This window comes from Paraburkholderia sp. MM6662-R1 (assembly GCF_050436245.1).
GTDB lineage: Bacteria > Pseudomonadota > Gammaproteobacteria > Burkholderiales > Burkholderiaceae > Paraburkholderia > Paraburkholderia tuberum.
Window position 1 is genome coordinate 115343 of the sequence record NZ_JBNDLV010000001.1, and the last position, 114470, is coordinate 229812.

Annotated in this window: 100 protein-coding genes and 3 pseudogenes (2 of these 103 running past the window's edge); 61 read left to right on the forward strand and 42 right to left on the reverse strand. The window is 65.4% G+C overall.

All coding sequences use genetic code 11. The features are described 5' to 3' along the window. Nucleotides 1-1430, forward strand: the 3' portion of a protein-coding gene (locus OKW39_RS00480) for an ABC-F family ATPase (RefSeq protein WP_090800503.1). Its footprint begins 163 nt before the window's first position; 1430 of the gene's 1593 nt are visible here — the last part of the coding sequence; its start codon lies off the left edge, out of view; its stop codon occupies nucleotides 1428-1430. A 107-nt stretch (nucleotides 1431-1537) separates the two neighbouring features. Here the strand turns inward: OKW39_RS00480 and OKW39_RS00485 are convergent, their stop codons facing one another. Both OKW39_RS00485 and OKW39_RS00490 read right to left on the reverse strand, forming a co-directional pair. Beyond that, nucleotides 1538-1741, reverse strand: coding sequence for a DUF1289 domain-containing protein (locus OKW39_RS00485; protein WP_090800501.1), 204 nt, complete (start codon nucleotides 1739-1741; stop codon nucleotides 1538-1540). A gap of 123 nt (nucleotides 1742-1864) precedes the next feature. Beyond that, nucleotides 1865-2455: pseudogene (locus OKW39_RS00490) on the reverse strand (divalent metal cation transporter); the annotation flags it as partial. 658 nt (nucleotides 2456-3113) lie between these two features. Between OKW39_RS00490 and OKW39_RS00495 the strand changes: the two are divergent. The 4 genes from OKW39_RS00495 to OKW39_RS00510 all read left to right on the forward strand — a co-directional run bounded on the left by OKW39_RS00495 (nucleotide 3114) and on the right by OKW39_RS00510 (nucleotide 7215). Beyond that, nucleotides 3114-4214, forward strand: coding sequence for a polyamine ABC transporter substrate-binding protein (locus OKW39_RS00495; RefSeq protein WP_176078949.1), 1101 nt, complete (start codon nucleotides 3114-3116; stop codon nucleotides 4212-4214). A gap of 90 nt (nucleotides 4215-4304) precedes the next feature. Continuing rightward, nucleotides 4305-5471, forward strand: a complete 1167-nt coding sequence (locus OKW39_RS00500) for an ABC transporter ATP-binding protein (protein ID WP_429561801.1) — start codon at nucleotides 4305-4307, stop codon at nucleotides 5469-5471. Next, nucleotides 5468-6400, forward strand: a complete 933-nt coding sequence (locus OKW39_RS00505) for an ABC transporter permease subunit (protein ID WP_429334741.1) — start codon at nucleotides 5468-5470, stop codon at nucleotides 6398-6400. Before OKW39_RS00500 ends, OKW39_RS00505 begins: the two co-directional genes overlap by 4 nt. Next, nucleotides 6397-7215 (forward strand): ABC transporter permease subunit, encoded by an 819-nt coding sequence (locus OKW39_RS00510; RefSeq protein ID WP_090805341.1) that lies wholly within the window; start codon nucleotides 6397-6399, stop codon nucleotides 7213-7215. The genes OKW39_RS00505 and OKW39_RS00510 overlap by 4 nt, the downstream gene beginning before the upstream one ends. 247 nt (nucleotides 7216-7462) lie before the next feature. On the opposite strand, the gene OKW39_RS00515 is transcribed toward OKW39_RS00510, so the two are convergent. Further along, nucleotides 7463-8953: a flavin-containing monooxygenase gene (locus OKW39_RS00515; RefSeq protein WP_429561802.1), complete on the reverse strand. Its 1491-nt coding sequence runs from the start codon at nucleotides 8951-8953 to the stop codon at nucleotides 7463-7465. A gap of 212 nt (nucleotides 8954-9165) precedes the next feature. Here OKW39_RS00515 and OKW39_RS00520 point away from each other — a divergent pair, with 212 nt between their 5' ends. Beyond that, the gene (locus OKW39_RS00520) at nucleotides 9166-9834 is read left to right on the forward strand and encodes a TetR family transcriptional regulator (protein ID WP_429561803.1); all 669 of its coding nucleotides are present in this window, start codon (nucleotides 9166-9168) and stop codon (nucleotides 9832-9834) included. A gap of 93 nt (nucleotides 9835-9927) precedes the next feature. On the opposite strand, the gene OKW39_RS00525 is transcribed toward OKW39_RS00520, so the two are convergent. The 4 genes and pseudogenes from OKW39_RS00525 to OKW39_RS00540 all read right to left on the reverse strand — a co-directional run bounded on the left by OKW39_RS00525 (nucleotide 9928) and on the right by OKW39_RS00540 (nucleotide 13641). Continuing rightward, complete coding sequence (locus tag OKW39_RS00525) at nucleotides 9928-11109, reverse strand: tetratricopeptide repeat protein (protein ID WP_429334738.1); 1182 nt, start codon at nucleotides 11107-11109, stop codon at nucleotides 9928-9930. A 161-nt stretch (nucleotides 11110-11270) separates the two neighbouring features. Further along, a pseudogene (locus tag OKW39_RS00530) lies at nucleotides 11271-11952 on the reverse strand (PspA/IM30 family protein). A gap of 479 nt (nucleotides 11953-12431) precedes the next feature. After that, nucleotides 12432-13097, reverse strand: coding sequence for a hypothetical protein (locus tag OKW39_RS00535; RefSeq protein WP_090805334.1), 666 nt, complete (start codon nucleotides 13095-13097; stop codon nucleotides 12432-12434). 370 nt (nucleotides 13098-13467) lie between these two features. Further along, the gene (locus tag OKW39_RS00540) at nucleotides 13468-13641 is read right to left on the reverse strand and encodes a hypothetical protein (RefSeq protein ID WP_167368657.1); all 174 of its coding nucleotides are present in this window, start codon (nucleotides 13639-13641) and stop codon (nucleotides 13468-13470) included. On the opposite strand from OKW39_RS00540, the gene OKW39_RS00545 reads away from it, so the two are divergent. Further along, entirely contained in the window at nucleotides 13640-16141 is a 2502-nt protein-coding gene (locus OKW39_RS00545) for a penicillin-binding protein 1A (RefSeq protein ID WP_090805333.1), read from the forward strand. The genes OKW39_RS00540 and OKW39_RS00545 overlap by 2 nt on opposite strands. 82 nt (nucleotides 16142-16223) lie before the next feature. Here the strand turns inward: OKW39_RS00545 and OKW39_RS00550 are convergent, their stop codons facing one another. Both OKW39_RS00550 and OKW39_RS00555 read right to left on the reverse strand, forming a co-directional pair. After that, nucleotides 16224-16583, reverse strand: coding sequence for a hypothetical protein (locus OKW39_RS00550; RefSeq protein WP_184022689.1), 360 nt, complete (start codon nucleotides 16581-16583; stop codon nucleotides 16224-16226). Nucleotides 16584-16598: 15 nt separating this feature from the next. After that, entirely contained in the window at nucleotides 16599-17354 is a 756-nt protein-coding gene (locus OKW39_RS00555; protein ID WP_090805330.1) for a hypothetical protein, read from the reverse strand. 343 nt (nucleotides 17355-17697) lie between these two features. On the opposite strand from OKW39_RS00555, the gene OKW39_RS00560 reads away from it, so the two are divergent. After that, entirely contained in the window at nucleotides 17698-18027 is a 330-nt protein-coding gene (locus tag OKW39_RS00560) for a DUF2489 domain-containing protein (RefSeq protein ID WP_429561804.1), read from the forward strand. A 175-nt stretch (nucleotides 18028-18202) separates the two neighbouring features. Here OKW39_RS00560 and OKW39_RS00565 read toward each other — a convergent pair whose 3' ends face one another. Genes OKW39_RS00565 through OKW39_RS00575 form a run of 3 tightly spaced genes read right to left on the reverse strand, consistent with a single transcriptional unit; the run spans nucleotide 18203 to nucleotide 24062 of the window. Beyond that, complete coding sequence (locus OKW39_RS00565; RefSeq protein ID WP_429561805.1) at nucleotides 18203-19768, reverse strand: efflux transporter outer membrane subunit; 1566 nt, start codon at nucleotides 19766-19768, stop codon at nucleotides 18203-18205. A gap of 20 nt (nucleotides 19769-19788) precedes the next feature. Then, a complete protein-coding gene (locus OKW39_RS00570) occupies nucleotides 19789-22917 on the reverse strand; it encodes an efflux RND transporter permease subunit (RefSeq protein WP_429561806.1) in 3129 nt (1042 codons plus the stop codon). Continuing rightward, complete coding sequence (locus OKW39_RS00575) at nucleotides 22914-24062, reverse strand: efflux RND transporter periplasmic adaptor subunit (protein WP_090805325.1); 1149 nt, start codon at nucleotides 24060-24062, stop codon at nucleotides 22914-22916. The genes OKW39_RS00570 and OKW39_RS00575 overlap by 4 nt, the downstream gene beginning before the upstream one ends. Nucleotides 24063-24280: 218 nt before the next feature. Between OKW39_RS00575 and OKW39_RS00580 the strand changes: the two genes are divergently transcribed. Then, nucleotides 24281-24898, forward strand: a complete 618-nt coding sequence (locus tag OKW39_RS00580; RefSeq protein ID WP_090805323.1) for a TetR/AcrR family transcriptional regulator — start codon at nucleotides 24281-24283, stop codon at nucleotides 24896-24898. A 77-nt stretch (nucleotides 24899-24975) separates the two neighbouring features. Here OKW39_RS00580 and OKW39_RS00585 read toward each other — a convergent pair whose 3' ends face one another. Beyond that, nucleotides 24976-25188 carry a hypothetical protein gene (locus OKW39_RS00585; RefSeq protein ID WP_090805832.1) on the reverse strand — a complete coding sequence of 71 codons (213 nt, stop codon included), beginning with the start codon at nucleotides 25186-25188 and terminating at the stop codon, nucleotides 24976-24978. Nucleotides 25189-25458: 270 nt separating this feature from the next. Here OKW39_RS00585 and OKW39_RS00590 point away from each other — a divergent pair, with 270 nt between their 5' ends. Beyond that, complete coding sequence (locus OKW39_RS00590) at nucleotides 25459-26523, forward strand: LysR family transcriptional regulator (protein WP_429561807.1); 1065 nt, start codon at nucleotides 25459-25461, stop codon at nucleotides 26521-26523. Nucleotides 26524-26554: 31 nt separating this feature from the next. Here OKW39_RS00590 and OKW39_RS00595 read toward each other — a convergent pair whose 3' ends face one another. The 6 genes from OKW39_RS00595 to OKW39_RS00620 all read right to left on the reverse strand — a co-directional run bounded on the left by OKW39_RS00595 (nucleotide 26555) and on the right by OKW39_RS00620 (nucleotide 32790). Beyond that, nucleotides 26555-26785, reverse strand: a complete 231-nt coding sequence (locus OKW39_RS00595; RefSeq protein ID WP_184003893.1) for a DUF2795 domain-containing protein — start codon at nucleotides 26783-26785, stop codon at nucleotides 26555-26557. A 189-nt stretch (nucleotides 26786-26974) separates the two neighbouring features. Continuing rightward, complete coding sequence (locus tag OKW39_RS00600) at nucleotides 26975-27229, reverse strand: hypothetical protein (protein ID WP_090805320.1); 255 nt, start codon at nucleotides 27227-27229, stop codon at nucleotides 26975-26977. 216 nt (nucleotides 27230-27445) lie between these two features. Further along, complete coding sequence (locus tag OKW39_RS00605) at nucleotides 27446-28783, reverse strand: C45 family autoproteolytic acyltransferase/hydolase (RefSeq protein ID WP_090805319.1); 1338 nt, start codon at nucleotides 28781-28783, stop codon at nucleotides 27446-27448. Nucleotides 28784-28925: 142 nt separating this feature from the next. Continuing rightward, the gene (locus tag OKW39_RS00610; protein ID WP_429334729.1) at nucleotides 28926-30659 is read right to left on the reverse strand and encodes a ClcB-like voltage-gated chloride channel protein; all 1734 of its coding nucleotides are present in this window, start codon (nucleotides 30657-30659) and stop codon (nucleotides 28926-28928) included. Nucleotides 30660-30771: 112 nt separating this feature from the next. Continuing rightward, on the reverse strand, nucleotides 30772-31509 hold the full coding sequence (locus OKW39_RS00615; RefSeq protein ID WP_090805317.1) for a glutathione S-transferase: 738 nt from the start codon (nucleotides 31507-31509) through the stop codon (nucleotides 30772-30774). 201 nt (nucleotides 31510-31710) lie between these two features. Further along, on the reverse strand, nucleotides 31711-32790 hold the full coding sequence (locus OKW39_RS00620) for a YeiH family protein (RefSeq protein ID WP_429355677.1): 1080 nt from the start codon (nucleotides 32788-32790) through the stop codon (nucleotides 31711-31713). 132 nt (nucleotides 32791-32922) lie between these two features. On the opposite strand from OKW39_RS00620, the gene OKW39_RS00625 reads away from it, so the two are divergent. The 8 genes from OKW39_RS00625 to OKW39_RS00660 all read left to right on the forward strand — a co-directional run bounded on the left by OKW39_RS00625 (nucleotide 32923) and on the right by OKW39_RS00660 (nucleotide 40931). Beyond that, nucleotides 32923-33816: a LysR family transcriptional regulator gene (locus OKW39_RS00625; RefSeq protein ID WP_187610523.1), complete on the forward strand. Its 894-nt coding sequence runs from the start codon at nucleotides 32923-32925 to the stop codon at nucleotides 33814-33816. A gap of 235 nt (nucleotides 33817-34051) precedes the next feature. Continuing rightward, entirely contained in the window at nucleotides 34052-34846 is a 795-nt protein-coding gene (locus OKW39_RS00630) for a sugar phosphate isomerase/epimerase family protein (RefSeq protein WP_429561808.1), read from the forward strand. Nucleotides 34847-34975: 129 nt separating this feature from the next. Continuing rightward, nucleotides 34976-35959: a sugar kinase gene (locus OKW39_RS00635; protein ID WP_260334880.1), complete on the forward strand. Its 984-nt coding sequence runs from the start codon at nucleotides 34976-34978 to the stop codon at nucleotides 35957-35959. Nucleotides 35960-36082: 123 nt separating this feature from the next. After that, the gene (locus OKW39_RS00640) at nucleotides 36083-37372 is read left to right on the forward strand and encodes an MFS transporter (RefSeq protein WP_090805310.1); all 1290 of its coding nucleotides are present in this window, start codon (nucleotides 36083-36085) and stop codon (nucleotides 37370-37372) included. Beyond that, nucleotides 37372-38337 (forward strand): 2-hydroxyacid dehydrogenase, encoded by a 966-nt coding sequence (locus OKW39_RS00645; protein WP_090805308.1) that lies wholly within the window; start codon nucleotides 37372-37374, stop codon nucleotides 38335-38337. Before OKW39_RS00640 ends, OKW39_RS00645 begins: the two co-directional genes overlap by 1 nt. A 54-nt stretch (nucleotides 38338-38391) precedes the next feature. Beyond that, complete coding sequence (locus OKW39_RS00650; RefSeq protein WP_429561809.1) at nucleotides 38392-39486, forward strand: LacI family DNA-binding transcriptional regulator; 1095 nt, start codon at nucleotides 38392-38394, stop codon at nucleotides 39484-39486. Nucleotides 39487-39569: 83 nt separating this feature from the next. Then, complete coding sequence (locus OKW39_RS00655; protein WP_429561810.1) at nucleotides 39570-40469, forward strand: YhfC family intramembrane metalloprotease; 900 nt, start codon at nucleotides 39570-39572, stop codon at nucleotides 40467-40469. 96 nt (nucleotides 40470-40565) lie between these two features. Then, nucleotides 40566-40931 carry a DUF3022 domain-containing protein gene (locus OKW39_RS00660; RefSeq protein WP_090805303.1) on the forward strand — a complete coding sequence of 122 codons (366 nt, stop codon included), beginning with the start codon at nucleotides 40566-40568 and terminating at the stop codon, nucleotides 40929-40931. A gap of 40 nt (nucleotides 40932-40971) precedes the next feature. Here the strand turns inward: OKW39_RS00660 and OKW39_RS00665 are convergent, their stop codons facing one another. Further along, on the reverse strand, nucleotides 40972-41409 hold the full coding sequence (locus OKW39_RS00665) for a PGDYG domain-containing protein (RefSeq protein ID WP_090805302.1): 438 nt from the start codon (nucleotides 41407-41409) through the stop codon (nucleotides 40972-40974). Between the two features lie 265 nt (nucleotides 41410-41674). Beyond that, complete coding sequence (locus tag OKW39_RS00670; RefSeq protein WP_429360932.1) at nucleotides 41675-42190, reverse strand: Spy/CpxP family protein refolding chaperone; 516 nt, start codon at nucleotides 42188-42190, stop codon at nucleotides 41675-41677. A 339-nt stretch (nucleotides 42191-42529) separates the two neighbouring features. On the opposite strand from OKW39_RS00670, the gene OKW39_RS00675 reads away from it, so the two are divergent. Then, the gene (locus OKW39_RS00675) at nucleotides 42530-42988 is read left to right on the forward strand and encodes an Lrp/AsnC family transcriptional regulator (protein WP_429561811.1); all 459 of its coding nucleotides are present in this window, start codon (nucleotides 42530-42532) and stop codon (nucleotides 42986-42988) included. 257 nt (nucleotides 42989-43245) lie between these two features. Beyond that, nucleotides 43246-44343 carry a saccharopine dehydrogenase family protein gene (locus tag OKW39_RS00680; RefSeq protein WP_090805828.1) on the forward strand — a complete coding sequence of 366 codons (1098 nt, stop codon included), beginning with the start codon at nucleotides 43246-43248 and terminating at the stop codon, nucleotides 44341-44343. A gap of 116 nt (nucleotides 44344-44459) precedes the next feature. On the opposite strand, the gene OKW39_RS00685 is transcribed toward OKW39_RS00680, so the two are convergent. Beyond that, on the reverse strand, nucleotides 44460-45041 hold the full coding sequence (locus OKW39_RS00685) for an AAA family ATPase (protein WP_429360936.1): 582 nt from the start codon (nucleotides 45039-45041) through the stop codon (nucleotides 44460-44462). Next, on the reverse strand, nucleotides 45038-45184 hold the full coding sequence (cydX, locus tag OKW39_RS00690; protein ID WP_184056699.1) for a cytochrome bd-I oxidase subunit CydX: 147 nt from the start codon (nucleotides 45182-45184) through the stop codon (nucleotides 45038-45040). Before cydX ends, OKW39_RS00685 begins: the two co-directional genes overlap by 4 nt. 300 nt (nucleotides 45185-45484) lie before the next feature. On the opposite strand from cydX, the gene OKW39_RS00695 reads away from it, so the two are divergent. The 13 genes and pseudogenes from OKW39_RS00695 (at nucleotide 45485) to OKW39_RS00755 (ending at nucleotide 64192) form a co-directional block, all read left to right on the forward strand. Next, nucleotides 45485-45964 carry a hypothetical protein gene (locus OKW39_RS00695; protein ID WP_090805293.1) on the forward strand — a complete coding sequence of 160 codons (480 nt, stop codon included), beginning with the start codon at nucleotides 45485-45487 and terminating at the stop codon, nucleotides 45962-45964. Between the two features lie 179 nt (nucleotides 45965-46143). Continuing rightward, nucleotides 46144-47121 carry a magnesium/cobalt transporter CorA gene (gene corA / locus OKW39_RS00700; RefSeq protein WP_429561812.1) on the forward strand — a complete coding sequence of 326 codons (978 nt, stop codon included), beginning with the start codon at nucleotides 46144-46146 and terminating at the stop codon, nucleotides 47119-47121. Between the two features lie 315 nt (nucleotides 47122-47436). Continuing rightward, entirely contained in the window at nucleotides 47437-48411 is a 975-nt protein-coding gene (locus OKW39_RS00705) for a sugar ABC transporter substrate-binding protein (RefSeq protein ID WP_090805823.1), read from the forward strand. A gap of 292 nt (nucleotides 48412-48703) precedes the next feature. After that, nucleotides 48704-50296: a sugar ABC transporter ATP-binding protein gene (locus OKW39_RS00710; RefSeq protein WP_429561813.1), complete on the forward strand. Its 1593-nt coding sequence runs from the start codon at nucleotides 48704-48706 to the stop codon at nucleotides 50294-50296. After that, a complete protein-coding gene (locus OKW39_RS00715) occupies nucleotides 50296-51411 on the forward strand; it encodes an ABC transporter permease (protein ID WP_429561814.1) in 1116 nt (371 codons plus the stop codon). Before OKW39_RS00710 ends, OKW39_RS00715 begins: the two co-directional genes overlap by 1 nt. A 200-nt stretch (nucleotides 51412-51611) precedes the next feature. Continuing rightward, nucleotides 51612-52655 (forward strand): LacI family DNA-binding transcriptional regulator, encoded by a 1044-nt coding sequence (locus OKW39_RS00720; RefSeq protein ID WP_429360940.1) that lies wholly within the window; start codon nucleotides 51612-51614, stop codon nucleotides 52653-52655. Between the two features lie 86 nt (nucleotides 52656-52741). After that, nucleotides 52742-53671 carry a ribokinase gene (rbsK, locus tag OKW39_RS00725; protein WP_090805821.1) on the forward strand — a complete coding sequence of 310 codons (930 nt, stop codon included), beginning with the start codon at nucleotides 52742-52744 and terminating at the stop codon, nucleotides 53669-53671. A 357-nt stretch (nucleotides 53672-54028) separates the two neighbouring features. Beyond that, a complete protein-coding gene (locus OKW39_RS00730; RefSeq protein ID WP_429561815.1) occupies nucleotides 54029-55825 on the forward strand; it encodes a methyl-accepting chemotaxis protein in 1797 nt (598 codons plus the stop codon). A 345-nt stretch (nucleotides 55826-56170) separates the two neighbouring features. Next, nucleotides 56171-56932 (forward strand): 2-keto-4-pentenoate hydratase, encoded by a 762-nt coding sequence (locus tag OKW39_RS00735; RefSeq protein WP_090805819.1) that lies wholly within the window; start codon nucleotides 56171-56173, stop codon nucleotides 56930-56932. A 581-nt stretch (nucleotides 56933-57513) separates the two neighbouring features. Further along, entirely contained in the window at nucleotides 57514-59436 is a 1923-nt protein-coding gene (locus OKW39_RS00740) for a PrkA family serine protein kinase (RefSeq protein ID WP_090805283.1), read from the forward strand. A 162-nt stretch (nucleotides 59437-59598) separates the two neighbouring features. After that, nucleotides 59599-60870, forward strand: coding sequence for a YeaH/YhbH family protein (locus OKW39_RS00745; protein ID WP_090805817.1), 1272 nt, complete (start codon nucleotides 59599-59601; stop codon nucleotides 60868-60870). A gap of 233 nt (nucleotides 60871-61103) precedes the next feature. Continuing rightward, nucleotides 61104-62627: a SpoVR family protein gene (locus tag OKW39_RS00750; protein WP_429360948.1), complete on the forward strand. Its 1524-nt coding sequence runs from the start codon at nucleotides 61104-61106 to the stop codon at nucleotides 62625-62627. A 256-nt stretch (nucleotides 62628-62883) separates the two neighbouring features. Next, nucleotides 62884-64192: pseudogene (locus OKW39_RS00755) on the forward strand (MFS family transporter). A 103-nt stretch (nucleotides 64193-64295) separates the two neighbouring features. Here OKW39_RS00755 and OKW39_RS00760 read toward each other — a convergent pair. The 4 genes from OKW39_RS00760 to OKW39_RS00775 all read right to left on the reverse strand — a co-directional run bounded on the left by OKW39_RS00760 (nucleotide 64296) and on the right by OKW39_RS00775 (nucleotide 68443). Then, a complete protein-coding gene (locus tag OKW39_RS00760) occupies nucleotides 64296-65489 on the reverse strand; it encodes a glycosyltransferase family 2 protein (protein WP_429334713.1) in 1194 nt (397 codons plus the stop codon). 227 nt (nucleotides 65490-65716) lie between these two features. Next, nucleotides 65717-65944 (reverse strand): hypothetical protein, encoded by a 228-nt coding sequence (locus OKW39_RS00765; protein WP_429561816.1) that lies wholly within the window; start codon nucleotides 65942-65944, stop codon nucleotides 65717-65719. Nucleotides 65945-66021: 77 nt separating this feature from the next. Then, nucleotides 66022-66951, reverse strand: coding sequence for a LysR family transcriptional regulator (locus tag OKW39_RS00770; protein WP_090805275.1), 930 nt, complete (start codon nucleotides 66949-66951; stop codon nucleotides 66022-66024). Between the two features lie 94 nt (nucleotides 66952-67045). Continuing rightward, nucleotides 67046-68443, reverse strand: coding sequence for a DHA2 family efflux MFS transporter permease subunit (locus tag OKW39_RS00775; RefSeq protein WP_090805815.1), 1398 nt, complete (start codon nucleotides 68441-68443; stop codon nucleotides 67046-67048). A 151-nt stretch (nucleotides 68444-68594) separates the two neighbouring features. Here OKW39_RS00775 and OKW39_RS00780 point away from each other — a divergent pair, with 151 nt between their 5' ends. After that, nucleotides 68595-69455 (forward strand): LysR family transcriptional regulator, encoded by an 861-nt coding sequence (locus tag OKW39_RS00780; protein WP_429334710.1) that lies wholly within the window; start codon nucleotides 68595-68597, stop codon nucleotides 69453-69455. A 41-nt stretch (nucleotides 69456-69496) separates the two neighbouring features. Here OKW39_RS00780 and OKW39_RS00785 read toward each other — a convergent pair whose 3' ends face one another. Beyond that, nucleotides 69497-69934: a carboxymuconolactone decarboxylase family protein gene (locus OKW39_RS00785; protein ID WP_090805270.1), complete on the reverse strand. Its 438-nt coding sequence runs from the start codon at nucleotides 69932-69934 to the stop codon at nucleotides 69497-69499. A gap of 242 nt (nucleotides 69935-70176) precedes the next feature. On the opposite strand from OKW39_RS00785, the gene OKW39_RS00790 reads away from it, so the two are divergent. The 6 genes from OKW39_RS00790 (at nucleotide 70177) to OKW39_RS00815 (ending at nucleotide 76761) form a co-directional block, all read left to right on the forward strand. Then, a complete protein-coding gene (locus tag OKW39_RS00790; protein WP_429334709.1) occupies nucleotides 70177-71235 on the forward strand; it encodes an NAD(P)/FAD-dependent oxidoreductase in 1059 nt (352 codons plus the stop codon). Nucleotides 71236-71585: 350 nt separating this feature from the next. After that, nucleotides 71586-73559, forward strand: a complete 1974-nt coding sequence (locus tag OKW39_RS00795) for a hybrid sensor histidine kinase/response regulator (RefSeq protein ID WP_429561817.1) — start codon at nucleotides 71586-71588, stop codon at nucleotides 73557-73559. A 120-nt stretch (nucleotides 73560-73679) separates the two neighbouring features. Beyond that, nucleotides 73680-74876: an acyl-CoA dehydrogenase gene (locus tag OKW39_RS00800; RefSeq protein ID WP_429488989.1), complete on the forward strand. Its 1197-nt coding sequence runs from the start codon at nucleotides 73680-73682 to the stop codon at nucleotides 74874-74876. 33 nt (nucleotides 74877-74909) lie between these two features. Then, nucleotides 74910-75515: an SAM-dependent methyltransferase gene (locus tag OKW39_RS00805; protein ID WP_429561818.1), complete on the forward strand. Its 606-nt coding sequence runs from the start codon at nucleotides 74910-74912 to the stop codon at nucleotides 75513-75515. Beyond that, nucleotides 75512-76177: a glycosyltransferase gene (locus OKW39_RS00810; protein ID WP_090805262.1), complete on the forward strand. Its 666-nt coding sequence runs from the start codon at nucleotides 75512-75514 to the stop codon at nucleotides 76175-76177. Before OKW39_RS00805 ends, OKW39_RS00810 begins: the two co-directional genes overlap by 4 nt. Before the next feature lie 89 nt (nucleotides 76178-76266). After that, nucleotides 76267-76761: a DUF421 domain-containing protein gene (locus tag OKW39_RS00815; protein ID WP_090805813.1), complete on the forward strand. Its 495-nt coding sequence runs from the start codon at nucleotides 76267-76269 to the stop codon at nucleotides 76759-76761. Nucleotides 76762-76813: 52 nt separating this feature from the next. Here OKW39_RS00815 and OKW39_RS00820 read toward each other — a convergent pair whose 3' ends face one another. Further along, on the reverse strand, nucleotides 76814-78217 hold the full coding sequence (locus OKW39_RS00820; RefSeq protein ID WP_429561819.1) for an MFS transporter: 1404 nt from the start codon (nucleotides 78215-78217) through the stop codon (nucleotides 76814-76816). Between the two features lie 228 nt (nucleotides 78218-78445). Here OKW39_RS00820 and OKW39_RS00825 point away from each other — a divergent pair, with 228 nt between their 5' ends. From OKW39_RS00825 to OKW39_RS00835, 3 genes are all read left to right on the forward strand, one after another. Continuing rightward, a complete protein-coding gene (locus tag OKW39_RS00825) occupies nucleotides 78446-78589 on the forward strand; it encodes a hypothetical protein (protein ID WP_184056639.1) in 144 nt (47 codons plus the stop codon). Nucleotides 78590-79037: 448 nt separating this feature from the next. After that, nucleotides 79038-81629 carry a bifunctional lysylphosphatidylglycerol flippase/synthetase MprF gene (gene mprF / locus OKW39_RS00830; protein ID WP_429561820.1) on the forward strand — a complete coding sequence of 864 codons (2592 nt, stop codon included), beginning with the start codon at nucleotides 79038-79040 and terminating at the stop codon, nucleotides 81627-81629. Then, nucleotides 81626-82891, forward strand: a complete 1266-nt coding sequence (locus OKW39_RS00835; protein WP_429561821.1) for a virulence factor family protein — start codon at nucleotides 81626-81628, stop codon at nucleotides 82889-82891. Before mprF ends, OKW39_RS00835 begins: the two co-directional genes overlap by 4 nt. A gap of 17 nt (nucleotides 82892-82908) precedes the next feature. Here OKW39_RS00835 and OKW39_RS00840 read toward each other — a convergent pair whose 3' ends face one another. Continuing rightward, on the reverse strand, nucleotides 82909-83154 hold the full coding sequence (locus tag OKW39_RS00840; RefSeq protein WP_429561822.1) for a hypothetical protein: 246 nt from the start codon (nucleotides 83152-83154) through the stop codon (nucleotides 82909-82911). A 101-nt stretch (nucleotides 83155-83255) separates the two neighbouring features. Between OKW39_RS00840 and ilvA the strand changes: the two genes are divergently transcribed. Beyond that, a complete protein-coding gene (ilvA, locus tag OKW39_RS00845; protein WP_429561823.1) occupies nucleotides 83256-84842 on the forward strand; it encodes a threonine ammonia-lyase, biosynthetic in 1587 nt (528 codons plus the stop codon). A 237-nt stretch (nucleotides 84843-85079) separates the two neighbouring features. Then, nucleotides 85080-86270, forward strand: a complete 1191-nt coding sequence (locus tag OKW39_RS00850) for a 4-hydroxybenzoate 3-monooxygenase (protein WP_429334704.1) — start codon at nucleotides 85080-85082, stop codon at nucleotides 86268-86270. A gap of 35 nt (nucleotides 86271-86305) precedes the next feature. Here OKW39_RS00850 and OKW39_RS00855 read toward each other — a convergent pair whose 3' ends face one another. Next, the gene (locus OKW39_RS00855; protein WP_429334703.1) at nucleotides 86306-87196 is read right to left on the reverse strand and encodes a helix-turn-helix domain-containing protein; all 891 of its coding nucleotides are present in this window, start codon (nucleotides 87194-87196) and stop codon (nucleotides 86306-86308) included. 179 nt (nucleotides 87197-87375) lie between these two features. Between OKW39_RS00855 and OKW39_RS00860 the strand changes: the two genes are divergently transcribed. From OKW39_RS00860 to OKW39_RS00875, 4 genes are all read left to right on the forward strand, one after another. Then, nucleotides 87376-88257 (forward strand): SDR family NAD(P)-dependent oxidoreductase, encoded by an 882-nt coding sequence (locus tag OKW39_RS00860; protein WP_429561824.1) that lies wholly within the window; start codon nucleotides 87376-87378, stop codon nucleotides 88255-88257. 10 nt (nucleotides 88258-88267) lie between these two features. Further along, nucleotides 88268-90055 (forward strand): FAD-dependent oxidoreductase, encoded by a 1788-nt coding sequence (locus OKW39_RS00865; RefSeq protein WP_429561825.1) that lies wholly within the window; start codon nucleotides 88268-88270, stop codon nucleotides 90053-90055. Continuing rightward, on the forward strand, nucleotides 90052-90390 hold the full coding sequence (locus OKW39_RS00870) for an NIPSNAP family protein (RefSeq protein WP_429561826.1): 339 nt from the start codon (nucleotides 90052-90054) through the stop codon (nucleotides 90388-90390). Before OKW39_RS00865 ends, OKW39_RS00870 begins: the two co-directional genes overlap by 4 nt. 169 nt (nucleotides 90391-90559) lie before the next feature. Further along, nucleotides 90560-91942, forward strand: coding sequence for an MFS transporter (locus tag OKW39_RS00875; protein ID WP_429561827.1), 1383 nt, complete (start codon nucleotides 90560-90562; stop codon nucleotides 91940-91942). A gap of 45 nt (nucleotides 91943-91987) precedes the next feature. Here OKW39_RS00875 and OKW39_RS00880 read toward each other — a convergent pair whose 3' ends face one another. The 5 genes from OKW39_RS00880 to kduI form a co-directional block, all read right to left on the reverse strand. Then, complete coding sequence (locus OKW39_RS00880) at nucleotides 91988-92236, reverse strand: hypothetical protein (protein ID WP_090805246.1); 249 nt, start codon at nucleotides 92234-92236, stop codon at nucleotides 91988-91990. 75 nt (nucleotides 92237-92311) lie between these two features. Continuing rightward, on the reverse strand, nucleotides 92312-92707 hold the full coding sequence (locus OKW39_RS00885; RefSeq protein ID WP_429561828.1) for a hypothetical protein: 396 nt from the start codon (nucleotides 92705-92707) through the stop codon (nucleotides 92312-92314). A 694-nt stretch (nucleotides 92708-93401) separates the two neighbouring features. Next, the gene (gene kdgR / locus OKW39_RS00890; protein WP_429561829.1) at nucleotides 93402-94340 is read right to left on the reverse strand and encodes a DNA-binding transcriptional regulator KdgR; all 939 of its coding nucleotides are present in this window, start codon (nucleotides 94338-94340) and stop codon (nucleotides 93402-93404) included. 99 nt (nucleotides 94341-94439) lie between these two features. Then, the gene (gene kduD / locus OKW39_RS00895; RefSeq protein WP_429334696.1) at nucleotides 94440-95210 is read right to left on the reverse strand and encodes a 2-dehydro-3-deoxy-D-gluconate 5-dehydrogenase KduD; all 771 of its coding nucleotides are present in this window, start codon (nucleotides 95208-95210) and stop codon (nucleotides 94440-94442) included. A 6-nt stretch (nucleotides 95211-95216) separates the two neighbouring features. Continuing rightward, nucleotides 95217-96053, reverse strand: coding sequence for a 5-dehydro-4-deoxy-D-glucuronate isomerase (gene kduI, locus OKW39_RS00900; RefSeq protein WP_429561830.1), 837 nt, complete (start codon nucleotides 96051-96053; stop codon nucleotides 95217-95219). 293 nt (nucleotides 96054-96346) lie between these two features. On the opposite strand from kduI, the gene kdgT reads away from it, so the two are divergent. Further along, a complete protein-coding gene (gene kdgT / locus OKW39_RS00905; RefSeq protein ID WP_429561831.1) occupies nucleotides 96347-97369 on the forward strand; it encodes a 2-keto-3-deoxygluconate transporter in 1023 nt (340 codons plus the stop codon). Nucleotides 97370-97400: 31 nt separating this feature from the next. On the opposite strand, the gene OKW39_RS00910 is transcribed toward kdgT, so the two are convergent. Then, a complete protein-coding gene (locus tag OKW39_RS00910; RefSeq protein WP_429561832.1) occupies nucleotides 97401-98021 on the reverse strand; it encodes a GNAT family N-acetyltransferase in 621 nt (206 codons plus the stop codon). Nucleotides 98022-98154: 133 nt separating this feature from the next. Beyond that, a complete protein-coding gene (locus tag OKW39_RS00915; RefSeq protein ID WP_184065898.1) occupies nucleotides 98155-99600 on the reverse strand; it encodes an NAD-dependent succinate-semialdehyde dehydrogenase in 1446 nt (481 codons plus the stop codon). Nucleotides 99601-99892: 292 nt separating this feature from the next. Here OKW39_RS00915 and OKW39_RS00920 point away from each other — a divergent pair, with 292 nt between their 5' ends. The 5 genes from OKW39_RS00920 to OKW39_RS00940 all read left to right on the forward strand — a co-directional run bounded on the left by OKW39_RS00920 (nucleotide 99893) and on the right by OKW39_RS00940 (nucleotide 104710). Continuing rightward, nucleotides 99893-100096 (forward strand): cold-shock protein, encoded by a 204-nt coding sequence (locus OKW39_RS00920; protein ID WP_007181784.1) that lies wholly within the window; start codon nucleotides 99893-99895, stop codon nucleotides 100094-100096. A gap of 36 nt (nucleotides 100097-100132) precedes the next feature. Continuing rightward, nucleotides 100133-100543: a hypothetical protein gene (locus OKW39_RS00925; RefSeq protein ID WP_429561833.1), complete on the forward strand. Its 411-nt coding sequence runs from the start codon at nucleotides 100133-100135 to the stop codon at nucleotides 100541-100543. Nucleotides 100544-100924: 381 nt separating this feature from the next. Beyond that, nucleotides 100925-102346 carry a hopanoid biosynthesis associated radical SAM protein HpnJ gene (gene hpnJ / locus OKW39_RS00930; protein WP_429561834.1) on the forward strand — a complete coding sequence of 474 codons (1422 nt, stop codon included), beginning with the start codon at nucleotides 100925-100927 and terminating at the stop codon, nucleotides 102344-102346. After that, nucleotides 102343-103503 carry a bacteriohopanetetrol glucosamine biosynthesis glycosyltransferase HpnI gene (gene hpnI / locus OKW39_RS00935; protein ID WP_429561835.1) on the forward strand — a complete coding sequence of 387 codons (1161 nt, stop codon included), beginning with the start codon at nucleotides 102343-102345 and terminating at the stop codon, nucleotides 103501-103503. Before hpnJ ends, hpnI (OKW39_RS00935) begins: the two co-directional genes overlap by 4 nt. A 148-nt stretch (nucleotides 103504-103651) precedes the next feature. After that, complete coding sequence (locus OKW39_RS00940; protein ID WP_429561836.1) at nucleotides 103652-104710, forward strand: lysylphosphatidylglycerol synthase domain-containing protein; 1059 nt, start codon at nucleotides 103652-103654, stop codon at nucleotides 104708-104710. Nucleotides 104711-104725: 15 nt separating this feature from the next. Here the strand turns inward: OKW39_RS00940 and OKW39_RS00945 are convergent, their stop codons facing one another. Continuing rightward, a complete protein-coding gene (locus tag OKW39_RS00945) occupies nucleotides 104726-106129 on the reverse strand; it encodes an ATP-binding protein (protein ID WP_429334690.1) in 1404 nt (467 codons plus the stop codon). Beyond that, on the reverse strand, nucleotides 106126-106785 hold the full coding sequence (locus tag OKW39_RS00950; protein ID WP_090805227.1) for a response regulator: 660 nt from the start codon (nucleotides 106783-106785) through the stop codon (nucleotides 106126-106128). The genes OKW39_RS00945 and OKW39_RS00950 overlap by 4 nt, the downstream gene beginning before the upstream one ends. A 383-nt stretch (nucleotides 106786-107168) precedes the next feature. Here OKW39_RS00950 and OKW39_RS00955 point away from each other — a divergent pair, with 383 nt between their 5' ends. From OKW39_RS00955 to OKW39_RS00980, 6 genes are all read left to right on the forward strand, one after another. Then, the gene (locus OKW39_RS00955) at nucleotides 107169-107519 is read left to right on the forward strand and encodes a hypothetical protein (RefSeq protein ID WP_429561837.1); all 351 of its coding nucleotides are present in this window, start codon (nucleotides 107169-107171) and stop codon (nucleotides 107517-107519) included. A gap of 19 nt (nucleotides 107520-107538) precedes the next feature. Then, nucleotides 107539-108804, forward strand: a complete 1266-nt coding sequence (hpnI, locus tag OKW39_RS00960) for a bacteriohopanetetrol glucosamine biosynthesis glycosyltransferase HpnI (RefSeq protein WP_429561838.1) — start codon at nucleotides 107539-107541, stop codon at nucleotides 108802-108804. Beyond that, entirely contained in the window at nucleotides 108804-109634 is an 831-nt protein-coding gene (hpnK, locus tag OKW39_RS00965) for a hopanoid biosynthesis-associated protein HpnK (RefSeq protein WP_429561839.1), read from the forward strand. Before hpnI (OKW39_RS00960) ends, hpnK begins: the two co-directional genes overlap by 1 nt. Before the next feature lie 258 nt (nucleotides 109635-109892). Next, a complete protein-coding gene (locus tag OKW39_RS00970) occupies nucleotides 109893-110555 on the forward strand; it encodes a response regulator (RefSeq protein ID WP_090805221.1) in 663 nt (220 codons plus the stop codon). Then, on the forward strand, nucleotides 110552-111916 hold the full coding sequence (locus tag OKW39_RS00975) for an ATP-binding protein (protein WP_429561840.1): 1365 nt from the start codon (nucleotides 110552-110554) through the stop codon (nucleotides 111914-111916). Before OKW39_RS00970 ends, OKW39_RS00975 begins: the two co-directional genes overlap by 4 nt. Nucleotides 111917-112006: 90 nt before the next feature. After that, on the forward strand, nucleotides 112007-112909 hold the full coding sequence (locus OKW39_RS00980) for a ProQ/FINO family protein (RefSeq protein ID WP_429561841.1): 903 nt from the start codon (nucleotides 112007-112009) through the stop codon (nucleotides 112907-112909). A 27-nt stretch (nucleotides 112910-112936) separates the two neighbouring features. Here OKW39_RS00980 and OKW39_RS00985 read toward each other — a convergent pair whose 3' ends face one another. Together OKW39_RS00985 and OKW39_RS00990 are read right to left on the reverse strand one after the other, a co-directional pair. Further along, nucleotides 112937-114286, reverse strand: a complete 1350-nt coding sequence (locus OKW39_RS00985; RefSeq protein WP_429561842.1) for a TAXI family TRAP transporter solute-binding subunit — start codon at nucleotides 114284-114286, stop codon at nucleotides 112937-112939. 123 nt (nucleotides 114287-114409) lie between these two features. Beyond that, nucleotides 114410-114470: the end of a LysR family transcriptional regulator gene (locus OKW39_RS00990; RefSeq protein ID WP_090805807.1), read on the reverse strand. Its footprint extends 827 nt past the window's final position; 61 of the gene's 888 nt are visible here — the last part of the coding sequence; its start codon lies off the right edge, out of view; it ends in the stop codon at nucleotides 114410-114412.

Sequence of the window (114470 nt, forward strand, 5' to 3'; positions counted from 1 at the left end):
CGGGCAACGTGATGCTCGAGCCGAACGTGCGTCTGGGCAAGCTGCGCCAGGACCAGTTCGCGTACGAAGACGTGCGCGTGCTCGACGTCGTGATGATGGGCCACGCCGAAATGTGGGCCGCGATGACCGAGCGCGACGCGATCTACGCAAACCCCGACGCGACCGACGACGACTATATGCACGCGGCCGAACTCGAAGCGAAGTTTGCCGAGTACGACGGCTACACGGCCGAAGCGCGCGCGGGCGAGCTGCTGCTCGGCATCGGCATCGCGATCGAAGACCACAACGGCCCGATGAGCAACGTGGCGCCCGGCTGGAAGCTGCGCGTGCTGCTCGCGCAGGCGCTGTTCTCGAAGCCGGACGTGCTGCTGCTGGATGAGCCGACCAACAACCTCGACATCAACTCGATCCGTTGGCTGGAAGATGTTCTCAACCAGTACAACTCGACGATGATCATCATCTCGCACGACCGGCACTTCCTGAACCAGGTCTGCACGCACATGGCCGACATGGACTACGGCACGCTGAAGGTCTATCCGGGCAACTACGACGACTACATGCTAGCCAGCACGCAGGCGCGCGAGCGTCAGCAGGCCGCCAACGCGAAGGCGAAGGAGCGCGTGGCCGATCTGCAGGACTTCGTGCGCCGCTTCTCGGCGAACAAGTCGAAGGCGCGCCAGGCCACCAGCCGTCTGAAGATGATCGACAAGATCAAGATCGAGGAATTCAAGCCGTCGTCGCGGCAGAACCCGTTCATCCGCTTCGAGTTCGAGAAGAAGCTGCACAACATCGCGGTGGTCGCCGACAGCATCTCAAAGAAATACGAGCGCTCGATCTTCAATAACTTCAGCATCAGCGTGCAGCCGGGCGAGCGCATCGCGATCATCGGCGAGAACGGTGCGGGCAAGACGACGCTGCTGCGTTCGCTGCTCGGCAATCTGCAACTCGACCACGGCACGGTGAAGTGGGCGGAAAACGCCAACGTCGGCTACATGCCGCAAGACACGTACGAAGAGTTTCCGGGCGACGTCACGCTGATGGACTGGATCGACCAGTACCGCAAGGAAGGCGACGACGAGCAGATGGTGCGCGGCACGCTCGGCCGCCTGCTGTTCAATGCGGACGACATCCGCAAGTCGGTCAAGGTGCTGTCGGGCGGCGAGAAGGGCCGCATGATCTGGGGCAAGCTGATGCTGGGTCGCCACAACGTGCTGCTGATGGACGAGCCGACCAACCACATGGATATGGAGTCGATCGAGTCGCTGCAGATCGCGCTCGACAAGTTCGACGGCACGCTGATTTTCGTCTCCCACGACCGCGAGTTCGTGAGCGGCCTCGCGAACCGGATCATCGAAGTGAAGACCAATGGCACGCTGAACGACTTTGGCGGTAACTACGAGGACTTCCTGACGAGTCAGGGCGTGCAATAAGCGCTTCGGTTCACGCTGATCGAATCGCGTCACAGCAAAAAGCCCGCTTCGTCGAAGCGGGCTTTTTTTATGGTCGCGTCAACGTGCGATGCGCGCAACGAACACCCTCACACCTTGTCGTTCTGAAACCGCATCGCCGTGCCTTCCCGTTCGATCCGAGTCCAGATCGCGCGCTTTTCCTCGTCGCTCAGAAACACCCAGTTCGACACTTCGGTGGCGGTGCGGCCGCAGCCTTTACAGACCTCGTCGAAGAGCGTGGAGCAGACGCCGATGCACGGGCTGTCGGGAAGATCGTGGAGATTCGAAGTCATCGGAAACCTTGAGGCGGGGAGGCGAAGTCCCGCTATGTTAACCGATGCGCGCCGCGCGCCTTGCATGCGTCGCTCAGCGTCGTGCGAACTTCATGTCAATTGCGCTGACCTTTGCGTCTGCGATCACGCCGAAGTCGCCAGTTGCCACATCAGCGCGCCATTGAGCGCAATGATGAACGCCGCCGACAGCCATGACAGCACGAGCGGCACGCCGTGCACGCGCCAGCCGCGCATCAGCGCCGCATCGGACGCGCAGCGGATCAGCGGCACGACCGCGAGCGGCAATTGCAAGCTCAGCACGACCTGGCTCGCGACCAGCAACTGATTCGAGCCATGCTGACCGAACACGCCTACCGCGAGCAGGGCCGGCCCGATCGCGAGCGCACGCGTGAGCAGCGCGCGTTTCCAGCGCGGTAACCGCAGCCGCAGGAAGCCCTCCATCACCGTCTGACCGGCCAGCGTGCCGGTGACGGTCGCGCTGAGTCCACACGCGAGCAGCGCCGTCGCGAACAGGATGCCGGCCCAGCGGCTGCCGACGAGCGGCGCGATCAGCCGATGCGCATCGGCCAGATCGGTCACGTCGCGATGACCGCTGGCATAGAACACGGCCGCCGCGACGATCAGCAGCGCCGCGTTGATCACGAACGCGAACGCAAGCGAGCCGAAAGTATCGAGATTGACGACGTGCAGCGCGGCCTTGATCTGCGCGTCGCTGCCAGGTCGCGACCGCGATCAGCGCGCCCGCGCCGAGGAACGAGAACCAGTGCGCGGGACGCATCGGCTCGCCCGGCAGGCGCCGGCGCCGGTCTGGACGCATCGCGAAAGGATTGGTGTTGATCGTGCCAGAGCTTGTGGGAAACGCATCCTGTTGCAAGTCACATGCCCATCGCACGCGCGCAGCGGCGGGCCGGCCATCGCGCGACGACGTCGCGCAATACGCATCAAAAGATCATGATAGGAGCATTCGAGCCGTCGTGGCGGCGCCGCGGCGCATGAAAGGCGCGCCGGACGCCGACGCGGCTCTGCACCGGCAAGCACCGTCCGGCACTCGCGCGCGCCAGAGCGGCGCACCGCCCAGGTGTGAGCCAACGCCGAGCTGACAACCAGATAACAGCGACGCGATGAAACCCTCGCAGCCTGTGCCCAGCGCGGATAAAGCGCGGCCGACGTCCGCGTATTTTTCGGTAGACACGGGCCGATAACCCGTTAAAATTTCGCCCATTTTGCAAGGGTGCGGCCAGAGCCTGTACCGTTTGCGCGACAGCTCCGGGTTTTTTTTTGTGTGGGCAATAATTGGTGGTAGTTTTCGGGGTTTTCAGGGGACCGTGCGGGCGACGGCGCGGCTTGAGTGACGAGAGGATCGGAGAACGGGATGAACAAGCGGATAGTGGGGCATATGGCGGCGCTGATCTTGTGCGCGGCGCCGTGGTTGACGGCCGCTGCGAAGGATACGCAGCTCAACGTGTATAACTGGTCCGACTACATCGCGAAGGACACGATACCGAACTTCACCAAACAGACCGGCATCCAGGTCAAGTACGACAACTACGACAGCGACGACACGCTGCAGGCGAAGCTGCTCGCCGGCAATTCGGGCTACGACATCGTCGTGCCGACCAGCAACTACGCGGGCAAGCAGATCGCCGCGGGCATCTTCGAGCCGCTCGACAAATCGAAGCTGCCGAACCTGAAGTACCTCGACCCGTCGCTGATGGCGCTCGTCGCCGGCGCCGATCCGGGCAACAAGTACGTGGTGCCCTGGGCGTACGGCACGACCGGCCTCGGCTACAACGTGACGAAGGTCCAGCAGATCCTCGGCAAGGACGCGCCGCTCGATAGTTGGGACATCCTGTTCAAGCCCGAATACATCTCGAAGCTCAAGGCCTGCGGCGTGTCGGTGCTCGACGCGCCGGACCAGATGTTCGCAGCCGCGCTGCACTACATAGGCAAAGACCCGATGAGCACGAACCCGGCCGACTACCGCGCCGCGCTCGCGATGCTGAAAAAGATCCGCCCGTACATCACGCAGTTCAACTCGTCGGGCTACATCAACGACCTCGTCGGCGGCGACATCTGCTTCGCGTACGGCTGGTCGGGCGACGTCGTGATCGCCAAGCATCGCGCGATCGAGGCGAAGAAGCCGTACAAGATCGAGTACTTCGTGCCGAAGGGCGGCGCGCCGGTGTGGTTCGACGTGATGGCGATTCCGAAGGATGCGAAGCACAAGGAAGCCGCGCTCGAGTGGATCAACTACATCGAGACGCCGCAGGTGAACGCCGCGATCACCAACGCCGTGTACTACCCGAGCGTCAATATGGCAGCGCGCAAGTACGTGGACAAGGACGTCGCGAACGATCCGGCCGTGTACCCGTCGCCGGAAACCATCAAGACGCTGTTCCTGTTGAAACCGCTGCCGCAGGAAATCCAGCGGCTGCAAACGCGGCTGTGGACCGAGTTCAAGTCCGGCCGCTAAGCGCGACAACAAACAGATAAGCAGCCTATGAAGCCCTCGGTGTTCACCGGGGGCTTTGTTCGTCAAACGCCGGAGTGAAGCAGCATTATGATGAGTATTGACCAGCCGGGCGCGCTGGCCGCGACGGCCGTGCCGTCGACGGGCTTGAACGCCGTGACGGGCGACGCAGCGGAGCAGTTCATCCAGATCGTCGATGTCGTGAAGAAGTTCGGCGAGACCGTCGCGGTCAAAGGGGTCAATCTGACGGTGAAGAAGGGCGAGCTGTTCGCGCTGCTCGGCAGCTCGGGCTGCGGCAAGTCGACGTTGCTGCGCATGATGGCCGGGCTCGAAACCGTGACGTCGGGCAAGATCCTGATCGATGGCGAAGACCTCGCGCAACTGCCGCCGTATCGCCGGCCGGTCAACATGATGTTCCAGTCGTACGCGCTCTTTCCGCACATGACGGTCGAGGCGAACGTGGCGTTCGGCCTCAAGCAGGAAGGCGTGCCGAAGGCCGAGCTGAAAGACCGCCTGCACAACGCGCTCGAACTCGTGCAGATGGGCCGCTTCGCGAAGCGCAAGCCGCATCAGCTGTCGGGCGGGCAGCAGCAGCGCGTTGCGCTCGCGCGCTCGCTCGTCAAGCGGCCGAAGCTGCTGCTGCTCGACGAGCCGATGTCGGCGCTCGACAAGCAGATCCGCCAGCGCACGCAGATCGAGCTCGTCAACATTCTCGACCAGGTCGGCGTCACCTGCATGATGGTCACGCACGATCAGGAGGAAGCGATGACGATGGCCAACCGCCTCGCCGTGATGAGCGAAGGCCAGATCGTGCAGCTCGGCACGCCGCATGAAGTCTACGAGTACCCGAACAGCCGTTTCTCGGCGGAATTCATCGGCTCGACCAATCTGTTCGAAGGCCGCACGGTCGAGGACGAGCCCGATCACGTGTTCATCGAAACGCCGGATCTGACGTGCCATTTGCACGTCAATCACGGCATCACCGGTCCGCTAGGCATGCCGGTGACGATCTCGGTGCGCCCCGAACGCATCGCCCTCACGCGTAAGCCGCCGGAGGGCGCCTACAACTGGGGCAGGGGCGTCGTCACGAATATCGCGTACATGGGCGGCTATTCGCTGTATCACGTGAAGCTCGACGGCGGCAAGACCGTGATCGCGAACGTGACGAGCCTGGCGCTCACCGAAATCGATCCGCCATCCTGGGGCGACGAAGTCTACGTGCGCTGGAGCGCATCGGCCGGCGTGGTGCTGACGTCATGAGAGAGGCGCTTTCGTCGTTTTTCGCGTGGCCCGTGCGGCGTCTGAAGTTCAGGGGACGCACCGCGGTGGTGGCGGGGCCGTTCATCTGGCTGCTGCTGTTCTTCCTCGTGCCGTTCCTGCTGGTCGTGAAGATCAGCTTCGCCGATTCGCAGCTCGGCATTCCGCCGTACACGCAGCTCGTCACCTTCGCGGAAGGCGCGCTGCACATCACGCTGGACCTGTCGCACTACGCGTTTCTGTTGACCGACAGCCTGTACTTCGCGACCTATGTGAATTCGGTCGTGGTCGCGGCGATTTCGACCGTGCTGTGTCTGCTGATCGGCTATCCGATGGCGTACTACATCGCGCGCTCCAATCCGGCCACCCGCAATCTGCTGATGATGGCCGTGATGCTGCCATTCTGGACCTCGTTCCTGATCCGCGTGTACGCATGGATCGGCATTCTGAAGAACAACGGGCTGCTGAATAACTTCCTGATGTCGGTCGGCCTGATCCATTCGCCGATCGAGCTGTATCACACGAACACGGCGGTCTATATCGGCATGGTCTATTCGTACCTGCCGTTTCTCGTGATGCCGCTGTACGCGCATCTCGTGAAAATGGACCTGACCTTGCTGGAAGCCGCCTACGACCTCGGCGCGAAGCCGTGGAAGGCGTTCTGGCAGATCACGCTGCCGCTGTCGAAGAACGGCATCATCGCCGGCTGTCTGCTGGTGTTCATTCCGGCGGTCGGCGAGTACGTGATTCCCGAGCTGCTCGGCGGCGCGAACACGCTGATGATCGGCCGCGTGATGTGGAATGAGTTCTTCGACAACGCCGACTGGCCGATGGCGTCCGCCGTCACATGCGCGATGGTGTTGCTGCTGCTGGTGCCGATGGCGCTGTTCCAGCATGCCCAGGCGAAGGCATTGGAGGAGGGCCGCCAATGAAGCCGAATCGCATGCTGCAGCTGATCGCTCTGGGCATCGGCTTTCTGTTTCTGTATATCCCGATCGTCAGCCTCGTCGTGTATTCGTTCAACGAATCGCAACTGGTGACGGTGTGGACGCGCTTCTCGACGCGCTGGTACGCGGCGCTGTTGCAGGACGGCGAGCTGATCACGTCGGCGTGGCTGTCGCTGCGTATCGGCCTGCTCACGGCGTTCGCGTCGGTGATCATCGGCACGTGGGCCGGCTTCGTGCTCGCGCGCATGGGGCGCTTTCGCGGCTTCACGCTGTACACCGGCATGATCAACGCGCCGCTGGTGATCCCCGAAGTGATTCAGGGCATCTCGCTGTTGCTGCTGTTCATCGAAATGGCGCGCTGGATCGGCTGGCCGGCCGAACGCGGCATCTTCACGATCTGGATCGGTCACGTGATGCTGTGTATTTCGTACGTCGCGATCATCGTGCAATCGCGCGTGCGCGAACTGCATCCGTCGCTCGAGGAAGCCGCGCTCGACCTCGGCGCGACACCGCTGCGCGTGTTCTTCTTCGTCACGCTGCCGCTGATTTCACAGGCGCTGGTGTCGGGCTGGCTGCTGTCGTTCACGCTGTCGATCGACGACCTCGTGCTGTCCGCGTTCCTGTCGGGTCCCGGCTCGACGACCTTGCCGCTCGTCGTGTTCTCGCGCGTGCGACTTGGTCTGAATCCGGAGATGAATGCGCTCGCGACGCTGTTCATCGCGGTCGTCACGGTCGGCGTCGTCGCGGCGAACTTCTTCATGCAGCGCGCGGAGCGCAGGCGGGCCGTGATGGCGGTTTGAGCTTGCGCGACGCGCGGGCATCGCGCGCCACGCGTGATCGAACTGGAAATCGCGGCCCTCACTTCTTCTGACGATAGCGATGATCGAGTCCCTTCTGCGCGTGCTGGACTGGCAGCCGCTCTATCGGCTGTGGGAACTGATCGTGATCATCGCGAAGTTCCTGTGGGAGCTGTTGCAGCTGCTGAGCGGTGGCGGGTAACGAATGCGCCGGCCCATGCCCGCGGCGCCGGATTGCCATTGTGCGGACTCAACGCGCGAAGCGGTAATCCTGCGGCCGCACGCGGCGCGTACGCTTGCGAAAGCTGAACGTGAAGCCGGGCCAGATCGCGGTGACTTTGCCGCTCTGCGTTTGATACCAGCTGTGGCAGCCGCTCGTCCACACTGCGTCCCGCATCTCCTGTTGCAAACGCGCGTTGAAATCGCGCTGCACGTCGGCGCGCAAGGTCATCGTGCGCGCATTCTGTTTGCGCAGCACGCGCAGGCAATCGCCGATATACCGCAGTTGCGACTCGATCATGTAGATCATCGAGTTATGGCCGAGCCCCGTGTTCGGGCCGACGATCATGAAGAAGTTCGGGAAGTTCGCGATGCTCGTGCCGAGATAGGCCTCGGGGCCATCGCGCAGCCATAGCGTGCTGAGGTCGGTGCCGTCGAGGCCGGTCACTTCGAACGGCGCGGGCACGTCGTTGACCTGGAAGCCGGTGCCGCAGATGATCGCGTCCGCGTGATGGTGCACGCCGTCGTCGGTCACGATGCCATCGGCGACGATCTCGCGGATACCGCTCGTCACGACGTCGACGTTCGGCTGACAGACGGCCGGGTAATAGTCGCTCGACAGCAGCACGCGCTTGCAGCCGAGCCGGTAGTTCGGCGTGAGCTTCGCGCGCAGCGCCGGGTCCTTGACGCGTCGCTGCAGATAGCTGAGACCGAACTTCATCGGCATCTTCATCAGCTTCGGATTGACGACGAACGCGATCCCACGCGACTCGAGCTGCCAATAGATCGCGCTGCGAACGAAGCGCTGCGTGAACGGCAGCGTACGGAACAGCCATTGCGCGCGCAGGCCGATCGGCTTGTCGCGCTTCGGCATCACCCACGGCGCGGTGCGCTGGAACAGAGCCAGATGCGCGACGCGCGGCTGGATTTTCGGCACGAACTGGATCGCGCTCGCGCCGGTGCCGATTACCGCGACGCGTTTGCCGTCGAGCGGATAGGCGTGATCCCAGCGCGCCGAATGGAACAGCTTGCCCTCGAAACGTTCGATGCCGGCGATGCGCGGCAGCGCGGGACGCGACAGCGGACCGTTCGCGGCGATCAGCACGTCGGCCTCGACGATTTCGCGCGCGCCGTTCGTATCGAGCTCGACGAGCCAGATCTGCCGCGCTTCGTCGAAGCGCGCGGCGCTCACTTTCGCATTGCAACGCACGTAGCGATCGACGCCGTACTTGCGCGCGCAGTGCTGCAGATACGCGAGAATTTCGGCCTGGCTGCTGAACGAGCGCGACCACGCCGGATTCGCCTCGAACGAAAACGAATAGAGATGCGAGGGGACATCGCAGGCCGCACCGGGGTAGGTATTGTCACGCCACGTGCCGCCGATGCCGCTCGCGGCCTCATAGACCGCAAACGACGTGATGCCCATTTGCTGCAGACGGATGGCCATGCCGATGCCGGCAAAGCCACTGCCGACGATCGCAATGCTCAGCGCGGTGGATGAAGCGGAAGGGGCAGGCGTCACGGCGGTCTCCGGCACGGGGCGAAAGCGGCGGGTGAAACGATAGCGGCTATGGCGCGCTGGACTCGCGCGGCGCGACGGGCAGGGGCGAAATCGCGCGTCTACAGCTGTCTACACACGGCTTAACGCGCAGGGTAGACAACTGTACACATCGCGTCAAGATCGTTTAGAGTGCAGCTATTAAACGCGCATACCGCGCGACGATTGAACGCACGATGACGACCGTCCCCGACGCAGCGTCCGTCGCCGGCCCGGAGTTGCCGCCCGGCAAGCGCAAGCTGATCGAGGCCGCGCTGCGGTTGACCGCCGGCGGCCGCAGTTTCGCGAGCCTCGGCTTGCGCGAGCTCGCACGCGAGGCGGGGCTCAATCCGAACACGTTCTACCGCCATTTCAGCGCGCTCGACGAGCTTGCGCACGAAGCCGTCGCCTCGGTGAGCCGACGGCTTCGGCCGATGCTGCGGCGCGAGCGCTGGCTCGCCGCGCACGACGAACCGCACAGCGTGCCGCGGCGCGCGTGCGTCGCGTTTTTTGCGTTCGCGCTCGCGAACCGCGAGGCGTTCCTGAGCGCGCTGGCCGAATACCACGGCACGTCGCCGGCTTTGCGCGAAGCGGTGCGCGCGAACCTGCACGAGGTGTCGGCGGAGATGGCGGACGACGTCGTGCAGCTCGAATTGATGCGGCGACTCGCGCGCGAGACCGTCGACGAGGTCTGCACGCAGATCGTGCTGCAACTGTTTCATCTATCCGCTGAATACATCGATGCGAACGCCGCGCGCCGCGACGCATTGATCGATTACGCGGAACGTTTCATCGTGCGGCTGTTTGCGGGGGCGGTCGTGCTCGCGCAGCACGAGGGTAGCCAGGCGGAGTCGGCGCGGGCCTGACCTGAACGAAGGCGGCACACAAAACCGGCAGGCAAAAAACAGGCTCCGCGAAGGAGCCTGTCTTTTCATTCGACGCGGATCGATCGGGTTCGATCAGGTATCGGTCCAACCGCCGGAATCGTCGTTGCTGCCCATGTCGATGCCGCCGCTGCCGTCATCGTTCCAGTCGTTCGAACCCTGACCGAAGTCGACGCCGCCGCCGTTTCCGCCGTCGTTGCCGCGCTGGCGCAGTTCGTCGGGGTCGACGACCACGTCGCGCTCGACTACGCGGTCACGCCCGTGACTGAGCGCCTCGCCAAGCAGCACGCCCGTCAGCAGACCGCCCATGCCGCCACCCATGCCACCGCCTTGCTGCACGATGACCTGCGGCTGCTGCTGATAGGGACCCTGTTGCGGATAAGGCGGTTGCGGGTTGCCGAAGCGCTCGGCTTCCTGCGCGTACGTCGATTGCTGAGCGCTGCCCACGGACGCGGCGGTCGGATCGGGCCGGCCGTCGGCGCGAGCGCGCAGGCTCGCGATGCGCTGCTCGAACTCGTCGAGTGCATAGGGCGGCAGCGGATTCTTGCCGTTCGACAGCGTTTCGACGGCGCCGCGCAACTGTTCTTCGGTCGCTTCGACGTCTTTCTCGAGCAACTCGTGACCCGGCGCGGCGGACAGCTTCACGTCGAGCTTGATCGACCGCACCGTGTTGAGCATGTCGGTGGCGCGCTTCAATTGCGCGCGGCGGTCCTCGTCGGCGCGCGTGTCCTCCTGGCTGCGCGCGCGGCGCAAGGTCCAGCGCAGCACGAGCGCGATCACCGCGATCAGAACAATGATACCGATCCACATACCCACCCCCGGACCATGCCGTTGTTGCGCTTGCGACATCATCGCCGACTGTTGCTGCACAGCAGGCGCATTCTGCTGCGCGAACGGATTCGCGGCGTGACGGGTGACGTTGCCGCCCGCGCGTTCCGCGTCGCGGCGCAGGCGCGCTTCGGTTTGCGCGAAGCGGCTCGGGTCGGTGAAGCGGACCTGCGGATCGAGCGTCTTTGCCTGTTGGAGCTGCGCGAGCGCGTCGGCGGAACGGCCTTCGCGATCGAGCACCTGGGCGTACAGATAGTGCGCGTGTGCGTTGTTCGGATGCGCTTGCAACACTTCGGTGAGGCCGGCGTCGGCCTGCTGCCAGTTGCCCTGCGACATCGCCGATTCGATTTGCTGGGCGGTCGGCACCGCGAACGCCGCGGCCGACACGAGCAGCAGCGAAGCGAAGGCGGTTGCGAAAAGTTTTTTCATTTGCGGACCGGGCGGGGCGCGCCCGTCTCCATCAGTCGATTGCGGTGGCTGCCTGTGGCGGCCGGTATGCCGGTGCGTTCAGAAGCGAGCGCGCCGGCATGTACTGCTACTGCTGTCATTGCTGCGTGTACTTGCTGCGAGGAAGTACACGCATCCAGCATTTACTGCGCCGGCGTATTGAGCTGCTTCTTCAGCGCTTCGAGCCGATCGTCGACGGACGGGCCGCGGTTCAGATCCGCGAGCTTGTCGTCGAGCGCCTTGCCGCTTTTTTCGTCGGCGGAGTTCAGACGTGCGTCGGAACGCGCGTTCGACAGCGCGACTTTATCTTCGAGCTTCTGGAAATCCTCGGACAGGTTCTTGCCGCCGATGCCGCCGAGTGCGGTGGCCGCGGTATCTTTCGCCTGCGCGATCTGCTGCTTGGCTTGCAGGATGTTCGAGCGCGCGTTCAGGTCGTTGCGGCGCGTGCGCATGTCCTCGATCTGGCTCTTCAGTTGCGCGACCGACGGCTCCAGCGAAGTCAGTTCTTTGGTCAGCGCATCGCGTTCGGCGTTCGGCCGTGGCCTGCGCGCCGAGCGCTTCACGCGCGAGCCCTTCGTCGCCGGACTGCAGCGCACGGCGAGCACCGTCTTCATACTTCTTCGCCTTGTCCGCGGCAACATCGCGCTTGCTTTGCTGGGTGGCGACCTGCGCCTGAATCTCGATCAGCGAGTTTTCGGCCTTGCCGATGCTGTCGTCGAGTTCGCGCACGATCTGGCGCGAGTCGCGCGACGGATCCTGCACCGAGTCGGCCGCATCGTTCAAAAGACCTTTGAGCGTGCGCGAAATGCTGTCAAAAAGCGACATGAAAAACCTCCAGAGAATGTGAGCGGCGCCGACGATGCGTGCGCGCCTGACTGCCTTGAACTACTGCTACTTTACGCCGCCGTGCGCCATGCTGCGCAACGTTCGGACCGGAGTTCGGGGCGCACTTGCCAATTGCAATAGCGCGGTCCGTTTTGGTTGAGGCGCAATGCCGGTTGAGGATTGCCTCGATGATGGAAAGCCGCGATGGGCATGGACTTGACGGCGGATCATGGACTTGACGGCGGATATTACACCACCGGCTGTCTTAAAGACGGCTTAATCGATGCGGCTTCCCGAAGGCTCGAACGATGCGCGAAAAGTCGCTGTTTGCGGGTGTGGGCGGGCGTTACCGAGCGGCGTTTCACGCAGGTGTCACTGATGTAACGATATGCAACGGGGACTCGTTGCGTACGCTCGCCTGCTCGCTCGGATGCAGTGATTGCGGCTCGGTGCGCAGTAATTTTCCGTCACGCTTTGCGTCACGCGAAACGGCCGCCTTCGGCGCTCGGGTCGCTGTGCGGTTCGTCGTCGTCGGAGTCCTGGTCGTTGGGACGGCGCTTGAGTGAGTTGCGCAGACGCGCCGACGTGCCGGGCAGCCGTTTCGACGCGGCGTTGTCGATTGCGTCCGCTTCGGCGTTTTCCGCGTTTTCGGCGGCTCGTGCTGCCGTCAGACGCGCGACGGCTTCGGCGGTGGCCGCGGCCTGTTCGTCCTGCTCGGCGGCGAGCGCGGCGGCGACGCCCGCGGGAAGCAGCGGGGCGGGGGCATCCACAGCGTCGGTCACGGGAGCGGGGCGACCGGCTTGCTGCCTCGAGGGCGAAGCCACGGCATCGGCCGCTCCGGCAGCCGCCGGCGCCGCCGCGTCTTTCTCATCCGCTTGCAGCGCTACCGGCAGCGCTGCGCGCGCATAGCGCGTACCGCGCGCGACGCGCTGCAGCGCCGCGTTCAGCGGATCGGGCGCGCGCGGCGCGCGCAGCCGGTCGACGATGCTCGCGGCCTTGACCTGTTCGCTGGTCGCGCCGAAACTCAGCACCGCGCGCCGCATCAGTTCACTCACGCTGATGCCCAGATCCTCGGCAGTCGCGGTGATCGCACGTTTCTGCGCGGCCGTGACGAATACGACGATGCGCTCACTGGGCTTGGACATGATCGACTCGCAGTCTTGTTAGCATGGGCGGATCGGCGCGTGCCTTCGGATACGGTGTCGGAACCCGTCATCGGAACTGCCGTTGGATCCCGCCGTTGGGGTCCCCGTCGCGCGCATCGAGGGACGCGCGCGGGGTTCATCATATGACGAGTTGCGCCGCCACGGAACAAGCGCGGTGCGAAAATCCCGTGACATCAACGAGTTGTAGTGTTTGCGGCCGGTTTGTCCACAGCCCTTTCAACAGAAAATGTTGATAACCCCGCATAAGCTGCGCGTCGCGCGCTGCGCGAAATTACAGACCCTTACTAGGAAAAGGCGGCGGCAAAGGGAATTCTTACAAAAAAACTGCCTTGGACCGCTGCCGATTTCTTTAAAATGCGCTGTTACGTTGCGCCGGACATGGTCCGAGGCGTGCCGTGCGGCCGGCCGGGGGCAAGGTCCGCAGGGCGGCGTACGTCCCGGCCAGGATGTCGAACACGACCCATGCGCGCGCCGCGAGCGCGTGCAGACAGGCGCGCAGTTGCGGGCCCATTATTCCAGTCATGCCAATCATCAAACGACCGCATTCCTCGAACTCTCCGGCCGGTGAAGACCGGGACTCCCACCAACGCACCCCTGGACGCAATGCCGCCTCGCGCGAGCCCGAGCGCGGCCGTCGTTCGATCGGCGCGTCGCTCGTGCTGTGGTTCTTCGGCCTGATCGCGACCGTCGTCGTGGTCGGGGCGCTGATCGTCGGCTATGCGCTCGTCGTGATGGGGCCGCAATTGCCGTCGCTCGACGCGCTGACCGACTATCGCCCGAAAGTGCCGCTGCGCGTCTACACCGCCGATCACGTGCTGATCGGCGAATTCGGCGAGGAGCGGCGCAGCCTCGTGCGCTTCCAGGACATCCCCGACCAGATGAAAAAAGCGGTGCTCGCGATCGAGGACTACCGCTTTTACGAACACGGCGGCGTCGACTTCGTCGGCATCCTGCGCGCCGGTTTCGCCGACCTTGCGCATGGCGGCGCGTCGCAGGGCGCGAGCACGATCACGATGCAGGTCGCGCGCAACTTCTTCCTCTCCAGCGAGAAGACGTACACGCGCAAGATCTACGAGATGCTGCTCGCGTACAAGATCGAGCGCGCGTTGACGAAAGACCAGATCCTCGAGCTGTACATGAACCAGATCTATCTGGGCGAGCGCGCGTACGGCTTCGCCGCGGCCGCGCGCGTGTACTTCGGCAAGGACCTGAAGGACCTCACGCTGGCGCAGGCCGCGATGCTCGCGGGTCTGCCGAAGGCGCCGTCCGCGTATAACCCGGTCGTCAATCCGAAGCGCGCGAAGATCCGTCAGGAGTACATCCTGCGACGCATGCTCGAGCTGAACTACATCACGCAGCAGCAGTACGACCAGGCCGTGAAGGAAGAGATTCACACGAAGAATCCGGGCAACGAGTACAGCGTGCACGCCGAGTACGTCGCCGAAATGGTGCGGCAGATGATGTACGCGCAGTACAAGGACGAAACCTATACGCGCGGCCTGAACGTGACCACCACGATCGATTCCGCCGATCAGGACGCCGCGTATCGCGCGGTGCGCAAGGGCGTGATGGACTACGAGCGGCGCCACGGCTATCGCGGACCGGAAGGCTTCGTGCAGTTGCCCGAGGCGGGCGACGACCGCGACCAGACGATCGACGACGCGCTGACCGATCACCCGGACAACGGCGAGATCATCGCCGGCGTGGTGACGGACGCGAGCCCGAAGCAGGTGGCCGCGCAACTGGTCGACGGCACCCAGGTGACGGTGTCGGGCGACGGCCTGCGCTTCGTCGCCGCGGCGCTGAGCCCGCGCGCGAACGCGACGCTGCGCATCAAGCCGGGTTCGATCGTGCGCCTCGTCGCCGACGACAAGGGCAACTGGCAGATCACGCAGCTGCCGCAGGTCGAGGGCGCGCTCGTGTCGCTGACGCCGCAGGACGGCGCGATCCGCGCGCTGATCGGCGGTTTCGACTTCAACAAGAACAAGTTCAACCATGTAACGCAAGCATGGCGGCAGCCGGGTTCGAGCTTCAAGCCGTTCATCTATTCGGCGGCGCTCGACAAGGGGCTCGCACCGGCGACGATCATCAACGACGCGCCGCTGTACTTCCCGCCGAGCACGCCGGGCGGCGACGCGTGGGAGCCGAAGGACGACGACCAGCCTGATGGTCCGATGTCGATGCGCCTCGCGCTGCAGAAGTCGAAGAACCTCGTGTCGATCCGCATCCTGTCGTTCATCGGCACCAAATACGCGCAGGACTTCGTTACGCAGCGCTTTGGCTTCGACGCCGACAAGACCCCGCCGTACCTGCCGATGGCGCTGGGCGCGGGCCTCGTCACGCCGCTGCAGTCGGCGGGCGCGTACTCGGTGTTCGCGAACGGCGGCTACCGGATCAATCCGTATCTGATCAACGAAGTGACTGACGCGCGTGGCGTGGCGATCTCGCGCGCGCAGCCGCTCGTCGCTGGGCACGACGCGCCGCGCACGCTCGAGCCGCGTAACGCATACATCATGAACAGCCTGTTGCACTCGGTGGCGACCGCGGGTACGGGCGCGGGCACCAACGTGTTGAAGCGCTCGGACCTGCAGGGCAAGACCGGTACGACCAACGACGCGAAGGACGGCTGGTTCGCCGGCTATCAGCAGTCGCTAGTGGCGGTCGCGTGGATGGGCTACGACCAGCCGAAGAGTCTCGGCAGCCGCGAATTCGGCGCGCAGCTCGCGCTGCCGATCTGGGTCGAGTACATGCAGCGCGCGCTGCGCGGTGTGCCACAGGCCGAGCCGCAGCAACCCGACGGTGTGACGGTGATGAACGGCGAGCTGTTCTTTACCGACAAGTTGCCGGGGCAAGGCTTCGTCGCGAGCATCGGTCTCGATTCGGGCAATCCGATGGCCGGCGCGACCGATGCGGTGGGCGGGGTCGGCCCGGCGGGCATGACGCCGCCGGTGGTGCCGCCGCCGAGCGTGTCGACGACCGAGAAGAAGCAGATTATGGATCTGTTCGAGTCGAACAAGCCTTGATGTCTCGGATGGCGGGTGCGCGGTGGGCCACGGATTCTTAAGCGATGCGGGCACCGGCCCGCTCTCGCCGCATACCGTCATGTCAGCGGCGAAACACCTCGACGCGAGGCACATCGTCGGAAAAAGCGGACTGAAGTGCCCACTCCTCGTAGCGTTTCGCGCCGGCAAGATGCTCCGATAGCTTCATGGTCAGATCATGCCAGGCTGAATCGCCTTCCGGCACGGTCATGGTACGGCCATCGTCTAGCCGGACGAGCAATACGATCGAATTTCCAATCGATTGTTCTGACCGCGTAGCGACGATTTCGCAAATATCTTCCCAGGCAATGTGTTGCTCGCCTTGCTGATTTGTCACGACGAGACCCTTATCGCTCAGGGATAGAGCGAAGGAGAATCTGCGTGACGGCAGGCGTCCTAGCAGCCAGGAGTTGATCCGGCTCATTATCATGTCGTAGCTCTATTTCCATTTGATTGGGGCGAGGCGCCAGATATTCTCTGCGGCCTCCTTGCCGACATGGTGGCCGAGCCAGCTCGCCATCATTCCACCGGCAATACCCCCCAGCACAATTGCCCCGCCTTCCGCCAACTCTCCTACGACCGGAATCATCAACGATGGCGCGGCCCATGTGCCAGCCCATGCCGCGCCAGCCGCCGCACCTGCCCACATGCCTCCCGTGCCCGCTGCCAATCCACCGATGGCTCCTGCAAATTCCTCAGTCGCTACTCGCGCTTTGTCCTTCTGCGGCGCTTTCTCGATGACTACGCCGACGGCAACAATCTCAATCACGATGCCGGCGGACCCAGCCATCCGGCCTACAAATGCGATACGGTTAACGACAGACCGCGTTTTGCCGACGCTCAGCAGAACCGCTTCTATATTGCCTTTTTTTCGAAGCAGGGTGTCCAGGGTTGGCAAATTTTTGGATGGTTTGAGCGCCTCAGAGTAAAAGCGCCCGAATGGACTTAGACGCCTGCGCATTTCAATCACCAAACCGTTGCGTTGCACTTCGACCAATTGTCTGGCTTCCTCGTGAGTGATATTCCCACGCTGAAGGAGTCGCTTGGCCTGTTGCTGAATTACGGAATTCGTCTTGTCATAGATGTGTCTTGCATATCCGTCCCAAGCCATATTCGCGGCGACGGGAAACTGAATGTTAACTACATCCGAAACTTTAGCTGTATAGCTGTATCGTGTTCTACTTTGATCTGCCATTATCTAACTCGCATTGAGAAAATCGAAAATCTTGCATAGTCTATATGGCGAATCATCCTAAAATTGCGGCGATAGCTACCGTGACCTAAGCGCACTGTGCGCGGCAACCGTGACTCAAGGCAGTGCGCGGGTAGCCCAAAACTGGACGGAAAGGAAACGCACGAAAAAAGTATGAGCAAGTGTTAAATAACGGGATGCAGATCCAACGCAAATCATCGTCATGACCTCGGATATTGATGATATCTCCAATCGAGAGCCCTTTTTCGCGATTCTGATACAGTTCTATTCACCACAGACTCACGATGGGCGTCCGATCGATCTTTGAAATAGACAACGGTTTGAAATGAACGAAAGTGAAACCTTTGAGCATCGCCGTTTAGTGGCAGTGGCACAGGCAATGTTGGACGGCAATCTATTCGTTCTTGAAGGGGCGGCGCAGCTACTCGCTCTTAAGAATCAGTTAGACGGGATTGCCGATCGCGATCCGCACTTTGATGTCTTCGTCGTCATTCGATCAGAGACCGATCATTTGCCTTTCGAAGCGCAACGGTCGCAGTGGCTATCTGAGGCGCTTGCTCGTCTTGAGCCCGAGTTCAAAAGCTCGCAAGAGTGGGCAAGCTCTTTCGCGCCTCAAGCATGCATCGATCTGATAGCACGATTCAGTGATCGATAAACACCGTTGAGGCGCTGCAGAGCACGTGTACTGTGGCTTGCTTCTGATTCGTTTCGCACCGTACAAACAAATCGTATTAGGTTCAATGCGTTAGCCCGTTGTTCAGACAGTTTTCAACAGGTTCATCAACACGAACTGGGGATAAGTGCGCCGCGTTCCGTACGGAATCCGAGACTTAGTTGGATGTCACCGTGTTCGTCGTCCCAACCGATGCAGGCGCAGAAGCCGAAGTCGCCGCAGCCGATGATGCGCCTGCCTGATCAACCGGCGGATTCCCCATCGCCTGAAACAGCGCGGCCGTATCCGTCAGCCGCGCGCTCATATAGCGGATCTCATCGAGCTGCGCGTTGCGCCATTGCTGCTCGCTCGAACGCGTCGCGGCGACGGGCAACGCGCCGAGCCGATAGCGCGCCGAGGTCTCGTTGAACACACCCTGTGCCGAACGCGCGGCAACGTTCGCGGCGTCGAGCGACTGCGCGTCGTGCTCGAGTGAGGCGAGCGTGTCGGCGACGTTCTGAAACGCGGCCAGCACAGTCTGTTTGTACTGCGACACGCTCGCTTCATACGTGTGCTGCGCCGCGCGGCGCTGCGCGAGCAGCGCGCCGCCGTGAAACAGCGGTTGCGACAGCGACGCGCCGATGCTCCAGATGGCCCCCGCACCGGACATCGCGACCGGCCAGCTAAACCCGCCTTGTCCCATCGATGCCGACAGCGACAGACTCGGGAACATCTGCGCGGTGGCGACGCCCACATCGGTCGCAGCGGCCTTCAGCGCGGCGTCGGCGGCCTCGATGTCAGGCCGCGTGCGCAGCAGCTCCGACGGCACCACCACCGGCACCTGCTCCGGCACATGCAACTGCGCGAGATCGATGTCGTCGGGCGCGGCATCGGGTGTGCGGCCAAGCAGCACCGCGAGCGCGTGACGCGTAGTGAGCCACTGTTGCTTCAGCGCCGGCAGACTCGCCGACACGCTCGCCGCGCTCTGCTGCGCGTTCAGCAGATCGGCATGCGATACCGCACCGAGCGCGAAGCGCCGCTCGGTATCGCGCGCCTGATCGTTGGCGAGGACCACGAGCCGCTCGGTCGTATCGACCTGAGCATGCAGCGCGGCGCTCGTGATCGTCGCGGTCACGATGTTCGCGGCGAGCGCGCGCCGCGCCGCCTCGAGCTGGTAGACCTGCACGTTCACGCGCGCGGCGAGCGCCGCGTTCGCGAGCCGCGCGGCGCCGAACAGATCGAACGTGTAGTGCGCCTGCAACTGGCCGACGAACACGTTGTACAGAAACGTGTTCGGTCCGATCTCGGGGATCGCGAGCGCGCGATTGCGGGTGGCCTGGCCGCCGGCGTCGATGGTCGGCAGCAGCGAGCTGCCGACCTGCGCGCGCAATTGCTCGCGCGCGGCCGCGAGACTGCGGTCGGTCGCGTCGAGCGTCGGACTATTGCGCAGGCCTTCGTCGACGAGCGCGTTCAGCGCATCCGAGCGGTACAGCTTCCACCATTCGGGCACCGGCTGCGCGCCGGTCACGAACTGCTGCGAGACGCCCTGCGCAGTCACGGTTTGCGTCGGTAGCGGCTCGGCACCGTAGTGCGCGGGCTGCGGCATCGCGGGCGCATCGCCGTTCGGTCCGAACGAGCAAGCGCCGAGCATGCAGGTGATGCCGGCGATGCTGGTGGCAAGCGTGGTACGGGCCAGCGCGTCGAAGCGCGCGCGGCGGTGGCAGGATAGGGCGGGAATAGTCATGCTCGTGCTCATGCTCATGCTCAGTTACCCGTGTGCGTGGCGCCGGCACCGGACGGCGTCTGCGGCTCGCGCTCGTCGGCGCGTACGCGGAACGACGCGGCGTACAACGCGGGCAGATAGAACAGCGTGAGGATCGTCGCGCTCGTGATGCCGCCCATCAGCGCGGTGGCCATCGGCCCGAAGAAGTTCGAGCGCAGCAGCGGGATCAGCGCGAGCACGGCGGCCGCGGCGGTCAGCGTGATCGGCCGGAACCGCCGCACGGTCGCGCCGACGATCGCATCGAAGCGCTTGTGCCCCGACGCAATGTCCTGCTCGATCTGATCGACGAGAATCACCGAGTTGCGCATGATGATGCCGAACATCGCGATCACGCCGAGCATCGCGACGAAACCGAACGGCTGGCCGAACAGCAGCAAGGTGAGCACGACGCCGATCAGGCCGAGCGGCGCGGTCAGCACGACCATCAGCACGCGCGCGAAGCTTTGCAGCTGGATCATCAGCAGCGTGAGCACCGCGATCACCATGATCGGAATCTGCGCGTTGATCGAGGTTTGACCCTTGGCGCTTTCCTCGACGGAGCCACCGATCTCGATCCGGTAGCCGACCGGCAGCGTCGCGCGGATCGGCGCGAGCGCGCGGTCCACCGCGTGCGTGACGTCGATGCCTTGCGCGCCGGCCGCCACGTCCGACTGCACGGTGATGGTCGGCTGACGGTCGCGTTCCCAGATCACGCCGTATTCGAGGTCGTTGCGCAGATGTCCGAGCGTGCCGAGCGGCACCGGGCCGTTGGGCGTCGGCATCGCGAGCGCGGTCAGCCGCGACGGGTCGACGCGTTCGGCGCGCGGCGCGCGCAGATCGACGCTGATCAGCTTGTCGCGCTCCCGATACTGCGTGACCGTGTAGCCGGACATCGTCATCGCGAGGAAGCTGGCGATGTCTTCGGACGTCACGCCGAGTTCGCGCGCGCGCTTCTGGTCGATCTCGAAGCGCACCGAGCGCTCGGCGGGTTCGTCCCAGTCGAACTGCACGTTGCGCGTGCCGCGATTGGCGCGCATCGTCGCGGCCACGCGTTCGGCGATCGAGCGCACGGTCGCGATGTCGTCGCCGCTCACGCGGAACTGCACCGGATAGCCGACCGGCGGCCCATTCTCGAGGCGCGACAGGCGCGTGCGGATCGCCGGGAAGTTGTTGAGCAACTCCGGTTCGAGCCACTGCGCGAGCTTCTCGCGGTCCTTGACCGACTTCGCGGTGATCACGAACTGTGCGAAGTTCGGCTGCTGCAATTGCTGATCGAGCGGCAGATAGAAACGCGGCGCGCCGGTGCCGACGAAGCTGACTGAGTGATCGATTTCAGGCCGGCCTTTGAGAACCTGTTCGAGGCGCTGCGCCTGGCGCAGCGTTGCATCGAACGACGCGCCTTCGGGCAGCCGCACATCGACCAGCAACTCCGGCCGGTCCGAGCTCGGGAAGAACTGCTGCGGCACGAGCGAGAAGCCGGCCATCGCGAGCACGAACAGCAGCACGGTGATCGCGAGCACGACGAAGCGCCGCTCGATGCACCAGCCGATCCAGCCGCGCAAGCGCGTGTAGAAGCGCGTGTCGTAGATGTCATGTTCGTGATCGTCAGGCTCGTGCGCATGGCGCTTGCGCTCGGGCAGCATGTGATAGCCGAGCAGCGGAATCAGCACGACCGCCGCGAGCCACGACGCGATCAGCGCGATCGCCGACACCTCGAAGATCGAGCGCGTGTACTCGCCGGTGCTCGACTTCGCGAGCGCGATCGGCAGGAAGCCGGATACGGTGACGAGCGTGCCGGTCAGCATCGGAAACGCGGTGCTGGAGTACGCGAAGGCCGCGGCGCGCGTGCGGTTCCAGCCTTGCTCGAGCTTCACCGACATCATTTCGACCGCGATGATCGCATCGTCGACGAGCAGGCCGAGCGCGAGCACGAGTGTGCCGAGCGATACCTTGTGCAGGCCGATATCGAACAGGTACATGCACAGCGCGGTGACCGCGAGCACCACCGGAATCGAGATCACGACCACCATGCCGGTGCGCACGCCGAGCGACACGAGGCTCACGACCAGCACGATCGCGACCGCTTCGGCGACCGCTTCGAGGAAGTCGTCGACCGAGCGCGCGACCGCGTGCGGCATGCTCGATACTTCGACGAGATTCAATCCGGCGGGCAGCGCGGCGCGCAGTTGGGTCATCTGCTGATCGAGCGCGCGGCCGAGGCGGATCACGTCGCCGCCCGGCTGCATCGTCACGCCGATGCCGAGCACGGGTTTGCCGCCGAAGCGCATCTGCGTGACGACCGGGTCGTCGTAGCCGCGCTTGATCGTCGCGATGTCGCCGAGACGCAACGTGCGGTTGTTGATGCGGATCAGCGTGTCGGCGAGCGCGGCCACGTCGTTGAACTGGCCGCTCGGGCGCACGAACACGCGGTCGTCCGTGGTGGTCAGCGTACCCGCGGGAGCGATCGTGTTCTGCGCGTTGATCGCCTGCCCAAGCTGTTGTGGCGAGATGCCGAGACGCGTCAACTGCGTGTTCGCGATCTCGATGTAGATGTGCTGATCGGGATCGCCGAAATAGTCGACCTTGCCGACGCCCGGCACGCGCACCAGCACCGAGCGTAGCTGGTCCGCGTAATCGTGCAGTTGCGCGGCGGAAAAGCCGTCGCCTTCGAGCGTGTAGATGTTGGTGTAGACGTCGCCGAATTCGTCGTTGAAGAACGGGCCCTGGATGCCCGGCGGCAAGCTCGACGCGATATCGCCGACTTTCTTGCGCACCTGGTACCACGTCTCGGGCACCTGGCTCACCGGCGCCGAGTCCTTCATCGTGAAGAAGATCAGCGATTCGCCGGGACGCGAGTAGCTGCGCACAAAATCGATGTACGGCGTTTCCTGCAGCTTGCGGCCGATGCGATCGGTCAGCTGCTCCTGCACCTGGCGCGCGGTGGCACCCGGCCAGAACGTGCGGATCACCATCACGCGGAACGTGAAGGGCGGGTCTTCCGACTGCGCGAGCCGCGTGTAGGCGAGGATGCCGAACGCGGTGGCGAGCGCGATCAGGAATACGACCAGCGCCTGATGACGCAGTGCCCACGCGGACAGATTGAAGCGTCCTTCTTCGTGCGACGTGCTCATGAAGCGAAGTCCTCGGGATGCAGCGGCGCGATCGCGCGGACTTTCTGGCCGGCGCTCACGGTGTGCACGCCTTGCAGCACGACGCTTTCGCCATCTTTCAGGCCATCGCTGACGACGAACGTGCGCTCGTAGTAGCGCGTGACGGTCACGCGACGCAGCTCGAGCGTGTTGTCCGCGGCGCGCACGACCCACACGGCCGGTTCGCGCCCCTCGTGAAACAGCGCGGTGACCGGCAGCGTGAACACGCCGTGCTGCGCGGCCGCCGCGGCGAGCGGCACGGCCGGCGTGACGTCGGCGGTCATGCCGAGGCGCACGTCGGCGCCGGCATCGAGCAGGGTCAGACGCGCGCGCCAGGTGCGGCTCTGCGGATCGGCGGCCGGCGACAGCTCGCGCACGCGTGCGCCGAGCTTGCGGCCCGGCAGCGCGGCGAGCGTGACGCTCGCGTTCCGGCCGACCGCGAATGCGGCGAGCGCGCTTTCGGGCACGTCGCACAGCACGTCGACGTCGCCGCTCCACGCGAGGTTGTAGACGGCCTGACCCGCCGACACGTTCTGGCCCGTGTCCGCCTGTTCAGCCGTGATGACGCCCGCATGACCGGCGACGAGCGTCGTGTACTGCAGCTGGTTCTTCGCGAGTGCCGCCTGCTGCTGCGCCTGATCGCGCTGCGCGAGCGCGGACGCGTAGGCGTTGGTGGTCTGTTCGAGCTGCGCGGGCGCGATCAGGTTTTCTTTGGCCTGCGCCCTGTCGCGTTCGAGCTGCTGCTGCGCATAGACGAGGTTGTGCTGCGCGGCGTCGAGCTGCGCCTGCGTGCTCGCGGCGTTTTTCTGCGCATCGGCCGGGTCGAGCAGCGCGACGACTTCGCCGCTTTTCACCGTGTCGCCGAGCCGTACCCGCCGCTCGATGATCTTGCCGGCGACGCGGAACGACAGCGGCGTCGAATAGCGCGCCTGCACTTCGCCGGGCAGCGACGCCGCCTGCAGCGCGTGGCCGTCCGCATGCACGGCGAGCGCGACCACCGGGCGCGGCGCGGGCGCCGCGGCTTCCTTCTTCGAGCAGGCCGCGAGCACTAGCACGCCCGCCAGCGCCAGCGCGCAGGTCTGCCTGGAGAAACCGCGGTGAGAGGATGGGGGAGACTGCTGGCGCATCGCTGACGATGCAGGAGAACCGGGACGCTTCACAATTACCCCAACTGGAGACAGCGAACGAACACGGCAAGCCGCGCGGCCCGCCAGCGAAGACCCGCATGCCGCGTCATGCTAATGGCATACAGGAATGGCTTTGAATGACGAAGCGCATTCTAATACACTCATGTATCTGAATGCATAGATGGATTTGAATTCTTTTGGGTGCTAGGCTTGCGGCCATGAAACGTCAAAGACTGACAAGAGAGCAGAGCAAGGACCAGACGCGGGAGCGGCTGCTCGATGCCGCGCAGGCAATTTTCATGAAGAAGGGCTTCGTCGCGGCGAGTGTCGAGGACATCGCGGCGGCGGCCGGCTATACGCGCGGCGCGTTCTATTCGAACTTCCGCAGCAAGACCGAGCTGTTTCTGGAGTTATTGCGGCGCGATCACGAAGCGATGCAGGCGGGCCTGCATGCGATCTTCGAAAGCGCGGCGTCGCGCGAGGAGATGGAGGCGCGCGTGCTGCGCTACTACAGCTCGCTGCATCGCGAGAACAAGTGTTTTCTGTTGTGGGTCGAGGCGAAGCTACTGGCGGTGCGCGACGGCCGTTTCCGGCTGCGCTTCAACGCGTTCATGCACGAAAAGATCGAACAGTTGAGCGCCTATGTGCGCGAGTTCTCGGAGCGCGTGGGCACGCCGATGTCGATGCCGCCCGAGCAACTCGCGATCGGCCTGATGGGTTTGTGCGACGGCGTGCAGTTCTTCTACACGGTCGATCCGCAGAATGTCCCGGCGGAGATGGCCGAAACGGTGCTGGCGGGGTTTTTCTCGCGCGTGGTGTTCGGGCGCGATGCGTAACGGTAGGCGTTGAGCCTGGAGGCGCGGATGCGCGACCCGGAGGGATCGCGCATCAGATACGGTTCAAGGCGGAAAAATCATTCGACCGGCAGTCGCGCGCAGGCCTCGGCGGCGGGCGCCGCGCACGCGAACGCGTACTGGCCGCTGGCGTCGAGGAATTTTTCCCCGGCGTGCAGGGCAACCTTGATATCGGGGCAGCGCTCGTAACCGATATAGGCCGAGCCCGCGGCGGCCGACCAGCAAACCAGCGAAAACGCGATCTTTTCCAGCAGACGAAAACGATGTGGCATGGCGGTGTAGCGGTAACTTTCTTTGGCCGCCATGTTACCAGCAAACTAGGGTTTATACCTAGCTAAAATCCACGATAGACGCCGTAATAGTGGCGCGATTGACACGCCGCGCCGAATCTGACCGGAATGTCATGTCTGGGTCAGGGTTGGGACATGTCCTATCGCTAGAATCGGTTGCGTTGGGCGGACCCGTGCGCGCCCATGCGGCGCGGGTCGACACAGGCGGCAACGGTTGCGCCGGCCCGGCTTTACCGAGGCAGGAGTGGTCCCATGAATCAACTGCAGTCGATGCGCGTGTTCGTCAAGGTGGCGGACCTCGGCAGTTTCGTCGGCGCGTCGGGCGCGCTGGATCTGTCCACCGCGGTCGTCACGCGGCACGTCGCGGATCTCGAAGCGCGGCTCGGCACGCGACTGCTGAACCGCACCACCCGCCGTCTTTCGCTGACCGAATCCGGCGCGACCTATCTGGAGCGCGTACGCCACATCCTCGCCGATCTCGAAAGCGTCGAGCAGATGGTGGTGGCGCGCAATCACGAGCCGGTCGGGACGCTGCGCATCGTCGCGCCGGTCGTGTTCGGATTGCACAGTCTCGCGCCGGTCGTGCAGTCGTACGCGGCGCGCTATCCCGACGTGGTGCCCGACGTCACGCTCGCCGACCGCCACGTCGATCTGGTCGAAGAGGGCTTCGACGTCGGCATCCTGGCTGCGCGGCACATGCGCAGCGCGAGCATCGTCACGCGGCGGTTGACGACCGGCTACATGACGGTTTGCGCGACGCCCGAGTATCTGGCGCAACACGGCACGCCGAAGCGCCCCGAGGATCTGCTCAGGCATTCGTGCCTGAGCAGGCCGGCCGAGCAGGGCGGCGAGGAGCGGTTGTTCAATGGGCCGGACGGCGAAGTGCGGGTGCGGCCGACCAACGCGATCGCGGCGAACAACGCCGAGATGCTGCGGCAGTTCGCGCTGCTCGGCATGGGCGTGGCGATCCTGCCGAGCTACCTGATCGGCCGTGATCTGACAGCGGGGCGGCTCGTGCGTCTGCTCGACGCATACAGTCTGCCGCCCATCGAAATCACGATTGCGTATCCGAGCCGGCTGCATCTGCCGGCGAAGGTGCGGACGTTCATCGACCATCTGGTCGAGCATTTCCAGCCGGACAGCGCGCAGGCGCGGGATTCCCGTAGCGTGGCGCCGGTGCGGGTGGTGGCCGGGGTGAGCGGGTCCGACGCTCCGACGGCGCGCGAGATCGCCGACGACGCGCTCGAAAACAGCCGTACGACGCGCCGTGTGGCGCGGGTGGCGCGCGCGCGGATCGCGGCGTCGTCGCAGTTCTGACGTGTGAGGTGAGGCGAGGTTGAATCCGGGCTCAGATTCCCAGGCCCGGGCCATAGTTGCCGCCGATCAGGCGCGTGACCGACTCGATGTCGACATAATCCTGCTCCGGCATACCATCGAGCATCGCCAACACCTCGTTGCTCGCGCCGGCTTCGCGCGCGGCGTCGACGAGTGCGTCCTTGTTGGTCGGGAACTCGACTTCGCTGAGAAGATCGGCGATCTGCAGATCGATCGATTCGCCGGGGATGTCCGAGGCCGTCATGCGCATGCTCCTAATGAGCTTAAGTTAGTCACGTCGTTATTGCTGCCACGACAAGCCAGCGCCTCGCCGCGATGAGTTTCTCGCAGTCTGTTGCAATCCCGCGCGCGCCACCCCAACGTTATGACAGCCGGCGCAAACCGGGCAGGCGCGCCGTCGTAGCCGCGCCGCCGCCCGCCGTTGCGGCGGTCCTCACGTGGTCAGATGCTCGTTCTGCCCGGTCAGGCTGCGGTCCAGATGTCGGGACTTCGGCAGCGCAATATGCTCCCAGTGCTGCGGACGGCTGGCGTCGGTGCTCGACACGTCTGGGGCCGGAGGCGCGACCGGCGCGGCGTTCGCGCGTTGCGCGAGCGTGATGGAATCCGTGCTGTCCGAGGCGGTATGAACCGGCGCGGCAAAGCACGAGGCTGACAGCGTCACCATGATTAACAGTGTCGAGGTTTTCATCGCCCGACCTCCTAAAGCTCATGCGGCGCTGACAATCGAGCAAACCCTGTGCCGTCCCGCGTCGAGAGGACGGTGCAAGCCGAGGACGGCATGGCGCTGCGCGGCCCAGGCTCCTTACCATCTTAGATGGCAAATACTGCAACGCGCGCACATTTGCGACAAAACCGGATTGTAGATTCGATCATCGCACGAACAGGCGCGCGCGTCCGCCATGCGCTAGCGCAGCACATCGAAGCGCGTCCACGGCCACGACGGCCGGTCGCGCATATAGCCGTTCAGCCAGTTCCACTGCGGATGCCGCTTCATGAACGCCTGTGCGTCGAACGGCCGGCCGCACGGATGCCCCCAGCGCGCGGTGAAGGCCATCTCGCGGGCCATTTCGCTGTCGATCACCTTGCCGTCGTTCGCGCCCCACGGATTGAACGGCCCGTGATCGGTGCCGCCGAAGCGCGCGTCGTCGAGCTCCAGATGCCCGCAGATCGTGCGCGAGCACGGGTTGTCGTTGCGATCGAGATAGACGTCGTGATGATCGGCGATCATCTGCTTCGCGAGCTCGACGTCGATGCTGCCGCGATGCAGTTCCTCGAGCTGCATGAAACGCAGACGCCGCGCGCCGTTCTTGCGCACGTCGGTATAGTCCTCGCCTTCGCCGATGCATTCCTGGTTGCGGATCTTCAGATCCGTCGCGGTGTTGTAGCCGCTGTAGAAACCGTCTTTGGTGGTCTCGAAGCCCGCATAGTGCAGCCCGAGTTCGTAACGCGCGATCTCGCCGGTCTTCGTGTCGCCGAGCAGCCAACTGTTCGCGTAGCCGCCGTTGTTCGCGAGCGAGAACATGTCGCACCATTCCTTGATGCTGTTCGCATATTGCGACGCGCGTCGCGAGCGATAGAACTCGGGCGCACCGGCCGCGTTGTAGCCCGCGAAGTTCGAGATCGTCGTTTCGGTGATCATCAGGCCGGCCGCCGTGACCCAGAAATCGGTCAGGCTCGAGATGCAGCCCGGCAGGCCCTGCATCAGGATGCGGTTGCCGCGGTCGGGCACGATGTCGAACACGACGTTGAACGCGTCGCCGGCCGCGTAGCGGTCCCACGAGTTGTGCGCCATCACGATACGGCCGTCGCGCGTCGCGTTGCCGGTCGCGATGAACGCGCTGCAGTGGTGACCGCGCCGGCCGCGCCACAGTTTCGCGCCCAGATGCGGCTGCGCCTGCGCGGCGTGCGTCGGCCACCAGCTTTGCAGCAGATCCATGTAGCCGTTCCACGCGAGCACTTCGGCGAACGGCAGCTTCGCGCCGTCGGCGATGCCATGGATTTCATCGGCGAATTCGGTGTCGAGCTTGCTCGCGAACTGGCTCGTCGCGGCATTGACGAAGGTGTCGAACTCCTCCCCGGTGTCCCATTTGGCGAGATAGCGCGCGGTGCGGATCGCGTTTCTGATTTCGTCGGCGAGCAACTGGCCGTGCTGCTCGCCGCGATCGTACGGTTCGCCTTCGATATGCACGAAAATCCAGCCGGCCTGATCGCGGCGTACGGCCTCGGGGGACGGTTCGCTCATCTTCGCTCCGACGCTACGGCGGGCGCTGTCGCTGCGCCCAAGCTGGGCTCACGCGTGCCGGCCGCGTGAAGGGCCGGCGGGTCTGTCCATTGTAGAGAATCCGCGGCGCTTTGCATCGCGCCCCGCGAAGCCTTCGAAAGCTCTAGCGCGACGGACTCATGCGGAAGTACGCATCGAGCAGCGAGGTCTTGTAGACGACGCCGGCGAGCTTCGGATGCGCGGTGCTTTCGATCACCGGCAGCCGCTCGCCCTGAAACGCCATGAAGTGCTGTAACGCGATGGCGAGCGACATGTCCGGCGTCAGCACGTCGAAATGCGGCTGCAGATAATCGGCGGCGGTTTTCATCGACGTTTCGCGCCGCTCGAGCAGATCGGACGTGATGTCCTTCAGCGCGACCACGCCGAGAAACGCGCCCGAGTCGTTCGCGACGTACAGATACTTGACCGGATACTCGAGGAACACGCGCGTCATGTCGTGCACGGTCGCGTTCGGCGGCACGACGGTCTGCGCGGGGCGGATCAGCTCGCGCATCTGCGTCGCGCGCAATCGCGAGCGCTCCTGCTCCTCGCGATTGCGGCGCAGCGTGATCTCGTACATCGAGGTCTTGCCGATCGCGCGAGCGATGAAATACGCGACCACGCACGACAGCATCAGCGGCAGCACGACCTGATAGCTCAACGTCATCTCGAAGATCATCAGGATCGCCATCAGCGGCGCCTGGGTCGCGCCCGCGAGGAATGCGCCCATGCCGACCATCGCATAGGCGTAAGCGGCCGACGTCGCATGCGGCCACAACGCGTGCATGCCCTGGCCGAACAGCGAGCCGACCGCCGCGCCGACGAACAGCGTCGGCGTGAACACACCGCCCACCGCGCCGGAGCCGGCCGTCGCCGCGGTCGCCGCGAGCTTGCAGACGAGCACCAGCAGGAGCGCGGACCATGTCCACGGCGAATGCAGGATCGAGTTCACGACGCTGTAGCCGTTGCCCCACACCTCGGGCTCCGCGACCGAAATGATGCCGACCACGAGACCGCCGAGCGCGAGCCGCACCGGCAACGCCACCGGCAGCTTGCGAAAGGCCGCCTTCGATGCGTTGAGCAGCCGCAGAAACTGCGGCGCGGCCGCGCCGCACAGCGCGCCGAGCGCGACGAACAGCAGCACCTCGGGACCGGTCACGGTCGGAAACTCCGGCATCTCGTAGGGCGGCTTGTAGCCGGCGAACTCGCGCATCGTGATGTTCGCGACGACCGCCGCGACCAGCACCGGCCCGAAGCTTTCCATCGCGATCGAGCCGAGCACGATCTCGGTGACGAAAAACGCGCCCGCGATCGGCGCGCTATACGCGGACGTGATACCGGCCGCCGCGCCGCACGCGACGAGCAGGCGCAGCCGCGGCGGATCGAAGTGGACCCAGCGGCCGATCAGCGACGAGGCGAGCGCCGCGAGCTGCACCATCGGACCTTCACGACCGATCGAACCGCCGCTCGCGATCGTAAACAGCGACGACACGCTGCGCCACAGGCTCAGGCGCACCGGCACGACGCCGTCGCCGATCGCGACCGCTTCCATGTAGTCGGTGTGCGTTTTCGTGTCGGCGTGACGCTGCGCAATCAGCAGGAAAATGCCGGCGACGAGACCACCCGCGGCCGGCAGCCAGATGCGCATGGTCCACGGTAGGCTGCGCGCCATGTCGACGAAGCTGCCGGAGCGGCCGGCAATCGCCAGTTGCAGCAGTTCGATGCCCTTGCGAAACAAGATGGTCGCCAACGCGCCGGCAATGCCGACCACAACGGCCCAGACCAGCACCGTATGGGCTTCTGAGAGGCGGAAAACGCTTTGGGCGCGGGTGCGCAGCTTCAGCAGGAATGAAAGCACGTCGTCGGTACGGGGCGTGATGGAAGGTTGAAAAAACCGCGGCACAACAGCAGCGCGCCCGCCTCGAATGGCGGGCGCGCGGCGGCGAGCGGGCGGAGGCGGGCGGCGCGGTTCAAGTCGCCGCCTTGTCGAGTTCAGGATAGTGCCGGAAGATGCAGCTCTCGTTATGGCCGATGCGCCGGTCCGAGTCCAGATACGCGGCGATGTTCGGTCTTGCGATCACGGCGTCGTGCAGCGCGGCGAGCCGCGGATAGTGCTCGCCGAAGCGCTTCAGCGCGCGCGGAAACGCGTACAGCAGACCGTCGATCAGCTGGAACATCGACAGGTCCACATAGGTCAGCGTGTCGCCGACCATGAAGCTGTCGCCGGCCGGATTCTGCGCGAGCACGCGCTCGAAGTACGACATGAACTTCGGAATCCGATGGTCGATGAAATCGTGCGCGCGCACCTTCGCCGCGTCTTTCTGCTCCTCGTAGTAGAGGCCGCTCGCGAGCGGATGGTGGGTGTCGTGCGCTTCGGTGACGACGTCGGCGATCGTCAGCTGCAGGCCGTTCGCGACATAGCGCAGGCTGTCCACCTCCGGCGCCAGCTTGAGCCGCGGGCCGAGATAGAACAGGATGTTGGCGGTCTGCGCGATGACCAGATCGCCGTCTTTCAGAAACGGTGGCGCGAACGGCGGATACGGCTCGTCGGGGCTTTGCATCACCGCCATCATCGCTTTGGTGCCAAGGCCCTTCGAAGGCTTGCCGCGCGCGACTTCGACATAGTCGACGCCGGCTTCCTCCAGCGCGAGCCGCACGAATTCGCCGCGGCCTTGCAGGCCATCCCAGTAGTACAGTTCCAGGCTCATCGATCGATCCTCATTCCGGTCGCCCGGACGCGTCGCGGCAAGGCGGTTTCACCGCTGCCATCGGACGTCGCGCACGGGCGGGTTGGGGGGCAAAGTTCGCAGCAACGAGTATGCCGTGTGATCGGCCGGGATGGTGCGCCAGAAAGCGCAAAACCCCGCGCGCGGCGGGGTGTCGGGGAAGGCGGGAGAGCCGGCGACGGCTTAGTGGAACAGGTGCTGGACGGTCCATGTGATGCCGAGTCCGCCGGCGATCAGCCATACATACAGAATCAGGCCGGTGGTCAGCGCGCGCGGACCCGCTTCGCGAATCTGCGAGAAGCGCGTTTCCATGCCGAGTGCGGTCATCGCCATCGTCAGCGCGAAGGTGTCGAACAGGTTCAGCGTCGAGGTGGCGCTTTCCGGCAGCACATGCAGCGAGTTGATCGCCACGCAGGCGAGGAAGCCGAGTGCGAACCAGGGGATCGCCAGCTTGCGCGGGGCGGCGCCGTCCGTGCCGCCATCCGTCGCGCCGCGCGTCGCGCGGTTCACCCACAGGCCGACCACCAGCAATACCGGCACGAGCAGCATCACGCGGGTCATCTTGACGATCGTCGCGATGTGCGTCGCTTCGGGGCTCACGTTGCTCGCCGCGCCGACCACCTGCGCGACCTCGTGGATCGTGCCGCCGAAGAACAGGCCGGCGCCGACCGTGTCGAGATGCAGCCAGCCTGCGTTGAACAGCACCGGGTAGAGGAACATCGACAGCGTGCCGAACAGCACGACGCTGCCGACCGCCATCGCGCTCTTGTGCGGCTTCGATTGCAGCGTCGATTCGAACGCGAGCACCGCGGCCGCGCCGCAGATCGCGCTGCCGGCCGCTGTCAGGAGCGCGGTGTCGCGATCGAGCTTCATGATTTTCATGCCGGCCCAGGTGCCGATCACGAGCGTGCTGACGACGATCAGCACCGACTCCGCGAGACCCGGCAGGCCCACCTGGGCGATTTCCTGCAGGCTCACACGCAAGCCGAAGAACGCGACCGCGATGCGCAGCAGCTTGCGCGCCGAGAAATTCACGCCGGCCGCCCAACTGACCGGCATGCTGTCGCGCAGCGCGTTGCCGTAGATCGCCCCCGCGACGATGCCGACGATCAGCGGACTCAGGCCAAGGCCGGCAATCGCCGGAATCGCCGCGATGCGCGTGACCGCGGCGGCGAACAGCGCGACGAACAGTACGCCGTTGAGCTGGCCGCGGGTGGACAGCGCGGGGGAGGCGGCGGCGAGCGGGGCGGTGGGTGTGGACATGATCGGTGGTTTCGTAACGGACTTGCGTGGGACTGCATAAGCAGCAATGGGGCTAATCCTAAATTAGATATATCGATATGAAAAATCGTGATTTAGAATGTGAAGTATCGGCTCAACGGATATTTAATCGAGATGACCCCGGATCAACTTATAACGTTCGCCGCCGTCGCTGAGCATCGCAACATCAGCCGGGCGGCGGTGGCGCTGCATCTGTCGCAGCCGGCGGTGTCCGGCCAGCTGCGGCAATTGCAGGACGAGTTCGGCGAGCCGCTGTATCAGCGCGATGGCCGCGGGGTGCGGCTGACGCCAGCCGGCGAGCAGCTCGCCGCCTATGCGGCGCGGCTGCGCGACACCTGGCGGCAGGCGCATGCCTATCGCGACGCGCTGCGCGGTCTCGAACAGGGCACCTTGCGGATCGGCGCGAGCACGACGCCGGCGAGCTACCTGCTGCCGTACCTGATCGCCGAATTCCATCGCCGCTATCCGCACGTGACCGTGCATACCGCCAACGGCAACACGGCCGAGATCGTCGGTGCGCTCGGCTCGGTCGACATCGCGATGATCGAGGGTCCCGCCGGCGCCGATCTGCCGCCGGACACGGTCGTCCATGCGTGGCGCGAGGACGAGATCGTCGCGATCATGCCGCGCTCGCATCCGCTCGCGCAGGCGGACAATGGCGGGCGCATCGAGCTGGCCGCGTTCGGCGCGTATCCGCTGGTGCTGCGCGAGGAAGGCTCGGGCGTGCGGCAGACGGTCGAGCGCGAGTTCGCGCGCGCGGGCGTGCCGATGCGCGTGGCGCTCGAAATCGCGGGGGTCGAAGGGGTGAAGGAGGCGGTGCGGGCGGGGATGGGTGTCGGTTTCGTGTCGGCGATGTCGATGCGGCATGAGGACGGTGCGCTGCGGCTCATGTCGCTGAGCCCGCAGCCGCTGACGCGGCGGCTGTCGATTCTGGTGCCGCATGCGAGCGCGCCGTCGCGGGTGGTCGAGCAGTTTCTGGCGATGTGCGTCGCGGACGAGGGCGGCTGACTTCCGCGCTGGCAGCGTATGGGGTCGAGAATCCGAACCCGCGCGGCGCGCTGCCGTGCCCGGCGCGCTTCGCTTGACGCTCGCCGTATGCCGGCCGCGCCTGGGGATTTCCTCTATGGTGCGCGATGGCTGTCCCGAGCACCATTCGCACATCGCAGCGCCTCGGCGCTTTTTTTCGAAGTTTAGTTGGAACCGGTTCCAAAAGCGGTTTCGCTTCAGATTGCGCGAGTTGGATATGGCTGATGCAGTGGAGATCGTGGTCGTCGCCAGCGCGTTCGGTGTGAACGCCGTGCGCGCCGACGGCCATCTGAAATGGGCGCAGGCGGCAAAGCGCGCCGGCGCGGCGGGTTTCGAAGTGCGCCGGGAGCTGTTCGCGAGCGACGCGGACGCGGACCCGCAACGGCTGCGCGCGCTCGGCGCGGCGTTGGCCGATCTCGGACTGTGGTCGGTGTTCTCGACGCCGGCATCGTTGTACGCGGCCGACGGCCAGCTCGATACCGACGCACTGCGTGTCGCGCTCGATCAGGCGGCCGCGCTCGGCGCGCGCTTCGTCAAGCTGCAACTCGGCGGCTTCGCGGGCGGGGCTCACAGCGCGGCCATCGTCGCGCACGTCGCGAGCGGCTCGGGCACCACGGGCGGTGTGCGGCCACGGCTCGTCGTCGAAAACGGGCAACTGGCGCAGGGCGGCTCGCCCGCGCAGTTCGTCGGGCTGTTCGATGCGCTCGCGCGTGAAGGCCGCGCGGGCGCGCTCGGCATGACCTTCGATACCGGCAACTGGGCGTGGCTCGACGTCGCGCCGCTACCCCTCGCGCCGCAGCTCGCGCCGTACGTCGAGTACATCCATTGCAAGACCACCACGGGCGAGGGCGCGCGGCGCTTTGCGAGCGCGCCGGCCGAGGATGACGCGCCATTGCGCGCGCTCCTCGACCGGCTGCCGCGCGATGTGCCGCGCGGCATCGAGTTTCCGTTCGATCCGAGCCGGATCGACGCGGATGCCGCGCGTTATGTGAGCTGGCTTGCGCGCGTGTAGACGCGCGACGCGGCATCACGAAGCGCCTCGGTCGAAGCCGTATAGCAGACGAGGCGGCAACCCAGGCAGCAAAGAACGCATTCCACGCAACACGAATCACCGCATCAGCAGCACCACCAGGAGCCCAGCATGACGCACCCTTACCCCGCGCTCGACGTGATCACCTACGGCGAAGCGATGGCGATGTTCGTCGCCGCCGAAGCCGGCCCGCTCGCGGGCGTCGGGCACTTCACGAAGCGCATCGCCGGCGCGGATCTGAACGTCGCGATCGGCTTGTCCCGACTTGGCTTCAGGGTGGGCTGGATGAGCCGCGTCGGCGACGATTCGTTCGGCCGGTACGTGCGCGACACGCTGACGAAAGAGGGCATCGACCAGCAATGCGTGAGCACCGACGCGCGCCATCCGACCGGCTTCCAGCTGAAGTCGAAGAGCGACGACGGCAGCGACCCGGCGGTCGAATACTTCCGCAAAGGCTCGGCGGCGAGCCATCTGTCGCTCGACGACTACCTCGCCGATTACGTGCTGCCCGCGCGTCATTTGCATCTGACCGGCGTCGCCCCGGCGATCTCGGCAAGCTCGCGCGAACTCGCATTCCACCTGGCCCGCGAAATGCGCGCTGCGGGCAGGACGATCTCGTTCGACCCGAACCTGCGTCCGACGCTGTGGCCCTCGCGCGCGGCGATGGTCGAAGGCTTGAACGCGCTCGCCGCGCTCGCCGACTGGGTGCTGCCCGGCATCGGCGAGGGTGAGATTCTGACCGGCCACACGCAGCCGGAGGACATCGCGAAGTTCTATCTCGAGCGCGGCGCGCGCGGCGTGATCGTCAAGCTCGGCGCGCAGGGCGCGTATTACCGCACCGCGACCGATGCCGCGACGATCGCCGGCCGGCCGGTCGCGAACGTCGTCGATACGGTCGGCGCGGGCGATGGTTTCGCGGTCGGCGTGATCAGCGCGCTGCTCGAAGGCCGCACGCTCGCGCAGGCGGTCGCGCGTGGCAACCGGATCGGCGCGCTCGCGATCCAGGTGATCGGCGATTCGGAAGGTTTGCCGAGCCGCGCCGAACTCGACGCGCTGGAGCTGGCCGAGGTACCGGACATCGCAAGCGCGGCCTGACGCGGATCGGACCGCATCGATAGCGCTGTATCCACAACCAGCATCGACGACAACAAGAGCGCCCACAGCGCGCCCAGATTTTTTCATCATTGATTCGGGACGACGCCGTCCAAGGAGACTTCCATGACCTCATCGCTTGCGATTCGCCGTTGGTGGACGATCATGCCGATCGTGTTCATCACCTACAGCCTCGCGTATCTGGATCGCGCGAATTTCGGCTTCGCGTCAGCGGCCGGCATCAATCAGGATCTCGGCATCAGCAAGGGGCTCGCGTCGCTGATCGGCGCGCTGTTCTTCCTCGGCTATTTCTTCTTCCAGATTCCGGGTGCGATCTATGCCGAGCGCCGCAGCGTGAAGAAACTGGTGTTCTGGAGCCTCGTTCTGTGGGGCGGCTGCGCGGCGTTGACCGGCATGGTCAGCAACATTCCGTCGCTGATGGCGATCCGCTTCCTGCTCGGCGTCGTCGAAGCCGCGGTAATGCCGGCGATGCTGATCTTCATCAGCAACTGGTTCACGAAGAGCGAGCGCTCGCGCGCGAACACGTTCCTGATCCTCGGCAATCCGGTCACGGTGCTGTGGATGTCGGTCGTGTCCGGCTATCTCGTGCATTCGTTCGGCTGGCGGCACATGTTCATCGCCGAGGGCGCGCCCGCGATCATCTGGGCGATCTGCTGGTGGTTCCTCGTCAAGGACAAGCCCGAGCAGGTGTCGTGGCTCACGCAAGAGGAAAAAGACGCGCTCGCGCAGACGCTGCGCGCCGAGCAGGCCGCGATCAAGCCGGTGCGCAACTACAGCGAGGCGTTTCGCACGCCCGCGGTCATCAAGCTGTGCGCGCAGTATTTCTGCTGGAGCATCGGCGTGTACGGCTTCGTGCTGTGGCTGCCGTCGATCCTGAAGAACGGCTCGTCGTTCGGCATGGTGGAAACCGGCTGGCTGTCGGCGCTGCCGTATCTGGCCGCGACGATCGCGATGCTTGCAGCTTCGTGGGCATCGGATAAACTCAATCGCCGCAAGGTGTTCGTGTGGCCGTTCCTGCTGATCGGTGCGATTGCGTTCGCGGCGTCGTACGGGCTCGGTTCCGCGCATTTCTGGGTCTCGTATGCGCTGCTCGTGATCGCGGGCGCCGCGATGTACGCGCCGTATGGACCGTTCTTCGCGATCGTACCGGAGCTGCTGCCGAAGAACGTCGCGGGCGGCGCGATGGCGCTGATCAACAGCATGGGCGCGCTCGGTTCGTTCGTCGGCTCGTACGTGGTCGGTTATCTGAACGGCGCGACCGGTTCGCCCGCGGCATCGTATGCATTCATGAGCGTGGCGCTCGTCGCCGCGGTGATCCTGACGCTCGCCGTCAAGCCGGCCGCGGCCGAACAACGTGGCCCCGCTCGTCCCACCGTCGCAAGGAAAATTAGCTGATGAACAAGATCGTCGCCTGGAAGTCGCTGCCCGAGGATGTGCTCGCCTATCTGCAACAGCATGCGCAGGTCGTGCAGGTCGATCCGTCACAGCATGATGCGCTCGTCGCCGCGCTGCGCGATGCCGACGGCGGCATCGGCGCGAGCGTGCAGATCACGCCGGCGATGCTCGAAGGCGCGAGCCGGCTGAAGGCGCTGTCGACGATCTCGGTCGGCTACGACCAGTTCGACGTCGCCGACCTCACGCGCCGCGGCATCGTGCTCGCGCACACGCCGGACGTGCTGACCGAATCGACCGCCGATACCGTGTTCTCGCTGATCCTCGCGTCCGCGCGGCGCGTCGTCGAGCTGGCCGACTGGGTCAAGGCGGGGCAGTGGCGCACGAGCATCGGGCCCGCGCAGTTCGGGCTCGACGTGCAGGGCAAGACGATCGGCATCGTCGGCTTGGGGCGGATCGGCGGCGCGGTCGCGCGACGCGCGGCGCATGGCTTCAACATGAAGGTGCTGTATACGAACCGCAGCGCGAACCACCAAGCGGAGCAGGCGTATGGCGCGCGGCGCGTCGAGCTGGCTGAATTGCTCGCGCAGTCCGATTTCGTCTGTCTGCAAGTGCCGCTCACGCGAGAGACGCGGCATCTGATCGGCGCCGCCGAACTGCGCGCGATGAAGAAGAGCGCGATCCTGATCAACGCTTCACGCGGCGCGACCGTCGACGAACCGGCGCTGATCGAGGCGCTGCGCAACGGCACGATTCACGGCGCGGGCCTCGACGTGTTCGACACCGAACCGTTGCCTGCCGACTCGCCGTTGCTCGCCATGCCTAACGTGGTCGCATTGCCGCATATCGGCTCGGCGACGCACGAGACCCGTCATGCGATGGCGCTCAACGCGGCCGAGAACCTGGTCGCCGCGCTCGACGGCACATTGACGACCAACATCGTCAACCGTGACGTCCTGGCGAAGTGATTCGCAGGGCGGCACGCAAGCTCCCGTCCTCGGACCGGCACGAGCGATGAGCGAATGAGCACGACCCCGCCCCCGGCCAGCATGCCGCCTGGTCCCCCGAGCGCGCCGCCGCGCCGCGCGACGATCACCGATGTCGCGCGTGAAGCCGGCACCGGCAAGACCAGCATCTCGCGCTATCTGAACGGCGAGTTCAGCGCGCTGTCGCCCGAGCTGCGCGCGCGCATCGAAGCCGCGATCGCGCGGCTCGACTATCAGCCGAACCAGATGGCGCGCGGCCTGAAGCGCGGCCGCAACCGGCTGATCGGCATGCTGGTCGCCGACCTGACCAATCCGTACTCCGTCGAAGTGCTGCAAGGCGTCGAGGCCGCGTGCCACGCGCTCGGCTTGATGCCGCTGATTTGCCACGCGGCGAACGAAGTCGAGATGGAGCGGCGTTATCTGCAACTGCTGACCACGTACCGCGTGGAAGGTGTGATCGTCAACGCGCTAGGCGTGCGCGAGGAGACGTTGCGGCCGGTCGGCGACGGCGGGATTCCGGCGGTGCTGGTCGATCGGCGCGTGGAGGGGCTGGTCGCCGACATGGTCGGTCTCGACAATGGCGCGGCCGCCGCGCTCGGTACGCGGCATCTGCTCGAACGGGGCTTCGAGCACATCTGGTTCGTCGTGCAGCCGTTCGAGCAGGTCAGCTCTCGGCAGTTGCGCGTCGAAGCATTCGACCGGGCGATGCGCGACGATGGCCGCGCGCGCGGTCGTACGCTGGTGCTCGATCTCGCCGATGCAACTGCGCTCGAGCGCGGTCTCGCGGAGCTGGATCGTGCGATCGACTCGCCAGGCGGGGCCGGTGCCGGGCCCGCCGGCGCCTCCCCACGCGTCGCGCTGTTCGCGGCCAACGCACCGGTCGCGTTGCGGCTCGCGCTGCATCTGAACGCGCGTTACGGCACGCACTGGCAGAGCCGCGTCGCGCTGCTTTCCATCGACGATCCGGATTGGGCCGAGCTCGCCGGCATCACGACGATCCGCCAGCCGACCTACGACATCGGTTATCGCGCGGTCGAATTCCTGCACGAGCGCATCGAAGGCGCGCGGACGGGCGCGCGCGACTGCCTGCTGCCCGGCGAGCTGATCGTGCGTGCGTCGACCGCACGCTGATTTCCGGCCAATCTGCGATGATGCGGGCTGCGGCGCGCAGCGGTTGCGCGCCGGGGATTGCAAGGAACCCCGCAAGGATACTCATGGTTGTGCCACCGCTTACCCTCGCGAGCCTCGCGCTCGCCACGCTCGTCATCGCCGCTTTACCGTTTCTGATTTACCGACAATTGCGCCGTCCGCTCGCGCTTCGGCCGCGCGACGCGATCGCCGGCGTCGCGGTGTTCGCGCTGTTCGCGATGGTCATCGAGCGTGCGCTGCACGACTATCTGTTGCGCGGCAACGAGACGACCGCGGCGTTCCTTTCGCAGCCGCTCGCGTTCGTCGTCTATGGTGCGCTGGCCGCGGGCGTTTGCGAGGAAGTGGGGCGGTTCGTCGGCATGCGGCTGCTCATGAAGCGCGCGGCGGCGCGGCCGGCGGTGCGCAAGAAGGCGAACGTCGACGCGCCCGCCGGCGTCGATGCAAGCGCGGGCGCGAGCCCCGCCGCCAGCACGACCGCCGACACGCGCACCGCCGCATTGCGCGCCGACGATGGCGCCGCGCTCAGCTACGGCCTCGGCCACGGCGGCGCGCAAGCGTGGATGGTCGGCGTGTTCGTGCAGTGCCAGTGGCTCGTGTTCGCGGTCCTCGAAAACCGTGGCCGGCTCGGCGATTACCTCGGCAATCTGCCGGCCGAAGCGGTGATGCGCGTGCATCTGATTCTCGCGAGCCTGACGCCGCAACTGGCCGGCATTTTCGCGCTCGAACGCGTCGCGGCGCTGGTGTTCCAGATCGGCTTGTCGGTGCTGATGTGGCGCGGCGTGCGGGCCGGCTCGCGCGGCATCCTGCCGCTCGCGATCGGGGTGCACGCGCTGATCGACGTGCCTGCGGCAATGACGCAGGCGCGGCTGCTGCCGCTCGCGGCGGCCGATACGATCTATGGGGTGGCGGCGGTGTTCATCGCGGGACTGCTGATACGGATTTACCGGCGGCCGGCGGCGGCGTGAGCGGATGAGCCGCTGGACAGCAGGCGCCTCGCTATCCCTTCAGCGTTTCTCTAAAATGCGCCTACGTTTCAGGACCTTCTTTTCCCGGCAGCCTTCATGGAAGCTTACCAATACGACTGCGCGCATCCGGAGTTCGACGAGATCGCGCGCGTCATCAGCGATCTGTTTCCCGAGCAGACGCAGTTCATCGAGCGTGCCGCCGACGATGGCACGCCCACACTGACGGTTCACTGGGTAGCAATGCGCTTCGGCTCGACCGCGCGCCGTATCGCGATGACGGTCGCGATCGCGCCGGCGGCGCTCGCGCGTTATCGCGCGATGCCGGCGCGGTTGCGTGGCCGCAGCTTTGCGGTATTGCGCGCGTACGTCGAAGCGAGCCTGGGCTCGCTCGAAGAAATGTACGCGAACGGCCAGGCGGTCCCGCGCGAAGTCACGGTCGATCTCGGCGAAGAGTTCGCGTGACGCTCGAATGAAGCGCGAATGAAGCGCGGGCGAAGCGGATTCAATCCGCGAGCCGATAGACCTTCGCGAAACGCGCGGCCTGCACGACGCCATAGTCGCCGGGCGCGTACTGCATGACCCAGTCGCCGGCCGCGCCGTGCAGCACGTCGCCGCCGCTCGCGCAGCGCGCGAGCGAGAAGGACTCGTCCATCCGGCGGGCGAGTACGACCGCCGGGCGATTGCGGTAGGCGCCGGCTTCGCCGTGCGCGAGCGCGGCATCGGCGGGCAGGTACTTCGCATCGAAGCGCTCGCGCGACACGACCCAGCGCTCGCCGGTCGAGCCGGTGATCAGCGCATCGCCGCGCACATAGCGGTTCGGGCCTTCGAGGCTCATCAACTGGCCTTCGGCGGCGGCGAATTCGACGCTTACCGTTTCGTCCTTGACGACGCGTTGGGCGTGCGGATCGTCACGCAAATCGAGATTCCTGAGTTCGGTCATGAAGCGGGTGGAAGATTAGGGGGAGAGCGTTGCGGCGAGACTTGCCGCTTTGCGGCGATCGTGCGTCGAGTCGCTGGGACGGGTAGCCGGCCCAGACAGCGCGACCCCGAATAATGCCAGATGCATGAGCCGGACGGGGGGAGGCGAAAGGCTGAGGCGTGGTGAGACAGCCGCTGTTCGGGCGCCGGCGGAATTGCCGAAATCAACCGCGTCCGAACGGACCCGCGCCCGCAACGGGGAACCCCCCGCCGCGGGCGCTCTTTCATTACGGCTTGACAGTCGCGTCGCTCGCGGCTGCCGCGGGCTTGCCGCCCTTGCCCTTGCCATGGTGGCCGCGATGATGACCCTCGGGGCCGCCCTGGTGGAACGTCGCGTCGGCGAGCTTCTTCTGCTCCGGCGACAGGCTGCTATACAGCGGTTCGAACGCATCGACCAGCTTCTTCATGCCGTCCGCATGCGCCTGCGCGATCGTTGCGTACTGTTTCATGTCGTCGAGCGCGCTCACGTTGGTGGCCGCCTTGCGCTGCTCGAACAGCCGGCCCATCGTTTCGCCGTTGCTGCGCATGACGTCGGCGAACGCCTTCCATTGCGTTTCCTGCGCGGGCGTGATCTTCAGTTGCGAGTGCAGATAAGCGATGCGGTCTTCGACGTTGCGTTCGTGGCCGGCCTTGGCCGCGGAGGCCGAGGCCGTGGTGTCCGGCGCTGCGGCCGGCGCGGTGGTTTGGGCGAACGCGCCGCCCATCGAAACGGCCGTAGCCAGCATAACCAGTGCTTTTTTCATCGAAACTCCTGATGTCTGTTCGTTATTGAGACACGGCGCGCGGCGAGCGTCTTGCCCCACGCCAGCGGCGAATGGCGCCGCACCGCAAGCGGCTGCCGCATTCGCCCGGCGCCGCTATTAGTAACACGTTAACCCTACAATACGGTGCGTGTGCGACAAACGCTTACAACCGAAACGAACGCGAAACGGCTCGCGCCTGATCGGCAATCGCGCCGACATACTGCGCCGAGGCCGCCCCACAGTGTGCCGTGCATCTGTGACCGTAGCGCGTGACATGGCGCCGCTGCGTGCAGACGCGCGATAATCCGCGACATTCCACGCCAACTTCCTTCCCCTTCGATGAGACCTCCGCGCCTCGACCAGCTCGACGACCTCGACCGCAACCTCGTTGCACTGCTGCAAGCCAACGCGCGCGAGAGTGTCGCGAATCTTGCGCGGCAACTCGGCGTCGCGCGCACGACCGTGATCGCGCGCATTGCGCGGCTCGAGCGCAGCAACGTGATCGCCGGCTACAGCGTGAGGCTTGGCCAGGATGTGCTCGATTCGAGCATCGTCGCGTATGTCGGCATCATCATCGCGCCGAAGCACGGACCGGCCGTGCAGAAGCGCCTCGGCAAAATGCCCGAAGTGCAGATGCTGTGCGCGGTCAGCGGCGACTTCGACTACGTGGCATGGCTGCGCGCCGATTCGCCCGAGCGGCTCAACGATCTGCTCGATCAGATCGGCGGGCTAGAGGGCGTCGAGCGGACCACGACGTCGATCATTCTCGCGCGCAAGATCGACCGCGGCACGGTGTGAGTCGGCGCGCGGCGTAACCTCTTCGCGAGTGCTGCGAGAGTCCATCGTTGACGCCTTTTTTACACAGTTTCGACAAATCGTTTGACCGGTTCGTCAGAACGTCGAACCGGATGGTCATACCGCAGCATTTTGCGCGTATGAACTGTTTTTGCTTCTTCCTACACTGTCATTCAAGGGTTCGGCCCGCAGGCGCCGCGCGCAACACGCGGCGCACTTCCCAAGCTCGCAGACAGCACATGGATAACAAGGAGAAGCAGATGAAAGTAGCTATCGTTGGCGCAGGTCTGATCGGTCACACCATTGCCCATATGCTGCGCGAGACGGGCGACTACGAAGTCGTCGCGTTCGACCGCGATCAGCACGCGCTCGACAAGCTCGCCGCCCAGGGCATTCCCACCCGCCGCATCGATTCCGCCGACGCCGCCGTGCTGCGCGCCGCGATCCAGGGCTTCGACGTGCTGATCAACGCGCTGCCGTACTACCTCGCGGTCAACGTCGCATCGGCCGCGAAGGGCGCGGATGTCCATTATTTCGACCTGACCGAGGACGTACGCGCGACGCACGCGATCCGCGCGATCGCCGAAGATGCCGATCACGCATTCATGCCGCAGTGCGGTCTCGCGCCGGGTTTCATCGGCATTGCCGCGCACGAGCTCGCGAATCGCTTCACGGAAATCCGCGACGTGAAGATGCGCGTCGGCGCGCTGCCCGAGTTTCCGACCAATGCGCTGAAGTACAACCTGACGTGGAGCGTCGACGGCCTGATCAACGAGTACTGCCAGCCGTGCGAGGCCATCCGCGATGGCCGCACGCAATGGGTGCAGCCGCTCGAAGGCCTCGAGCACTTCTCGCTCGACGGCACCGAGTACGAAGCGTTCAACACGTCGGGCGGGCTGGGCACGCTGTGCGAAACGCTGGCGGGCCGCGTCGAATCGCTCGACTACAAGTCGGTGCGCTATCCGGGTCATCGCAACCTGATGCAGTTCCTGCTCGAAGACCTGCGTTTGTCGAGCGACCGCGATACGCTGAAGACCATCATGCGCCGCTCGGTGCCGTCGACCGCGCAAGATGTCGTGCTGGTGTTCATCACCGTGAGCGGCATGCGCGACGGTCAGCTGGTGCAGGAGGTGTTCACGCGCAAGATCTTCGCGAAGACCGTCTGCGGCGTGCCGATGAGCGCGATTCAGATCACGACCGCCGGCGCGATGTGCGCGGTGCTCGATCTGTTCCGCGAGCGCAAGCTGCCGCAAAAGGGCTTCGTGCGCCAGGAGCAGGTGTCGCTCGGCGATTTTCTGGCGAACCGCTTCGGCAAATTGTACGAAGGGCAGTCGCTGGAGGCGATGGCGACGGTTTGAGACCGGCATGGCTCGCGTCGAATGAAAATCCCCGTACGTCGCCGACGAACGGGGATTTTCCGTTTTTCAGCCATCATCGGGCCGGCGCGGCACTCGCCAGACAGAAGGGAGGGCCGTCATCCAGCCACGATTTGCGCGACGAGCGCTTCATGGTCCGCCGAACTGGGCGCGGTATTGTCGAACATCAGCAGACCCTCGCGGCTCGCGCCGCTCGGCTCGAAGCGCCGCCGCCGGTAGTCGTCCCAGTGCGCGAGCTTGTACGCATCGTTGGGATTCGCGCGCGCGACGATCCGCTGCCGCGCCACGTCCTCCGAGGTCCGCACCCACACGACACGCAACCTCACGTCCGGCGCGACGCCGAGCCACGCATGATCGAACAGCCGCCGCTCGCGCACCTCGCGAGACAGCGGGCCGACGACCAACGCGCTGATGCCGAGTTCGAGATTGTCGCGCGCCGTATCGATGAGGCCGCGATACTCGGGGTCGCGCAGATGCTGCAGGAAAAGAGGGCTGTCGCGATCGTTCGGATCGCCGGTCAGCATCGCCATCGCGGCCGCGCTATAGCCGCCGTACAGCGTGTCCTTGTCGAGCAGGCAGAATGGGGTGCCGCTCACTTTCATCAGCGGGCCGAGCAGTTTTTTCGCCAGCGTCGTCTTGCCCGTGCCCGCATGACCGCAAAAGAAAACCAGAGAAGTCACGCAGGCTTGTCCTCACGCGGCGCGGCGGCGTCATCGGGGCGCGGGTCGCGCGCGAACGTGCCGTTGGCCTCGAGCCACATCACGTTGATGATGCCGAAGCCGAGCGCCACACCCACGCCGAGAATCCAGGTGAAATACCACATCGCAGTCTCCTTGATCGTGCGTCCGGCGACGCGGATCGACAGGCATGCCGGCAACCGACGATGGCCAGCCGCGAGCGCGGCCGCCTGCACCGATCATGAAGAAGAACGCCGCGCCATGCAAGAGGCGCGGCGCCCGAGCTCCGTGCGCCGTGGCTGGCGGTATGTCCGCGCGTTGCTATGATGCGCAACGGTGATGCGTACGAGCGTACCGTGTCCGCCGAACCGGCGGACGCGGAGCGACGACCCACACCGCGTAGTCGGAAACTCGGGCCGCAATCGAGAGCACAGGGGAGAACCAGCATGCCGATGCGCCAGTCTTGCCGCTGCCGGGCCGCACGGATGGCCGGGTCCGCACGCTGCGCCGCGTTGGCCGCATGCGTCGCGCTCAGCGTGCTCACGCTGGCCGGCTGCGCGTCGACGCCGGCCGAGCCGGTACCGTTCAAACCGGTGCCTGCCGAGCGCATCGTCAGACAGGGCTATACGGCGCCGGGCCCCGGCCTCGTCGCGGTGGACGTGCGGCGCGAGCGTTCGCGCGACGTGATCGTGCGGTTCCGCAATGCGCTCGTCTATATCGACGGCGAGCGCGTGACCGACCTGATGAACGGCGAGCACGTGGTGTTCTATCTGCCGCCCGGCGCGCATCGGATCGGCGTATCGACGCAGTTCGATCCGGTCATCGAGCTGAACTTCGTCGTGACGGCCGACCCGCGCTACACGAACCGCGCCTCGGTCACGTTCAACGACGATCACCGCATCGGCCTGCAGCGGGTCGCGCAGTAGCGTGCGGTCGAGCATTAACAATTGGAAACGCGCGGCTTAGGTATCGCGCCTTAACATGGCGGCTGATTCAAGCCGGCTGAAAGCGTGCTTGTCCGTTCATGCAGACCCGTCGACCGTCTTACGCAATGCTTACGTGAGAGGGTGGCGAGGTCTGCTTTTGTATGCAAGGTAATCCGAACATGCTGATCAATTGCGCCGCCTATCAGGACGGCCGGAAACTCGCCGACATCGATATCGACAGCATCAGCGACTACGTCGCGCGGCCCGAGTGCTTCGTCTGGGTCGCACTGAAAGACCCGGAGCCCGAGGAACTCGCGGCCATGAAAGACGAGTTCAATCTGCACGAGCTCGCGATCGAAGATGCGCAAAACGGCCATCAACGGCCGAAGATCGAGGAGTACGGCGATTCGCTGTTCACCGTGATGCACACGGTCGAGATGGACGAGCAGGGCGAATTCGTGATCGGCGAAGTCGACGTGTTCGTCGGCAGCAACTATGTGCTGTCGGTGCGCCGCGGCACGCGCACCGGCTTCAAGAGCGTGCGCGCGCGCTGCGAGCACGAGCCGCATCTGTTGAAGGAGGGCTCGGCGTTCGTGCTGTACGCGCTGATCGACGATGTGGTCGACCGTTATTTCCCGGTCGTGGAGGCGATCAGCACCGAGCTCGAAACGCTCGAGGACCGCATCTTCGAGAAGAACGATTCGGCCGCCTCGCGCGCGATCGTGCAGGACCTGTACACGATGAAGCGCCGGCTCGTGATCCTCCAGCACCATATCGTGCCGCTGCAGGAAGCGGTCGGCAAACTGACGGGCGGCCGCATTCCGAGTGTTTGCGCAGGCATGCAGGCGTACTTCCGCGACGTCTACGACCACCTCGACCGGATCGTCAGAACCATCGAGGGGCGCCGCGAAATCGTCGTCACGGCGGTGCAGGTGAACCTCGGCATGATCTCGCTCGCCGAGAGCGAAATCACCAAGCGGCTCGGCTCGTTCGCGGCGCTGTTCGCGGTGCCGACCATGATCGCCGGCATCTACGGGATGAACTTCGAGCGCATTCCCGAGCTGCATTTCAAGTTCGGCTATCCGGTCGTGCTGGCGGTGATGCTGGCGATCGACTGCGTGCTGTACGGGCGTTTTCGCAAGGCCGGCTGGCTGTAGCTGGCGCGCCGTTCAATTTCCTCGGGGTTTCACTTGCGGCGCGCGCGATACCAGGCCAGCATAAGCGGCCTGTGGGTCGCGCCGCACGCGACGCACAGGCGTCATCGACTGCATGAACTGAGCGAGGGAACCTTGCCACACGCTGCCCGGATCGATCGAGCGCATTGCGGCGCCGCAGATGTTGCGCGCCGGTGCGTTGCAACAGCGCGAATCGTTGACATTCCGAAGAGCTTGCGCTGAGAATGGGCCTCGCAAACGGTTGCGCATCACAAAAAATACGGCTCGCCCGCGAGCCTGACAACCTTGGAGATACGCATGAGCCATCGAACCCGTCGTCGCATTCTTGCCGCCGCAGTTCTCGCCGCCGCCTCCGCCGTCCTGCCTTTTTCCGCCGCCCACGCGCAGAACGCCCCGGCTCATAAGCCGAAGGTCGCGCTCGTGATGAAGTCGCTCGCCAACGAGTTCTTCCTGACCATGGAGACCGGGGCGAAAGACTATCAGAAGCAGAACCCCGGCAAGTTCGACCTGATCACCAACGGCATCAAGGACGAAACCGACACCGCCAACCAGATCCGCATCGTCGAGCAGATGATCGTGTCGAAGGTCGACGCGATCGTGCTCGCGCCGGCCGATTCGAAGGCGCTGGTGCCGGTCGTCAAGAAGGCGGTCGACGCGGGCATCATCGTCGTCAACATCGACAACCGGCTCGATCCGGACGTACTGAAGTCGAAAGACCTGAACGTGCCGTTCGTCGGCCCCGACAATCGCAAGGGCGCGCGGCTCGTCGGTGACTACCTCGCGAAGCGCCTGAAGGCCGGCGACGAGGTCGGCATCCTCGAAGGCGTGTCGACCACCACCAACGCGCAGCAGCGTACCGCGGGCTTCAAGGACGCGATGCAGGCAGTCGGCGCGAAAGTCGTGTCGGTGCAGTCGGGCGAGTGGGAAATCGACAAGGGCAACGCGGTCGCATCGGCCATGCTCAACGAGTATCCGAACCTGAAGGCGCTGCTCGCCGGCAACGACAACATGGCGATCGGCGCGGTGTCGGCCGTGCGCGCGGCCGGCAAGCAGGGCAAGGTGCTGGTGGTCGGCTACGACAACATCAACGCGATCCATCCGATGCTGAAGGACGGCCGCGTGCTCGCCACCGCCGACCAGTTCGCGGCGAAGCAGGCCGTGTTCGGCATCGATACCGCGTTGAAGGCATTGAGCGAAAACAAGAAGCAGTCGCAGCTGTCGGGCGTCGTCGAAACGCCGGTCGTTCTGGTGACGAAGGACACCCTGAAGTAAGCGCGCCGCGCCCGGCGTGAAGCACGAGCCGGGCGCAGCCGGAAAAGCGCACGCGAAGCCGCAAAAATCACCACGAATTATGGATAGCGTGTTTTTAGAGGCAAACCACCACCCAGCGATCCGCTTTTATTCAACGAACGCTCAAGAATCCCGCCGCACCGCCGTTAATCCCAGAGATAAGCGTCATGACGGCGGCTCGCGTGGTGAGAGGGAGCGCGGCCATGAGCAGCTGTGCATTCCGCGCAATGGGGCGCCACGAAGGCGCCAGAAGCGCCATGCAACCAGGAGCGCGATGGATTCGACCGACCACGACGCCTTGCCTGTCGTACTGAGCGTCAGCGGCATCGGCAAGACGTATGCCGAACCCGTGCTCGCCGACGTATCGCTGTCGCTGCGAGCGGGCGAGGTATTGGCGTTGACCGGCGAGAACGGCGCGGGCAAGAGCACGCTGTCGAAGATCATCGGCGGGCTGGTCGAAGCGAGCGCGGGCACGATGCGCCTTGCCGACGCGCCGTACGCGCCCGCGAGCCGCACCGAGGCCGAGGCGCTCGGCGTGCGCATGGTCATGCAGGAGTTGAATCTACTGCCTACGCTGTCGGTCGCCGAGAACCTGTTCCTGAACCGGCTGCCGCGTGCGGGCGCGTTCAGCTTCGGCTGGATCGATCGCGGCAAGCTGCGCGAGAACGCGCGCGAGGCGATGGCGCAGGTCGGGCTCGACGCGATCGATCCCGACACGCTGGTCGGCGAACTGGGCATCGGTCATCAGCAGATGGTCGAGATCGCCCGCAACCTGATCGACGACTGCCGCGTGCTGATCCTCGACGAGCCGACCGCGATGCTGACCGCGCGCGAAGTCGATCTGCTGTTCGAGCAGATCGGGCGGCTCAAGGCTCGCGGCGTCGCGCTCGTCTATATCTCGCACCGGCTCGAAGAGCTGGCGCGGGTCGCCGAACGGGTCGCGGTGCTGCGCGACGGGCGCCTCGTGCATGTCGACGCGATGGCGAACCTGACGAGCGAGCAGATCGTCACGTGGATGGTCGGCCGCGAGCTCGGCGAGCATATCGATCTCGGCGAGCGCAACATCGGCGCGCCGCTCCTGAAAGTGGAGCGGCTCGCGCGCGGCAAGGTCGTGCGCGACGTGTCGTTCGAGGTGCGCGCGGGCGAGATTTTCGGTGTGAGCGGACTGATCGGCGCGGGCCGCACCGAGCTGATGCGGCTCATCTACGGCGCCGACCGCAAGGACGGCGGCAGCGTGTCGCTCGCCGCGACGCCGGGCGCGCCGCCTACGCCGGTGCAAATCGACTCGCCGGCGGACGCGGTACGCGCGGGTATCGCGCTGATCACCGAAGACCGCAAGGGCGAAGGCCTGCTGCTGCCGCAACCGATCGCGGCCAACCTGTCGCTCGGCAATCTCGGCAGCGTCGCGCGGCACGGCCTCGTCGACGCGGAGCGCGAGAACGCGCTGGCGCACCAGCAGATCGCCGCGATGCGGATTCGCAGCTCGGGGCCCGCGCAGGTTGTCGGCGAGCTGTCGGGCGGCAACCAGCAGAAGGTCGTGATCGGCCGCTGGCTCGCGCGCGACTGCCGCGTGCTGTTGTTCGACGAACCGACGCGCGGCATCGACGTCGGCGCGAAGTTCGATATTTACGGCCTGATGGGCGCGCTCGCGCGCGACGGCCGCGCGCTCGTCGTGGTGTCGAGCGATCTGCGCGAACTGATGCTGATCTGCGACCGGATCGGCGTGATGTCGGCGGGCAGCATGACAGGCGTGTTCGAGCGCGCGAGCTGGAGCCAGGATGCGCTGCTCGCGGCTGCGTTCGCCGGCTACCGCGGCCGTGACGCGCTGCTGCACACGCACGGCGTCAACGAAGCAGGGAGTCTGTGATGACCGATCAATCGTGGCGCGAGGCGACGGGTGTCAAACAGGACGGCCAGCAGGACGGCAAGCAGGACGGCAAGCAGGACGGCAAGCAGGACGGCAAGCAGGGCGGTGCGCCGGACGCGCCCGCCGTGACGCCGCCCGCCGATCGGTCGGCGCCGCTCGCGAGCGGCAAGCCGGCCGGCACGCGGCTCGGCTTTTCGAACTACCTGGGCCTCGCCGGCGCGCTGCTCGCGATGATCGTGCTGTTCTCGCTGCTGAGTTCGCACTTTCTGACCTACGACACGTTCAGCACGATCGCGAACCAGATTCCGGATCTCGTCGTGATGTCGGTCGGCATGACCTTCGTGCTGATCATCGCGGGGATCGATCTGTCGGTGGGCTCGGTGCTCGCGCTCGGGGCGTCGGTGGTCAGCGTGGTGACGCTGAAGTGGGGCTGGGGGCCAGCTGCCGGCGCGTTGCTCGGGGTCGCGGTCGCGGCGCTGACCGGCACCGTGACCGGCGCGGTGACGGTGGGCTGGCGAATTCCGTCGTTCATCGTGTCGCTCGGCGTGCTCGAGGCGGCGCGCGGCATGGCGTATCAGATGACCAATTCGCGCACCGCGTATATCGGCGATGCGTTCGATTTTCTGTCGAACCCGATCGCGCTTGGCATCTCGCCGGCCTTTCTGATGGCGGTCGCGGTGATGGTGATCGCGCAACTGGTGCTGACGCGCACGGTGTTCGGGCGCTATCTGATCGGGATCGGCACCAACGAGGAAGCGGTACGGCTCGCGGGCGTCAATCCGCGGCCGTACAAGGTGATCGTGTTCGCGCTGATGGGCGCGCTGTCCGGACTCGCGGCGCTGTTCCAGATCTCGCGGCTCGAGGCGGCCGATCCGAATGCGGGTGTCGGCGTGGAGCTGCAGGTGATCGCGGCGGTCGTGATCGGCGGCACGAGTCTGATGGGCGGGCGTGGTTCGGTTATCAGCACGTTCTTTGGCGTGCTGATCATTTCGGTGCTGGCGGCGGGCCTCGCGCAGATCGGCGCGAACGAGCCGACCAAGCGCATGATCACCGGCGCGGTGATCGTGGTGGCGGTGGTGCTCGATACGTACCGCAGCCGTCGCAAACGCGCCTGAGATGGGAGCCGCGGCGCAACGATGATTGAGTGCATGGGATCGGAGTAAGCGCTAAAGCGCTAACTCCGTTCGACCGCGATGAAACTGCATGGGATCGGAGTAAGCGCTAAAGCGCTAACTCCGTTCGACCGCGATGAAACTGCATGGGACCGGAGTAAGCGCTAAAGCGCTAACTCCGTTCGACAGGAGAGCAACAGGTTATGACGACGATCAAGGATGTAGCGGCGGTGGCGGGCGTGTCGTTCACGACGGTATCGCACGTCGTGAACAACTCGCGGCCGGTGTCGGCCGATGCGCGCGCGAAAGTCGAGCACGCGATCCGTCAACTGCACTATGTGCCGTCGGCGGTCGCGCGCTCGCTGAAGGCGCGCACGACCGCGACGATCGGACTGGTGGTGCCGAACAGCACGAACCCGTATTTCGCGGAGCTCGCGCGCGGTATCGAGGATGGCTGCGCGCGCAATGGCTACTGCGTGTTCTTCTGCAACTCCGACGATGACCCCGCGAAGCAGCGCAACTATCTGCGCGTGCTGCAGGAAAAACGCATCGACGGATTGATCGTCGCGTCGGCCGGCGACGACGCCGTGCTCGCGCAGGCGCTCGCCGACGCGCGCGAGCCGCTCGTGGTGGTGGACCGCAACATCGAGGGAGTCAGCGCGGACCTCGTGCAGATCGATCACGAGAAGGGCGCGTATCTGGCCACCCGGCATCTGCTCGAGCTCGGGCATGTGCGGATCGGTTGCATCACGGGGCCGGTGCAGACCGCGGTCAGCGCGATGCGGGTGCACGGCTTCATTCGCGCGATGGCCGAGCGTGGCATCGAGATTCCGGCCGATGCGATCGTCGAAAGCGATTTTTCGGGGACGGGCGGACATCGCGCGGCCGCGCAGCTGTTCGATACGGTCAGGCCGTCGGCGATTTTCGCGGGCAACGACATGATGGGCATCGGCGCGTTGCGCGCGGCGGCGGAGCGCAATATCAGCGTGCCGCGCGATTGCTCGATCATCGGTTTCGACGATATCGAGCTGGGCCGCTTCACGTTCCCGTCGCTGTCGACGGTCGGACAGTCGGTGCGCGCGCTTGGCGACACGGCCGCGCAGACGCTGATCGACCGAATCGCCGAGGCGTCGTCGAACAGCACCACGCGAGCGCCTGCGCGCCGCCGCGTGGTGTCGCCGCGGCTGATCGTGCGGGAGTCCACCGCGACATGGGCGGGCGAGGAACGGCGGGATCTGGCGGCCTGATGCGCCGGATCAAGGACGCATGAGGGGTGCTCGAAGGACGCGCGCGCAATCGCGACGCGACCCGTCGCGCAACGGAGGACACTCGAGTGGCAAGCAACCCAACGCGCGCACGCGTCACGGTGGTCGGTAGTCTGAACATGGACCTCGTGGTGCGTTCGCCACGCCTGCCCCAACCGGGCGAGACGCTGGCCGGCCGCGGCTTCGCGCAGGTCGCGGGCGGCAAGGGCGGCAACCAGGCGGTCGCGGCCGCGCGGCTCGGCGCGCAGGTGTCGATGCTCGGCTGCGTCGGTGCCGATGCGAATGGCGCGCAGCTGCGCGCGGGCCTCGAAGCGGAGCGCATCGACTGCGCCGCGCTCGAAACCGGCAGGGAGCCGAGCGGTGTTGCGCTGATCGTCGTCGACGATGCGAGCCAGAACACGATCGTGATCGTCGCGGGCAGCAACGGCGAGCTCACGCCGGCCACCATCGCGCGACACGAAGCGACGCTCGCCGCCGCCGCCGTCGTGATCTGTCAGCTCGAAACCCCGCCCGAATCGGTGCGCGCGGCGCTGGCGGCGGCGCGGCGGCTCGGTAAGACCGTGATCCTGAATCCGGCGCCCGCCACCGCCCCGTTGCCGGCCGACTGGCTGCCGCTGATCGACTACCTGATTCCGAACGAACTCGAAGCCGCCGCGCTGAGCGGTCTCCCCGTCGACTCGCCCGCGGACGCCGCACGGGCCGCCGCCGCATTGCGTGCGGCCGGCGCGCGCAACGTGCTGGTCACGCTCGGTGCGCGCGGCGTGCATGCGTCGCTCGAAGGCGCGGCCGCGACGCTGTACGACGCGCCGCGCGTCGAGGCGGTCGACACGACCGCGGCCGGCGACACCTTCATCGGCGGCTTCGCGGCGCAGCTCGCGCAGGGCGCGAGCGTCGATGCGGCGATCCGCTTCGCGCAGCGCGCCGCCGCGCTATCGGTGACGCGCGCGGGCGCACAGCCATCGATTCCGACGCGCTCCGAGCTCGACGCATCGGACTGATGCCGCGGCGGCATTGGCACCGCGCACGCTGCCTGATCGAACTGTCCTGCCACCGCTTCGGGCGACTCCGAACGGCTCGCATCTCCACCCATTCCCGCCAACACAACGTCAAAAATCGTGCTTTGACGAATATCGCCGCGTTTCCCTGCGCGCCGCGAACACACTCATTTGCAGTCAACTTGCTTTCAACGTCTTACAACGTCTTTGTTCATACCTTTTAAATGCTTCAAGTCTATGAGTGCGCTGCCGTAAACGGAAATTAGAGCGCTCTTTCAAAAAAGCGCCGGACCCAACACACGCCGCTCCCATGCTGCGTAGGCAGCAGCCTCTCATTGAGTACAGCACACAGGATCAAGCATGTTGAATAAAGGCATCACGATCAAGGCGCGAATTGGCCTCACGATGGCGTTCCTCGCCGCGTTGCTGGTTGCGATCGGCGTTTTCGGTCTGTTCGGCATGAGCCGTTCGAACGACGCGTATGAGGACACGTTCACCAACGCGATGCCGGGCGCGGTGAACATCGGCAACGCGGAAATCTACGCGGCGCGCGAACGACTCGCGCTCGACCGCGCCGCGTTCCTGGTCGGCACGCCGGAAGCGGCCACCACCATCGAGCGCGGGCGCATGCTCGGGGGCACGTCCGACATGTGGTGGAAAAAATATCTCGATCTGCCACGCGACGCGGACGAAGACCGGCTTGCGCAGGACGTCGCCGCGAAGCGCAATGCGCTGCATCAGCAACTCGAAACGTTCGCGGCGGCGATCACGGCGAACGATCAGGGCAAGCTGGTCGAGCACGCGAAGAATCTGCAGGTCGTCTTCAACGACCTCGTCGGCGCCGACGACGCGCTGCGCAAATACCAGTTCGATTCGGCCAGGGAGGGCTTCGACTCCGCGCAGAGCAGTTTCCAGACCTTCCGCGTGGTCAGCATCGGCGCGCTGGTGGTCGGCGTGCTGGCGGCGGCGCTGTCGTATCTGACGCTGAGCCGCTCGATCGCGCGTCCGCTCGACGAAGCGCTCGGCCACTTCGATGCGATTGCGGCCGGCGATCTGCGTCGTCCGGTGATCGCGACATCGCGCGACGAAATGGGGCAACTGCTCGAAGGAATCGCCAGAATGCAGCGCAGCCTCACCGAAACGGTGCGCAGCGTGCGCGGCGGTAGCGAGTCGATCGCGACCGCGACGCGCCAGATCGCGGCGGGCAACATCGACCTGTCGTCGCGGACCGAGGAGCAGGCGTCGGCGCTGCAGGAAACCGCCTCGAGCATGGAGCAGCTGACCGGCACGGTGCGGCAGAATGCCGACAACGCGCGCCAGGCGAGCGCGCTCGCGGCCAACGCGTCCGAGATCGCCAACAAGGGTAGCGCGGTGGTCGGCCAGGTGGTCGGCACGATGGGCGACATCAACCAGAGCTCGGCGAAGATCGCCGACATCATCTCGATCATCGAAGGCATTGCCTTCCAGACCAACATCCTCGCGTTGAATGCAGCCGTCGAGGCGGCGCGCGCCGGCGAGGAGGGGCGCGGCTTCGCGGTCGTCGCGGGCGAAGTGCGCAGCCTCGCGCAGCGTTCGTCGGCGGCGGCCAAGGAGATCAAGGAGCTGATCGATACGTCGGTCGAGCGCGTGCAGTCGGGCTCGGCGCTCGTCGACGAGGCCGGCCGCACGATGAGCGAAATCATCGGCGCGGTGCAGCGTGTGACCGACATCATGGGCGAGATCGCGGCGGCGTCGGAGGAGCAGAGCGGCGGCATCGACCAGGTCGCGCGCGCGGTCACGCAGATGGACGAGGTCACGCAGCAGAATGCGGCGCTCGTCGAGGAAGCGGCCGCCGCCGCGTCGTCGCTCGAGGAGCAGGCGGCGCGGCTGCGCAGCGCGGTCGCGGTGTTCCAGGTCGACGACAGCGGCCGGGGCGGTCACGAAGCGGCGTCGGCGCTTGCGGCGCCGAAGCGCCCGGTGTCCGCGAGCCCGGTCGCTACACGCGCACGCAAGCTCACGCTGGCGACGGCCCAGGCGGCGTTGCCGGCGAAGTCATCGATCCCGGCCGCGGCCGCTGTCGCGCCGCCGGTAGCGGCCGCCTCCACGCCCACGCCCACGCGCGCGCCGGCCAGGTCCGCGGCGACGGCCGGCAGCGATCGGGATTGGGAGACCTTCTGAGCTGGCTCGGATCAGGTGTACATGGGCAGCGGCGCTGTCGTGCGTCAGGTGAGTCGAGACGCGCCGTTCCCGTTCGCTAGCTGTCCGGCGTCCGCGTCGCACCCGCGACGATCGCTTCGCGAAAAGCCGCGCCTGGACACCCCATGCGCGGTTTTTTTCAGCTCCGGCAAGAATTAACGTTTGCGCGCCGCCGCCTTTCACCGGCGCGTGTCGCGATCCGGTACATTGACGGGCACGGCCCCGATCCGTTTGCGCGGCGCGCGGCTGCCCGCACCTCCAACAGGTGGTTCCCACATATTGCTACGTCCTGCGAACCCTGCCATGCGCCAGCCACAAGGAACCGACATGACGCGATACGATCTTGCGCAACGCCTCGTCGAGGCGCGCCGGCAGCGCCGGCCGATCGACGCGCCCGCACCCGACAGCCTGCCGCCCGACGCGGCGACCGCCTACGCGATCCAGCAGGCGGTGATCGTGGGCCTCGGCGAGTCGACCGGCGCGTGGAAGATCGGCGCGAAGTCGCCGGGCGGCGCCGCGTCGGGCGCACCGATTCCGGCCTCGCTGGTGATGCCATCGCCAGCGAGGCTCGCGCATGACGGCTTCTTTCGCGTGCTGGTGGAGCTCGAGATCGCGTTCCGCTTCGACGTGACGATCGAGCCGCGCGCTCAGGCGTATGCGCGCGACGAGGTACTGTCGAAGGTCGGCGCCGTGCTGCCGGCCATCGAGATTGTCGACAGCCGCTTCGCCGAATGGCCGAACGTCGCGCCGCTCGCGCAGTTGGCCGACGCGCAGAACAACGGCGCGCTGATCACCGGCCATCCGGCCGTCTATGCGAGCCTCGCGCGCGGCTTCGACTTCGTGTCGCCGGAACTGGAGCTGAGTTTCAACGGCCGCTCGCTGATACCGGAAGTGACCGGCAATCCGGCAGGCGATCCGCGCGAGCTGCTCGTGTGGTTCGTCAACCATTGCGCGGCGATGGGCATCACGATCGAGCGCAACTGGACCTTGACCACCGGTTCATACGTCGGCGCGCACAAGATCGACGAACCCGGCATCGTGCGTGGCCATATCGACGGATTGGGTGAAGTGGAAATTGAACTGACCTGATCGATGCTGCGGCGCTTGTAACCGCAAATTACAACGCTTGATTCCAAACGGCTGCCCGCGTGCAGCCGTTTTTATTTTGGCGGATTTGAAACGGTGGCAGTCTTTGAATCGTCAACCGATCGAATGCATTTGTTGCAACTTGCCGCTTCCACACCTATGAGAGCGCCGCGAGCTCATCACGTGCATGCTTTTGGTGACGAAGTGTGCGTGCGCAGACAGCCGCATTTTGGTGGAGGATCGACGGTGCGGGTACGGGATGTGCAATAGCAACGCGGTGACTTGACGCGATGCAGCGGTCCGGCGAAGTCCTGCAGGAGCACTGAATAGCGATGCGGTGCTGAAGAAAGTAGCGATACAGCGGTGCAGCAGATGAGGTGACTGGTTGCTGCGTGAGCAAAAAAAATTGTAGGTGGTTGAATCTCTGTTTCCAGGTGAGGATTGTAGGTTGGCGGTTACGGCGCGATTTTCGCAACGTAGTCCGTGAAAAAAAATTTAAAAGGGTTTAGGATGAATTCGAGCGATGTCGTTTCCGAATAGCGCGCCGCGCACGACATCGCCCCAGACTTCGGCGAGGAGGTAGCATGGATATCTACAGCAGTTTCGCGACCCGCTTCGAGAAAACACGGGAGGACGAACTCTCGCTCGAGGAGTATCTCGCGCTCTGCAAAGACAATCCCGCCGCGTACGCCACTGCGGGCGAACGCATGTTGACGGCAATCGGAGAACCGGAACAGATCGACACTCGCAACGATCCGCGTTTATCGCGTATCTTCGCGAACAAGGTCATCAAGGTATACCCCGCATTCCGTGAATTCTACGGAATGGAAGAGGTGATCGAGCAGGTGGTCGCCTACTTCCGGCATTCGGCCCAGGGGCTCGAAGAAAAGAAGCAGATCCTGTATCTGTTAGGACCGGTCGGCGGCGGCAAGTCGTCGATCGCGGAACGTCTGAAGCAATTGATGGAACGCGTGCCGTTCTATGCGATCAAGGGCTCGCCCGTCAACGAATCGCCGCTCGGTCTGTTCGACTACGAGGAAGACGGTCCGATCCTCGAAGAGCAATATGGCATTCCTCGTCGCTACCTGCGAGGCATTCTGAGTCCGTGGGCGGTCAAGCGCCTGCACGAATACAACGGCGACATCCGCAAGTTCCGCGTGGTGCGCCGCTATCCGTCGATCCTTCGCCAGATCGCTATCTCGAAGACCGAACCGGGCGACGAGAACAATCAGGACATTTCGTCGCTGGTCGGCAAGGTCGACATCCGCAAGCTCGAACAGTACGCGCAGGACGATGCCGACGCGTACAGCTACTCGGGCGGCCTGTGCCTCGCCAATCAGGGCCTGCTCGAGTTCGTCGAAATGTTCAAGGCGCCGATCAAGGTGTTGCACCCGCTGCTCACGGCGACCCAGGAAGGCAACTTCAAGGGCACGGAAGGCTTCGGCGCGATTCCGTTCGACGGCATCATCCTCGCTCACTCGAACGAATCGGAATGGAAGGCATTCCGCAACAACCGTAACAACGAGGCACTGCTCGACCGGATCTTCGTCGTCAAGGTGCCGTACTGCCTGCGCTATAGCGAAGAGGTCAAGATTTACGAGAAGCTGCTGCGCAACTCGTCGCTCGCCAGCGCGGTCTGCGCGCCGGGCACGCTGAAGATGATGGGGCAGTTGTCCGTGCTCACGCGTTTGCACGAGCCGGAGAACTCGAGCCTGTTCTCGAAGATGCAGGTCTACGACGGCGAGAATCTGAAGGACACGGACCCGAAGGCGAAGTCGTATCAGGAGTATCGCGACTTCGCGGGCGTCGACGAAGGCATGACCGGCGTGTCGACCCGCTTCGCGTTCAAGATTCTGTCGCGCGTGTTCAACTTCGACTCGACCGAGGTCGCGGCCAATCCGGTGCATCTGATGTACGTGCTCGAACAGCAGATCGAACGCGAGCAGTTCCCGCCGGAAACCGAGCAGAAGTATCTGTCCTTCATCAAGGACGTGCTCGCGTCGCGCTATGCGGAGTTCATCGGCAAGGAGATTCAGACCGCGTACCTGGAGTCGTACTCCGAGTACGGTCAGAACATCTTCGACCGCTATGTCACGTATGCGGACTTCTGGATCCAGGATCAGGAGTTCCGCGACCACGACACCGGCGAGAGCTTCGACCGTGCCGCGTTGAACGCCGAGCTGGAGAAAATCGAGAAGCCCGCGGGCATCAGCAATCCGAAGGACTTCCGCAACGAGATCGTGAATTTCGTGCTGCGTGCGCGGGCTGCGAATGCGGGCAAGAACCCCGCGTGGATCAGCTACGAGAAGCTGCGCGTCGTGATCGAAAAGAAGATGTTCTCGAACACGGAAGAGCTGTTGCCGGTGATCTCGTTCAACGCGAAAGGCTCGGCCGAAGAGCAGCGCAAGCATGAAGACTTCGTCAATCGCATGGTGGCGAAGGGCTATACGCCGAAGCAGGTGCGCTTGCTGTGCGACTGGTATCTGCGCGTGCGCAAGTCGTCATGATGCGCGCATGATACTCATGGTGTGCCGCCCGTACGGTTCGACCGTACGGGCAACCGGCGAGGCGCAAGCCGCATAGCATTGCACTGCGCGGCGGGCGTCTCGCGCACCCGAAATATTAGTGCGGCCGCAGGGAATCGCGGTTGCATGGACGGGAGACCGGGCGTGCTTCATCAAATCATCGACCGCAGGTTGGCAGGCAAGAACAAGAGTATTGCGAACCGTGAGCGCTTTTTGCGCCGCGTCAAAAACTATATTCGTCGTGCCGTTTCGGAGGCGGTGCGCGATCGCAGCATCAAGGACATCCAGAACACCCAGAGCATCACCATTCCGCGCAAGGACATCGCGGAGCCGTCGTTCCGTCATGGACCGGGCGGCCGGCGCGAGATGGTGCATCCCGGCAACTCGGACTACATCCGCGGCGACAAGATCAAGCGCCCGCAAGGCGGCGGTGGCGGCGGCGGAGGCAGTCAGGCCAGCAACGAGGGCGAGGGTCAGGACGACTTCGTGTTCGAGCTGAGCCGCGAAGAGTTCATGCAGTATTTCTTCGACGACCTCGAACTGCCGCGTCTCGTCAAGACCCATCTGATGGCCGTGCCGACGTGGAAAAGCGTCCGCGCGGGCTGGGCCGCGGAGGGCACGCCAAACAATATCGACGTGGTGCGCTCGTTGCGCAGCGCGCTCGGCCGGCGCATCGCGCTCGGCGCGCCGCTCGTCAACCAGCTGCACGAAATGGAGCGGCAACTGGAAGAGTTGAAGGCCGATCCCGCCGATCGCCGCGACGAGATCAAGCTACTCGAAGACGACATCCACCATCTGAAAGGACGCATCTGGCGGATTCCGTTCATCGATCCGTTCGATCTGCGCTACGTGAATCGCGTGAAGCAGCCTACGCCGTCGAGCCAGGCGGTGATGTTTTGCCTGATGGACGTGTCCGGTTCGATGGACGAGCAGCGCAAGGATCTCGCGAAGCGCTTCTTCATCCTGCTGTACCTGTTCCTGAAGCGTAACTACGAGCGCATCGAAGTCGTGTTCATCCGCCACCACACGCGCGCCGAGGAAGTCGACGAAGACACGTTTTTCCACTCGACCGAAAGCGGCGGCACCGTGGTGTCGAGCGCGCTCGAGCTGATGCGCAAGGTGATGGACGAGCGCTACTCGCCGACTGAATGGAACATTTACGGCGCCCAGGCGTCCGACGGCGACAACTGGACCGACGACTCGCCGAAGTGCCGCAAAATACTCTCGGATGACATCCTGGAGAAGGTGCGGTATTTTGCGTATATTCAGGTGACGCCCGAAGAGCAGAATCTGTGGCTCGAATACGCGCAACTGGCGCTGTCGCAACCGCACATGGCGATGAAGAAGGTCGAAACCGCGGCCGATATTTATCCGGTGTTTCGCGAGCTGTTCGAGAAGCAGGCGGCGACTTCGTGATGGGATGCTGGTGGCGCACGAAGCGCCTGAATGACGAAGCGCGCGGCGATTCGTACGACAAGGGGTGACCCGCCGTATGACCGCGCCGCAGCGCAACAAAGGCGTGCCGCAGCGACAGTCGGGGCATGCCGAGGCAGGAGCGGCCAGCACGGGAGCCGCTCACGCCGGAGCAGTCCGCGATGCTGGAGCACGGGACACACCGGAACGCCCAACGAGGGCAAAGGGAAGTCCGTATGAACGTAGCCGATAGACGGCCTCTGCCGTGCCCGTCCGACTGGACCTTCGACTTGATCGAAGAGTACGACTCGCATATTGCCCGTGTTGCGGAGCAATACGAGCTCGACGTATATCCGATCCAGCTCGAACTCATCAGCGCCGAACAGATGATGGATGCCTATGCGTCCGTCGGCATGCCGGTGAACTACCGTCACTGGTCGTTCGGCAAACATTTCCTTGCTACCGAAAAAAGCTATCGCCGCGGCCAGATGGGGCTCGCGTACGAGATCGTCATCAATTCGAACCCCTGCATCGCCTATCTGATGGAAGAGAACACGATGACGATGCAGGCGCTCGTCATCGCGCATGCGGCCTACGGTCACAACTCGTTCTTCAAGGGCAACTATCTGTTCGGCTTATGGACGGACGCGCACGCGATCATCGACTACCTCGTCTACGCAAAGAATTACATCGCGGAATGCGAGGAGCGCTATGGGCTCGATCGCGTCGAGGAATTGCTCGACTCGTGCCACGCGCTGATGAATTACGGCGTGGACCGCTACAAGCGTCCGCAGAAGCTGTCGCTCCAGAAAGAGTTCGCCGCGCGTCGCGAACGTGAGGCGTATCTGCAGTCGCAGGTCAACGAGTTGTGGCGCACGTTGCCCACGCGCCATACGCCGCTGCCCGAAGAGGTCGAGGGGCGCTATCCGCCCGAGCCGCAGGAAAACCTGCTGTATTTCGCGGAGAAAAACGCGCCGCTGCTCGAAGCGTGGGAGCGCGAGGTGATCCGGATCGTGCGCAAGATCGGTCAGTACTTCTATCCGCAGCGGCAGACCCAGGTGATGAACGAAGGCTGGGCGACGTTTTGGCACTACACGCTGCTCAATACGATGTACAACCAGGGCAAGCTCGAAGACGGCTTCATGATGGAGTTTCTCCATTCACACAGCAACGTCGTCTATCAGCCGCCGGTCACGAAGCCGTATTACAGCGGCATCAATCCGTATGCGCTGGGCTTTTCGATGATGAGCGATATCCGGCGCATCTGCGAAGCGCCTACCGACGAAGACCGCAAGTGGTTTCCGAATCTGGCCGGCAGTCCGTGGCTGCCCGCGATGCACTACGCGATGCGCAACTTCAAGGACGAGAGCTTCATCGCGCAGTATCTGTCGCCGCATCTGATCCGCGAAATGCGCCTGTTCTCGGTGCTCGACGACGACATGCGAGACGCGCTCGAAGTGTCGGCGATTCACGACGATAGCGGCTACCAGTACGTGCGCCAGGCGTTGTCGCGGCAGTACGACATGCATCACCGTGAGCCGAACATTCAGGTGTGGGCCGTCAATACACGCGGCGATCGCAGCCTGACGTTGCGGCATTTCATGAGCGATAACCGGCACCTGTCGTCGGATAGCGAAGAGGTGCTCAAGCACATGGCGCGCTTGTGGCAGTTCGACGTGTACCTCGAGAGCGTCGACGAAAACGGTATCGTCAGAAAACGCTACGACTGCCGGTATATGCCGCCGTCCGTGAGAATATGAGCGCCGCCTGACTCCCGCCTGAGCGGTTCGTGTCGCCCGTCAAGCCCCTGCCAGTCCCCAACTGGCAGGGGCTTTGTTCTATTGGTGCGCAAATCCGGCCGACCCAGGGCTTTCATCAGGCCATGCTGACAAAAAACCTTCCTGTGCTTTCATTTATGTAAAATTCGCGCACCCGCGGCGGCCGCTCAGGCTGGGCGCGCGACATCAAGGCGGCACCACGACCGTCCTCCTCGTTTAAATAAGGAAAGACACCAGCATGAACGACCAAACCGAACAATACGTCGTGGCCTCGGCGCACGACACACGGCGCCGCATTTTTGCAATCGTCGGCGCTTCATCGGGCAATCTCGTCGAGTGGTTCGACTTCTATGTGTATTCGTTCACGGCGCTTTACTTCGCGCCGTCGTTCTTCCCGAGCGGCAACACGACCACGCAGTTGCTGAACACGGCCGGCGTGTTCGCCGCGGGCTTCCTGATGCGGCCGATTGGCGGCTGGTTCTTCGGGCGGCTCGCCGACAAACGTGGTCGCCGCACCGCGATGATGGTGTCGGTATTCATGATGTGCGGCGGCTCGCTGGTGATCGCGATGCTGCCCACCTACGCGCAGATCGGCGCGCTCGCGCCGGCGTTGCTGCTGCTCGCGCGGCTGTTGCAGGGGCTGTCGGTGGGCGGCGAATACGGCACCAGCGCGACCTATATGAGCGAAGTCGCGTTGAAGGGCCGGCGTGGCTTTTTCGCGTCGTTCCAGTATGTCACGCTGATCGGCGGCCAACTGTGCGCGCTGCTCGTGCTCGTGACCCTGCAACAGACGCTGACGACCGAAGAGCTGAAGGCGTGGGGCTGGCGTGTGCCGTTCGTGATTGGCGCCTTCGCCGCGTTGATCGCGCTCTATCTGCGTAAATCCCTTGATGAAACCACCACCGCGGCGATGCGCCAGCGCAAGGAAGCGGGCACGCTGCGCGGGCTGTGGGAGCACAAGAGCGCGTTCATGACGGTGCTCGGCTTCACGGCCGGCGGCTCGCTGATCTCTCTATACGTTCACCACCTACATGCAAAAGTACCTGGTCAACACGGCCGGCATGCACGCGAAGACCGCGAGCTCGGTGATGACTGCCGCGTTGTTCGTCTACATGCTGATGCAGCCGGCGTTCGGCGCATTGTCGGACCGCATCGGGCGGCGCCGCTCGATGCTGTGTTTCGGCCTGTTCGCGACGCTCGGCACGGTGCCGCTGCTGCATGCGCTGAAAGACGTGACGAGCCCGTATGCGGCCTTCGCGTTGGTCGTGGTGGCGCTCGCGATCGTCAGCTTCTATACGTCGATCAGCGGCCTGATCAAGGCGGAAATGTTTCCACCGCAAGTGCGTGCGCTTGGCGTAGGGCTGTCGTATGCGCTCGCCAATGCGATCTTCGGCGGCTCGGCGGAGTATGTCGCGCTGTGGCTGAAGTCCGCCGGTGTCGAGACGATGTTCTTCTGGTACGTGACGGCGCTGTGTGCACTCGCGGGTATCGTGTCGCTGCGCATGCGCGATCCCTCGTCGGAAGGGTATCTGCGGCACGAGCCGTGAACCGCTAGTCGGGCACGGCGAAACGTCGTGCCGCGGTGGCAGCGTTCAGGCGGCGGCCCAGGGCAACCGGGCCGCCGTTTTTCATGGCATCGACGTTTGCGCGTCAATCCGCAAGCGAGGAGCAGCGTGCCTCGCTCAACTGACGACGATCCGTCTCCCCCACGCATGCAGCAGGTCGCGCAAGCTCTCGGCCTGTTCCATCGTCGACGAACTCATCGACCCTCGCGGCCTCATTCACCGTGGCCGCGCCAACCGCCGCGACCGTCGCCATCGACGGCGTCGCCGCTACGCCGGCGACAGCATCGGCCGCGGCGCGCGGCATCGGCAGACGGCCACGCCAGGCCGCGCGCGCCAGCATCAGCAGATGGTAGTAAAGCCGCGCGCTAAAGCCGTAGTTGTAGGCGAACAGATGCGCGCGCGCGATGCGCCAGCCCGCGCGCGCCTCGCCGTTTCTCGCGTGAATCGACACCACGATCGGTACGAGCCGCCGCAGCGCCTGCCGCCGCGACGGTTCGAGCGGCGCCGGCAGACGCAGCGACTTCACGAACGCATAGGCGCTCAACGTCGCGGCCATGCTCGTGCCGCGCGTGCTGTGCGAGACCGACGTCGCGGTCTTCCGATACACCGACACATAGTCGTGCAGATAAAACACCTCGCGCGCGGCCAGGCATAGCTCGGTGCCGAACACGTAGTCGCAGCAGACGCCATACCGCGCGTCGTAGCCGACCCGCTTGACGAGCCGCGCGTCGGCCATCCAGCCGTTGTTCGGAAACATCTGGATCAGGCCGGTGCGGCCCGCGAGCGGCTGGAGACCCTCGCGGGCCTGAGTGCGCCGGAACGCCTCGTTCAGGCGCGCGCTCGCGGCGAGATCGATCGCGCCATCGTGATCCGCTTCGTATTGCGCACCGAATGCCGCATCGAGCCGCGGATAGCGCTGCCATAACGACACGAGTTTGTCGACGGCGTCGCTCGTCAGCAGATCGTCGTCGTGGATCAGCAGGATCTTGTCGCCGCGCGCCCGCTCGAACAGGCTCGACACATTGCGCGCCTGGCCAAGCGGCGGCTCGTGCTTCTCGTAGCGCACGCGCGGCTCGTCGCGGTAACGCTGCAAGATCAGTTGCCGCGAGCGCGCGTCCGTCGAATCGTCGCCAATCACGATTTCGACATGCGGATAGCTTTGCGCGAGGCACGAGTCGATGCATTCGATCAGCAGGTCGGGACGATTGCAGGTGGGCACGCAGATGGACACATGGGCGAGCGCCGCACGGGCGAGGGGAGAACTTGACGCGTTGGACATGATGACGCCTTTTATCGATCGGAAGCGGCAAAAACCGGCGGAAAGCGGCAGCCGGTTCGCAGGGCGCACACCTTGCTGCAAGCAGCAAAATAGTCCAAGGCGTCAAAAAAATATTCGGTAAAAATGAGGAAGAAATGTTTGCTTACAGAAAGGTGCTGGAAGGGAAAAGTGATGCGGCCCGAGTGCGCGACGCACCCAGGGCCGCTCTGATATAGGGTTCTATTTTTTCAACCGACTGACGGTTCGCCCTCGCCGGACTTTTTGCCCGGACGGTCCGCCGGAGACTGCTTGTGACCTTCGTCGTGGCGCTCGGGCATCTTGCTCTTCGCGTTGTCGCTATGCACGGTGCGGTGCGGATGCGCGGAATTCTCGGTCTGGGCGCTGGCCTCGCTTTTCGATTCGTTGTCGGCCGTGCTTTTTGCTTCGCCTTGGGATTTTTCCGTCGTTTTGCTCATCGCTGCTCTCCTGGAGGGAAGACAAGCCTCCGGCAGCAAGACGCGGACCCGGGCGGGAGCAAACAGACGTTCCGTGCTCAGGCAACCGCGTGGCGCGGCCTGCCGCCCGTCAGCGACATGATGAAGTCGAGAAACACGCGCACCTTGGCCGGCGGATGGTGCCGTGACGGATACAGCGCATACAGCGGGTACACCTCGTCGCCCCAATCCGGAAAGAGCTCGATCAGCTTGCCGCTCGTAAGCAGCGACTCCGCGCCGAGCGCGAGAATCTGCGCGATGCCCTGGCCCGCGATGCATACGCTATGCAGCGTGCCGACGTCGTTGACGGTCAGCCGCCCCTGCGGCGTCAGCGCGAGCTGCTTGCGGCCGCGATGGAATTCCCAGCTGAACGGATAACCGGTGAGCGGATCGCGAAACTTGATGCAGATATGCCGGCCGTCTTCGAGCTCGCCCGGATTCGCCGGCTTGCCATGCTTCTTCAGATACGACGGCGCCGCGACGGTCAGGATGCGCGTATCGAGCAGCTTGCGGGCGACGAGCGTCGACACCGGCGGGTCGCCGAAGCGGATCGCGACATCGAAGCCGTCCCCGACCATGTCGCCCAACTGGTCGCGCGTGACGAGTTCGAGCTGCAGGTCCGGATGTTTGTCGATGAAGCCGCCGAGGCGCGGCCCGAGCACGAGCCGCGAAAAGAACGGGTCCATGTTGACGCGCAGACGGCCCCGCACCGCGGTTGCGCCGTGCGCGGCGGAGGCGGCGGCTTCCTCGAGTCCGCCGAGCAGCGGCACGATCTGCTCGTAGAAACGCCGGCCTTCGTCGGTCAGCGTGACCGAGCGCGTGGTGCGGTCGAACAGACGAATGCCGAGGCGTGCTTCGAGCCGGGCGACCGAGCGGCTTACGCCCGATTGCGACATGTCGAGCGCTTCACCGGCGGCCGCGAAACTGCCGCAATCGACGATCGCAGTCAGGACGCCCATGCCGTTCAGCACGCGCTCATCAAATGGCATCGGGGCTCCCTGCCTGGTAGCCATGGATGCCCGACATGCTAACGCCAAGACCTTTCGAATGCATGCGCCGGCACGCGATGAAACGCGTCGGGTCTCAACGCGCCGCGCTCGGCGCAGCCTGGCCGCGAATCACGCGCGTGCCCGACGGGTCGTCGAGGCGGCGGAAGATCCACGCGGACACGAGCGTGATCGCGCCGACGCAAACGAATGCGAGCCGGAAGCCGAGCGCCGCCGACCATTGCGCCGCGAACAGATTGACGAGCCCGCCGCCGATCGACACGCCAAGCCCGATCGCAAGCATCTGCACCATCGAGAACAGGCTATTGCCCATGCCGGCGTCTTCGTGCGACAGGTCCTTCAGCGTGACACTGTTCATCGCCGCGAACTGCATCGAGTTGGCCGCGCCGAACACCGCGAGGATCGCGATTTCGATCACGAGCGGTGTGCCGAGCGAAATCAGCGAGAACGCGACGATCGCCGAGCCGACGATGACCGTGTTGACGAGCAGGAACGTATCGTAGCCGTAGCGGCGCACGAGCGGCGCGATCCAGCGTTTCGCGAGCGTGCCGGCGAGTGCCGCGGGCAGCATCATCAGACCCGAGTGCAGCGGCGAGTAACCGAGCTGCAATTGCAGCAGCAGCGGCACGAGGAACGGCACCGCGCTCGAACCGACCCGGCATACGAGGTTGCCGATCAGGCCGACGCTGAAGTTCGGCTCGCCGAACAGCGACAGCTTGAACAGCGGATCCCGGCGGTTTCTGGCGTACGGAATGTAGGCGAGCGCGCTGGCGACGGCCAACGCGAACAGCCCCGCCGACCACGCCGCGCGATGCGAAGGGACCGGCGCGTCGATCGCGAGCGAAAACGCGATCATGCACGACGACAGCAGGGCGCAGCCGATCACATCGAACGGCGGCGCCTGCGCCTCGTCATGCGACGGCAGAAAGCGGTGCACCGCGTACAGACCGAGCGCGCCGATCGGCACGTTGATCAGAAAGATCCAGTGCCACGTGATCGCCTGCACGAACCAGCCGCCGAGCGTTGGCCCGGCGATCGGGCCGAGCTGCCCCGCGATCGATATGAACGCGAGCGCCGACACGTATTGCTCGCCCGACACGCTGCGCAGCACCGCGAGGCGTCCGATCGGCAGCAGCATCGAGCCGCCGAGGCCTTGCAGCACGCGCGCCATCACGAGCTGGCCGAGCGTGTGCGCGCTCGAGCAGCAGATCGAGCCGAGCACGAACACGAGAATGGCGGCGAAATAGACGCGGCGGGTGCCGAAGCGGTCGGCAAGCCAGCCGGAGGCGGGCGTCAGCATCGCCATCGTCAGCGTGTAGGCGACGACGACCGGTTGCATCGCGAGCGGCGCGACGCGCAGGCTGTTCGCGATCGACGGCAGCGCGGTGTTGACGATCGTCGTGTCGAGCGACTGCATGAAGAAGCCGGCGGCGACGATCCATAGTAGGGCGGTTTGAGAGGAATCCTTGGTCATGTTTTCGACAGTGGGCGCGGCGGCGGCAAAGCGCCGCCAGAGCGGGGCCAGGCGGAATTCCGTCATCTTATTGACATCCTCGTCAATCGGGAACCCCACTAAGCCCGCTGACTGTTATCGACAACGCTGATAAGCAGCGCGACAATCACGCATGCTCAATCCAATCTGGCTCAAGACCTTCTCGACCGTCGCGGCTTGCCATAGCTTCACCGAAGCGGGGCGGCGGCTCGACCTGACGCAGTCGAGCGTCAGCGAACATATCCGGCGCCTCGAACAGAGCGTGGGCCGGCGCCTGTTCGTGCGCGACACCCATTCGCTCGCGATGACACCCGACGGCGAAGCGATGCTCGCGCATGCGAGCGTGATCCTGCAGGCGCTGTCGCGCGCGGAATCGCAGTTTCGCGCGCCGCGTCTGAGGGGGCGCGTGCGGCTCGGCTCGTCGGACGACATCGCGCTCGGCCCGCTCCCCACCGTGCTCGCGGCGTTTCGCAACGCGCATCCCGACGTCGAACTGGAAATCACGATCGGTATGACGGGCAGGCTCTACGAGTTGCTCGACGCGGGCGCGATCGATCTGCTGGTCGGCAAGCGTCGGCTCGGTGACCGGCGCGGCGTGCCGCTCTTCACCGGGCGTCTCGAATGGCTCGCGCGGACCGGCACGCTCGTCGATCTGAGTCGGCCGCTGCCGCTGATTCTGGTCGCCGAGCCGAGCGTGACGCGCGCGGTCGTGCTCGATGCGCTCGCCGAAGCCGGCGCGAGCTGGCAGATCGTCTGCACGAGCAGCAGTCATTCCGGCTGTATCGCGGCCGCGCGCGGCGGACTCGGCATCACCGTGCGGCCGCAGTATCTGGCCGCGCGCGGCCTCGCGCCGCCGTTGAATGCGGCCGGACTGCCGACGCTGCCGTCGGTGGAATTCATCGCGCTGGCGGCGAAGCGCTTGAGTCGCCCGGCGGGCACGCTGCTGCAGTTGCTGCATGACAGCGATCTGCGCGGGTCGTGGATCGGGGAGTGAGGCGGGCAGTGCGTCGCCTCATGCTGCCGTTATGCCGCCGCTCAGGCCGGCATCTTCCGGAACGAGATCGCGAAGCGGTTCCATGCATTGATCGCCGAGACGAGCAGCGTCAGGTCAACCAGTTCCTCGTCGCTGAAACGCGGCCGCACTGCCTGCCATACCGCGTCGGGCACATGATCGTGGGACACCAGCGTGAGCGCTTCGGTCCACTCGAGCGCCGCGCGTTCGCGGTCCGTGAAGAACGGCGTTTCGCGCCACACGACGACGGTCGCGAGACGCCGCTCGGTTTCGCCGCCCTTGCGCGCGTCCGCCGTATGCATATCGACGCAATACGCGCAGCCGTTGATCTGCGACGCGCGCAACCGCACCAGTTCGGTCAGCGATTTTTCGAGCGACGATTTGCCGATGCGCTCTTCGACGCCGAGCAGCGATTTGATCGCGGCGGGATTGGCTTTGTAGAAGTCGAGACGTTGTTCCATGATGGGCTCCTGGGCGGGTTTGACGATGCGATGCATCGGACAGGTGTTAGCTTAGTCCGTCGTTTGGATCATAAGAATGGCCGATTCCAGGTATTTTCAGGTAGCCACTTTCGGGCGTTGAGCGGGCACGCCCAGCACCCTTACCGTCGACGATGGCATCGTTGCCGCGTGCGGGCCGATTCGGTATGGTGGGTCATCGACGCTTCCATTACGCCTTTCACCGTGATCCGGAGACCTGCCCCATGACCGTTGCCGCCGACCCGTCCGCTGTGCCCACCTCGCCGATCCGCACCGATGTCCTGATCGTCGGCGCCGGTCCCGTGGCTCTGTTCGCGGCATTCGAGGCCGGCGTGATCGGCCTCACCTGTCAGATCGTCGACATACTCGGACGGGTCGGCGGCCAATGCATCGAGCTGTATCCCGACAAGCCGATCTACGATATCCCCGCGATTGCGTCGTGCACCGCGCGCGAACTGGTCGAGCGACTGGTCGCGCAGTGCAAGCCGTTCGATGTGCCGATTCATCTGGAACAGCGCGTCGACACGGTCGAGCAGCGCGACGACGGACGCTGGACCGTGCGCACGCAGCGCGGCCTCGTGTTCGACGTCGCGGCGATCCTGCTCGCCGCCGGTAACGGCGCGTTCGTCCCGCAAAAGCTCCCGCTCCCCGAGGCCGTGCCGCTGGAAAAGCGCTACGTGCACTACAGCGTGCCGCGCCTCGCCGATTTCGCCGACAAAAACGTGGTCGTCGCGGGCGGCGGCGATTCGGCGCTCGACTGGGCGCTGGCACTACGCAAGGTCGCGCGGCGCGTGACCCTCGTGCATCGGCGCGCCGGCTTCAGCGCGGCCGATTCGAGCGTCGAGCTGATGCGGCGCGCGGTCGACGCTGGCGAGATGGACTTCGTCGTCGGCGGGATCGCGGCGCTCGATGTGGAAGACGGCACGCTGCGTTCGCTGACGCTGCGGCAGGTCAACGGCGAGACACAGCTCGAAGCCGAACATCTGATCGCGCTGTATGGACTCGTCGCCGATCTCGGACCGATCGCGCAGTGGGGACTGACGCTTCATGGCGGGCGCGTCGACGTTGATACTTCGAACTACGAAAGCTCGCGGCCGGGCATCTTCGCCGCCGGCGACATCGCGAACTATCCGAACAAGCAGAAGCTGATCCTGTCGGGCTTTCACGAGGCGTCGCTCGCGCTGCGCAAGGCGTACGCGTACGCGTATCCCGACAGGAAACGCGTGCATGTCCATTCGAGCTACGACGCGAAGCTCGCGGAAAAGATCGGCGCGGCGGCTTGACGGGCGCGCCAGCGCAGCAGCAGTTTCGATTGGCGACGTGTGCCGATTCTCAGCGGCCGATCGCGCAGCCCGCCGCGTCGTGAATACCTTTTTCAATCGACACGCCTGTTTTTGCCAACGAAGGGCAAAACGGAAAGCCGAAACCGCAGCGCGGCGACGTTTTCCGTCATGACCCGCTAGCTATCGCGAGGCTCGCCGTTATAAGCTTGGCGCCTTGTCAGCCGGCGCGCGCGCGCCCTTGGCGACGCATCCCGGCCCCTCCGTGGACCGCGCAAGCGCTTGCGCGACGGCTTCGCCGCCGGCCAGGCGCGAGGTTTGCTTAAAACGAAAGTTCCAATGACGTGTCCGCCATGACCCAGCTCGAAGCTTCTTCTTCCCACGACCGCGCCGAGCGCGTTCGAGTGCAGGCCGAGGCCGCGCCGTCGGCGCCCGTCGGCGTCGATTATTTGTCGCTCGTGCAGGCGATTTCGGACTACGCGATCTTTCTGCTCGATGCGAAGGGCAACATCGTCAGCTGGAATGCCGGCGCGCAGAAGCTGAAGGGCTACACGGAAAGCGAGATCGTCGGCCAGCATTTCTCGCGCTTCTATACCGAGGAAGCCGTCGCGCGCGGCTGGCCGACCTACGAGCTGGAACAGGCTGCGCTGACCGGCCGTTTCGAAGACGAAGGCTGGCGCGTGCGCAAGGACGGCACGACGTTCTGGGCGAACGTCGTGATCACCGCGATCCGCAACGAGAAGGGCGCGGTCACGGGCTTCGCGAAGATCACGCGCGACCTGACCGCGCAGCGCGAATACCTCGAAGCGCTGCGCCAGAGCGAGGAGCGCTTCCGTCTGCTCGTCGATAGCGTGAAGGACTACGCGATCTTCATGCTCGATCCGCAAGGCTTCGTCGTCAGTTGGAATTCGGGCGCCGCGCGCATCAAGGGCTATACGCACGACGAAATCGTCGGCCGGCACTTCTCGCAGTTCTATGTGCCCGAGGAGGCCGCGGCCGGCAAGCCCGCGCGCGAGCTGGCGATCGCGCGCCAGATCGGCGCCGTCGAAGACGAAGGCTGGCGCATGCGTAAGGACGGTTCGACGTTCTGGGCCAACGTGATCATCACGGCCGTCTATGACGAATCGCGACGCTTGCGCGGCTTCGCCAAGGTCACGCGCGATTTGACCGAGCGGCGCCGGCGCGAGGAACTGGAGCGCTCCGGGGAGCGCATGCGCGAATTTCTCGCGACGCTCGCGCACGAACTGCGCAATCCGCTCGCGCCGGTGCGCAACGCGGTCGGCACGATGCAGATGGAAACCGATCTGAGCCCGGTGGTCGCGCGGGCGCGCGATCTGATCGATCGCCAGGTCACCCACCTGACGCGACTCGTCGACGATCTGCTCGATATCGGCCGCATCATGTCCGACAAGGTCGAACTGCGTATTGCGCGCGTCGATCTCGCCGAGCTCGTCGCGCGCGCGATCGAAGCGGCGCGGCCGTTCACCGACTCGCGCGAGCAGCGCGTGGTCGCGCATGTACCCGACGCTCCCGTGATGATTCGCGGCGACATGACGAGGCTCGTGCAGGTCCTGCAAAACCTGCTGCACAACGCGTCGAAGTTTTCGCCGAACGGCAGCGCGATCGAGATGCAGGGACGTGTCGACTTTCGTATGGCGGTGCTCGAAGTGCGCGACCCCGGCTGCGGCATTCCGGTGCGCTCGCTCGACAAGATCTTCGAACTGTTCGCGCAGGAGAAGGAAGGGCAAAATTTCGGCGAGGGCGGCCTTGGGATCGGCCTGACGCTGTGCAAGTCGCTCGTCGAAATGCATGGTGGCAGCATCGTCGCGAGCAGCGAAGGACTGGGACTCGGCAGCACGTTCACGCTGAGTCTGCCGCTCGCTTCCGCGCAGTCCGACACCGCGGAGAGCGGCACGATCGATGCCGCGCCCCACGTGCAGCCGCTGCGCATTCTCCTCGTCGACGACAATCGCGATTCGGCCGACAGCCTCGCGATGCTGCTCGAACTGAAGGGCCACGAGGTGCGTATCGCCTACGAGGGCGAGCAGGCCCTGCATATCGCTCCGCGCTTCTCGCCGCATCTCGCGCTGATCGACCTCGCGATGCCGAAGATGGATGGCTATGCGACGCTCGCGGCGATGCGCGCGCGGCCCGAGATGTCGCGCACGATGTACGCGGCGATGACGGGTTTCGGCCATGCGAGCGATCTCGATCGAACTCGCCACGCGGGTTTCCATGCGCACCTCGTGAAGCCGGTCGAGATGGCGGTCCTCGACGCGTTGCTCGTGAAGGCGGATGGACGTCTGAGCGGAAGCGGCGGGACGTAGCCGCTGTTTCGCTGCGCGGCTGCCTCGCCAGCCGGGGCACGGTGTTTGCTGCGACTCTGCATACGTTCCAGTCCGCCGCCGCCTGGCGGGCCGTGGATCTAACCGGTGCAGGGAGGCACGATGCTCGACACGCGCGACCACGCGGCCAGCTTCAAGGCCCAGTCACGGCAGGTCTCAAATCAACACGGTGGCCGCGCACTACGCGCGAGCGCCCGCGCGCCGCAGCCCGGCAAGCCTGCTATCTCGCTCGACGATTTTCTGCGCGACGCGCGTTTCGATGCGAACGATCCCGCTGCCCTCGGAGCACTGCTCGCTGATCTGATCGAGCGCGGCTACGATCGCGCGCCGACCTTGCCATGGCCGGGGCATGGGGAGACGCTGGTGCGCTGGCGCGCGCTGGCCGCCGTCGCCGCATGCGACCTCGGCCTCGTCAAACTGTTCGAAGGCCATACCGATGCACTCGCGATTCTCGCCGAGCTCAATGGTCCGCTGCCGCCCGCGGCAAGCCGCTGGGGCGTGTGGGCCGCCGAGGCGCCGCACGCGCGGGTGCGCGCCATCGACGAAGGAATCCAGACCGTTGCCGGCGAGGGCGCGCAGGTGCGCCTGTCCGGCACCAAAGCCTGGTGCTCCGGCGCGCAGGCGCTCACCCATGCGCTCGTGAGCGCATGGCGCGACGACGAGCCCGTGCTGGCGGCGCTCGCGCTGGACCAGAGCTCGATCTCGATCGATACATCGAAGTGGCAGGCCGTCGGCATGCAGGCGACCGCGAGCGCGGATGTCACGTTCAAAGACACCGTGGCGACGCTCGTCGGCGCGCCGCATGCGTATCTGCGCCGCGCGGGCTTCTGGCATGGCGGCGCCGGTATCGCCGCGTGCTGGTACGGCGCGGCCGCGCAAATCGCGCGCACGCTGCGCGACGCGTGCGCCCGGCACGCGGACGCGCATCGGCTCGCTCATCTCGGTGCGACCGATGTCGCCTTGCAGTCGGCCGCCGCGCTGCTGCGCGAAACCGCGGCGTGGATCGACGCGCAGCCGTCGGCCGATGCAGCGACGCGCGTGTTGCGCGCGCGTCTGGCCGTCGAGCAGGCCGCGAGCGCCGTGATCGAGCACGCGACACGCGCGCTCGGCGCGGGCCCGTTGTGCCGCGACGCGCGCTTCGCGCGGGCGCTCGCCGACCTGCCGGTGTTTCTGCGGCAGAGCCACGCGGAACGCGACCTCGCAGCGCTCGGCGAACGGCTCGTCGAGGCCGCTGACACGACTGCCGCGCCGGCATCGCATCAGGCGTCTTCGCAAACGCTCGCGCCGTGGACGCCATGACTTTTTTCCCCCTGCCTTGGGAGGATCGCTGAGATGAACTCGACGGCGCCGTACTTCGATGGACTCTACCGACGCAGCGACGATCCGTGGCGTTTGCGCGAAGGCTGGTACGAACGCCGCAAGCGTTCGCTGACGCTCGCGTTGCTGCCGCGGGCGCGCTATCGCAACGCGTTCGAACCGGGCTGCGCGAACGGCGAGTTGACGGCCGGGCTCGCGACGCGCTGCGACGCGCTGCTCGCCGCCGATCTGCACGCGCGCGCCGTCGAGCTTGCGTGTGAACGCGTGGCGGGCGCATCGAACGTGCGGATCGAGCAGCGCAGGGTGCCGCGCGACTGGCCGACGGAGCACGGGCCGTTCGATCTGATCGTGATCAGCGAGTTCGCGTACTACCTCGACGCGGCCGAGCTCGAAACGCTGGCCGCGCGCATCGCCGGGTCGCTGACGCCGGACGGCACGCTGCTCGCCTGTCATTGGCGCTGGCCGTTCGCCGAAGCGCGCGAATCCGCCGACCATGCGCACGCGCTATTCGATGCACGCTGCGGTCTCGCGCGTCTCGCGCATCACGACGAAGCCGACTTGCTGATCGACGTGTGGTCGCGCGACGCACGTTCGGTCGCCCAGCGCGAGGGGCTTCTATGATCGGCGTGATCGTTCCGGCGCATAACGAAGAGACGTTGCTCGCACGCTGCCTCGCGGCCTTGCTCGAAGCGTCGCGACACGAAGCGCTCGCCGGCGAGGAGGTGCGGATCGTCGTTGCGCTCGACGCGTGCAGCGATTTCAGCGGGGCGATCGCGCGCGCTTACGGCGTGCAGACGCTGACGCTGAAGGCGCGCAACGTCGGGATCGCGCGAGCGCTCGGCGCGTCGCTTCTGCTCGCGCACGGCGCGCGCTGGCTGGCGTTTACCGATGCCGACAGCCGCGTGTCGCCCGGTTGGCTGGCCGCGCAACTGGCGCTCGGCGCCGATGCGGTGTGCGGCTCGATCGCCGTCGACGACTGGAGCGCGCATCCGCACAGCGTGCGCGAATATTTTCGCAAGACGTATGTCGACGCCGACGGACATCGGCATGTGCACGGCGCGAATCTCGGCGTTTCCGCCGACGCCTATCGGCGCGCGGGCGGCTTTCCGCCGCTCAAGTGCAGCGAGGATGCCGCGCTCGTCGATCGCCTGATCGCGACCGGCGCGCGCATCGCGTGGAGCGCCGCGCCGCGCGTGACCACGAGCGCGCGCACCGTGGCCCGCGTGAGCGGCGGTTTCGGCGATACGCTCATTTCGTGGGCGACGGACGGCGCGCTGGCCTGAGCGACGGCGACGCGTCGCGGGCTCGTCTCGCTCGCAACTATCCGGACACCAGAACATTCGCACGGCAATCCGCCGCGGGGAGGACGAACATGATGGACGCGTTTTTCGTTCTATTCGGCCAAGGCAGGGAGCTCGATCCGTTGCAGATGGGTATGCGCTCGATCGCCGTGTTCGTGATCGCGCTCGCGCTGATCCGTGTATCGGGGCGCCGTTCATTCGGGCAGCGCTCGCCGTTCGATTCGGTCGTCGTGATTCTGCTCGGCGCGACGCTGAGCCGCGCGATCGTCGGTGCGTCGCCGTTTATCGCGACCGTCGTCGCGTCGTTCGCGATCGTCGTGTGTCACCGGGTGCTCGCGTGGTCGTTCATACGCTCGCGCCGCTTCGAGCTGCTGGTGGGCGGCGCCGAGCGCGAGGTGTTCAGCGACGGCAAGTTCCACGCGAACGAAATGCACGCGGCGCTCGTCACGCGCACCGACATCGAGGAAAGCGTGCGGCAGAAAACCGGCTCGCGCTCGATGGACGACGTGGCCGCCGCGATTCTCGAACGCAATGGCGAAGTGAGCGTGATTCGCAAGCGCGCGTGAGCGCCCGAACCCGTGAAGAGCGGGGCGCTCGCGCGGGGACACGGTAGCCGGCTCAGCCGCGCCCGCCTCGCGAAATCTCCGCGCCCGCGCCGCGCGGCAGGCGCAGCGTGACCGGAATCGACGCGAACGAGCATAGCCCGACCACGAGAAACGCGGGCCAGAAATCCGACCAGGTGATGCTCGGATGCCCATGCAGCGCGCGCGAAATCTGCAGCACGATGCCGCCGACCGTCACGCCGAGGCCGAGCGACATCTGCTGCACGACGCTGCCGAGGCTCGTCGCGCGGCCGACGTCGCGGCTCGCGATCTCCGCGTAGGTCAGCGAATTGAGGCTCGTGAACTGCAACGCGGGGAAGAAGCCGCCGAGCAACACGACGACCCAGATGATCCACGTCGGCGTGTGCGGGAAAAACAGCCCGCACGCGGCGATCGAAATGCCCGATAGCGCGGCGTTGAACACGAGCACCTGGCGAAAGCCGAAGCGGCGCAGCACCGTGGAGGCGATCGTGCGCATGAACATGCCGCCGAACGCGGACGCGCAGGTGATCAGCCCCGATTGGAACGCGCTCATGCCGTGGCCTTCCTGCAGTAGCAGCGGCAGCAGGAATGGCAACGCGCCGAGACCGATGCGAAATAGCGAGCCGCCGAGCACGCTCGCCTGGAAAGTCGGCACCTTGAAAAAACGCAAATCCAGAAGCGGCAGTGCGACCCGCTGCGCATACGCAACGTAGATCGCGAGCAGCGCCGCGCCGAGCGCGCACATGCCGAACGCGTCCGTATTCGAAATCAGTTCGCCGCCGACCAGCGACAAGCCGAGCAACAGCAGCACCGCGCCCGCCGCCGACAGCAGGAAGCCGATCCAGTCGAGCGGGCCGGGGTCGGGCTCGCGCGTATTGGCGATATAGCGATTGGTGAGATAGATGCCGAGAATGCCGATCGGCACGTTGATGAAGAAGATCAGCCGCCAGTGCAGATACGTGGTGATGAAGCCGCCGAGCAGCGGACCGGCGGCGGGGCCGAGCATTGCGGGCACGCTCAGGTAATTCATCGCGCGGATGAAGTCGGCTTTCTCCACCACGCGAAAGATGATGATGCGCCCGACGGGCACCATCATCGCGCCGCCGACGCCCTGGATGAAACGCGCAACCGTGAAAGTGGCAAGCGAGTTCGACGCGGCGCACAACAGCGAGCCCGTCACGAAGACGCCGATCGCGCTGCGGAATACCGTGCGCGCGCCGAACTTGTCGGCGAGCCAGCCGCATACCGGGATGAACACGCCGAGCCCGAGCACGTAGCTTGTCACCGCGATCTTCAGCGTGACCGGATCGCGCCCGAAATCGCGTGCCATGGCCGGCAGCGCGGTGACGATCACGTTGGCGTCGACGCTTTCCATGAACATGGCGCACGCGACGATAAGAGGCGCAATCAGAGCTTTTTGGGTCTGGGCGACAGTCATATCGGCGAGCCTGCGGCGAAGCGTCGCAGGCAAAGGGGGCATTATGCACCTGTACGGTGCGGATTGTTAATACCTGCACGACCGATGCGGCCCCTTTACGTATTTTCCGTATCCGGTATGCGACGTTGGCATCGCGACGTCGCCAAAAAATATTGTTTTGTTGCGCTGCGGCACGAGATCGCTATAATCGGGTTATTCCGTAGGTATAAACCCTGATAAGGAGTCGCCATGAACACCGCATCGAATGCCGTCCGTTCCACCCCCGCTGCCAACACGTTCTTCGGCAAGCTGCGCGCGCTGGCGCTGCATGCGCTGAACCTGCATCTGCAGAACTGCGCAGTGATCGCCGAAGCGTACCGTCGCCCGAACTAAGCGCGAGTTTCCCGCGCGGGCCCCGCAAGCCCCAGCTGTCGTGTCAATGCCCGCTCGAGTAGCGGGCATTGTGCTTTCTGGCCCCGCCAAGCGGAGCACGTTCAGCGAGTCGGCTCCCCAGTCCCACCAGATAGACGCCCGCCGTCAGCCAATTCCGGGCTGCCATCGCCGTTTCCCTTCCTGATATCGTGCTTCCGCTCCTGATTACGGCACGCCCAGCCGTGATCCTGATGCCGCGGTTGCGCCGGCCCGATGCCTCGCATCACGCGAGGAAGCATTACAATCGCGCGCTTTTGACACGCGACGCGCAAGTGAACCGACGGCAAAATTGCTAATGCTGTCAACCTTTTGCACGTTTTGCCGTTATCACTTTGTAATCGCCGCCACAGGCGATACCGCGCGTGACGACCCGTCGCCGCGACCGCTCCTCGCAAGGCCCGCATTGACCATGTTCCACCGACTTCAACACAGCTTCGAGCGCCTCCCGGCGTTGCTCGGCCGTGCATCGAAAGCGCTTGGCAGCCGGGGCCTTCTGTCGCCCGTGCTCGCGCTCGTCATTTGCGGGTTGCTGCTGGTCGTGCTGCAGCATCTGTCCGAGGCAGTGAATTACCGTTCGGTGATCCGCGAACTGCGCCAGCTGTCGGCGCGCGAGTGGATCGGTGCGCTCGGCGCGACCGCGCTCAGCTACGTCGCGTTGGTCGGGCGCGACGCGGTCGGCCTGCGCTATCTCGGCGTGAGCGTGCCGCGCGCGGCGCTGTGGGTCGGCGCGACGGCCGGTTCGGCGCTCGGCAATGCGACCGGTTTCGGCGCGCTGACGGGCGGAGCGGTGCGCGCGCGCGTGTACGGCGTCGCGAACATCACGCCCGCGCAGATCGGCCGCATGACGGTGTTTACGAGCGTGTCGCTCGCGCTCGCCCTCGTCTTGATGACCGCGCTGGGCATGGTCTGCATGGCGGGCCAGCTCTCGCCGATGCTGCATCTGCCGCCAGTCGCGCTGCGCTGGAGCGGCGCTGCGCTGCTGCTCGGGCTGGCGCTCGCCGCGGCCGCGTGCCGTCGGCAAACCCGGCCGATCCGCACGCGCTGGCAGTGGCTCTCGTTCGATATTCCCGCGCGCCGCGATCTGCTCGCGCAGGTTGCGCTGGCGGTGCTCGACGTGGTCGCCGCGGGCCTCGCGTTGTGGGCATTGCTGCCGCATGCGAACGTGAGCTTCGTCGGCTTCATCACCGTCTACGCGGCCGCGATGCTGCTCGGCCTGATTGGCCATACGCCTGGCGGCGTCGGCGTGTTCGAAGCGGCGATGGTGTTCACGCTGAGCGGCAGCGTGCCGATGCATCAGATGGTCGCCGCGCTGCTCGCGTATCGCGCGATCTATTTCGGCGTGCCGCTGATCGTCTCCGCGGCGCTGCTCGCGGGTTTCGAGGGGCGCGCGCTGAAGAATCGTCTGTCGATGTTGCAGGCGCAGCGCGTGTCGGAACTCGCGCCGCTGTTTCTGAGCCTCGTCACGTTCGTGGTCGGCGGCATGCTGGTCATTTCGAGCGCGACGCCGGCGTTCTGGCAGCGCATTCATATGCTGCGCGACCTGGTGCCGCTGTGGGTGCTCGAAAGCTCGCAGATGCTAGGCAGCGTGCTCGGCGTGCTGCTGCTGTTCGTCGCGCGCGGCCTGCTGCGGCGGCTCGATGCGGCATGGTGGATGACGCTCGCGCTCGCGTTGCTGAGCCTCGCGCTGTCGCTGACCAAGGGTCTCGCGTTCGTCGAAGCCGGTGTGCTCGGCATGCTGATCGTGCTGCTGCTCGCGACGCGCAAGCGCTTCAACCGTCATTCGTCGCTGTTCGCGGAGCGTTTCACGGCCGGCTGGCTCGTGTCGGTCGCGATGGTGCTGATGTTCGCGACGTGGATCATGCTGTTCGCTTTCCGTGACGTGCCGTACACGGGCGATCTGTGGTGGCAATTCGCGTTCGACGAGCGCGCGCCGCGCGCGCTGCGCGCGACGCTCGCCGCGAGCGTGTTCGCCGCGACCTTCTCGTTCTGGCAATTGCTGCGTCCGGCGCCGGGCCGCTTCGTGAAGCCGGCGCCCGAAGATCTGCACGACGCCGCGCGCATCGTGCGCGCGCAGGAACGCAGCGATGCCGGTCTCGCGTTGATGGGCGACAAGAGCTTCCTGTTTTCGGAGTCGCGCGAAGCGTTCCTGATGTACGCGAAATACGGCCGCACGTGGGCCGCGTTGCACGATCCGGTGGGGCCGCGCGAAGAGTGGGCGGGTCTCATCAGCAAGTTCGTCGCGCTCGCGCATGCACATGGCGGTCGCGCCGCGTTCTACCAGGTGCGCGCGAATGCGCTGCCGCTGTATCTCGACGCTGGCCTCACGCTGATGAAGCTCGGCGAGGAAGCGCACGTCGTGCTCGACGACTTCGATCTGAAGGGCTCGCATCGCGCGCATCTGCGCTATGCGCTCAAGCGCGGCGAGCGCGACGGCTTTAGCGTCGAAGTGATCGATCAGGCCCATGTGCCGGCCTCGCTCGAAACGCTGCGCGGCATTTCCGACGGTTGGCTCGACAGCCGCGACGCGCGCGAGAAGAGCTTCTCGGTCGCGGCTTTCCATGACGAATACCTGGCCGCGCAGTCGGTGATGCTGGTGCGCCAGAACGGCGAGCCGGTCGCATTCGTGACCTTCATGACGACCGATATGAATACCGAGGCGACCGTCGGCGTGATGCGTCACGTCGAAAGCGCGTCGCCGTATGCGATGGAATATCTGTTCACGCAGCTCGCGCTGCATCTGAAACAGGCGGGCTTCCGCTCGCTCAGTCTCGGCATTGCGCCGCTCTCCGGCGTGCAGCCGACGCCGCTCGCGTCGCGCTGGCATCGGCTGGCCGGCATCGTGTGGCGCTTCGGCGGCCGCTTCTACAACTTCCGCGGACTGCGTGCTTTCAAGAGCAAGTTCCAGCCGCGCTGGGAGCCGCGTTATCTCGCGGCATCCGGTTCGGGCGTGTTCTTCACGCTCGCGGACCTGTCGCTGCTGGCAGGAGGCCGGCGTTCATGACATTGCATCCGTTGTTCCGGCTCGCCGTCGCGGCGAGCGTTCTGAGTTGCGGCGCGCTCGCGCACGCGGCCACCACCACCGTGCCAGGCGGCCGCTATGGCGACGTGCGCGTGACGCAGCCCGAGGGGCCGCTGCGCGGCTTCGTCGTGCTGTATTCGCAGGCAAGCGGCTGGAGCGCAGCCGATCAGCAGAGCGCCGATGCGCTCGCGAAAGCGGGCGCGATGACGGTCGGCGTCGATACCGCGCACTACGCGGCCAACCTTGCCGCGAAAAAGGAAACCTGTCATCAGCTGGTGGGCGATGCCGAGGCGCTCAGCCATCAGCTCGAACGGCAGTCGCAGTCGAGCCGCTACTTCGCGCCGATCGTCGCGGGTACGGGGCAGGGCGCGACGCTCGCGATGCACGTGCTCGAGCAGGCGCCGTCCAATACGATCGCGGGCGCGGTGTCGGTCGACGCCGATCACACGCTCGACGCGCGCTTCGAACCGTGTCCGCCCGACCCGACCGTGATTCGCGACAAGGTGCCGGGCTTCGTCGAAAAGGCGAGCACGGGCAATGCCGATCGCGCGCGTCTCGTTGCATTGCTGACGCCGCATCTGCAGCCGGTCTCGATCAGCGCCGACGACGTGTCCGACCTGCCGCTGATCGAATTGCCGGCCGCGCATCCGAACGGCTTGATGGCGATCGTGATTTCCGGCGATGGCGGCTGGCGCGATCTCGACAAGACGATCGCGCAGGCACTGCAGAAAGATGGCGTGTCGGTGGTCGGCTGGGACAGCCTGCGTTATTTCTGGAGCGAGAAGCCGCCCGCGCAAACGAGCCGCGATCTCGCGCGGGTGATGCAAACCTATGGCGAGCGCTGGCACGCGCAGCATATCGCGCTGATCGGCTATTCGTTCGGCGCCGACGTGCTGCCGTTCGCGTATAACCGCCTGCCGCAGGCGCAGCGCGATAAGGTGTCGCTGATTTCGCTGCTCGGCTTCGCGCCCGACGCCGATTTCCAGATCCGCGTCGGCGGCTGGCTCGGCATGCCCGCAAGCGACAAGGCGCTGAATGTGCGCCCCGAGTTGGCGCATGTGCCGCCGTCGATCGTTCAATGCTTCTATGGCGAGAGCGAGACCGACACGCTGTGTCCGGCGCTCGACAAGACCGGCGTCGACGTCATCCGCACGACCGGCGATCATCACTTTGGCCGCGATTACAACGCGCTCGAGCAACGCATTCTCGCGGCATTCAAAAAGCAGAGCGGCGTGCGCGATTGATGTCGGTGTTGGCCGTCTCAGCGGGGCGCGCTTGCCGGTGCGCCCCGTTTTTCTTGTGTGGCACTGGCGCACTGCGCGGAGATGCGCGGAGATTGACAAAGCTTGCCGAGTCGACGAAGATCGCCGACATGAACTGCCTCGACATCCGTATTGCGCTGATTATTAGCATCATTCATCGAATGGTGGGTTAGCGCGCGTCGACTTGCAGTCACACATAACCCGCCAAACGAGGCGGGTTTTTTTATGTGCGCTTTCAGGTTCATTCTCTGCCTGCCTCCTGGCGAACATGCCGCGATTGCTATCGTTCGATGTCGATCGCCGTTGATGCGTTGTTGCATCGAATGTTGCCACCCAGGAGCTTGCCGTGCTGTTAAACGAACTCGAACAGGCCGCCGCAGCGGCCGGGCGCGTCGCGCCGTCCCACGACTACCTGAAAAAGACCCTGACCGCGCGCGTCTACGACGTGGCGCGCGAGACCGAACTCGAACGCGCGCCGAACCTGTCGGCGCGGCTGTGCAACCCGGTCTATCTGAAGCGCGAGGACAACCAGCCGGTGTTCTCGTTCAAGCTGCGCGGCGCATACAACAAGATGGCGCATATTCCGGCCGAGGCGCTCAGTCGCGGCGTGATCACCGCGTCGGCGGGCAATCATGCGCAGGGCGTGGCGTTATCGGCGGCACGCATGGGCGTGAAGGCGATCATCGTCGTGCCGGTGACGACGCCGCAGCTCAAGGTCGACGCGATCCGCACGCATGGCGGGCCGACCGTCGAGATCGTGCAGTTCGGTGAGTCGTATAGCGACGCCTATGGTTACGCGGTCAAGCTGCAGGAAGAGCGCGGCCTGACTTTCGTGCATCCGTTCGACGATCCGTACGTGATCGCCGGCCAGGGCACCGTCGCGATGGAAATCCTCAGCCAGCACCAGGGGCCGATTCACGCGATCTTCGTGCCGATCGGCGGCGGCGGTCTCGCGGCCGGTGTCGCCGCCTACGTGAAATCGGTGCGCCCCGAGATCAAGGTGATCGGCGTGCAGACCGACGATTCGTGCGCGATGGCCGCGTCGTTGCAGGCGGGCGAGCGTGTGACGCTGAACGAAGTGGGCCTGTTCTCCGACGGCACCGCGGTGAAGCTCGTCGGCGAAGAGACCTTCCGTCTGTGCCGCGAATATCTCGACGAAGTGCTGCTCGTGAACACCGATGCGCTGTGCGCCGCGATCAAGGACGTGTTCCAGGACACGCGCAGCGTGCTCGAACCGGCGGGCTCGCTCGCGGTGGCCGGCGTCAAGCAGTATGCCGAACGGGAAGGCATCGAGAACCAGACGCTGATCGCGATCACGTCGGGCGCGAACATGAACTTCGACCGCATGCGCTTCGTCGCCGAACGCGCGGAAGTGGGCGAAGCGCGCGAAGCGGTCTTCGCGGTGACGATCCCCGAAGAGCGCGGCAGCTTCAGGCGCTTCTGCGAGCTGCTCGGCACGCGCAGCGTCACCGAGTTCAACTACCGGATCGCCGACGCGAACTCGGCGCATATTTTCGTCGGCGTGCAGATCCGCAATCGCAGCGAATCGGCGCAGATCGCCGGCGCCTTCGAAGCGCACGGCTTCGCCACCGTCGACCTGACCTTCGACGAACTGTCGAAGCAGCACATCCGCTACATGGTCGGCGGCCGCTCGCCGCTCGCGCGCGACGAACGACTGTTTCGCTTCGAGTTTCCGGAACGTCCGGGCGCGCTGATGAAATTCCTGTCGTCGATGGCGCCGAACTGGAACATCAGCCTGTTCCACTACCGCAACCAGGGCGCGGACTACAGCTCGATTCTGGTCGGCATTCAGGTGCCCGGGAGCGACCACGCGGCGTTCGAGCGCTTCATCGAAACGCTCGGCTATCCGTGCTGGGGAGAGACGAAGAATCCGGTCTACCGACTATTTCTTGGCGAGTTGAAGCTCGTTTAGCGGATCGGGGTTTACCTCAGGGCACGCCATGCCGTAGCACGAGCCGCGGGTCGTCCAAGTCGCCGGAAAACCCCGCCAGTCTTGCGTTTGCGGCCGAAACAGCCGCGCGGCGCCGGCTCCCGCCTTACACCTTCTATCGCGCAACGCGATACGGCCTATCCGCTATATCGCATTGCGGGATAGGCGTCGCGATCGTCACACTGAGCGCAAATTTCATCACCGCATTCAGGAGACTACATGCGCACCCAAGTCGGCATCATCGGTGCAGGGCCCGCTGGCCTGCTTCTTTCCCATCTGCTTCATTTGCGCGGTATCGACTCGGTCGTGCTCGAAACGCGCACGCGCGATCAGATCGAATCGACGATTCGCGCCGGCGTGCTCGAGCAGGGCACGATGGATCTGCTGACGCAAACCGGTCTCGGCGAACGCATGAAAGCCGAAGGCGCGCTGCATCACGGTTTCGAACTCGCGTTCGAAGGCAAGCGTCGCCGCATCGATCTGACCGGCCTCACCGGTCATGCGATCACGGTTTATGCCCAGCACGAAGTGATCAAGGATCTAGTCGCGGCGCGCGTCGCCGCGGGCGCCGAACTGCGTTTCGGCGTATCGGAGACGTCGGTGCACGGCATCGATACCGAGAAGCCGTCGATCCGCTATCGCCACGAAGGCGCGGAGCACGAACTGCAATGCGACTTCGTGATCGGCTGCGACGGCTCGCAAGGCGTGTCGCGCCAGGCGATCCCGCAGACGCTGCGCAAGGATTTCGAGCGCGTCTATCCGTTTGGCTGGTTCGGCATTCTGTGCGAAGGCCCGCCGTCGTCGGACGAGCTGATCTACGCGCGCCACGAGCGCGGCTTCGCGCTGATCAGCACGCGCTCGCCGAACGTGCAGCGCATGTATTTCCAGTGCGATCCGAAGGACTCGGTCGACAACTGGTCCGACGATCGCATCTGGGCCGAGCTGCATGCGCGCGCTGATTCGGACGAAGGCCACAGAATCATCGACGGCAAGATCTTTCAGAAGAACATCGTCGGCATGCGCAGCTTCGTGTCGACGACGATGCAGTACGGGCGCCTCTTCCTCGCTGGCGACGCCGCGCATATCGTGCCGCCGACTGGCGCGAAGGGCATGAACCTCGCGGTCGCCGACGTGAACGTGCTCAGCAAGGCGCTCGACGCGTTCTACAAGGAAAACCGCGTCGATCTGCTCGACCGTTACAGCGAAACCGCGCTCAAACGCATCTGGCGCGCCGAGCACTTCTCGTACTGGATGACCAGCATGCTGCATCGTATCGAAGGCGCTTCGGCGTTCGAGCAGCAACTGCAGGTCGCCGAGCTCGAGTACGTGACGACGTCGCGCACGGCCGCGACAGTACTGGCGGAGAACTACGTCGGCGTCGCCGGCGCGCAGATGCAGGCGCAGCTGTAAGCGCTACTGCAAGCACCGCGCGATCATCGGGATCGCTAATTGATCGACAGATCCCGATGCGCGGCCGCCTGAAACTCCTTGGGCGTGACGCCGGTCTGCTTGCGGAAATAGCGGCTGAAATAGGCCGCATCTTCGAAACCGAGCGCATGCGCGATCTGTTTGATGCTCGAACCCGAGTAGACCAGATCGCGCTGCGCCTCGCGTATCAACTGATCGTTGACGAGCGACAGCGGCGAATGGCCAAGCTCCTCACGACAGATGCGCCCCAGTTGCGCCGCGGTCACCCCCAATTTTTCCGCATAAAAATCGATTGGCAGATGCTCGCGCACATGGGTGGCGATCAGTTCGCGTAGCCGTTTGATCTGCGCGGCGCGCCGGTCATTGACAGTCGCGCCCGCGCTCGAGGCGGCATCGGTCAGCCGGGCGACCTGCACAAAAAGTGCAATCATCAGCGACATGCCCGCGGCGATATGGCCGCGCGCGCTGCCGCGAAATTCCTGCTCCAGCAAACCGAACAAGGGCATCAACGTGCGCTCGCCGACCGCGGGCCGCACGGGAATCAGCGCGGGCCGTTGCAGCACCGGCACGAGGCCCGGCGACACCGCTTTCGAAATCGACTCCAGCGCGCGCTGCGCGGCGGTAATCACGAGCCCGTCGATCTCCGGCGAAAACACGAAACCGTGCACCGTTTGCGCTGGAATCAGGATCAGGCATGGCGCGTCGATCGTGAGCTTTTCGCTTTCGATCAGAACGTGGCCCGAACCGCTGCGGATATAGAGAATCTGCAGCAATGCATCGTGCCGGTGCGCGGCGATATGCCAGTCGTTCGGACGACTGCGCTCGACGATCCATTCGAAATTGAACGCGTCGTACCACGGCGGCCGCGCGGACTCTCCGTACAGATCGTAGTTAGGGATATTCCTCATGCGGTTTTGTCTCCAATGTTCGAATTGTCCTGCGATGCGCTGCCTTTGTCCAATTTCGTCCCGAACCGCGTGGCTATACTTTTTTCCATCGGAGACGCGGTCGAATGACGCAGTTTGGTGAAGCCGGCCAACCTAAGCTCGCCGCGATCGTGAACATGGAGATCGGGAGGACTAAGCAAATGAATCAACGGAAAGATCGGCGCGACACACCCGCCAACGCGCGACACTGGCTCGGGCTCGAAGGTAGCGTCTGCGTCGTGAGCGGCGCGGCGGGCGGCATCGGCAGCGCGATTGCTCAGGTGTTGGGCGACGCTGGCGCACGCGTGGCGCTGCTCGATCGCGATGAGCAGAAGTGCCGTGACGTCGCGCAAGCGCTGAGCGCGAGCGGTGTCGAAGCGCTGGCGCTCGCCTGCGATATCGGCGACATCGATAGCGTGCGCGGCGCGGTGTCGGAGGTCGAAGCGCGCCTCGGCGTCGCCGATGTGCTCGTGAACAACGCGGGCCTGTTGCGGCCGGGGGGCATCGAAGAGATTGGACTCGATGCATGGAATGCGATGCTGCGCGTGAATCTGACCGGCTACATGCTGTGCTCGCAGCAATTCGGTCAACGCATGCTGAAGCGCGGCGCTGGCGCAATCGTGCATGTCGCGTCGGTGGCCGCGCATCATCCGCAGACCTATAGCGGCGCTTACAGCGCGGGCAAGGCTGGCGTCGCGATGCTGTCGAAGCAGATTGCGGCGGAGTGGGGACCACGCGGCATTCGCAGCAATACCGTGTGCCCGGGCATGATCCGCACGCCGCTGTCGGCGGCGTTCTACGAGCACGGCGATATCGAACGCCGGCGCAGCGCGATGACCGCGAGCCGCCGGATCGGCGAGCCGAACGATATCGCCGATGTCGTCGCGTTTCTCGCGAGCGAACGCGCGGCCTATGTGAACGGCGCCGAAGTCGTCGTCGATGGCGGCTTCGAAAGCATGCTGATGGACCTCGTGCCGCGTCCCGGCTTCGAAGCCAACCAGGCCGCGCAAGCCACCCAGGCCGACCGCCAGGTCCGAGCGTAAGGAGACCATCATGACCAACGCAACATGCGGCGCAACACTCACGTGCGACGTACTCGTGATCGGTTCGGGTGCGGGAGGGCTGTCGACCGCGATCACCGCGCGCAAACACGGTCTCGATGTCGTCGTGATCGAGAAGGAGCCGTTCTTCGGCGGCACGACCGCGTTTTCAGGCGGTGTGCTGTGGATTCCGGGCAACCGTCACGCAAGCAGCAACGGCGTCAGCGATACGCGCGAAGCGGCGCTGACCTATATGCGAAGCGAAACCGGCGCGTGCTTCGATGCCGCCGCCGTCGACGCGTTTCTCGACACGGGCCCTGAGATGCTCGACTTCTTCGAGCGCGAAACCACCGTCAAATTCGTGCCGACGCTGTATCCCGACTATCACCCGAACGTGGGCGGTGGTGTCGACATTGGCCGCTCGGTCGTCGCCGCGCCGTTCGATGCGCGCGCGCTGGGCCAGGACATCTCGCGATTGCGCCCGCCGCTGAAGACGATCACGTTCATCGGCATGATGTTCAATTCGTCGAACGCGGACCTGAAGCACTTCTTCAATGCGACGCGTTCGCTCACCTCCGCGCTGTACGTCGCGAAGCGCCTCGCGAGCCATCTGAAGGATCTTGCGCTGTACCGGCGCGGCGTGCAGATCACGAGCGGTAACGCGCTCGCCGCGCGGCTCGCGAAGTCCGCGCTCGATCTCGGCATTCCGATCCATACGAACACGGCCGCTCGCGAGCTGACCGTGGCGAACGGCAGCGTGACCGGCGCGCTCGTCGCCGGACCGCAAGGCGAGATGCGCATCGTCGCGCGACGCGGCGTGGTGCTCGCGTGCGGCGGCTTCTCGCGTGACGTCGCACGGATCGCCCGCGCGTATCCGCATCTGCGGCGCGGCGGCGAACACCTGTCGCCGGTGCCGCGCGGCAATACGGGCGACGGCGTCGGCATGGCCGAACGTCTCGGTGCGCGGGTGGCGATCCGTTTTCCGCAGCCCGCCGCATGGATGCCGGTGTCGCGCGTGCCGATGAGCGACGGCAGCGTCGGCGTGTTTCCGCATCTGGTGGATCGCTACAAGCCTGGCGTGATCGGCGTGACGCGCGCGGGCAAGCGCTTCACCAACGAAGCGAATTCGTATCACGACGTGGGTGCCGCGATGATCGAGGCCTGCGCGAACGAACGCGAAACCGCGATGTGGCTGATCTGCGATCACGCGACGATCCGCAAATACGGGCTCGGTTATGCGAAGCCGGCGCCCGTGCCGCTCGGCCCGCTGCTGCGCAACGGCTATCTGAGCAAGGGCCGCACGCTCGCGGAACTCGCGCGCAACGCGGGTCTCGACGGCACGGCGCTCGAGGCGACCGTGAAGCGCTACAACGCCGACGCGGTGCGTGGCGAAGATCGCGAATTCGGCCGCGGTACGACGTCGTTCAATCGCTATCTGGGGGACCCGGAGCACCAGCCGAACCCGTGCGTCGCGCCGATCGGCGACGGTCCGTACTACGCGCTGAAGGTCGTGATGGGCGATCTCGGCACCTTCGACGGCATCTCGACGAACGTCACCGGCGAAGTGCTCGACGTGAAAGGCGCACCGATCGCCGGCCTGTACGCGGTCGGCAACGATCGCGCGAGCGTGATGGGCGGCAACTATCCGGGCGCGGGTATCACGCTCGGGCCGATCATGACGTTCGGCTATATCACTGGCCGTCATCTCGCGGGCGTGAGCGTGAAAAGCGCAAACAGCGCGAAGAGCGCAAGCAACGCGGACACCCGCGCAGCCGAAACCGTATTGAGGACCGGCACATGAGCCAGGGCAAACCTTTCGTCGATCATCGCATCTACACGATCCGTCCGCGCGGCATGACGGAGTTCATCGACGTTTTCGACCGGCTCGCGATGCCGATTCAGCTCAAGTATCTGGGCGCGCCAGTCGGCTTTTACATGAGCGATATCGGCGTGCTGAACCAGGTCGTGCATCTGTGGGGCTACGAGAGCATCGGCGACTACGACCAGCGCCGCACCGCGCGCGATGCCGATCCGCAGTGGCCCGCGTATCTGCAGGCGTCCGCGCATCTGATCGTCGCGCAGGAGAGCCGCATCATCAGGCGAGTCGACTTCAGGACGCTGACGATGCTGCGCTAGCCGCTCGTTCGAGGAGACAGGCATGAACGAACGGACTGCGCGACGCTCGCAAGCACGGTCGCGACCACCGTCGCGGCGACCGGGTGTTGAACGGCAATTCGAACAATAAGAAAAACACCTCTTCATCTCAAGGAGACATCGCAATGAACCAGCTGAAAGGAGCACGCACATGAGCCGCTCCGAACGCAGTGTAGACGTGCAGGCCTTTATCGACGAACAGCGCTTCTCGCCGTTTCAATGGACGATTCTGGTGCTGTGCTTTCTGGTCGTCGCCGCCGACGGTTTCGACACCGCCGCGGTCGGCTTCATCGCGCCGTCGCTCGTGCAGCAGTGGGGCATCGCGCGCAGCGCGCTCGGCCCGGTGATGAGCGCGGCGCTGGTGGGACTCGGCATCGGCGCGCTCGCGGCCGGCCCCTGCGCGGACCGCATCGGACGCAAGACGGTGCTAGTGCTGTCGGTGTTCTTCTTCGGGCTGTGGAGTCTCGCGGCGGCCCGCGCGAGCTCGATCGAATCGCTGACCTTGCTGCGCTTTTTCACCGGCCTCGGTCTCGGCGCGGCGATGCCCAACGCGGTCACGCTGATGGCCGAGTACGCACCCGCGCGGATTCGCGCGGTCGCCGTCAATGCGATGTTCTGCGGCTTTTCAGGCGGTCTCGCGATCGGCGGTCTCGCATCCGCATGGCTGATTCCGCATTTAGGCTGGCCGAGCGTGCTGGTCGCCGGCGGCGCCGGTCCGCTCGTGCTAAGCGTGATGCTGATACTGTTTCTGCCGGAATCGGCGCAATTTCTCGCGCTGCGTAAGCGCGCCGATCAACGGATCGCGCGCATCCTGCAACGCATCGCGCCCCACGACCGTTTCGACGGATGCCGTTTTTTCGCGGTCGACGTGTGCCGCAATACCGGCGACGCACGTTCGCAATGGGCGCTCACGATCATCCTGTCGGCGCGCTACCGCTTCGGCACGCTGATGCTGTGGCTCGCCTATTTCATGGGGCTACTGATTTACTATCTGCTGACCAACTGGCTGCCGACGCTGTTCAAGGACACCGGCTTCTCCGGTGAAAAGGCCGCGTTGATGACGTCGCTGTTTCCGCTCGGGGGCATCCTCGGCAATCTGTGCGTCGGCTGGGTGATGGATCGCTTCGCCGGGCATCGCGTGATCGCGTTCACCTATGTCCTCGTCGGCGCGCTCGTGTTGCTGGTCGGGCGGGGCGTCGGCCATCAGGTCTGGCTCGGGACGCTGATCTTCCTGACCGGCACGGTCGCGACCAGCGCGGTCACGTCGATGTCGGCGCTCGCGGCGAGCTTCTACCCGACCCGGGCTCGCGCGACGGGCGTAGCGTGGATGCTGGGAATCGGCCGCGTCGGCGGCGTGGCGGGCGCGCTCATCGGCGCGGCGTTGATGGGGCTCGGCTGGCACTTCGGCGCCGTGTTCAGCCTGCTCGCGGTGCCGGCCGTGATCGCGGCGGGCGGGGTGGTATTGATGATGCGGCGCGAGCCGCTCGATCACGCATCGGTCGATGAAAACGTCGGCGCCATAGCGATCGAATGAGCGCGGCGTCGGGCGTGCCGCTACGCTCGAACAACGCGCGACCGCTCAGGACGCGCGCAGCAACGCCATTTCGTTGTGCAGCAGCGCGAGCAATTCGTCGTCGGTTGGCCGCGTGCCCCAGTGGCGCGCGCCGGCCACCGACGCGATCGCCATCCACGAATGCGGTGGAAACCATTCGCGCACCAGCGTGCCGTCCTGGCGCAGGCACAGCTGGCCGGTCAGCTCGCTGTATTCGGCGCAAATGTGCGCGCCGTCGACCTGCGCGGTTACTCGTCTCGGATCCTTGCGTAGCACGTCGTCGCTCCTGTCAAAGGGGTGGCGCGAATGCAAGCGCGACACGGTGGCGCGATGGACGCCACCTGCCGTCTATCAATGGTCATGCCCGCGATCGTCATGACCATGACCGTGCGAGCCGTTGTCGTGCCAGTCGCCGCGCGGGCCGCGTGCATCGCGCCATTCGTCGTGATGACGTTGCCACTCGCGCCGCTCCCACTGGCGACGCTCCCAATAGCGATGACCATCGTAGTAGCGTTCGCCGTACCAGCCCGGAGCGACTATGACCGCGGGAGGCGGCGCAGGCGCATAGACGGGCGCGGGCTGCACATAGACGGGCGGCGGAGCCTCGACCACGGCGGGCACGACCGCGATGCCCGGCACGCCGATATTCACGCCGACATCGACGTGCGCGAAAGCGGCCGTCGATGCGCCGATCGCGAGACCCGCGACGACGGTCAACGATACCCAGCGGTTGCGTGAAAGACTCATGATTGTTCTCTGTTGTGTGGATGTCTGTGATGAAGTGGCGAGCCGGACGCGCACCTACTGCGCGTGATGGCCCGATCAATAACGTTCGTAGTAGTGGTCATGATGCGGATGATCATCGCCAGGGACGACGATGCAGCCGCTCAACGCGCCACCGAGCGTGGCGGCAAGAATGACCAATGCGAGGATTTTTTTCATGATGTTGCTCCCTGAAATCTGTGATGCGAGTGCCTGTCGTGCGAAGCGTTTGATCTGATCCGCTTTCGTTTGAACCGAACTCTACTGAGCGGCGCGATTACCGGTGTGTTTGTGTGTAACAGGACGTGTCGATCCGAGCTCGCGCCGAAACGTCGATGCGAGTGCGATGAACGAGGAGGGAAGGCGCCGTGGGTTACGGGTCGAAATGCCGGGCGACTGTCAAGCGCGCGGGCAAACCCTTGAAGGGTCTATGAAAAAAAACGCCTTCAAAGGCAGACGAAGCATGGATTCGAAACGAACGTTCGGCGCCTCGATTGCTGAAAAAAGAAGCGCATCGATTTTCGGCATATGTATGCGGCGCAGATACATTCGGTTGCAGACTGGGTAAGAAGTTCGGTAGTGCGCTCGGGCGAGCGTGATGGAAAGACGCTACACCTGTAGCGTCATCAGCTTGTCTTAAGCTTCGGTGGGATAGGTAAAAACGCATCGCGCGCGTAACCTACTGCGCGGCCGCGGGCTCCGGGGCGGTCGCTTCGCGATAGCCGAGCCGCGTCGAAATCGCGAGACCGGCCTCTTTGAGCAACGCGACGTAATGCTGCTTCGTGTCGGCACCGCAGCGCATCGTCGGAAACGAAATCGACAGACCGGCGATCACACGGCCGAAGCGGTCGAACACGGGCACCGCGATGCATTGCAGGCCTTCTTCCTGCTCCTCGTTGTCCTCGCCGTAGCCCTGCTCGCGTACGCGCGGCAGGATGCTCAACACCGCTTCGGCGCAGGTCAGGGTTTTTTGCGTCGACTTGCGAAATTCGATGTGCGAGAGCACGTCACGCGCGTCGGCCGGGACCATCCATGCGAGCAGCACCTTGCCGATCGCCGTGCTATGCAGCGGATTGCGCCGGCCGATCCGGGACTGCATGCGCAGCCCGTAGTCGGCGTCGATCTTGTGGATGTAGATGATCGCGTCGTCGTCGAACGCGCCCAGGTGTACCGCTTCGCGCGTCATCTGGCCGATGCGGCGCATCTCGATGTCGGCCTCGCGCACCAGATCGACGCTTTCGAGCGCTTTCGCGCCGAGCTCGAACAGACGGATCGTCAGCCGATAGCGTTCGGTTTCGACTTCCTGGGTCACATAGCCGAGCGCCTTCAGTGTTTGAATCACACGATGCACGGTCGTCTTCGACATGCCGAGCCGTTGCGACAGCTCGCTGATGCCGATCTGTCCGGTGTCGCCGATCGCGCCGAGAATCGCGAACACGCGCCCGATCGACGACGCCGATTCGCCGCGCTCACCGCTGTGCGCATCGAGCGACGCTGCGCCGGCGGGTTCCTTGCGGGCTTTGCCGCGGGTCTTATCGAGCGCCTTGTCGAGCGTCTTGTCGCTCGCAGTGTTCCTCGCAGTATTCCTGTGTGTTCCCGTTGCCGCCATGTCCGTCATTCCCTGTCTGTGCCAACTCGCCGCTGCCGCATCGAGCCGATGCTCACCGGCGCGAGAGCATAGCGCGTCGCGCGCACTCGTGGCGAGCTTGTGCCGTCCCTAGCGCGCGAGCCAGCCGCCATCCACCGCCAGTGTATGCCCATGCACGTAGTCCGACGCCGACGAGGCGAGAAAAACCACCGGCCCCGCGAGATCGTCGGGCACGCCCCAGCGGCCGGCCGGAATGCGGCCGAGTATCTCCTCGTTGCGCTGCGCGTCGTCGCGCAACGCCGCGGTGTTCGCGGTCGCCATATAGCCGGGCGCGATCGCGTTCACGTTGATGCGTCGCGCGGCCCATTCGTTCGCGAGCAGTCGCGTCAGACCGAGCACGCCGCTTTTCGACGCGGTGTACGACGCGACGCGGATGCCGCCCTGGAACGACAGCATCGACGCGACGTTGATGATCTTGCCGCCGCTTTGCTGGCGCACGAACTGACGCGCCGCGGCCTGCGACAGGAAGAACAGGCTCTTGAGATTCACGTCCATGACCGCGTCCCAGTCGTCTTCGCCAAACTCGAGCGCGTCTTCGCGACGGATGATGCCTGCGTTATTGACGAGCACGTCGATGCGGCCGAACGCTTCGACCGCGGCGCGCACGATGTCGTCGACCGAAACGCTCGACGCGAGATCGGCGCGCACGTCGGCGAAGCGGCGCCCGAGCGTCTCGACGCGCGCGGCGGTCGCGCCCGCGTCCGCGCGACTGACACCGACGATGTCGCAGCCGGCCGCGGCGAGCGCGACGGCCATGCCGGCGCCGAGGCCGGTGTTGCTGCCGGTCACGATGGCGACCTTGCCGGTCAGATCGAAAGTGTTCACTGTGTTCGGACTCATGTTCGCTCAGCGCAGCTCGCGGACCGCGAGATGGTCCATGTCGCCGAACACCTGGTTCTCGCCGACCATGCCCCAGATGAATGTGTACGCGCGCGTGCCGACGCCCGAATGGATCGACCAGCTCGGCGAGATCACCGCCTGCTCGTTGCGCACGACGATGTGCCGGGTTTCGTGCGGCTCACCCATCATGTGGAAAACGGCGGCGTCGTCGGCGACGTTGAAGTAGAAATACACTTCCATGCGGCGCTCGTGTGTGTGGCAGGGCATCGTGTTCCACAGGCTGCCCGGTTCGAGCTTCGTCATGCCCATCGACAGCTGGCAGGTCCGCAGCACGTCGGGCGCGATGAACTTGTAGATGGTGCGGCGGTTGCTCGTGGCCGGATTGCCGAGGGTTTCGGGCGAGGCCTGGTCGAGCGAGATCGTGCGGGTCGGATAGCTGGTGTGCGCGGGCGCGCAGTTCAGATAGAACTTCGCCGGCCGGGTGGCGTCGGCGCTGCCGAACCCGACCGCTTGCGCGCCCTTGCCGATATAGATCGCCTCTTCGCGGCGCACCGTGTAGCGCGTGCCGTCGACGTCGACCCAGCCGTCGCCGCCGATGTTGATCGCGCCGAGTTCACGCCGCTCGAGCAGATAGTCGACGCCGATCGCCTTGCCGAGCGAGCCCGGCACTTCGACCGCGCGCTCGACCGGCCACACGCCACCGACGATGATCCGGTCGATATGGCTGTACGTGAGCTTCAACGCATCGCGCTCGAAGATCTGCTCCACCAGAAACTCGCGACGCAGCCCGGTGGTGTCGAGCGTCTTCGCGTATTCGCTGTTGATGGCCTGTCTCACGTCCATTGATCGTTCTCCTGTCGGTATACGGGGCGCGGCGCCGCCTTCCTCGTGCCCGAGACTGTAACGCAGAATCTTGATTTCGGAACACCGGTCCGAAAATATTGTGACGGGTGATTGCGGCTGGCAACGCATAGTGCGAACGCCCGGGTAAACGATAGTCAGGTTTAGTAAATAAAACGGAACAGCGTTCCTTTCATGATGCTATATTGCGCCGGACAGGGAGAGCCCGGCGTAGAACGGGACACCAACGCGGGTCATTGGCCCGTCAACGGGACGTCACCGTCCATGGAGGAGGCATGAAGATCAAGAAGGCCATCGACCGCATTCCTGGCGGTCTGATGCTGGTGCCGCTGCTGCTCGGCGCCTGTGTGCATACGTTCGCGCCGGGCGCGGGCAAATACTTCGGCTCGTTCACCAACGGCCTGATTACCGGCACCGTGCCGATCCTCGCGGTATGGTTCTTCTGCATGGGCGCGACGATCGACCTGCGCGCGACCGGCACCGTGCTGCGCAAGTCGGGCACGCTGCTCGCCACCAAGATGCTGGTCGCGTGGATCGTCACGCTGATCGCGGCGCGCTTCATTCCGATCGATGGCATCAAGACCGGGCTGTTCGCGGGACTGTCGATGCTCGCGATCACCACCTCGATGGACATGACCAACGGCGGGCTGTACGCGGCCGTGATGCAACAGTACGGCACGAAGGAAGAGGCGGGCGCGTTCGTGCTGATGTCGGTCGAATCGGGGCCGCTGATCAGCATGATCATTCTGGGTGCGACGGGGGTCGCGTTCTTCGAGCCGCGCCTGTTCGTCGGCGCGGTGCTGCCGTTCCTGATCGGGTTTGCGCTCGGCAACTTCGATAGCGAGCTGCGCGAGCTGTTCGGCCGCTGCGTGCATCCGCTGATTCCGTTTTTCGGCTTTGCGCTCGGCAACGGCATCGATCTGAACGTGATCGTCACGAGCGGCCTGCCGGGCATCGTGCTGGGGCTTGGCGTGATCGTCGTGACCGGCGTGCCGCTGATTCTCGCCGATCGCTGGATTGCCGGCGGCAATGGCGCGGCGGGGCTGGCGGCGTCGTCGACGGCAGGGGCCGCGGTCGCGAATCCGGCGATCATCGCCGACATGATTCCGAGCTTCAAACCGCTGGTGCCGGCCGCGACCGCGATGGTCGCCACCGCTTGCCTCGTGACCGCGATTCTGGTGCCGATCCTCACGGCGCTGTGGGTGCGCCGGCATCATGCGCGCGACGCGCTGCGCGAGGAGTTCGCCACCGCGACGCAGGCGGCGCCGCTCAACGAGCAGCGCGATGCGCCCGTTTGAATGAGTCGGTAGCAGGAAGCCGGCGCGCCGCTCAGCGCGCCAGCTTCGCTTCGAGCATCGCTTTCACCGCCGGCCATTCGTCGTCGATGATGCTAAAGCGCACCGAGTTGCGCTTGCGCCCATCGGGCATGATCCGCTCGTGCCGCACGATGCCTTCCTGTTGCGCGCCGATGCGCAGGATCGCCGCGCGCGATTTGTCGTTGAGCTCGTCGGTCGTGAACTGCACGCGCACGCAGCGCATCACGTCGAACGCGTGGCACAGCAGCAGATATTTCGCCTCGGTGTTCACGACCGAGCGCTGCGCCGAGGCGGCGAGCCACGTATGGCCGATTTCGAGCTTGCGGTTCGCGCGATCGATCTTCCAGAACCGCGTACTGCCGACGATCCGGCCAGCACGGTCATTCTCGTCATCCTCGTCGCGCCGCACGATCACGAACGGCATCACCTTGCCGGCCGCACGGCCGGCGAGCGCGGTGGCGATATAGGCGTCGATCGTCGCCGGGCCCGGCACGACGGTCAGCTTCATGTCCCACAGTTGCCCGTCGGCGGCGGCGTCGACGAGGGCCTGCGCGTGCTCCACGCGCAGCGGCCGCAGCTCGACGAACGAGCCGCTCAGCGCGGGCTGCATCGATTCGGCGGAAATGTCGTTCATGGCAATAAAAAAGGTCCGCGAGCGGAAGACTCGTGGACCTGGCAGATCGGTTGAGCCGCGCTCGGGAACGATGCGAGCGGCAAAACCGCGGCGCCGTTCCCGAAGCGCGTGATTGGCGTGATTAAACCCGTGATTAAACCGACATCACCGTGACCGCCTTGGTCACGAGGTAGGCTTCCATCGCCTCCGGGCCGCCTTCCGAGCCGTAGCCGGAATCCTTGACGCCGCCGAACGGCATTTCCGGCGTCGGCGTGGCAGGCTGGTTGATCCACAGCATGCCGACTTCCATGCGCTGCGACAGCAGGTGCACGTTGGCGAACGACTTCGTGTACGCGTAGCCGGCGAGGCCGAACGGCAGGCGGTTCGCTTCGGCGATCGCTTCTTCGAGCTTGTCGAAGCCGCGGATCGCGGCGACCGGGCCGAACGGCTCGTTGTTGAACACGTCGGCGTCGAGCGGCACGTCGGTCAGCACGGTGGCCGCGAAGAAGTTGCCTTCGGTACCGACGCGCTCGCCGCCCGTCGCGACCTTCGCGCCGGTCTTGCGGGCGTCGTCGACGACCTTGGCCATCGCCGTCAGACGGCGCGCGTTGGCGAGCGGCCCGAGCGTCGTGCCTTCGGCGAGACCGTCGCCGAGCTTCAGGCTTTCAGCGTGCTTGACGAGCGCCGCGGCGAACTCTTCGCGGAGGCTGTTGTGCACGAGAAAACGCGTCGGCGAGATGCAGACCTGGCCCGCGTTGCGGAACTTCGCGGCGCCGGCTGCCTTGACGGCGAGCGCGACGTCGGCGTCTTGCGCGACGATCACCGGTGCGTGGCCGCCGAGCTCCATCGTCGCGCGCTTCATGTGCGAGCCGGCCAGCGCCGCAAGCTGCTTGCCGACCGGCGTCGAGCCCGTGAACGTAACCTTGCGGATCACCGGATGCGGGATCAGGTAGCTCGAGATTTCAGCCGGATCGCCGAACACGAGGCCGACCGTGCCGGCCGGCACGCCGGCCTCGACGAAGGCTTGCAGCAGCGCCGCCGGCGACGCCGGGGTTTCTTCCGGCGCCTTGACGAGGAACGAGCAGCCGCAGGCGAGCGCCGCCGACAGCTTGCGCACGACCTGGTTGACCGGGAAGTTCCACGGCGTGAACGCCGCGACCGGGCCGATCGGCTCCTTCAGCACCTGCGACTGCGCGGCAAGGTTGCGCGACGGCACGATGCGGCCATACACGCGGCGGCCTTCGTCCGCGAACCATTCGATGATGTCCGCGGCCGCCAGCACTTCGCCGCGCGCCTCGGCGAACGGCTTGCCCTGTTCCTGCGTCATCAGGCGGCCGATGTCCGCGGCGCGCTCACGCACGAGGGCGGCGGCACGGCGCATGACGGTTGCGCGCTCGTTGGCCGGCACCTTGCGCCAGGCTTCGAAGCCGCGCTGCGCGGCTTCGAGCGCGCGGTCCAGATCGGCGATGCCGGCATGCGCGACCTTGCCGATGGCCTGGCCGGTCGCGGGGTTGATCACGTCGAGGGTCTTGCCGCTGGCGGCGTCGCACCATTCGCCGTTGATCAAAAGACGGGTATCGGTATAGCTCGAGATGGCCATGCTGGGTTCCTGTGAGTGGGAAAACAACTGGCCGCGCGGACGTGCGGCACGAGGCGACATTCCTGCGCGGCCATGAATGAATTGCGGATACCATTTATCTTATCTGATTGCGGGCAATCGCACCGGCGCGGCCCGCAGGCGCCCGGTCGCGGCATGCGGCTTGCTGAGGTTTGGCACCGGAGCGATTTTGCGGGTCGTGCCGGGGCGCCGCGTCGGCGCTGCACGAAACGCTTGCAGGACGCAGCGCTTCATCCATTCAACCGCTACTACAGCGCATCACGAGGACATCGCCATGCCAACCGGAACAGTGAAATGGTTCAACGACGCAAAGGGCTTCGGCTTCATCACTCCCGATGACGGCGGCGAAGATCTGTTCGCCCATTTTTCGGAGATTCGATCCGAAGGTTTCAAGTCGTTGCAGGAAAACCAGAAAGTCAGCTTCGAAATCAAGCAGGGGCCGAAAGGCAAACAGGCGGCCGACATCAAGCCCGTGTGACGCCGGCCGGGCGGCTCGTCCGCATGCGAGGCAACCATGGATAAGGACGCCGCCTACGCGGAGATCGAGCGCAATGGCGGCGCCGCCTATGCGAAAAACTTCGCCGCGCGCTATCCCGACGAACCGCTGACGCCGTTCTGTCATCGCTATCTGTTCGAGCAGGCGCAGCGCGACGACGCGGCGCGTGAGGCGGCCGCCGCCACGCGCGACGACGAGCGCGGTTTCGCGCTGAGGTCGCTCGCGCGCATGGAGGCGTCGTCGCATATCGCGCAGGCGGCGGCGAGCGCGTCGCGCGACGCTGCGGCCGCCGCCCACACGTCGGCGCGCGCGGCGCGGCGCTCGGCCTTCTGGACCATGATCGCCGCGCTCGCGTCGGCGCTCGGCGTAGTGGTAAACGCGGCCCTCAATCTCGGCTGGCTCGAATGGGCGAGGCATCTCGCGCGATGAGCGACGCGTCGGGCCGAGCGTTCGCGCCCGTGAAGGTGGCGTGAATCGGCGCCGCCGGCGGGGCTCGCCCGCACGCCACGCGAGAACCTATCCATTTACCACGCCGATACGACATCGATGCGACACGATTGCACGAGCGCGTCGATTACACAAATCGCCCCATCGGAGCATGCCGCGCGCGGTCTGAACGCAGTATTATTCTTCAGGTTTCCTTCAGCTTTGCTCCGTACTATTTGCGCCACTGCCCGTGGCCTTTCCGGACCGCGGCCACCGCTACGTGCAGGTCGGGCACAGGCTTTCCCGACCTGCATTCGGGCAATGGAACAGAATAGATTCCCGACTGAAAACCGAAAGCGCCTATAAAGGCTTGCTGGAGCATCCATGAAAACTCTGTTCTTGCAGGCGCCGTCGTACGACGGCTTCGATGGTGGCGCGGGTTCGCGCTATCAGGCCAAGCGTGAAGTTCGCTCGTTCTGGTATCCGACGTGGCTCGCCCAACCCGCGGCACTGGTTCCCGACAGCCGCGTGCTCGACGCCACGGCAGACGGCCTGTCCGTCGACGCCGCCCTCGACATCGCCTCGCAATACGAGCTGGTGGTGATCCACACCAGCACGCCATCCTTCCCGACCGACGCGTTGTTCGCCCAGGACCTCAGGAAGCGCAAGCCGTCGCTGCTGATCGGCATGGTCGGCGCGAAGGTCGCGGTCGATCCGCACAATTCGCTGACCGCGACCGAGGCCATCGACTTCGTGTGTCGCGAGGAATTCGATTTCACCTGCAAGGAAATCGCCGAAGGCAAGCCGTTCGCGCAGATCCTGGGCTTGAGCTATCGCACCCCCGACGGCTCGATCGAGCACAACGAAGCGCGCCCGATCCTCGAGAACATGGACGAGCTGCCGTTCGTCGCGCCGATCTACAAGCGCGATCTGACCATCAAGAATTACTTCAACGGCTACCTGAAGCATCCGTACGTGTCGCTCTACACTGGCCGCGGCTGCCGCTCGAAGTGCACGTTCTGCCTGTGGCCGCAAACGGTCGGCGGCCATCGCTATCGGGTGCGTTCGGTCGAGAACGTGCTCGAGGAAGTCAAGTGGATTCGCGACAACATGCCCGAAGTCAAGGAGATCATGTTCGACGACGACACGTTCACCGACTTCAAACCGCGCGCCGAAGAAATCGCGCGAGGCATGGGCAAGCTGGGCGTCACATGGTCGTGCAACGCGAAGGCGAACGTGCCTTGCTCGACGCTGAAGATCATGAGGGAAAACGGCTTGCGCCTGCTGCTGGTCGGCTACGAATCCGGCGACGACCAGATCCTGCTGAACGTCAAGAAGGGCTTGCGTACCGACATCGCGCGGCGCTTCGCCCAGGACTGCCGCACGCTGGGCATCAAGGTGCACGGCACCTTCATTCTCGGCTTGCCGGGCGAGACGCCGGAAACGATCCAGAAGACCATCGAGTACGCGAAAGAGATCAATCCGCTGACGATCCAGGTGTCGCTCGCCGCGCCGTACCCGGGCACTACGCTCTATAACCAGGCGGTCGAGAACGGCTGGCTCGCGGAGAACAAGGTGATCAATCTCGTCAGCAAGGAAGGCGTGCAGCTGGCGGCGATCGGCTACCCGCATCTGTCGCGAGACGAGATGTACCACCAGCTCGAAAACTTCTATAAACGCTTTTATTTCCGGCCGTCGAAGATCTGGGAGATCCTGCGCGAAATGCTGACGAGCTGGGACATGATGAAACGGCGCCTGCGCGAAGGCGTCGAATTTTTCCGCTTCCTGCGCGCGCACGAGGCGTGAGCGCCGCACACCTCGCCGCCGTCACGCTCGCGTACGCGTGCGCGGCGGCGACCGTTGTCGGCATCGGCTACACCGTGCTCGCGAGCGCGCTGATCGGGCGCTTCTTCGCGAGGGATGTAGCCGAACCCTCCAGCTTTCCACCCATTACGGTGATCAAACCGTTGCATGGCAACGAGTGGGCGTTGCTCGACAATCTGTCGAGCTTCTGCGCCCAAAATTATCCCGGGCCCGTGCAATTCCTGTTCGGCGTGCATGACTGCGCCGACCCCGCGCTGCAAACCGTCAACGAACTGCGGCGCCTCCATCCTCAGGCGGACATCACCGTCGTCGCCGATGCGCGTCTGTACGGCCCGAACCGCAAGATCAGCAATATCCTCAACATGGTGCCGCAGGTGCGCCACGACGTGCTCGTGTTCGCCGACAGCGACGTGTGCGTCGGCCCGGACTATCTGCGCAACGTGATCGGCGAATTGCAGCAGCCGGGCGTCGGGCTCGTCACCTGCGCATATCGCGGCCAGCCCGATCCGGGTTTCTGGCCGCGGCTGTCGGCGATCGCAACCAACTACCACTTCCTGCCAGGCGTCGTCACCGGACTCGCGCTCGGGCTCGCGCGGCCGTGCTTCGGCCAGACCATCGCGATGCGGCGCGACACCTACGAGCGGATCGGCGGTTTCAAGCCGTTCGTGCAGCATCTGGCCGAGGACTACGAGATCGGCGCGGCGGTGCGCGCGGCGGGCGAGCAGGTCACGATTCCGCCGTTCGCGATCGCGCATGCGTGTGTCGAAGCGAGCGCCGCACAACTCGTGACGCACGAACTGCGCTGGAGCCGCACGATTCGCCGCATCGATCCGCTCGGGCACTTCGGGACGGCGCTCGTGCATCCGTTGCCGTTCGCGCTGCTCGCGCTCGCGTGCTCGGGCGGCGCGCCGTGGGCGTGGCTGCTCGCGGCAGTGACGGTGGTCGCGCGTCTCGCGTTGAAGTGGCGCGCGGATCGGGCGTTGCGTCAACGCTGCCGCGATCTGTGGCTTCTGCCGTTATGGGATATCGTATCGTTTGCGATTTTCGTCGCGAGCTTCCGCTCGTCGCGGGTGATCTGGCGGGGCTTCAGCTTCAAGGTCGACGGCGACGGGCTGCTGTCGGCGGCGCAGGACGAATGACGAACGAACGGCAGATTGGGCTGGCAATGAACGAAGAAGTTTCGAGCGGGCGAAACGGGAGCGCCCTGGAGACGCATGGCAGCGCCCCGGCGACACGCGGCGTGCGGCGCATCACGTATACCGAGGTCGTGTGCGAGGTGCCCGCATTATGAAGCATCTGGGCCGCGCGGCTGCGCTCGCGGGTTTGCTGATCTCTTTGTGGCTCGTCTGGCGCGAAGATCCGCGCGCGGTGTTCAGCGCGTTGCGCGCGGCCGGCGCGGGCCTCGTGGTGGCCGCGCTCGCGCATGTGCTGCCAATGATCGCCAACGCGTGCGACTGGCGCTCGCTGATTCGCGGCGCGAACCGCCCCAGCTTCGGCAGGATGCTGCATCTGGTGTGGGTGCGCGAATCGGTCAACTGCATGCTGCCGGTCGCGCGGATCGGCGGCGAACTCGTGTCATTCCGTATGTTCAAGCGCTGGGGCGTCAGGCCCTCGACAGCGGTGGCCAGCACCATCGTCGACATGCAGCTGACCGTAATCAGCCAGCTGATGTTCACGATGGTCGGGATTGGTTTTCTGTTCGCCAATGCGCAATCGGGCGCGCTGCGGCTCGCCGGGCAGCTCGCGTGGGGCGTGGTCGCGTTGACGCCGGTGCTGTTGCTGTTCGGGCTCGTCCAGCATGCCAATCCGTTCGAGCGCATCACGCGCGTGGCGAACCGCGTGACGAGCGGCAAGCTAACCGCGCTGGTCGGCCAGTCCGCCCAGATCGATCAGTCGATCAAGGTGATCTGGCGCCGCCGCGCGGTCGTGCTGCGCTATCTGTTCTTCTGGCAGCCGCTGCAATGCGTGCTCACCTCGCTCGAAATCTGGCTCGCGCTGTATTTCCTCGGCGCGCGCGTGACGCTCGTCGAGGCGATCGTGATCGAATCGCTGATCCAGGCGGTCAGCAGCGCCGCGTTCTTCGTGCCGGGCGGTCTCGGCGTGCAGGAGGGCGCTTTCATACTGATTGGCGGCGCACTGGGGCTCGACCCCGCCACCTGTCTCGCGCTCGCGGCCGCGCGGCGAATTCGCGATCTGCTGATATTCGTGCCGGGCCTGATCGCGTGGCAGCTGTTCGAGGCGTCCGGCAGCGCGCGGCCGCATGCCGCACCGCACGGCGTGCGCGCCGAACTGGCCAAGCAGCGTTCGGGCGTCGCTGACGCGAACCGGGGCGGTGAGCGGCGCTGAGCGATTGGCGCGCCTTCAGCGCGTCGCGCGATAGGCCGGAAACGACACCCGCACCGCAAGCCCCTGGTCCCCGATCCCGGCGCCTAGCTGCAGACTCGCACCGAAATGTTCGGCGATCCGCGCAACGATCGACAAACCGAGCCCGCTGCCGGTCGCCTGATTGCCGGTCGCGCGGAAAAAGCGGTTCGTGAGCCGCGCGAGATCGTCCGGCGCGACGCCGGGGCCGTCGTCGCGCACGATCAGTTGCACCTGCTCGTCGGCATGGCGCACCGCCACTTCCACAGTGCCGCCCGAGCGTCCGTACTTGATCGCGTTATCGAGCAGATTGTCGAGCAGGATGCCGATCAGCACGGGCTCCGCGTCGATCTCGGCGAGCATGTCGCCGACCAGCATCACATTGATGTGCTTCTGTTGTGCATTGCGCCTGTTCGCGAGCAGCGTATCTTTCGCGATCGCCGCCGGCCTCAGCGGCTCGGTGGGCAGCTTCTCCTGCACGTCGAGCCGCGCGAGCAGCAGCAGTTGCTCGGCGAGCCGCGCGCTGCGATCGACGCCTTGCACGACGCGCTCCATCGCGAGCCGCTGCAGCGCGATGTCGGGCTCGGCGAGCGCGACCTGCGCCTGTACCTTGATCGCTGCGAGCGGCGTCTTCAGTTCGTGCGCGGCATCGGCGGTGAAGGCGCGCTCTAGCTCGCGCGCATGGTGCAGACGCGCCAGCATCTGGTTGATCGCGTCGACGAGCGGGCGCACCTCGAGCGGCGTGCGGCCGATGCCGACCGGTTCCATGCGGTTGATGTCGCGCGAACGGATCGCGGCCGACAACACCTTCAGCGGCGCGAGACTCCAGCCGATGCTGAGCCACACGAGCACCGCGAGCACTGGCAGCGCGATCAGCGTGGGCCGCGCGATGCGGCTCGCGACACCGCTCACCAGGTCGCTGCGGGTGTTGGCCAGTTCGAACACACGCACGCAGTGACCGAGCGCCGTTTCGCGCAACGTGAACGAGTGATAGAGCTGACCGCCCAGCGTGACGTCCTGCGCGCCGCTCGCGGGCGGCAACGGCAAATCCCACGCGGCGAGCGCATGCAGTTGCGGGCTGCCCGCCAGAACGGCGCCGTTGGCCGCGCGCACCTGGAAGAGGGCGTCGCGCGGCAGCGTGTCGTCGTCGTCGAGATCGCTCGCGCCGGGCTCACCGCCTCTCTCTTCTTCACGCACGTCGATGCGCGCATTGGCGAGAGTCATCAGATTCGTCGAATCGAGCAGCGCGAGCATCTGCGCGAGTTCGGCGAGACGCGCTCGTTCCCACGCGGCGACTTCGTGGATGGCTTGCCGGTAGCTCGACACGAGCGCGCAGCCCCATACGATCGCGATGCTTGCGAGCACGAGCAGCACGAGGCGCCGCCGAATCGACGGACCGATCATTCTTTCTCCATCACATAGCCGATGTTGCGCACGGTCTTGATCAGGCTTGCGCCGAGCTTCTTGCGCAGGTTCGACACGTGCACCTCGATCGCATTGCTTTCGATTTCTTCCTGCCAGCCGTACAGGCTTTCTTCGAGCCGCGAGCGCGACTGAGGAATGCCGAGATTGGTCAGCAGTTGCAGCAGGATCGCCCATTCGCGCGACGTGAGCGGCACGCGCGCCTCGTCGATCTGCACCGTTTGCGCGGCCGGATTCACTGTCAGATTCTGGTAACGAATCAGATCGATACTGCGACCTTGTGCGCGGCGCAACAGCGCGCGGCACCGCGCCACCAGTTCGGTGAGATCGAACGGCTTGCCGAGATAGTCGTCGGCGCCCGCTTCGAGTCCGCCGACGCGATCGACGACCGTGCCTTTTGCGGTCAACACCAGCACCGGCACGTCATTGCCGGCGTCGCGCACGCGTTTGAGCAGTTCCGTGCCGCTCACGCGCGGCAGGCCGAGGTCGAGTACCACCAAGGCATATTGAGTCGTGTCGAGCGCGAGGCCGGCCTTGTGGCCGTCGCGTGCCCAGTCGACTGTGAAGCCGGCCTGACGAAGGCCCGCCTCGACACCGCAGCCGATGAGTTCGTCGTCTTCTACGAGGAGTAAGCGCATGAGGCAAATATTCCATTGTGGAGCGTTCTTGCATAACGTCGAGCATTTAGATGCAAGCGGCATTGATGCACATAGACGAACAATCTGCCGCGTTCCGAAGTGTAACCACGCCGTTCGTTAGCCGCTTCATGCCATGCGCGTGGTTAAGGTTTCCTTCAGCTTGAATCGATACCATCGACGCGCTATAAAATGGTCGTCGCAGATCGTAATGCATGTGCGAGACGACGTTGTCGTCAGGCCATCGCAACCTGATCGTAAGGACTTCGATGGAGCGACGCGCGAGGCATTCTTTATACTGGTCGATGGCGTCAACGGACGATCTCGACGAGTCCCGCCCATTGCCAGCATCCGGTCAGGCCGCAAGGCCGCGCACGAGGCACGTTATGAAGCGAGTCACCATCGACATGCTACGAGCCCATCTGCTAGTGGCGTCTCTGACGGCCGCAGGCACCGAAGCGCTGCTGTGCATGGCGTTGCCGGTACTGCCGGTCTCTGACGCTTTTTTCGCTTCGGCATCGTTCAGGCTGTTCGCGCTCGCGCTGATCATCGGCGGCGTGGTGATCGCGCGCGAATTTGCCGAGGTCGCCTTCGAGGTCGCGGTGCGGCGCGACTGCGCGACTCGCCCTGCTCGCGGCGCATGGCCCGCCGTGATCGCAGCGAATTGTCCGCGCCGGTGGCTCGTCGTGCTTCATCTGCGACTAACGGGGCAACCTTTCGTGCTGGCCGAGCACTGACGGACACGGACGGCACACAATGGCGGCGCACGTGTTGATTGCATGTCAATGGCTTCTGTTAGCCGCCTGCGTTAGCGCTTCGATCTACACGGCAGCCGCCGCGCTCGCCATGCCGTTTTTCACCGCCCGACATAAATCGAACCATCATGGGGGCAGGGCCGTCAATCGCGCGCTCAGCCGTTCGCTGATGGATTCGCTCGATTGCCCAACCGGGCCGTTCGCGCAGGTCGGTGTCAGCGTGCTGAAGCCGCTGTGCGGCGCCGAGCCGCGTCTCTACGAAAATCTGCGAACCTTCTGCGAGCAGCGACATCAGCATTTTCAGCTGGTGTTGGGTGTGTCGTCGCCGCACGATCCCGCCATCGCGGTGGTGCGCCGTTTGCAGGCCGCCTATCCGAAGCGCGACATCGAGCTTGCAATCGACACACGCGTACACGGCAGCAATCTGAAAGTCAGCAACCTGATCAACATGGCGGCACGCGCGCGCCACGACGTGATCGTGATCGCCGACAGCGACATCGCGGTCGACCCGGACTATCTCGACAGCGTCGCCGCGCCGCTCGCGGACCCGAACGTCGGCGTGGTCACGTGCCTGTACGTCGCGCGCGGCGTCGGCGGCTTCTGGCCGCGTGTCGGTGCGCTGTTCATCAACGAGTGGTTCGCGCCCTCGGTGCGGGTCGCCCATGCGATGGGCTCGCGCCGCTTCGGCTTCGGCGCGACGCTCGCGTTGCGGCGCGCGACGCTGGAGCGCATCGGCGGCTTCGAAGCGCTGAAAAACTGCCTCGCCGACGACTACTGGCTCGCCGAGCACGTGCGCGCGCTCGGTCTGCAAACGGTGCTGTCGCGCGTGATGGTCGCGACCGACGTGATCGAGCCGACCTTCGCGGCGCTGTGGCAGCGCGAAACGCGCTGGCTGCGCACGATCCGCTCGGTCAATCCGCCGGGCTTCGGGTCGCTGCTGATCACGTTCCCCACCCCGTGGCTGTTGACGAGCGCGGGGCAGACCGTGTCGCTCGCGACGTGTGCTCACGCGCCTTTCGCGGCGGTGGTCGCGAGCGCGTCGGCCACCGCCGTCTGCGTTGGCGCGCGCCTGCTGCTGCACCTGCGCGCGGCACGCCGCGCGCGCACGTTCTGGCGCGATCTGCCGCTGGTGCCGTTGCGCGATACGCTGCTCGCGCTCCAGTGGCTCGTCAGCGCGTTCGGTTCGCACGTGGTGTGGCGCGGCGAGCGCATACAGTTCGGCACGCCGTCCGCCGAGCGCAGCGGCCGGCTGGACAGCCTCACGTGATGGAGAGCGCAAAACCCACCCAGTCGCGCGGACTGATCATCACCGCCGACGATTTCGGTCTGCATCAGCGCGTTAATATCGCGGTCGAGCGCGCGCATCGCAACGGTGTGCTGCGCGCCGCGAGTCTGATGGTCGGCGCGCCGGCTGCCAAAGACGCGGTCGCGCGCGCGCGGGCGCTGCCGGAACTGCGCGTGGGCCTGCATCTGGTGCTGGCCGACGGCGCCGCGCTGGCGCCGCGCGAGCAGGTCGCCGCGCTGCTCAACGAGAATGGCCGCTTCGGCAGCAACATGGTGCGTGACGGTGTGCGCTTCTTTTTTCTGCCGCACGTGCGCCGGCAGCTCGCGCACGAAATTCGCGCGCAATTCGAAGCCTTCGCCGCGACCGGCCTTACGCTCGACCACGTGAACACGCACAAGCATTTTCATCTGCATCCGACCGTGCTCGGCCTGATCCTCGACATCGGCCGCGACTACGGCATGAAGGCGATGCGTCTGCCGTTCGAAGCGAACGCGCCGCTGTGGCTGCGGCCGTGGATCGCGCACGTGAAGACGCGGCTCGAGCGCGCGGGGATCGCGCACAACGACTACGTGGTCGGCATCGCGGCGAGCGGGCGCATGGATGAGGCGACCTGGCTCGCCGCGCTCGCGAATCTGCCGCATGGTGTCGGCGAAATCTACTGTCATCCGGCGCTGGCCGGCGACGCGCTGAGCGACGGCATGCACGACTACCGGCATGCCGACGAGTTGCAGGCGCTGCTGTCGCCACGGGTGGCCGCCGCGATCCGCGCGCTTGGGGGGCGGCTCGGCGGGTTCGCGGATGTGCTTGCGTAGCGCCATGCTTCGAGAAACGCGGAAAACTTTGGCCACGCTCACACCGGCTGCTTTTTCATCAACAGCTTCAGCAACGCCGGCAGCAGCAACAGCACGAGCGGCAACTGCACGATAAGACAGGCTTAACGTCGAATCGCGCGAGCCGGGCCGTGCGAAATCGACGCGTCGTCCGTACCCCCGTAAGCGTTCGTTAAGCTGCGACGGACGATAATGCGGCGGCCAAAACCGCACCAAGGAGAGGAGAGGAGAGGAGAGGCCATGCGCCTGCTACTGGTCGAAGACGACGACATGATCGCGGAATCGGTGCTGGGCGCGATGCGCCGCGCCGGCTACGCGATCGACTGGGCCGAGGACGGCCGCGCGGCGGAACTGTCGCTCGATAACGGCGTGTACGACCTCGTGCTGCTCGACCTCGGCCTGCCGAAAAAAGACGGCATCGACGTGCTGAACGCGTATCGCCGCAACGGCGGCCCGGCGCCCGTGATCATCCTGACCGCGCGCGACGCGGTCGACGAGCGCATCCGCGGTCTCGACGCCGGCGCCGACGACTACCTGATCAAGCCGTTCGATCTCGACGAACTGGCCGCGCGCATTCGCGCGCTGCTGCGCCGGCGCACCGGCCAGAAGCAGCCGGTCTACAGTCACGGCGAACTGACGCTCGACCCCGCCGCGCATGAAGTCACCAAGGACGGCGTGCCGCTGCCGCTGGTGCCGCGCGAATTCGCGTTGCTGCAGGCGCTGATCGAGGAGCCGACCCGCGTGTTCACGAAGGCCGAGCTCGAAGAAAAGCTGTACGGCTGGGGCGAGGAAGTCGGCAGCAATACGATCGAAGTGCATGTGCACAGTCTGCGGCGCAAGATCGGCGCGGACCAGATCGTGACCGTGCGCGGGGTCGGCTACCGCCTGAAGAGGTGCGGATGACGTCGATTCGCCGCTGGCTGCTCGGCTGGCTGATCTTCGGCATGGCGGCGGCGTCGATGATCGCGGCTTTCGCGATCTTCCATACCGCGCGGCGCGAGGCGAGCGAGCTGTTCGACTACGAACTGCGCACCGTCGCGCTGTCGCTGCCGTCGGCGCTGAGCGGCGCGGGCAGCCGCGAGCGGCGGGAACCCGACCTCGGCGATCTCGCCGACGACCGCATCGTCATCGAAATCTGGGACCGCGGCGGTACGCTCGTCTATCGCTCCGCGCAGGCGCCGGAGTTCGAGCGTCTGCCGCTGGGCTTTCACACAGTGCCGCGCGGCGAATACCACTGGCGCATCTTCGGCGTCGCGCAGACAGACCGCTACGTGCAGGTCGCGCAACCGGTCGCGGTGCGCGAAGAACTCGCGTTGCAGCTCGCGCTGCACACGCTGTGGCCGCTCGGCGTGCTGCTGCCGGTGACGATCGCGCTGGTGCTGCTGGTGGTCGCGCGCGGGCTCGCGCCGATCGGCGGGCTGTCGCGCGCGCTCGCGACGCGTTCGATCGATTCGCTCGAACCGCTGCGGCTCGACGGCAACCTGCCGGTCGAAATCCGGCCGCTCGTCGAAGCGCTGAACGATCTGCTGCAACGGTTGCATACGGCGTCGCAGGCGCAGCGCACGTTCATCGCCGATGCCGCGCACGAGCTGCGCTCGCCGCTCGCGGCGCTGAAGCTGCAACTGCAGGCGGCGTCGCGCGATGGATCGCTGAGGGGCGAGGGGCAGACGCTCGAGCGCGTCGAACATCGGGTGAACCGGATCATCCACCTCGTGCAGCAACTGCTGACGCTCGCACGCGAAGACGCGCAGCCGGTCACGTCGACGGTGCCGGTCAGCCTGCGCCGCATCGGCGAGCAGGCAGTCAGCGATTGTTCCGTGCTCGCGGAGTTGCGCGAGATCGATCTCGGCCTCGAATGCGAACACGCGCGCGCGCCGAACGACGCCTATACCGTGCTCGCGGAGCCGCACAGTATCAGCGTGTTGTTAGGGAACCTGATCAATAACGCAATCCGTCATACGCCGGCGGGCGGCCGTGTCGACGTGGTGCTGCGACGCACGGGCGAGCGCGTGGGCTTCGAGGTCGTCGACAGCGGCTCGGGAATTCCCGAGGCGGAACTCGAACGCGTGTTCGACCCTTTCTATCGCGGCGACGAGTCGAAGGGCGAGGGCAGCGGGCTCGGTCTCGCGATCGTCGCGCGGATCGCCGAGCGGCATCAGCTCGGCCTGTCGCTGAGCAACAATGTCGGGGCGCCCGGTTTGCGGGTGTCCGTCACGGGGCTGCGCGCGCCCGCCGCCCACGCGCCCGTCACGGCCGCGAATTGACGATCGTCATTGCGGCTCGGGTTGTCACAAGCACGTAGGCGCACGCTGCTACAATCTCATTTTTACGGATCGACAGATTGGTTGTGCACTATGGGTTTCGAACAACTCGCTGAACTGAAGAAGCAACTGGCCGCGGCGCGTGCCGCCGCAGAGTCCGCCGGCAAGCCCGATCGCAAATCGGCCACGCGCCCCGCTTCGAAGTCCGCCGGCAAGCCCGCTTCAAATTCAGCGGCACATCCTGGTTCACATGCCGACCGTGGTGCCAATCCGGGCACGAAGCCCGGTGGCCGGCCCGGCGCGAAGCCGGCCGCAAAGGCCGGCGCTCGCCCGGACGGCAAGCCAGGTACGCGAGCCGGCGGCCCGCAGCCGGCGCGCCACACCGCGCCCGCCAAGCCGGCGGTGGACGCCAAGCCGGTGGACCCGGTGGTGCGCTCGATCGGTCGTCTGCAAAAACGTTTCCCGGTCGCTTTCCCGAAGAATCCGGCCCCGAAGCTGCCGCTGAAGATCGGCATTTTCGAAGACCTCGTCGTGCATGCGAAGGAACTGTCGCTGAGCGAAGCCGAGCTGCGCGACGCGATCAAGACGTGGTGCCGTGGCGGGCGCTACTGGAAGAGCCTCGTCGAAGGCGCGGCGCGCGTCGACCTGGCGGGCGTCGAAGCCGGCAAGGTCACGGCGCAGGAAGCGGCGGGTGCTCAGCGCCTGCTCGCGCATCGCGCGGCGAAGGGCGCGCAGAAGGCCGCCACCGCGACGGCAAGCGCGCATGCGCCGACCGATGCAGGTACGCCGGCCGAGGGCGCGGCCGCTGAAGCGTCACATGCCGAAGCAGCGGTAGCGGCAGTTGCGGAACAAGCGGCCCGCCAAGCGGATGTCGCTGCTGCGTCGCCGGAAGCCGTAGCGGCGGATGCCGCCGGGAGCGCGGACACCCAGGCGCAGACCAGCGCGCAACACGAACCGCAAGCCACCGCTCCCGCCTCGCCCCCCTCCCAAGCCTAACCTTGGCACAGCCCGCCATGGCCTCGATCACGAGGCCATGACGGGCGGCGCAGCCGTCAACCGGCTGCGCACGAATCCCACATGCTCGCGCAGCACGTAAAACGCATCCGCATACGCGAGCGGCATGCGCAGGTGGCTCAGCGCCGCCTCGATCTCGTCCAGTTGCCCCAGTAGCTGCGTGCGCTCCTCGTCGGTTGCGCCGGCGAGCGCGTGCCGCTCGATCGCGATCAGCGAACCGTAATAACGATAGATGCGCGAGCGCACCCGCCACCGGTACAGCGCCGGAATCACGCGCATGGCGGGCAACAGCAGCACGGCGACCGGCAACAGCAGGAAGAGCGTACGATCGCCGATGCTCGCGAGCCAGAAAGGCAGCGTCCGATACAAAAAGCCCTTGCCGGTCCGGTAATAGCGCTGCGCGTCTTCGCTGATCGGATATTCGTGCTCGACCGGGTTCGGGAACTGGCCGGCGTGCTGCAACAGGCCCGCGGCGCCGTGCACTTCCTGCGCCGCCTCGATCAATAGATCCGAAATCGCCGGATGCAGCGTGCTGCGCGCGACGAGTTCGACCGTCGGACTAATCAGGTGAACGGTCTCGGGCGGAATGCGCCGCTTCAGATCGAGCACGCCGGGCGGCAAGTCGATCTGGTCGAGAAACGGAAAGACGCGTGTATAGGCGCTCGCTTCGTCGAAATTCATCACCGAGATGCCGGGTACGCGCAATAGCCGCAGCATCAGGTCGCGCGTGGCCGAATCTCCGTTCAGAATCGCCGCGTCGACCTCGCCGGCAACCAGCTGCGTGGCGGCCTGCAGGCCGTCGCTCGGCACTAGTGTCGTGGCGCCGCCGGGCTCGATGCCGTTCGCCGCGAGCAGTTGCAGCGCGAGCAGCCGCGTGCCGCTGCCTTCGCGGCCGACCGCGATCCGCTTGCCTTCGAGCTGCGCCAGTTGCGTGAGCGCCGCGCCGCGATAGAACACGACGATCGGCACATAGCACACGCTGCCGAGCGACACCAGCGACGAAGTATCGAGCCCTTCGGCCACCCCACCCTGCACGAGAGCGATATCGACGTGCTGCTTCGGATCCAGCAGCCGCTGCAGGTTCTGCACGGAACCTTCGGATTCGAGCACGTTCAGGCGGATGCCGTTGCGCGCGAGGATCTTGCGGTACTGGTTCGCGGTGACGACGAACGAGCTGTCGCGCGGGCCGGCGCTGATCGTGATCGTGCGCGGCGGCGCCGGATTGGCGATCCAGACGATCAGCACGATCGCGAACGCGATCAGCAGCGCCGTGACGAAGTAGGGCAGCAGGTGCTCGCGCCATTCGGCGCGCGTAGGTTCGGCGGGAAAGTGCGGAGGCCGCGGACGCTGCGCTTTCATGAAGACTCCGTGCGGGAAGCCAGGCGAAGGCATTGTCGCCTGTGCGGGGCGGCTTTGCCGTCGACGGTTCGCTCTATTGACCGGGCGCGCGGCGCCGCATCGCCGTGCTCACGCACGCGGCGCTCAAACGCGCTTGAACAACTGCCGCGCGAGCGAGCACATCAGCAGCGTCGCCGGCGATTCG

Bases quoted from the DNA above. Each gene is read 5' to 3' on its own strand.
- OKW39_RS00795 (WP_429561817.1), top strand. From the start codon at position 71,586: ATGACCCAGCTCGAAGCTTCTTCTTCCCACGACCGCGCCGAGCGCGTT.
- OKW39_RS00860 (WP_429561824.1), top strand. From the start codon at position 87,376: ATGAATCAACGGAAAGATCGGCGCGACACACCCGCCAACGCGCGACAC.
- OKW39_RS00790 (WP_429334709.1), top strand. From the start codon at position 70,177: ATGACCGTTGCCGCCGACCCGTCCGCTGTGCCCACCTCGCCGATCCGC.
- OKW39_RS00730 (WP_429561815.1), top strand. From the start codon at position 54,029: ATGTTGAATAAAGGCATCACGATCAAGGCGCGAATTGGCCTCACGATG.
- OKW39_RS00920 (WP_007181784.1), top strand. From the start codon at position 99,893: ATGCCAACCGGAACAGTGAAATGGTTCAACGACGCAAAGGGCTTCGGC.
- OKW39_RS00985 (WP_429561842.1), bottom strand. From the start codon at position 114,286: ATGAAAGCGCAGCGTCCGCGGCCTCCGCACTTTCCCGCCGAACCTACG.
- OKW39_RS00630 (WP_429561808.1), top strand. From the start codon at position 34,052: ATGGCTGATGCAGTGGAGATCGTGGTCGTCGCCAGCGCGTTCGGTGTG.
- OKW39_RS00765 (WP_429561816.1), bottom strand. From the start codon at position 65,944: ATGAGCAAAACGACGGAAAAATCCCAAGGCGAAGCAAAAAGCACGGCC.
- hpnK (WP_429561839.1), top strand. From the start codon at position 108,804: ATGGAGAGCGCAAAACCCACCCAGTCGCGCGGACTGATCATCACCGCC.
- mprF (WP_429561820.1), top strand. From the start codon at position 79,038: ATGTTCCACCGACTTCAACACAGCTTCGAGCGCCTCCCGGCGTTGCTC.
- OKW39_RS00560 (WP_429561804.1), top strand. From the start codon at position 17,698: ATGAACGAAAGTGAAACCTTTGAGCATCGCCGTTTAGTGGCAGTGGCA.
- cydX (WP_184056699.1), bottom strand. From the start codon at position 45,184: ATGTGGTATTTCACCTGGATTCTCGGCGTGGGTGTGGCGCTCGGCTTC.
- OKW39_RS00910 (WP_429561832.1), bottom strand. From the start codon at position 98,021: ATGAACGACATTTCCGCCGAATCGATGCAGCCCGCGCTGAGCGGCTCG.
- OKW39_RS00975 (WP_429561840.1), top strand. From the start codon at position 110,552: ATGACGTCGATTCGCCGCTGGCTGCTCGGCTGGCTGATCTTCGGCATG.
- OKW39_RS00820 (WP_429561819.1), bottom strand. From the start codon at position 78,217: ATGACTGTCGCCCAGACCCAAAAAGCTCTGATTGCGCCTCTTATCGTC.
- OKW39_RS00810 (WP_090805262.1), top strand. From the start codon at position 75,512: ATGATCGGCGTGATCGTTCCGGCGCATAACGAAGAGACGTTGCTCGCA.
- OKW39_RS00715 (WP_429561814.1), top strand. From the start codon at position 50,296: ATGACCGATCAATCGTGGCGCGAGGCGACGGGTGTCAAACAGGACGGC.
- OKW39_RS00940 (WP_429561836.1), top strand. From the start codon at position 103,652: ATGAAGCATCTGGGCCGCGCGGCTGCGCTCGCGGGTTTGCTGATCTCT.
- OKW39_RS00735 (WP_090805819.1), top strand. From the start codon at position 56,171: ATGACGCGATACGATCTTGCGCAACGCCTCGTCGAGGCGCGCCGGCAG.
- OKW39_RS00770 (WP_090805275.1), bottom strand. From the start codon at position 66,951: ATGCCATTTGATGAGCGCGTGCTGAACGGCATGGGCGTCCTGACTGCG.
- OKW39_RS00605 (WP_090805319.1), bottom strand. From the start codon at position 28,783: ATGAGCGAACCGTCCCCCGAGGCCGTACGCCGCGATCAGGCCGGCTGG.
- OKW39_RS00815 (WP_090805813.1), top strand. From the start codon at position 76,267: ATGATGGACGCGTTTTTCGTTCTATTCGGCCAAGGCAGGGAGCTCGAT.
- OKW39_RS00705 (WP_090805823.1), top strand. From the start codon at position 47,437: ATGAGCCATCGAACCCGTCGTCGCATTCTTGCCGCCGCAGTTCTCGCC.
- OKW39_RS00565 (WP_429561805.1), bottom strand. From the start codon at position 19,768: ATGACTATTCCCGCCCTATCCTGCCACCGCCGCGCGCGCTTCGACGCG.
- OKW39_RS00840 (WP_429561822.1), bottom strand. From the start codon at position 83,154: ATGAACCTGAAAGCGCACATAAAAAAACCCGCCTCGTTTGGCGGGTTA.
- OKW39_RS00695 (WP_090805293.1), top strand. From the start codon at position 45,485: ATGCCGATGCGCCAGTCTTGCCGCTGCCGGGCCGCACGGATGGCCGGG.
- OKW39_RS00825 (WP_184056639.1), top strand. From the start codon at position 78,446: ATGAACACCGCATCGAATGCCGTCCGTTCCACCCCCGCTGCCAACACG.
- OKW39_RS00850 (WP_429334704.1), top strand. From the start codon at position 85,080: ATGCGCACCCAAGTCGGCATCATCGGTGCAGGGCCCGCTGGCCTGCTT.
- OKW39_RS00625 (WP_187610523.1), top strand. From the start codon at position 32,923: ATGACCCCGGATCAACTTATAACGTTCGCCGCCGTCGCTGAGCATCGC.
- OKW39_RS00485 (WP_090800501.1), bottom strand. From the start codon at position 1,741: ATGACTTCGAATCTCCACGATCTTCCCGACAGCCCGTGCATCGGCGTC.
- OKW39_RS00635 (WP_260334880.1), top strand. From the start codon at position 34,976: ATGACGCACCCTTACCCCGCGCTCGACGTGATCACCTACGGCGAAGCG.
- OKW39_RS00660 (WP_090805303.1), top strand. From the start codon at position 40,566: ATGGAAGCTTACCAATACGACTGCGCGCATCCGGAGTTCGACGAGATC.
- hpnI (WP_429561838.1), top strand. From the start codon at position 107,539: ATGGCGGCGCACGTGTTGATTGCATGTCAATGGCTTCTGTTAGCCGCC.
- OKW39_RS00590 (WP_429561807.1), top strand. From the start codon at position 25,459: ATGAATCAACTGCAGTCGATGCGCGTGTTCGTCAAGGTGGCGGACCTC.
- OKW39_RS00655 (WP_429561810.1), top strand. From the start codon at position 39,570: ATGGTTGTGCCACCGCTTACCCTCGCGAGCCTCGCGCTCGCCACGCTC.
- OKW39_RS00950 (WP_090805227.1), bottom strand. From the start codon at position 106,785: ATGCGCTTACTCCTCGTAGAAGACGACGAACTCATCGGCTGCGGTGTC.
- OKW39_RS00885 (WP_429561828.1), bottom strand. From the start codon at position 92,707: ATGAGTCTTTCACGCAACCGCTGGGTATCGTTGACCGTCGTCGCGGGT.
- kdgT (WP_429561831.1), top strand. From the start codon at position 96,347: ATGAAGATCAAGAAGGCCATCGACCGCATTCCTGGCGGTCTGATGCTG.
- OKW39_RS00500 (WP_429561801.1), top strand. From the start codon at position 4,305: ATGAGTATTGACCAGCCGGGCGCGCTGGCCGCGACGGCCGTGCCGTCG.
- OKW39_RS00570 (WP_429561806.1), bottom strand. From the start codon at position 22,917: ATGAGCACGTCGCACGAAGAAGGACGCTTCAATCTGTCCGCGTGGGCA.
- kduI (WP_429561830.1), bottom strand. From the start codon at position 96,053: ATGGACGTGAGACAGGCCATCAACAGCGAATACGCGAAGACGCTCGAC.
- OKW39_RS00865 (WP_429561825.1), top strand. From the start codon at position 88,268: ATGACCAACGCAACATGCGGCGCAACACTCACGTGCGACGTACTCGTG.
- OKW39_RS00675 (WP_429561811.1), top strand. From the start codon at position 42,530: ATGAGACCTCCGCGCCTCGACCAGCTCGACGACCTCGACCGCAACCTC.
- OKW39_RS00785 (WP_090805270.1), bottom strand. From the start codon at position 69,934: ATGGAACAACGTCTCGACTTCTACAAAGCCAATCCCGCCGCGATCAAA.
- OKW39_RS00720 (WP_429360940.1), top strand. From the start codon at position 51,612: ATGACGACGATCAAGGATGTAGCGGCGGTGGCGGGCGTGTCGTTCACG.
- OKW39_RS00540 (WP_167368657.1), bottom strand. From the start codon at position 13,641: ATGACTGGAATAATGGGCCCGCAACTGCGCGCCTGTCTGCACGCGCTC.
- OKW39_RS00870 (WP_429561826.1), top strand. From the start codon at position 90,052: ATGAGCCAGGGCAAACCTTTCGTCGATCATCGCATCTACACGATCCGT.
- OKW39_RS00875 (WP_429561827.1), top strand. From the start codon at position 90,560: ATGAGCCGCTCCGAACGCAGTGTAGACGTGCAGGCCTTTATCGACGAA.
- OKW39_RS00580 (WP_090805323.1), top strand. From the start codon at position 24,281: ATGAAACGTCAAAGACTGACAAGAGAGCAGAGCAAGGACCAGACGCGG.
- OKW39_RS00775 (WP_090805815.1), bottom strand. From the start codon at position 68,443: ATGACCAAGGATTCCTCTCAAACCGCCCTACTATGGATCGTCGCCGCC.
- OKW39_RS00665 (WP_090805302.1), bottom strand. From the start codon at position 41,409: ATGACCGAACTCAGGAATCTCGATTTGCGTGACGATCCGCACGCCCAA.
- OKW39_RS00535 (WP_090805334.1), bottom strand. From the start codon at position 13,097: ATGTCCAAGCCCAGTGAGCGCATCGTCGTATTCGTCACGGCCGCGCAG.
- OKW39_RS00650 (WP_429561809.1), top strand. From the start codon at position 38,392: ATGAGCACGACCCCGCCCCCGGCCAGCATGCCGCCTGGTCCCCCGAGC.
- OKW39_RS00805 (WP_429561818.1), top strand. From the start codon at position 74,910: ATGAACTCGACGGCGCCGTACTTCGATGGACTCTACCGACGCAGCGAC.
- OKW39_RS00495 (WP_176078949.1), top strand. From the start codon at position 3,114: ATGAACAAGCGGATAGTGGGGCATATGGCGGCGCTGATCTTGTGCGCG.
- OKW39_RS00585 (WP_090805832.1), bottom strand. From the start codon at position 25,188: ATGCCACATCGTTTTCGTCTGCTGGAAAAGATCGCGTTTTCGCTGGTT.
- OKW39_RS00670 (WP_429360932.1), bottom strand. From the start codon at position 42,190: ATGAAAAAAGCACTGGTTATGCTGGCTACGGCCGTTTCGATGGGCGGC.
- OKW39_RS00710 (WP_429561813.1), top strand. From the start codon at position 48,704: ATGGATTCGACCGACCACGACGCCTTGCCTGTCGTACTGAGCGTCAGC.
- OKW39_RS00595 (WP_184003893.1), bottom strand. From the start codon at position 26,785: ATGACGGCCTCGGACATCCCCGGCGAATCGATCGATCTGCAGATCGCC.
- OKW39_RS00620 (WP_429355677.1), bottom strand. From the start codon at position 32,790: ATGTCCACACCCACCGCCCCGCTCGCCGCCGCCTCCCCCGCGCTGTCC.
- OKW39_RS00600 (WP_090805320.1), bottom strand. From the start codon at position 27,229: ATGAAAACCTCGACACTGTTAATCATGGTGACGCTGTCAGCCTCGTGC.
- OKW39_RS00780 (WP_429334710.1), top strand. From the start codon at position 68,595: ATGCTCAATCCAATCTGGCTCAAGACCTTCTCGACCGTCGCGGCTTGC.
- OKW39_RS00760 (WP_429334713.1), bottom strand. From the start codon at position 65,489: ATGTCCAACGCGTCAAGTTCTCCCCTCGCCCGTGCGGCGCTCGCCCAT.
- OKW39_RS00955 (WP_429561837.1), top strand. From the start codon at position 107,169: ATGAAGCGAGTCACCATCGACATGCTACGAGCCCATCTGCTAGTGGCG.
- OKW39_RS00680 (WP_090805828.1), top strand. From the start codon at position 43,246: ATGAAAGTAGCTATCGTTGGCGCAGGTCTGATCGGTCACACCATTGCC.
- OKW39_RS00550 (WP_184022689.1), bottom strand. From the start codon at position 16,583: ATGAGCCGGATCAACTCCTGGCTGCTAGGACGCCTGCCGTCACGCAGA.
- OKW39_RS00555 (WP_090805330.1), bottom strand. From the start codon at position 17,354: ATGGCAGATCAAAGTAGAACACGATACAGCTATACAGCTAAAGTTTCG.
- OKW39_RS00835 (WP_429561821.1), top strand. From the start codon at position 81,626: ATGACATTGCATCCGTTGTTCCGGCTCGCCGTCGCGGCGAGCGTTCTG.
- OKW39_RS00915 (WP_184065898.1), bottom strand. From the start codon at position 99,600: ATGGCCATCTCGAGCTATACCGATACCCGTCTTTTGATCAACGGCGAA.
- kdgR (WP_429561829.1), bottom strand. From the start codon at position 94,340: ATGACGGACATGGCGGCAACGGGAACACACAGGAATACTGCGAGGAAC.
- OKW39_RS00640 (WP_090805310.1), top strand. From the start codon at position 36,083: ATGACCTCATCGCTTGCGATTCGCCGTTGGTGGACGATCATGCCGATC.
- kduD (WP_429334696.1), bottom strand. From the start codon at position 95,210: ATGAGTCCGAACACAGTGAACACTTTCGATCTGACCGGCAAGGTCGCC.
- OKW39_RS00740 (WP_090805283.1), top strand. From the start codon at position 57,514: ATGGATATCTACAGCAGTTTCGCGACCCGCTTCGAGAAAACACGGGAG.
- OKW39_RS00615 (WP_090805317.1), bottom strand. From the start codon at position 31,509: ATGAGCCTGGAACTGTACTACTGGGATGGCCTGCAAGGCCGCGGCGAA.
- OKW39_RS00855 (WP_429334703.1), bottom strand. From the start codon at position 87,196: ATGAGGAATATCCCTAACTACGATCTGTACGGAGAGTCCGCGCGGCCG.
- OKW39_RS00575 (WP_090805325.1), bottom strand. From the start codon at position 24,062: ATGCGCCAGCAGTCTCCCCCATCCTCTCACCGCGGTTTCTCCAGGCAG.
- OKW39_RS00525 (WP_429334738.1), bottom strand. From the start codon at position 11,109: ATGAAAAAACTTTTCGCAACCGCCTTCGCTTCGCTGCTGCTCGTGTCG.
- OKW39_RS00750 (WP_429360948.1), top strand. From the start codon at position 61,104: ATGAACGTAGCCGATAGACGGCCTCTGCCGTGCCCGTCCGACTGGACC.
- OKW39_RS00925 (WP_429561833.1), top strand. From the start codon at position 100,133: ATGGATAAGGACGCCGCCTACGCGGAGATCGAGCGCAATGGCGGCGCC.
- OKW39_RS00970 (WP_090805221.1), top strand. From the start codon at position 109,893: ATGCGCCTGCTACTGGTCGAAGACGACGACATGATCGCGGAATCGGTG.
- OKW39_RS00980 (WP_429561841.1), top strand. From the start codon at position 112,007: ATGGGTTTCGAACAACTCGCTGAACTGAAGAAGCAACTGGCCGCGGCG.
- corA (WP_429561812.1), top strand. From the start codon at position 46,144: ATGCTGATCAATTGCGCCGCCTATCAGGACGGCCGGAAACTCGCCGAC.
- hpnJ (WP_429561834.1), top strand. From the start codon at position 100,925: ATGAAAACTCTGTTCTTGCAGGCGCCGTCGTACGACGGCTTCGATGGT.
- OKW39_RS00800 (WP_429488989.1), top strand. From the start codon at position 73,680: ATGCTCGACACGCGCGACCACGCGGCCAGCTTCAAGGCCCAGTCACGG.
- OKW39_RS00510 (WP_090805341.1), top strand. From the start codon at position 6,397: ATGAAGCCGAATCGCATGCTGCAGCTGATCGCTCTGGGCATCGGCTTT.
- OKW39_RS00505 (WP_429334741.1), top strand. From the start codon at position 5,468: ATGAGAGAGGCGCTTTCGTCGTTTTTCGCGTGGCCCGTGCGGCGTCTG.
- OKW39_RS00545 (WP_090805333.1), top strand. From the start codon at position 13,640: ATGCCAATCATCAAACGACCGCATTCCTCGAACTCTCCGGCCGGTGAA.
- OKW39_RS00520 (WP_429561803.1), top strand. From the start codon at position 9,166: ATGACGACCGTCCCCGACGCAGCGTCCGTCGCCGGCCCGGAGTTGCCG.
- OKW39_RS00945 (WP_429334690.1), bottom strand. From the start codon at position 106,129: ATGATCGGTCCGTCGATTCGGCGGCGCCTCGTGCTGCTCGTGCTCGCA.
- OKW39_RS00645 (WP_090805308.1), top strand. From the start codon at position 37,372: ATGAACAAGATCGTCGCCTGGAAGTCGCTGCCCGAGGATGTGCTCGCC.